94 protein-coding genes, 3 tRNA genes and 11 pseudogenes (2 of these 108 only partly in view) are annotated in these 115,343 nt (G+C 64.7%); 63 read left to right on the top strand and 45 right to left on the bottom strand.

From position 1 onward, the window contains the following. The 3 genes in view from ACX5I6_RS04950 to ACX5I6_RS04940 are tightly spaced (at most 50 nt apart) and all read left to right on the top strand, a layout consistent with a single transcriptional unit that may run on beyond the window. Positions 1–85 carry the 3' portion of a sugar phosphate isomerase/epimerase family protein gene (locus tag ACX5I6_RS04950; protein ID WP_461839678.1) on the top strand. 920 nt of this gene lie to the left of the window's left edge, so only the last 85 of its 1,005 coding nucleotides appear in the window; the start codon falls outside the window, past its left edge; its stop codon occupies positions 83–85. A 50-nt stretch (positions 86–135) separates the two neighbouring features. Then, positions 136–834 carry a ThuA domain-containing protein gene (locus tag ACX5I6_RS04945; RefSeq protein WP_461839677.1) on the top strand — a complete coding sequence of 233 codons (699 nt, stop codon included), beginning with the start codon at positions 136–138 and terminating at the stop codon, positions 832–834. Then, positions 819–1,934: a Gfo/Idh/MocA family protein gene (locus ACX5I6_RS04940; RefSeq protein WP_461839676.1), complete on the top strand. Its 1,116-nt coding sequence runs from the start codon at positions 819–821 to the stop codon at positions 1,932–1,934. Before ACX5I6_RS04945 ends, ACX5I6_RS04940 begins: the two co-directional genes overlap by 16 nt. A gap of 24 nt (positions 1,935–1,958) precedes the next feature. Here the strand turns inward: ACX5I6_RS04940 and ACX5I6_RS04935 are convergent. Continuing rightward, positions 1,959–3,109, bottom strand: a pseudogene (locus ACX5I6_RS04935) (GGDEF domain-containing protein). A gap of 246 nt (positions 3,110–3,355) precedes the next feature. Here ACX5I6_RS04935 and ACX5I6_RS04930 point away from each other — a divergent pair. The 8 genes and pseudogenes from ACX5I6_RS04930 (at position 3,356) to ACX5I6_RS04895 (ending at position 13,322) form a co-directional block, all read left to right on the top strand. Further along, positions 3,356–4,711, top strand: coding sequence for a hemolysin family protein (locus ACX5I6_RS04930; protein ID WP_461839675.1), 1,356 nt, complete (start codon positions 3,356–3,358; stop codon positions 4,709–4,711). Further along, positions 4,708–5,748, top strand: a complete 1,041-nt coding sequence (locus tag ACX5I6_RS04925) for a hemolysin family protein (RefSeq protein ID WP_461839674.1) — start codon at positions 4,708–4,710, stop codon at positions 5,746–5,748. The genes ACX5I6_RS04930 and ACX5I6_RS04925 overlap by 4 nt, the downstream gene beginning before the upstream one ends. A gap of 287 nt (positions 5,749–6,035) precedes the next feature. Continuing rightward, positions 6,036–7,196: pseudogene (rsgA, locus tag ACX5I6_RS04920) on the top strand (ribosome small subunit-dependent GTPase A); the annotation flags it as partial. A gap of 46 nt (positions 7,197–7,242) precedes the next feature. Next, a complete protein-coding gene (locus ACX5I6_RS04915) occupies positions 7,243–7,953 on the top strand; it encodes an alpha/beta fold hydrolase (RefSeq protein ID WP_461839673.1) in 711 nt (236 codons plus the stop codon). 49 nt (positions 7,954–8,002) lie between these two features. Further along, a complete protein-coding gene (locus tag ACX5I6_RS04910) occupies positions 8,003–9,100 on the top strand; it encodes an agmatine deiminase family protein (RefSeq protein WP_461839672.1) in 1,098 nt (365 codons plus the stop codon). Beyond that, positions 9,097–10,869, top strand: coding sequence for an amidase (locus ACX5I6_RS04905; RefSeq protein WP_461839671.1), 1,773 nt, complete (start codon positions 9,097–9,099; stop codon positions 10,867–10,869). The genes ACX5I6_RS04910 and ACX5I6_RS04905 overlap by 4 nt, the downstream gene beginning before the upstream one ends. A gap of 855 nt (positions 10,870–11,724) precedes the next feature. Continuing rightward, positions 11,725–12,974, top strand: a pseudogene (locus tag ACX5I6_RS04900) (D-arabinono-1,4-lactone oxidase). 9 nt (positions 12,975–12,983) lie between these two features. Further along, positions 12,984–13,322: a hypothetical protein gene (locus tag ACX5I6_RS04895; RefSeq protein ID WP_461839670.1), complete on the top strand. Its 339-nt coding sequence runs from the start codon at positions 12,984–12,986 to the stop codon at positions 13,320–13,322. Positions 13,323–13,368: 46 nt separating this feature from the next. On the opposite strand, the gene ACX5I6_RS04890 is transcribed toward ACX5I6_RS04895, so the two are convergent. Further along, a complete protein-coding gene (locus ACX5I6_RS04890) occupies positions 13,369–13,902 on the bottom strand; it encodes a MarR family winged helix-turn-helix transcriptional regulator (protein WP_461839669.1) in 534 nt (177 codons plus the stop codon). Positions 13,903–14,030: 128 nt separating this feature from the next. Continuing rightward, on the bottom strand, positions 14,031–14,852 hold the full coding sequence (locus tag ACX5I6_RS04885; protein ID WP_461839668.1) for a LysR substrate-binding domain-containing protein: 822 nt from the start codon (positions 14,850–14,852) through the stop codon (positions 14,031–14,033). Here ACX5I6_RS04885 and ACX5I6_RS04880 point away from each other — a divergent pair. After that, the gene (locus ACX5I6_RS04880; RefSeq protein ID WP_026265045.1) at positions 14,815–15,219 is read left to right on the top strand and encodes a DUF5997 family protein; all 405 of its coding nucleotides are present in this window, start codon (positions 14,815–14,817) and stop codon (positions 15,217–15,219) included. The genes ACX5I6_RS04885 and ACX5I6_RS04880 overlap by 38 nt on opposite strands. Before the next feature lie 3 nt (positions 15,220–15,222). Here the strand turns inward: ACX5I6_RS04880 and ACX5I6_RS04875 are convergent, their stop codons facing one another. Beyond that, a complete protein-coding gene (locus ACX5I6_RS04875; RefSeq protein ID WP_018763390.1) occupies positions 15,223–15,603 on the bottom strand; it encodes a VOC family protein in 381 nt (126 codons plus the stop codon). Between the two features lie 154 nt (positions 15,604–15,757). Between ACX5I6_RS04875 and ACX5I6_RS04870 the strand changes: the two genes are divergently transcribed. After that, the gene (locus ACX5I6_RS04870; RefSeq protein ID WP_461839667.1) at positions 15,758–16,375 is read left to right on the top strand and encodes a hypothetical protein; all 618 of its coding nucleotides are present in this window, start codon (positions 15,758–15,760) and stop codon (positions 16,373–16,375) included. A 60-nt stretch (positions 16,376–16,435) separates the two neighbouring features. Then, on the top strand, positions 16,436–17,044 hold the full coding sequence (locus ACX5I6_RS04865) for a DUF6919 domain-containing protein (RefSeq protein WP_133831426.1): 609 nt from the start codon (positions 16,436–16,438) through the stop codon (positions 17,042–17,044). Positions 17,045–17,065: 21 nt separating this feature from the next. Here the strand turns inward: ACX5I6_RS04865 and ACX5I6_RS04860 are convergent, their stop codons facing one another. Continuing rightward, positions 17,066–17,548 (bottom strand): pyridoxamine 5'-phosphate oxidase family protein, encoded by a 483-nt coding sequence (locus tag ACX5I6_RS04860; RefSeq protein ID WP_018763393.1) that lies wholly within the window; start codon positions 17,546–17,548, stop codon positions 17,066–17,068. A 66-nt stretch (positions 17,549–17,614) separates the two neighbouring features. Continuing rightward, positions 17,615–19,006 (bottom strand): flavin monoamine oxidase family protein, encoded by a 1,392-nt coding sequence (locus tag ACX5I6_RS04855; RefSeq protein ID WP_461839666.1) that lies wholly within the window; start codon positions 19,004–19,006, stop codon positions 17,615–17,617. 108 nt (positions 19,007–19,114) lie between these two features. Here ACX5I6_RS04855 and ACX5I6_RS04850 point away from each other — a divergent pair, with 108 nt between their 5' ends. After that, the gene (locus ACX5I6_RS04850) at positions 19,115–19,855 is read left to right on the top strand and encodes a TetR/AcrR family transcriptional regulator C-terminal domain-containing protein (RefSeq protein WP_461839665.1); all 741 of its coding nucleotides are present in this window, start codon (positions 19,115–19,117) and stop codon (positions 19,853–19,855) included. A gap of 14 nt (positions 19,856–19,869) precedes the next feature. Here the strand turns inward: ACX5I6_RS04850 and ACX5I6_RS04845 are convergent, their stop codons facing one another. Then, a complete protein-coding gene (locus ACX5I6_RS04845) occupies positions 19,870–20,799 on the bottom strand; it encodes an NADP-dependent oxidoreductase (protein ID WP_461839664.1) in 930 nt (309 codons plus the stop codon). A gap of 100 nt (positions 20,800–20,899) precedes the next feature. Between ACX5I6_RS04845 and ACX5I6_RS04840 the strand changes: the two genes are divergently transcribed. Then, positions 20,900–21,631, top strand: a complete 732-nt coding sequence (locus ACX5I6_RS04840; RefSeq protein ID WP_461839663.1) for a FadR/GntR family transcriptional regulator — start codon at positions 20,900–20,902, stop codon at positions 21,629–21,631. Between the two features lie 107 nt (positions 21,632–21,738). Here ACX5I6_RS04840 and ACX5I6_RS04835 read toward each other — a convergent pair. After that, positions 21,739–21,821 (bottom strand) — tRNA-Leu (locus ACX5I6_RS04835). A gap of 394 nt (positions 21,822–22,215) precedes the next feature. On the opposite strand from ACX5I6_RS04835, the gene ACX5I6_RS04830 reads away from it, so the two are divergent. From ACX5I6_RS04830 to pknB, 7 genes and pseudogenes are all read left to right on the top strand, one after another. Next, positions 22,216–22,965: an FhaA domain-containing protein gene (locus ACX5I6_RS04830; RefSeq protein WP_461839662.1), complete on the top strand. Its 750-nt coding sequence runs from the start codon at positions 22,216–22,218 to the stop codon at positions 22,963–22,965. After that, complete coding sequence (locus ACX5I6_RS04825) at positions 22,962–23,444, top strand: FHA domain-containing protein FhaB/FipA (RefSeq protein WP_461839661.1); 483 nt, start codon at positions 22,962–22,964, stop codon at positions 23,442–23,444. Before ACX5I6_RS04830 ends, ACX5I6_RS04825 begins: the two co-directional genes overlap by 4 nt. A 2-nt stretch (positions 23,445–23,446) precedes the next feature. Next, positions 23,447–25,143 (top strand): annotated as a pseudogene (locus ACX5I6_RS04820) (PP2C family protein-serine/threonine phosphatase). Then, entirely contained in the window at positions 25,140–26,528 is a 1,389-nt protein-coding gene (locus tag ACX5I6_RS04815; protein WP_461839660.1) for an FtsW/RodA/SpoVE family cell cycle protein, read from the top strand. The pseudogene ACX5I6_RS04820 and the gene ACX5I6_RS04815 overlap by 4 nt, the downstream one beginning before the upstream one ends. Next, on the top strand, positions 26,525–27,985 hold the full coding sequence (locus ACX5I6_RS04810; protein WP_461839659.1) for a peptidoglycan D,D-transpeptidase FtsI family protein: 1,461 nt from the start codon (positions 26,525–26,527) through the stop codon (positions 27,983–27,985). The genes ACX5I6_RS04815 and ACX5I6_RS04810 overlap by 4 nt, the downstream gene beginning before the upstream one ends. Then, entirely contained in the window at positions 27,982–29,688 is a 1,707-nt protein-coding gene (locus tag ACX5I6_RS04805; RefSeq protein WP_461839658.1) for a serine/threonine protein kinase, read from the top strand. Before ACX5I6_RS04810 ends, ACX5I6_RS04805 begins: the two co-directional genes overlap by 4 nt. A 15-nt stretch (positions 29,689–29,703) precedes the next feature. Beyond that, positions 29,704–31,650: a Stk1 family PASTA domain-containing Ser/Thr kinase gene (gene pknB, locus ACX5I6_RS04800; RefSeq protein WP_461839657.1), complete on the top strand. Its 1,947-nt coding sequence runs from the start codon at positions 29,704–29,706 to the stop codon at positions 31,648–31,650. Between the two features lie 20 nt (positions 31,651–31,670). On the opposite strand, the gene ACX5I6_RS04795 is transcribed toward pknB, so the two are convergent. The 3 genes from ACX5I6_RS04795 to ACX5I6_RS04785 are packed head-to-tail and all read right to left on the bottom strand — an operon-like array spanning position 31,671 to position 33,276. After that, positions 31,671–32,312, bottom strand: coding sequence for an aminodeoxychorismate/anthranilate synthase component II (locus tag ACX5I6_RS04795; protein WP_461839656.1), 642 nt, complete (start codon positions 32,310–32,312; stop codon positions 31,671–31,673). Beyond that, on the bottom strand, positions 32,309–32,479 hold the full coding sequence (locus ACX5I6_RS04790) for a hypothetical protein (protein ID WP_018762796.1): 171 nt from the start codon (positions 32,477–32,479) through the stop codon (positions 32,309–32,311). Before ACX5I6_RS04790 ends, ACX5I6_RS04795 begins: the two co-directional genes overlap by 4 nt. Positions 32,480–32,481: 2 nt before the next feature. After that, on the bottom strand, positions 32,482–33,276 hold the full coding sequence (locus ACX5I6_RS04785) for a class E sortase (protein WP_285246535.1): 795 nt from the start codon (positions 33,274–33,276) through the stop codon (positions 32,482–32,484). A 173-nt stretch (positions 33,277–33,449) separates the two neighbouring features. On the opposite strand from ACX5I6_RS04785, the gene ACX5I6_RS04780 reads away from it, so the two are divergent. Beyond that, entirely contained in the window at positions 33,450–33,701 is a 252-nt protein-coding gene (locus tag ACX5I6_RS04780) for a cell division protein CrgA (RefSeq protein ID WP_461839655.1), read from the top strand. Between the two features lie 34 nt (positions 33,702–33,735). Beyond that, positions 33,736–34,341, top strand: coding sequence for a DNA-3-methyladenine glycosylase I (locus tag ACX5I6_RS04775; RefSeq protein WP_461841674.1), 606 nt, complete (start codon positions 33,736–33,738; stop codon positions 34,339–34,341). A 185-nt stretch (positions 34,342–34,526) separates the two neighbouring features. Here the strand turns inward: ACX5I6_RS04775 and ACX5I6_RS04770 are convergent, their stop codons facing one another. From ACX5I6_RS04770 to ACX5I6_RS04760, 3 genes are all read right to left on the bottom strand, one after another. Next, a complete protein-coding gene (locus tag ACX5I6_RS04770) occupies positions 34,527–34,994 on the bottom strand; it encodes a carboxymuconolactone decarboxylase family protein (RefSeq protein ID WP_461839654.1) in 468 nt (155 codons plus the stop codon). A 538-nt stretch (positions 34,995–35,532) separates the two neighbouring features. Then, complete coding sequence (locus ACX5I6_RS04765; RefSeq protein ID WP_461839653.1) at positions 35,533–36,408, bottom strand: rhomboid family intramembrane serine protease; 876 nt, start codon at positions 36,406–36,408, stop codon at positions 35,533–35,535. Positions 36,409–36,417: 9 nt separating this feature from the next. Continuing rightward, on the bottom strand, positions 36,418–36,963 hold the full coding sequence (locus tag ACX5I6_RS04760; protein WP_018762802.1) for a peptidylprolyl isomerase: 546 nt from the start codon (positions 36,961–36,963) through the stop codon (positions 36,418–36,420). A 155-nt stretch (positions 36,964–37,118) separates the two neighbouring features. On the opposite strand from ACX5I6_RS04760, the gene ACX5I6_RS04755 reads away from it, so the two are divergent. Together ACX5I6_RS04755 and ACX5I6_RS04750 are read left to right on the top strand one after the other, a co-directional pair. Then, a complete protein-coding gene (locus tag ACX5I6_RS04755; protein ID WP_461839652.1) occupies positions 37,119–38,105 on the top strand; it encodes a hypothetical protein in 987 nt (328 codons plus the stop codon). Positions 38,106–38,216: 111 nt separating this feature from the next. Beyond that, positions 38,217–39,092, top strand: a complete 876-nt coding sequence (locus ACX5I6_RS04750) for a glycosyltransferase family 2 protein (protein WP_461839651.1) — start codon at positions 38,217–38,219, stop codon at positions 39,090–39,092. A gap of 24 nt (positions 39,093–39,116) precedes the next feature. Here ACX5I6_RS04750 and ACX5I6_RS04745 read toward each other — a convergent pair whose 3' ends face one another. The 12 genes and pseudogenes from ACX5I6_RS04745 to dnaA form a co-directional block, all read right to left on the bottom strand. Then, entirely contained in the window at positions 39,117–40,058 is a 942-nt protein-coding gene (locus ACX5I6_RS04745) for a DMT family transporter (protein ID WP_461839650.1), read from the bottom strand. A gap of 82 nt (positions 40,059–40,140) precedes the next feature. Next, a tRNA-Ala gene (locus ACX5I6_RS04740) sits at positions 40,141–40,216 on the bottom strand. Positions 40,217–40,287: 71 nt separating this feature from the next. Next, positions 40,288–40,404, bottom strand: coding sequence for a DLW-39 family protein (locus tag ACX5I6_RS04735; RefSeq protein WP_240617712.1), 117 nt, complete (start codon positions 40,402–40,404; stop codon positions 40,288–40,290). Between the two features lie 71 nt (positions 40,405–40,475). Continuing rightward, positions 40,476–40,549, bottom strand: a tRNA-Ile gene (locus tag ACX5I6_RS04730). A 97-nt stretch (positions 40,550–40,646) separates the two neighbouring features. Then, the gene (locus tag ACX5I6_RS04725; protein ID WP_026264877.1) at positions 40,647–41,309 is read right to left on the bottom strand and encodes a DUF3566 domain-containing protein; all 663 of its coding nucleotides are present in this window, start codon (positions 41,307–41,309) and stop codon (positions 40,647–40,649) included. Further along, on the bottom strand, positions 41,302–43,980 hold the full coding sequence (gene gyrA / locus ACX5I6_RS04720; protein ID WP_461839649.1) for a DNA gyrase subunit A: 2,679 nt from the start codon (positions 43,978–43,980) through the stop codon (positions 41,302–41,304). Before gyrA ends, ACX5I6_RS04725 begins: the two co-directional genes overlap by 8 nt. A 54-nt stretch (positions 43,981–44,034) precedes the next feature. Next, positions 44,035–46,123, bottom strand: a pseudogene (gyrB, locus tag ACX5I6_RS04715) (DNA topoisomerase (ATP-hydrolyzing) subunit B). 378 nt (positions 46,124–46,501) lie between these two features. Continuing rightward, a complete protein-coding gene (locus ACX5I6_RS04710) occupies positions 46,502–47,056 on the bottom strand; it encodes a DciA family protein (RefSeq protein ID WP_461839648.1) in 555 nt (184 codons plus the stop codon). Next, the gene (gene recF / locus ACX5I6_RS04705; protein WP_461839647.1) at positions 47,046–48,251 is read right to left on the bottom strand and encodes a DNA replication/repair protein RecF; all 1,206 of its coding nucleotides are present in this window, start codon (positions 48,249–48,251) and stop codon (positions 47,046–47,048) included. Before recF ends, ACX5I6_RS04710 begins: the two co-directional genes overlap by 11 nt. Positions 48,252–48,296: 45 nt before the next feature. After that, a complete protein-coding gene (gnd, locus tag ACX5I6_RS04700) occupies positions 48,297–49,181 on the bottom strand; it encodes a phosphogluconate dehydrogenase (NAD(+)-dependent, decarboxylating) (RefSeq protein WP_461839646.1) in 885 nt (294 codons plus the stop codon). A gap of 106 nt (positions 49,182–49,287) precedes the next feature. After that, entirely contained in the window at positions 49,288–50,412 is a 1,125-nt protein-coding gene (gene dnaN / locus ACX5I6_RS04695; RefSeq protein WP_018762813.1) for a DNA polymerase III subunit beta, read from the bottom strand. A 537-nt stretch (positions 50,413–50,949) separates the two neighbouring features. Continuing rightward, positions 50,950–52,371, bottom strand: a complete 1,422-nt coding sequence (gene dnaA, locus ACX5I6_RS04690; RefSeq protein ID WP_018762814.1) for a chromosomal replication initiator protein DnaA — start codon at positions 52,369–52,371, stop codon at positions 50,950–50,952. 466 nt (positions 52,372–52,837) lie between these two features. Here dnaA and rpmH point away from each other — a divergent pair, with 466 nt between their 5' ends. The 8 genes from rpmH (at position 52,838) to ACX5I6_RS04650 (ending at position 58,542) form a co-directional block, all read left to right on the top strand. Beyond that, complete coding sequence (rpmH, locus tag ACX5I6_RS04685; RefSeq protein WP_003800212.1) at positions 52,838–52,975, top strand: 50S ribosomal protein L34; 138 nt, start codon at positions 52,838–52,840, stop codon at positions 52,973–52,975. 40 nt (positions 52,976–53,015) lie between these two features. Beyond that, positions 53,016–53,426, top strand: coding sequence for a ribonuclease P protein component (gene rnpA, locus ACX5I6_RS04680; RefSeq protein WP_081624186.1), 411 nt, complete (start codon positions 53,016–53,018; stop codon positions 53,424–53,426). Then, complete coding sequence (gene yidD, locus ACX5I6_RS04675; RefSeq protein ID WP_285246524.1) at positions 53,419–53,811, top strand: membrane protein insertion efficiency factor YidD; 393 nt, start codon at positions 53,419–53,421, stop codon at positions 53,809–53,811. The genes rnpA and yidD overlap by 8 nt, the downstream gene beginning before the upstream one ends. A 15-nt stretch (positions 53,812–53,826) precedes the next feature. Continuing rightward, the gene (gene yidC, locus ACX5I6_RS04670; RefSeq protein WP_285246523.1) at positions 53,827–54,792 is read left to right on the top strand and encodes a membrane protein insertase YidC; all 966 of its coding nucleotides are present in this window, start codon (positions 53,827–53,829) and stop codon (positions 54,790–54,792) included. Continuing rightward, entirely contained in the window at positions 54,792–55,355 is a 564-nt protein-coding gene (locus tag ACX5I6_RS04665; protein ID WP_461839645.1) for a Jag family protein, read from the top strand. Before yidC ends, ACX5I6_RS04665 begins: the two co-directional genes overlap by 1 nt. A 20-nt stretch (positions 55,356–55,375) precedes the next feature. Continuing rightward, entirely contained in the window at positions 55,376–56,026 is a 651-nt protein-coding gene (gene rsmG / locus ACX5I6_RS04660) for a 16S rRNA (guanine(527)-N(7))-methyltransferase RsmG (protein ID WP_461839644.1), read from the top strand. 89 nt (positions 56,027–56,115) lie between these two features. Next, positions 56,116–57,195 (top strand): ParA family protein, encoded by a 1,080-nt coding sequence (locus ACX5I6_RS04655; RefSeq protein WP_461839643.1) that lies wholly within the window; start codon positions 56,116–56,118, stop codon positions 57,193–57,195. A 66-nt stretch (positions 57,196–57,261) separates the two neighbouring features. Continuing rightward, positions 57,262–58,542, top strand: coding sequence for a ParB/RepB/Spo0J family partition protein (locus tag ACX5I6_RS04650; protein WP_461839642.1), 1,281 nt, complete (start codon positions 57,262–57,264; stop codon positions 58,540–58,542). Between the two features lie 4,610 nt (positions 58,543–63,152). Here ACX5I6_RS04650 and trxA read toward each other — a convergent pair. The 5 genes and pseudogenes from trxA to ACX5I6_RS04625 form a co-directional block, all read right to left on the bottom strand. Further along, positions 63,153–63,479, bottom strand: a complete 327-nt coding sequence (gene trxA / locus ACX5I6_RS04645) for a thioredoxin (protein ID WP_018762822.1) — start codon at positions 63,477–63,479, stop codon at positions 63,153–63,155. Positions 63,480–63,515: 36 nt separating this feature from the next. Then, positions 63,516–64,472, bottom strand: a complete 957-nt coding sequence (gene trxB / locus ACX5I6_RS04640) for a thioredoxin-disulfide reductase (protein ID WP_285246518.1) — start codon at positions 64,470–64,472, stop codon at positions 63,516–63,518. Positions 64,473–64,685: 213 nt separating this feature from the next. Beyond that, positions 64,686–66,305, bottom strand: a complete 1,620-nt coding sequence (locus ACX5I6_RS04635) for a discoidin domain-containing protein (protein ID WP_461839641.1) — start codon at positions 66,303–66,305, stop codon at positions 64,686–64,688. Between the two features lie 164 nt (positions 66,306–66,469). Beyond that, positions 66,470–68,602, bottom strand: coding sequence for a murein biosynthesis integral membrane protein MurJ (gene murJ / locus ACX5I6_RS04630; protein ID WP_461839640.1), 2,133 nt, complete (start codon positions 68,600–68,602; stop codon positions 66,470–66,472). Positions 68,603–68,662: 60 nt separating this feature from the next. Then, positions 68,663–69,161 (bottom strand): annotated as a pseudogene (locus ACX5I6_RS04625) (NUDIX hydrolase). Positions 69,162–69,369: 208 nt separating this feature from the next. Here ACX5I6_RS04625 and ACX5I6_RS04620 point away from each other — a divergent pair. From ACX5I6_RS04620 to ACX5I6_RS04555, 14 genes and pseudogenes are all read left to right on the top strand, one after another. Next, complete coding sequence (locus tag ACX5I6_RS04620; protein ID WP_461839639.1) at positions 69,370–70,878, top strand: CCA tRNA nucleotidyltransferase; 1,509 nt, start codon at positions 69,370–69,372, stop codon at positions 70,876–70,878. After that, the gene (locus ACX5I6_RS04615) at positions 70,875–71,459 is read left to right on the top strand and encodes a histidine phosphatase family protein (RefSeq protein ID WP_018769863.1); all 585 of its coding nucleotides are present in this window, start codon (positions 70,875–70,877) and stop codon (positions 71,457–71,459) included. The genes ACX5I6_RS04620 and ACX5I6_RS04615 overlap by 4 nt, the downstream gene beginning before the upstream one ends. Before the next feature lie 633 nt (positions 71,460–72,092). Continuing rightward, positions 72,093–72,221, top strand: a complete 129-nt coding sequence (locus ACX5I6_RS04610) for a hypothetical protein (protein ID WP_461839638.1) — start codon at positions 72,093–72,095, stop codon at positions 72,219–72,221. Between the two features lie 48 nt (positions 72,222–72,269). Further along, positions 72,270–73,733, top strand: coding sequence for a glycosyltransferase family 87 protein (locus ACX5I6_RS04605; RefSeq protein ID WP_461839637.1), 1,464 nt, complete (start codon positions 72,270–72,272; stop codon positions 73,731–73,733). Next, positions 73,726–75,167: pseudogene (locus tag ACX5I6_RS04600) on the top strand (phytoene desaturase family protein). Before ACX5I6_RS04605 ends, ACX5I6_RS04600 begins: the two are co-directional and overlap by 8 nt. Before the next feature lie 86 nt (positions 75,168–75,253). Then, positions 75,254–77,240, top strand: a pseudogene (locus ACX5I6_RS04595) (penicillin-binding transpeptidase domain-containing protein). A gap of 25 nt (positions 77,241–77,265) precedes the next feature. Further along, positions 77,266–78,947 (top strand): annotated as a pseudogene (locus tag ACX5I6_RS04590) (ATP-binding cassette domain-containing protein). A 54-nt stretch (positions 78,948–79,001) separates the two neighbouring features. After that, the gene (locus ACX5I6_RS04585) at positions 79,002–79,775 is read left to right on the top strand and encodes a DeoR/GlpR family DNA-binding transcription regulator (RefSeq protein WP_285246508.1); all 774 of its coding nucleotides are present in this window, start codon (positions 79,002–79,004) and stop codon (positions 79,773–79,775) included. Beyond that, the gene (locus ACX5I6_RS04580; protein ID WP_285246507.1) at positions 79,772–80,980 is read left to right on the top strand and encodes an MFS transporter; all 1,209 of its coding nucleotides are present in this window, start codon (positions 79,772–79,774) and stop codon (positions 80,978–80,980) included. Before ACX5I6_RS04585 ends, ACX5I6_RS04580 begins: the two co-directional genes overlap by 4 nt. Positions 80,981–81,049: 69 nt before the next feature. After that, positions 81,050–82,546: a phosphatase PAP2 family protein gene (locus ACX5I6_RS04575; protein WP_461839636.1), complete on the top strand. Its 1,497-nt coding sequence runs from the start codon at positions 81,050–81,052 to the stop codon at positions 82,544–82,546. A gap of 149 nt (positions 82,547–82,695) precedes the next feature. Continuing rightward, complete coding sequence (locus ACX5I6_RS04570; protein WP_461839635.1) at positions 82,696–83,619, top strand: ABC transporter ATP-binding protein; 924 nt, start codon at positions 82,696–82,698, stop codon at positions 83,617–83,619. Then, complete coding sequence (locus tag ACX5I6_RS04565) at positions 83,619–84,509, top strand: ABC transporter permease (RefSeq protein WP_461839634.1); 891 nt, start codon at positions 83,619–83,621, stop codon at positions 84,507–84,509. Before ACX5I6_RS04570 ends, ACX5I6_RS04565 begins: the two co-directional genes overlap by 1 nt. Positions 84,510–84,781: 272 nt before the next feature. Beyond that, entirely contained in the window at positions 84,782–86,185 is a 1,404-nt protein-coding gene (locus ACX5I6_RS04560) for an amino acid permease (RefSeq protein WP_461839633.1), read from the top strand. 20 nt (positions 86,186–86,205) lie between these two features. After that, positions 86,206–87,508 (top strand): annotated as a pseudogene (locus ACX5I6_RS04555) (M18 family aminopeptidase). Positions 87,509–87,511: 3 nt separating this feature from the next. Here ACX5I6_RS04555 and ACX5I6_RS04550 read toward each other — a convergent pair. Next, positions 87,512–88,171, bottom strand: coding sequence for a NeuD/PglB/VioB family sugar acetyltransferase (locus ACX5I6_RS04550; RefSeq protein WP_461839632.1), 660 nt, complete (start codon positions 88,169–88,171; stop codon positions 87,512–87,514). Between the two features lie 191 nt (positions 88,172–88,362). Beyond that, on the bottom strand, positions 88,363–91,059 hold the full coding sequence (locus ACX5I6_RS04545; RefSeq protein WP_461841673.1) for a helix-turn-helix transcriptional regulator: 2,697 nt from the start codon (positions 91,057–91,059) through the stop codon (positions 88,363–88,365). A 791-nt stretch (positions 91,060–91,850) separates the two neighbouring features. Between ACX5I6_RS04545 and ACX5I6_RS04540 the strand changes: the two genes are divergently transcribed. Both ACX5I6_RS04540 and ACX5I6_RS04535 read left to right on the top strand, forming a co-directional pair. Beyond that, on the top strand, positions 91,851–92,582 hold the full coding sequence (locus tag ACX5I6_RS04540) for a glycosyltransferase family 2 protein (RefSeq protein WP_461839631.1): 732 nt from the start codon (positions 91,851–91,853) through the stop codon (positions 92,580–92,582). Positions 92,583–92,586: 4 nt separating this feature from the next. Next, the gene (locus tag ACX5I6_RS04535; protein ID WP_461839630.1) at positions 92,587–93,573 is read left to right on the top strand and encodes a glycosyltransferase family 2 protein; all 987 of its coding nucleotides are present in this window, start codon (positions 92,587–92,589) and stop codon (positions 93,571–93,573) included. 207 nt (positions 93,574–93,780) lie between these two features. Here the strand turns inward: ACX5I6_RS04535 and ACX5I6_RS04530 are convergent, their stop codons facing one another. From ACX5I6_RS04530 to ACX5I6_RS04490, 9 genes are all read right to left on the bottom strand, one after another. Further along, complete coding sequence (locus tag ACX5I6_RS04530; protein ID WP_461839629.1) at positions 93,781–94,317, bottom strand: hypothetical protein; 537 nt, start codon at positions 94,315–94,317, stop codon at positions 93,781–93,783. Further along, positions 94,287–94,751: a hypothetical protein gene (locus ACX5I6_RS04525; protein WP_461839628.1), complete on the bottom strand. Its 465-nt coding sequence runs from the start codon at positions 94,749–94,751 to the stop codon at positions 94,287–94,289. Before ACX5I6_RS04525 ends, ACX5I6_RS04530 begins: the two co-directional genes overlap by 31 nt. 77 nt (positions 94,752–94,828) lie before the next feature. Then, positions 94,829–95,035: a hypothetical protein gene (locus tag ACX5I6_RS04520; RefSeq protein WP_461839627.1), complete on the bottom strand. Its 207-nt coding sequence runs from the start codon at positions 95,033–95,035 to the stop codon at positions 94,829–94,831. Beyond that, positions 95,032–95,373: a hypothetical protein gene (locus ACX5I6_RS04515; RefSeq protein ID WP_461839626.1), complete on the bottom strand. Its 342-nt coding sequence runs from the start codon at positions 95,371–95,373 to the stop codon at positions 95,032–95,034. The genes ACX5I6_RS04520 and ACX5I6_RS04515 overlap by 4 nt, the downstream gene beginning before the upstream one ends. Further along, positions 95,370–97,154: a glycosyltransferase gene (locus ACX5I6_RS04510; protein WP_461839625.1), complete on the bottom strand. Its 1,785-nt coding sequence runs from the start codon at positions 97,152–97,154 to the stop codon at positions 95,370–95,372. The genes ACX5I6_RS04515 and ACX5I6_RS04510 overlap by 4 nt, the downstream gene beginning before the upstream one ends. Further along, a complete protein-coding gene (locus ACX5I6_RS04505; RefSeq protein ID WP_461839624.1) occupies positions 97,151–98,164 on the bottom strand; it encodes an MATE family efflux transporter in 1,014 nt (337 codons plus the stop codon). The genes ACX5I6_RS04510 and ACX5I6_RS04505 overlap by 4 nt, the downstream gene beginning before the upstream one ends. 261 nt (positions 98,165–98,425) lie before the next feature. Beyond that, positions 98,426–99,244, bottom strand: a complete 819-nt coding sequence (locus ACX5I6_RS04500; RefSeq protein WP_461839623.1) for a glycosyltransferase — start codon at positions 99,242–99,244, stop codon at positions 98,426–98,428. Positions 99,245–99,253: 9 nt separating this feature from the next. Next, positions 99,254–100,345, bottom strand: coding sequence for a hypothetical protein (locus ACX5I6_RS04495; protein WP_461839622.1), 1,092 nt, complete (start codon positions 100,343–100,345; stop codon positions 99,254–99,256). 304 nt (positions 100,346–100,649) lie between these two features. After that, positions 100,650–101,300, bottom strand: a complete 651-nt coding sequence (locus tag ACX5I6_RS04490) for a glycoside hydrolase family 16 protein (protein WP_461839621.1) — start codon at positions 101,298–101,300, stop codon at positions 100,650–100,652. Positions 101,301–101,753: 453 nt separating this feature from the next. On the opposite strand from ACX5I6_RS04490, the gene rpsF reads away from it, so the two are divergent. The 8 genes from rpsF (at position 101,754) to ACX5I6_RS04450 (ending at position 108,756) form a co-directional block, all read left to right on the top strand. Continuing rightward, positions 101,754–102,059 carry a 30S ribosomal protein S6 gene (rpsF, locus tag ACX5I6_RS04485; RefSeq protein ID WP_013602900.1) on the top strand — a complete coding sequence of 102 codons (306 nt, stop codon included), beginning with the start codon at positions 101,754–101,756 and terminating at the stop codon, positions 102,057–102,059. A 71-nt stretch (positions 102,060–102,130) separates the two neighbouring features. Beyond that, entirely contained in the window at positions 102,131–102,706 is a 576-nt protein-coding gene (locus ACX5I6_RS04480; protein ID WP_461839620.1) for a single-stranded DNA-binding protein, read from the top strand. A gap of 126 nt (positions 102,707–102,832) precedes the next feature. Beyond that, positions 102,833–103,072, top strand: coding sequence for a 30S ribosomal protein S18 (gene rpsR, locus ACX5I6_RS04475; protein ID WP_003800144.1), 240 nt, complete (start codon positions 102,833–102,835; stop codon positions 103,070–103,072). 17 nt (positions 103,073–103,089) lie between these two features. Then, complete coding sequence (gene rplI, locus ACX5I6_RS04470) at positions 103,090–103,542, top strand: 50S ribosomal protein L9 (protein ID WP_018762867.1); 453 nt, start codon at positions 103,090–103,092, stop codon at positions 103,540–103,542. Between the two features lie 171 nt (positions 103,543–103,713). Further along, complete coding sequence (locus ACX5I6_RS04465) at positions 103,714–104,709, top strand: YdcF family protein (RefSeq protein WP_461839619.1); 996 nt, start codon at positions 103,714–103,716, stop codon at positions 104,707–104,709. A 40-nt stretch (positions 104,710–104,749) separates the two neighbouring features. Then, positions 104,750–105,598 carry a PhzF family phenazine biosynthesis protein gene (locus ACX5I6_RS04460; RefSeq protein ID WP_461839618.1) on the top strand — a complete coding sequence of 283 codons (849 nt, stop codon included), beginning with the start codon at positions 104,750–104,752 and terminating at the stop codon, positions 105,596–105,598. 94 nt (positions 105,599–105,692) lie between these two features. Beyond that, complete coding sequence (locus ACX5I6_RS04455; protein ID WP_461841672.1) at positions 105,693–106,319, top strand: FMN reductase; 627 nt, start codon at positions 105,693–105,695, stop codon at positions 106,317–106,319. 316 nt (positions 106,320–106,635) lie between these two features. Beyond that, complete coding sequence (locus tag ACX5I6_RS04450; RefSeq protein WP_461839617.1) at positions 106,636–108,756, top strand: Ig-like domain-containing protein; 2,121 nt, start codon at positions 106,636–106,638, stop codon at positions 108,754–108,756. 110 nt (positions 108,757–108,866) lie between these two features. Here ACX5I6_RS04450 and ACX5I6_RS04445 read toward each other — a convergent pair whose 3' ends face one another. Next, a complete protein-coding gene (locus ACX5I6_RS04445) occupies positions 108,867–109,442 on the bottom strand; it encodes a hypothetical protein (protein ID WP_461839616.1) in 576 nt (191 codons plus the stop codon). 719 nt (positions 109,443–110,161) lie between these two features. On the opposite strand from ACX5I6_RS04445, the pseudogene dnaB reads away from it, so the two are divergent. Beyond that, positions 110,162–111,543 (top strand): annotated as a pseudogene (dnaB, locus tag ACX5I6_RS04440) (replicative DNA helicase). On the opposite strand, the gene ACX5I6_RS04435 reads toward dnaB, so the two are convergent. Both ACX5I6_RS04435 and ACX5I6_RS04430 read right to left on the bottom strand, forming a co-directional pair. Then, the gene (locus tag ACX5I6_RS04435; RefSeq protein ID WP_461839615.1) at positions 111,540–112,541 is read right to left on the bottom strand and encodes an acyl-CoA thioesterase; all 1,002 of its coding nucleotides are present in this window, start codon (positions 112,539–112,541) and stop codon (positions 111,540–111,542) included. The pseudogene dnaB and the gene ACX5I6_RS04435 overlap by 4 nt on opposite strands. 156 nt (positions 112,542–112,697) lie before the next feature. Next, entirely contained in the window at positions 112,698–113,132 is a 435-nt protein-coding gene (locus ACX5I6_RS04430; RefSeq protein ID WP_461839614.1) for a DoxX family protein, read from the bottom strand. A gap of 107 nt (positions 113,133–113,239) precedes the next feature. Here ACX5I6_RS04430 and ACX5I6_RS04425 point away from each other — a divergent pair, with 107 nt between their 5' ends. From ACX5I6_RS04425 to ACX5I6_RS04415, 3 genes are all read left to right on the top strand, one after another. Beyond that, on the top strand, positions 113,240–114,592 hold the full coding sequence (locus ACX5I6_RS04425) for an MATE family efflux transporter (RefSeq protein WP_461839613.1): 1,353 nt from the start codon (positions 113,240–113,242) through the stop codon (positions 114,590–114,592). 57 nt (positions 114,593–114,649) lie between these two features. Continuing rightward, a complete protein-coding gene (locus tag ACX5I6_RS04420) occupies positions 114,650–115,240 on the top strand; it encodes a hypothetical protein (RefSeq protein ID WP_461839612.1) in 591 nt (196 codons plus the stop codon). Between the two features lie 100 nt (positions 115,241–115,340). Then, on the top strand, positions 115,341–115,343 hold the 5' portion of the coding sequence (locus tag ACX5I6_RS04415; RefSeq protein ID WP_461839611.1) for a hypothetical protein. 351 nt of this gene lie beyond the right edge of the window; 3 of the gene's 354 nt are visible here — the first part of the coding sequence; its start codon is at positions 115,341–115,343; its stop codon lies beyond the right edge, outside the window.

Here is a 115,343-nt window from a genome sequence, read left to right as displayed (position 1 = left end):
CCCGCAGGCCCTTGCCATGGTCCGGGAACTGGCACGCATCGCCCCGCCCGCAGCCGCTTTCGACGCCGCCTTCGCCAGCCGCTGATCCCTGCTCCTTCCGGCCCGCGAGGCCGGTAGCCAAACAAAGGAAATCCAATGACAGAACGCAAGCATGCACTGGTGGTCCGGGGCGGCTGGGACGGCCACCAGCCCTACGAGGCCACCGAGCTCTTCATTCCCTATCTCAAAGACAACGGCTATGACGTCCGGGTGGAGGAATCCCCCAAGGTCTACGCCGACGCCGCGTACATGGCCGGGGTGGACCTGATCATGCAGTGCATGACCATGTCCACCATCGAAAAGGACGAGTTCGCCGGACTGCGGGCCGCCGTGGAGAACGGCACCGGCCTGGCCGGCTGGCACGGGGGAATCGCCGATTCCTACCGGAACACCGCCGACTACCTGCACCTGATCGGCGGCCAGTTCGCCTGCCACCCCGGCAAACACCCGGATGAGTGCATCGGCGAGCAGTCGGACAACTATGTGCCCTACACCGTCAATATGCTGCCCGCGGCGGCCGAACACCCCATCACCCGGGGCATCCAGGACTTCGACCTGGAGACCGAGCAGTACTGGGTCCTCTCGGACGACTACATCGACGTCCTCGCCACCACCACCCAAAAAGTCCGCGAGTGGGACCCCTGGCACCGCGAAGTCACCTCCCCCGCCATCTGGACCCGCCAGTGGGGCAAGGGCCGGATCTTCGTCTGCACGCCCGGGCACCGGGTGGAAATCCTGCAGGACCGGAACATACGCACCATCATCGAAAGGGGCCTGCTGTGGGCAAGCCGTTGAACGTAGGGATCATTGGCTGCGGAGCCATCATCGCCCAGTACCTCACCACTTTCCGCCGGTTGGACGGCATCCGGCTGGTCGCCGTCGCGGACTTGGATCCCGCGCGTGCCCAGGCCGTGGCGGATGACTACGACGGAGTCCGCGCCGTCTCCGTGGACGAACTGCTCGCCGCTGACGACATCGACCTGGTCCTGAACCTGACCATCCCCGCCGCGCATGCTGACGTTGCGCTAAAGGCGATCGCCGCCGGCAAGAGCGTCTACGGCGAAAAGCCGCTGGCAGCCACAACCGAGGAAGCACGCCAGGTGCTGGATGCGGCACGCGAGGCCGGTGTCGCCGTCGGCTGCGCCCCTGACACCGTGCTGGGCACCGGGATCCAAACCGCCCGCAAAGCGATCGACGACGGCCTGATCGGCGCACCCATCTCGGCCACCGCCACCATGGCAACTCCGGGGCACGAACGCTGGCACCCAAACCCGGACTTCTACTACCAGCCCGGCGGCGGGCCCCTCCTGGACATGGGGCCCTACTACGTCACGGCCTTGGTGACGCTGCTGGGACCGGTGGTGTCCGTGGTGGGTGCCGCCAGCCATACCCGGAACCAACGAACCATCGGGTCCGGACCGCGGCAGGGCGAGCAGGTAGCCGTTAACATCGACTCCCACGTCACGGGCGTCCTGGTCCACGCCTCGGGTGCACTTTCCACCCTGTTCATGAGCTTCGACGCCGTGAAGTCCAAGTCCCCGAACATCGAAATCCACGGCGAACGCGGATCCCTGGTGGTGCCGGACCCCAACCACTTCGACGGCGACGTCCAGCTGTTCTCCCTGGGCGCCGAGGACTGGGAAACACTTCCCGCCTCCGCAGGCTACATCGACTCCGGACGCGGGTTCGGCATCGCTGACCTGGCTTCCACCCCGCAGGGCAAGGAACCGCGCGCGGGAGGTGCCCTGGCCTACCACGTCCTGGAAGTCATGGAATCCATCCTCGATTCGGCCCGCAAGGGCACCTCCGTGGCCATCCAGAGCACCGTGGACCGGCCCGAAGCCGTGGCCCTGACGCTCCTTGCCGGCCAGGCGGACGCCCTCCAGCCGCACTGACCGGCAGTCCGGAGCCGCGCCGCCCTACAGCATCTCGTCGCTGCGGGCGGCGCGGTTCCTGCCCAGCGATTTGGCCCGGTAGAGGGCCGCATCGGCCGAAGCGATAAGGCGGTCCACGCTGGAGGTGCCGGCGTCGTAGACGGAAATCCCGTAACTGGCCGTGGGCAGCTCCAATCCGCCCGGCGCGGCAGCGTCGGCCAGCCGCCTGCTGATCTCCTCCGCGATTGCCTCCCCCGCTCGGCGCTGGCCCCGGGAACCAGGATGACGAACTCCTCCCCGCCGTACCTCCCGGTCAAGTCCGTGGAACGCACGGTGGCTACGCAGGCGTCAGCGAAGGCCTTCAGGGCAAAGTCCCCGGCAGCGTGCCCGTAGGTGTCGTTGACCGTCTTGAAATGGTCCAGGTCGGCAAGGATCAACGCCCCGGATCCGCGGGTGATGGCGCGGTCTGCGAGCTGCTCGGCAGCAAGGTCCAGGAACGCCTTGCGGTTCAGGAGCCCGGTGAGGTCATCGCGGGTGGCCACCACGCGGAGGGCACGCGTCTGCTGTTCGCTGCTCAGTGCTGCCATGCTGAAGGAGACCACCACCAGCAGCACCATGGTCACCAGGGTGGTCACGGCGGACCCGAAGACCGTGACGAACACTGGACCGTCCTGGCCGTCCAGGAGGAAGGCCACCCACCGGAACAGGTAGAAAACGGACAGCCCTCCAGCAGCCACGGCCATGGGAATGCGGACCCTCGAGTAGCCGGGTTCCAGGCGCCAGAGCTCATGGGATGCCAGCCCGATGGTGGCGCTCATGGCGGCGAGGAACACGGCGCCACCGGACCATGTGTTGGTGGCCGGGTGGTCCAGCACGGAGGCAACCAGCGTGACCAGCGGGATGCCCGTGAAGGCCCACTTCGGCGGCGGCGCCGTCCGCAGGGAACGTGCCCCGGCCCAGACCGCCACCGCACCGTACACCAGCACCGCGTTACCCAGCGGATTGGCCCAAACCTGGTGGGGGGTGCCGTTCAGCAGGAAGCAGCCCGACCCCGCCAGGAAGAACACCAGGGCAACGCACCACCAGCCGCTGTACGGCGAGCGCGTCACCCGGTAAGCGGAAAAGTAGAAGAGGACCACCAGCGCCAGGGCCATCAGGCCAAACGCGATGCGCAGGGTTGCGGTGTCCAGAACCATATGCAGGAAGTCCCCCCAAAAGCCCGAATGCTGCCGCAGCAAGTATCACACCCCGTTGCGCCTGGCAGAAGAACCCGCACCATGATTAAGCGCGGAACCCCGCACTGGACGGCAGCTGGGGGCCCGCTGGGAACTTCGCCGGGGGAAGCGGAGTTGAACCGAATATGGACGACCCTCCTTCACATATGCCCTGGCCCCTCTGCCGCCTGACCGGATCACCGGCCACCACAGGAGAGGGGCGCCCCAATGTATGAATGGATCATGCTGGGCATCGGCCTGGTCCTGACCGTCGGCACCGGCTTCTTCGTCGCCTCCGAGTTCGCCCTGGTGAACCTTGACCGGCATGACCTCGAGTCCCGCCAGGCCCGCGGCGAGAAGCGCCTGGGCCCCACCATCAAAGCGCTGCGGATCACCTCAACCCACCTTTCCGGTGCGCAGCTGGGTATCACGCTGACCACCCTCCTCACCGGCTACACCTTTGAACCGGCCATCAGCCGGTTGCTCAGCGCGCCGCTCACCTCGCTGGGTGTTCCCGATGCGGTGGTTCCCGCCGTCGGCTCCGTTGCCGGGATCTTCCTGGCTACGGTCTTTTCGATGGTGGTGGGCGAGCTCGTCCCGAAGAACTTCGCCCTGGCACTGCCGCTGGCTACCGCCAAGGTGGTGGTCCCGTTCCAGGCCCTTTTCACGGCTGTGTTCAAGCCGGTGATCCTGCTCTTCAACAACACAGCCAACCGGATCATCCGGGGGTTTGGGATCGAACCGAAGGAGGAGCTCTCCGGTGCGCGCAGCGCGGAGGAGCTGAGCTCCCTGGTGCGCCGCTCCGCGGTCGAAGGGGTCCTGGACCTTGACCACGCCACCCTGTTGCGCCGCACCCTGCGTTTTTCGGAGTACAGCGCAGCGGACGTGATGACTCCGCGCGTGCGCATGGCGGCTGTCGCGTCCGGTGACACCGCCGAGGACATTGTGGCCCTTGCCACGGCGACCGGTTACTCCCGCTTTCCCGTGATCGGCCGCGACCGGGACGAGGTGCTGGGCCTCCTGCACGTCAAGCAGGCGTTCGCGCTGCCCCTGGACCAGCGCGCCGGGACCACCGCGGCGGGGCTGATGGTTGAACCGCTCAGGGTCCCGGAGTCGATGGGCGTGGACACCCTCCTGGGCCTCCTCCGCCGGCAGGGGCTCCAGGTGGCCATCGTCTCCGACGAGTACGGCGGTACCGCCGGAATCGTCACTCTCGAGGACCTGGTGGAGGAGATCGTGGGTGAACTCGAGGATGAACACGACCGCGCGCGGGCGGGTGTGGTCCGGGTTGGCCGGTCCGTCACGTTCGACGCCGCGCTGCGCCCCGATGAGTTGCTGGACCGCACCGGCATCGAGGTTCCGGACGGGGAGGAGTACGACACTGTTGGCGGGTTCGTCACGGACCAGCTGGACCGGCTGCCGGAGCTGGGCGACGAAGTGGCGGTCGACGGCGGCACCCTCCGTGTGGAGCGCGTGGCGGGGATGCATGTGGAGCGGCTCCGCTTCACTCCCGCCGGGGCCGCCGAACCGCCGCGGAGCCCGCATGACCGGATGATCGACAACCTGACCCAGGCTGGCCCATGAGTGACTACCTTCCCGGCATCATCTGGCTGGCCGTGCTCCTGCTGGTGAACGGCTTCTTCGTCGGTGCCGAGTTTGCCGTGATTTCCGCACGCCGGTCACAGATTGAGCCCAAGGCGGAGGCGGGGAGCAAGGCGGCCAAAACCACCCTCTGGGCCATGGAGCACGCCACCCTCATGCTGGCCACCAGCCAGTTGGGCATCACTGTCTGCTCGCTGGTCATCCTGAACGTCTCCGAGCCCGCCATCCACCACCTCCTGGAAATCCCGCTGGGCCTGACATCCCTGTCCTATGAGGCGATCAGTATCATCGCGTTCGTTGTGGCGCTGCTGCTGGTGACGTTCCTGCATGTGGTGGTGGGGGAAATGGTGCCCAAGAACATCTCCTTCTCGGTTCCCACGCGGGCGGCCCTGTTGCTCGCTCCCCCGTTGGTCCTGGTGGCCCGGGTGTTCAAACCGGTGATCTGGTCGCTGAACGGGATTGCCAATGCCGTCCTCCGGCTCTTCCGGGTGGAGCCCAAGGACGAGGCCACCAGCGCTTACACGCTGGACGAGGTCGCCACCATCGTGGAGCAGTCCACCAGGGACGGGATGCTGGCTGACACCAGCGGCACCCTGAGCAACGCGTTCGAATTCACGGCCAAGACCGTGGCGGATGTCCAGGTCCCCCTGGCGGAGATGGTGCTGCTGCCGGAGTCGGCCACGCCTGCTGATATCCAGCTGGCCGTGGCCAGGCACGGCTACTCCCGGTACATCCTGACCAACGCGGCCGGGGAACCTGGCGGCTACCTCCACCTGAAGGACGTCATGGACCTGACCACGGCCGCGAAGTTCCACCAGCCGGTGCCGGCCAAGCGGATCCGGCGCCTTGCCTCGGCCTTTGCCGGCGCCGACCTTGAGGATGCGCTGGCCGCCATGCGCCGGACGGGGGCCCACGTGGCCCGGGTGTTCGACGCCGGCGGCAGGACCACCGGGATGCTCTTCCTCGAAGACATCATCGAGGAGCTGGTGGGCGAGGTCCAGGACGCCACCAGCGCCTAGCGGCCGGAGGGGGGTGGATTCATGGGAGTCCGCCCCCCTTGTGGTCCAGGCTCTGGTGCCCGACGCCGGCGGCCACTAAAGTGGGTCCCGGCCCCATCCTGCCGTTCCCGGCAGGGTGACGGGACCCGCACGAGGGAGAGGAGGTGGCTTTGATGACTGCGACTGCCGCGCGCCGTGAGCGCCCCGCATCAACACCATCAACCATCCTTTCCCGTTGCACGCGCCGTTCCTGAGATTCCTGTCCGGTACCTCGCGCCTGCTCTGGGACCCTTTCCAAGGAAACCAACGTGCATATTCCTTCAGGCAACGCCCTGGACAACCCTGGCATCAACACCCCTTCAACAGCCGAGGGCCCCTTCGCTTACGGCTACACGCCCGCCGTCGCCCGCCATTTCGCCGCGCACCCCAACCCCGAGGCCACCGGCACCGGCCGGGTGGTGCGCGTGGACCGAACGCTGCTGCTGGTGGCCGTCGCTGACGGGCTGCTCCACCTGCCCTACCCGCTCACCGGCGACCAGCCCGTTACCGGTGACTGGGTCTGGATCGGCCCCAACCGCGCCGGCGGGCGGCAGATCCTGGCCATCCTGCCCCGCCGGTCCGAGCTCAGCCGCAAACGTGCCTTCGAGGACTCCTCCGCCGAGCAGGTCCTGGCCGCCAACATGGACACCGTCGGCGTGGTGGTGCCCGTGGACCGGCCGCTCACCCACAACCGGCTGGAACGGACACTGGTGGCGGTATGGGACTCGGGCGCCACTCCCCTGGTGATCATCACCAAGGCTGACCTTGCGCAGGTGGCGGACGACGTCGTCGGGAAGGTGGTCCTTCAGGCGGCGGGCGTGGACGTGGTGACCACCTCAGCCGAAAACGGCGACGGCATCGACGAACTGATGGGCCGTATTCCTGCCGGAGGCACCATTGTGCTCCTGGGGCCGTCCGGAGCCGGCAAGTCCACCTTGATCAACGCCCTGGCGGGGCAGGAAGTCCAAGAGACCGGTGCGGTGAGGTCCGGTGATTTCAAGGGCAAGCACACCACCACCGCGCGCGAACTGGTGCCGCTGTCCAACGGCACGGTGCTGATGGACACACCCGGCGTGCGGGGTTTCGGGCTGTTCGACGCCGGCGAAGGCCTGGGCGGGATGTTCGGCGACGTGGAGGAACTGGCCGCGGGCTGCCGGTTTGCGGACTGCGCGCACGGAACTGAGCCCGGCTGCGCAGTCCGGGAAGCCATAGACGGGGGCTTCCTGGAGGAGCGGCGCTGGAATTCGTACCTGAAGATGCAGCGTGAACTCGCAGCCCTGGCCCGCCGCTCCGACGCTGCTGCCCAGCGCGCTTACCACCGGGAGTGGCAGCAGAAGGTGGTCTCCGCGGGAAAGTCGCAGCGCTCCGCTGAGCGCGAGGCCTTAGAACGCGGCAGCCGGAACGCCGGGAAAGGCCGGAACCGGAAGCGGTCGCGGCCCCTTGATCCGGCGCAGGGGGTGGGGGTAGGGTGCGGTCATGGACATCATCCTGGTACCCGGATTCTGGTTGGACGCTTCATCCTGGGCGGAGGTGACACCTGCCCTGGAGGCAGCGGGCCACCGCCCCCACCCCCTGACCCTGCCCGGACTGGAATCGGTGGACTCCAGTCGGGCCGGAATAGGGCTGCAGGACCACATAGACGCCGTGGTACAGGCCGTCGATGCCATCGGCGGCAAGGTGGTCCTGGTGGGGCATTCGGGAGGTGGCGCCATCATCCACGGGGCCGTTGACGCACGGCCGGACAAGGTGGAGCGCGCCATCTACGTGGACAGCGGCCCACTGGGCGAAGGGGGTGTGATCAATGACGAACTGCCCGCCGAGGGTGACGACATTCCCCTTCCGCCCTGGGAAAGCTTCGACGACGCCGACCTGGTGGACCTGGACGACGGGCTCCGCCAGGCTTTCCGCACACGCGCCATTCCCGAACCGCGGGGCGTGGCGTATGGCAGGCAGCACCTGCATGACGAGCGCCGCTACGCCGTGCCCGCCACTGTGATTGCGTGCGAGTTTCCCGCGGCCCTGCTCAAGGAGTGGATCGCGGCCGGCAGTCCATTCGTCGCCGAGCTGGCGCGGGTCCACGACGTCGACTATGTCGACCTGCCCACCGGCCACTGGCCGCAATTCACCAAGCCGGCGGAACTGGCACGGGCCATCCTGGCAGCAGTTGACCGGTCAGGTATGGACTGAATCGGCGTAACCCTTGCGCACGACGCATCCGCCTCCCCATAATAAATGAATGTCATTCATTTATTCGACCGCCGTTGGGGCCGCCGCCGCCCCCAACCACGTTTCCCCCTCCGACGCCGGGATGCCCGCCGAATGGGAGGCCCACCAGCGCACGTGGATGGCATTTCCGCCACCCAACGAAACCTTCGGTCCAACAGGCAGCCCAACCCTTGACCGCGCCCGCGCCGCGTGGACCCGGGTGGCACAGGCCATCGCCAGGTACGAGCCGGTCACCGTGGTGGCCGATCCCCGGGACGCCACCGCCGCAAGGGAATGGCTTGGCACGGGCATCGACGTCGTGGAGGTCCCCCTCGACGACGCCTGGCTTCGGGACAGCGGGCCTACCTTTGTCCACCAACCGGACGGATCAGTGGCCGCCGTGGACTGGATCTTCAACGGTTGGGGCGCCCAGGAATGGGCGGCCTGGGGCAAGGACGAAGCCGTGGCAAAGGCCGTCGCCGCCACAACCGGTGCCCCCGTCCGGGCAAGTTCGCTGGTCAACGAGGGCGGCGGATTCCACGTGGACGGCGAAGGGACAGTGCTGCTGACCGAGACCGTCCAGCTTGATCGCGGCCGCAACCCCGGCGCCACCAAGGAATCCGTGGAAGCGGAGGTTTCCGCGGCCCTCGGGACCAGCAAAGCCATCTGGCTGCCGCGCGGACTCACGCGCGATTACGACGAATTCGGCACCCGCGGCCATGTGGACATCGTGGCAACCTTCGCTGGACCCGGCACCATCCTGCTTCACCGCCAAGACGACCCCGCACACCCGGATCACGCCGTCTACCTTCAACTGAAGGCGGTCCTTTCCGGCCAAATGGACGCCCAGGGCCGGCCGCTGCGCATCATCGACGTTCCCGCACCCACCACCCTCAAGGACGACGAAGGCTGGGTGGACTGGTCCTACATCAACCACTACGTGGCCAACGACGTGGTGGTGCTGTGCAGCTTCGATGATCCCAACGACGCCATCGCCGCGGGCATCCTCCAGCGCGCGTACCCGGGCCGGACGGTGGAACTGGTGGACGCCCGCGACATCTTCGCCTTCGGCGGCGGCATCCACTGCATCACCCAGCAGCAGCCTGCCCCGAGGGAGGAGGCCGCGTGAAACTGGTCGAGGAGCAAAAGTCCGCGCCCGCAGCCCGCCCATTCAACGTTGTCGAGGCCGGCATCAGCCGGCTGCGTGCGGCGCTCGAGTCCGGCGAGGTCACCAGCGAGGAGCTGGTGGAGCTGTACCTGGAGCGGATCAGAAAGTATGACTCATCAGGCATATGCCTAAATGCCATGGTGGTCATGAATCCGGAGGCGGTGGCCGAGGCTCAGGCGTCCGACCGGCGCCGGGCGGCCGGCTTCACGCTGGGCCCGCTGGACGGCATCCCCTACACGGCCAAGGACAGCTACCAGGTCCGCGGCCTCACCGTGGCCGCCGGCTCCCCGGCGTTCAAGGACCTGGTGGCGCAGCGCGACGCCTTCACCATTGAACGGCTCCGGGCAGGCGGCGCAGTCCTGATCGGGCTTACCAACATGCCTCCCATGGCCAACGGCGGGATGCAGCGCGGGGTCTACGGCCGGGCAGAAAGCCCCTACAACGCGGGCTACGTCACGGCCGCATTCGCGTCAGGTTCGTCCAACGGCTCCGGGACCGCCACCGCCGCCAGTTTCGCGGCGTTCGGCCTCGCGGAAGAGACCTGGTCCTCCGGTCGCGCCCCGGCGTCCAACAACGCCCTCTGCGCCTATACCCCCTCGCGCGGGGTCATCTCCGTCCGCGGAAACTGGCCCTTGGTGCCCACCATGGACGTGGTGGTTCCGCACGCCCGGACCATGGCCGACCTGCTCGAAGTCCTGGACGTCGTGGTGGCGGACGACGCCGAGGCACGCGGGGATTTCTGGCGCGTCCAGCCGTGGGTGCCGGTACCCAAGGCATCAAGTGTCCGCCCGCCGTCGTACGTTGACCTGGCCGTGCCTGACGCTTCCGCAGCGAGCGGCGTCCTCGCGGGCAAGCGGCTGGGTATCCCCCGGATGTACATCAACGCCGATCCCGACGCCGGGACGTCGGACCATCCGGGCATCGGTGGTCCCACGGGGCAGCGGATCAATACCCGGGACTCGGTGCTGGACCTCTGGAACGCAGCCCGGCAGGACCTCGAGGCCGCAGGTGCGGAGGTCATCGAGGTGGACTTCCCCGTGGTGTCCAACTACGAAGGGGACCGGCCGGGCGCACCCACCATCGCCACGCGGGGATTCGTGTCCCCGGAGTATCTGCGGCGGGAGATCGTGGACCTGTCGGCCTGGGCGTGGAATGACTTCCTTGATGCCAACGGTGATCCGCGGCTGAACCGCCTGTCTGACGTGGACGGCTCCGCCATCTTCCCAGCCCCCGAAGGTTCGCTGCCGGACCGCTACGACGGGTTCGATGACGACATCAGCGACTATCCCGCCTGGATCCGGCAACACGGCGTACCGGCGCTGGCCGATATACAGCACCTGCCCCAAGGATTGGCGGGGCTGGAGGAAACCCGCCGTGTCGACCTGGAGGAATGGATGGACCGGCTGGGACTGGATGCCGTGGTGTTCCCGGCAGCTGCCGACGTTGCACCCGCCGATGCCGACAGCAACGAGGCTTCCGCAGACATCGCGTGGCGCAACGGCGTGTGGGTGGCCAACGGAAACCTGGTCCCCCGGCACCTGGGCATCCCCACGGTCACGGTCCCCATGGGAATCGCGGCCGACCTTGCCATGCCCGTAGGCCTGACCATCGCCGGAAAAGCCTACAGCGACACGGACCTGCTCCGGCTGGCTGCAGCCTTCGAAGCCACCGGCAGCCGCCGCGTTCCGCCGCCGCGCACCACGCAGGCAGGAGATACAGGGGCCTCCTGACAGAGCAAGCCCGGAATGGCTATTCTGGTCGCAGTGACTTCCATGCATTCCCTGTGACCTCCCGCCGGCAGTTCTTGTCCTTCCGTACAGGAACGGTGATTCCGTGCGCCCCGGAGGGGAACCCAAACCCGGGTTCCCCTCCTTTCCGCACCCTTATCGGAACCACCCCACGGAGCCCCCATGGAACCCACTACCCCAAGCCTCACACCTGACTGCACCCAGTGCTTTGCACTGTGTTGCACCGCCTTCGGATTCACCCGCTCCGCGGACTTTGCCATCGACAAGCCGCAGGCCACCCCGTGCCCCAACCTGGCAGGCGACTTCTCCTGCACCATCCACCGCAGCCTGCGCGCCCGCGGGTTCGCCGGCTGCACTGCCTTTGACTGCTTTGGCGCGGGCCAGGCAGTCAGCCAGCGGCTTTTCGAGGGGACCAGCTGGCGGGGCGATCCCCGGTCGGCCAAGGACATGTTTGCCGCCTTCAAGGTCCTGCGGCAGCTCCACGAAATGCTCTGGCAACTGGACCGGGCGGAGTCGCTTGCTTACAGCCCGGAAACGGCACGGGAGGTGGACCAGGTACACAGCCTCGTACAGGGAATCGCCGGTGGAAGCCTCGAAACGGTCCTTGCAGCCGACGTCGGGTCCCTCCATGAGAGTGTTGGCGCGGTTCTGCGGGAGGTCAGCGAGGAGGTCCGCGCAGGTTGCCGCGGCGCGGGGCAGCGCGGCCACGAGCCTCCCGGCGGGTATCGGACGGCCCGGACACTGGCGGGCCGCCGCCCGCACAGCGGAAGTGCCTTGACAGCCCACTTTGTTAGCGCTGACAGTGGAATGACCCCAACACCAAGCGAAAGCCACTCAATGAAGAACTGGGCAGGAAACCTCCAATACTCCTCCGCTGATGTCCGGCGGCCGGAATCGGTCAGCGAACTGGCTGCCATCGTCGCCGGATCGACGCGGGTGAAGGCCTTGGGGTCACGGCACTCATTCAACAGCGTCGGAGACACGGACGGTGTGCACGTCCTCCTCGATGCACTCCCCCAGCAGGTGGAGGTGGGTGCGGACCGTTCAACGGTCCGGGTCAGCGGCGGGGTGAGCTACGGTGCCCTGTGCCGGAAGCTCGAAGAGGCCGGCCTTGCCATCCACAACATGGCATCACTGCCGCACATCTCGGTAGCCGGCGCGGTGCAGACCGGCACCCACGGTTCCGGCGTCAACAACCCCGCACTGGCCGGCGCCGTGGAATCGATCGACATGGTTCGGGCCTCGGGCGAGCAGGTCACGCTGTCCCGGAAGGACGGGGACGACTTCCTGGCCAGCGTGGTGGGCATGGGTGCCCTCGGCATCGTCACCGGGCTGGAACTGGCGGTACGGCCAAGCTTCAGCATGCGCCAGCGCGTCCTGGAAGACCTTCCGTGGGATGCCGCGCTGGAGGACTTCACCGCCATCGTGTCCAGCGCCTACAGCGTCAGCCTCTTTACGGACTATGCCGGTGACACCGTCAACCAGGTCTGGCTCAAAGCCCTTGCCGGGGAAGAGCCGCTGGCCAACCTGTACGGCGCCACACCGGCCCAGCGCCCGCGCCATCCACTGCCGGACATGTCTGCCGAGAACTGCACCCTCCAGCTGGACCAGCCCGGGCCCTGGCTGGACCGTCTCCCGCATTTCCGCCATGAATTCACGCCGAGCAACGGGGACGCCTGCAAAGCGAGTTCATCCTGCCCATCGGGCAGGCCCCCGCGGCCCTCCAGGCGGTCCGGGCCCTCGCGGACGAGCTCGCACCCCTGCTCTTTGTCTCGGAGATCCGCACCGGCGCCGCCGATGAGTTTTGGCTCAGCCCGTTCTTCCGGCAGCCGAGCGTGGCCTTGCACTTTACCTGGAAGCCGATGCAACCCGAGGTGGAGGCTTTCCTTCCGGTCCTTGAAGAAGCCCTGCGGCCCTTCGGGGCGAGGCCGCACTGGGGAAAGCTGTTTTCCGCGGACGCTTACGACTGGGAGAAGCTCTATCCGCGCTTCGCAGACTTCCGGGCCTTCGCCGCCGGGCACGATCCGGAGGGCAAATTCCGGAATGGGCTGCTGGACGGCATCCTGGGGGTTCCCGCCCGCCGGTAGGCTGGAACCATGATCCGCCGCCACGCAGCCCTCACCGCCGTCCTGTCCGCAGCTTTATTGTTGACCGGATGCGGCGCGGCAGGGGACGCGGCCGGCAACGCGGCCAGCGCCGCCGCTTCCCAGGCCGCCTCCGCCGTTGCCCAGGAGGTCACCAAGCAGATCTGCGCCAGGGTCCAGGACGGACTTGTCAGCGTGGACGATAAGAAGGCGCTGGCAGGGTTGGTGTCCGCGGCCCGGGAGGCCGGGGTCCCGGCGGAAATCACGACGCCGCTCGGCGACGTGGCTGCATCCGGGGACCAAGTGCCGGCGGACTCGGTCAAAGCCCTCAACGACGCCTGCCCGGCCTGACCGGCACGAGGGTTCCGCGGACGTTCGGCACGCTCCCCGCGTGTGATCAGTTCTGCCGGGGCTGGTCCCAGCTGCGCATGCCGCCGGCACGGCTGGCCTGGCCGCGGTGCCCCGTACGGTGTTCGGGCGGCGCGAAGGGAACTACTCCGGAGTCATGGCCCGGCGGGACCGCGTGGACGAACTTCGTCAGCTCCTCGCGGAGGGCTTTCCACGAAATATCGGAGTCGCGCGGGTAGGCGTTGACCTCCGCTTCCCGTGCGGCTTCGACCGCGGCACTGCCCGCATCCGTCAGTTCCACCTTTAGTTGCCGGCGGTCCGTGACCTGGCGGGTCCGGGTAATCAGGCCGGCGGCTTCGAGCCGCAGGAGGACCCGGCCCAGCGTCTGGCTCTGGACCCGGATTTCCTCGGCAAGTTGTTCCTGGTTCAGCGGACCCTCCGTCAACCCTTCCAGGGCAATGACGGCGGCACGGGTGAGGCCAAGGTGGGCCAAGGCATCGTCCTGGCGCCGCTGGATCAGGCGCGCCGCCAACGCGATCAGGCGGTAACTGCTCCGGGCATCAGGATCGAGGTTGCTGGTCATCGGGCCGCGGCCTTCCTGCAGGTGGCAAGGTGCTGGTCACCCCGCGTCGCTACCCTCCTACAATAAGCATGCTTAGCAACATATTCGCAAGTAGACTTATTATTTGGCCGCGACGGACCCGTGAATGATTATCTTTTGCCCTTTTTCCGCGATCCCCTGCCACGGCCCTTGTCCGGGTTGGGAGCATAGCGCTGGGCCACTTTCGGGGCTTTTTTGGTGCCGGTTCCCCGCCGGTCCGGTTTGGGATCCTTCTTTTCCTTGACCGGCTGGGCAGAGGGCTGCCGCGAACTGTGGGCAGTGCGCCCGCGGACGATGCCGATGAACTCTTCAAGGACCTCGTCCGTGGCGTCAACAGGCCAGGCCAGCCCGATTTCCGTCCCGTCCAACCCGGTCAGCCGCCGCGCCACCGTGTCTTTGACGTTGAGGTGGCGCGCCACCGGCATGGGGAGGATCACCAGCCCGGCGCCGGTGGCAACCACCTGGAGCGCCGCCTCCGGTCCACCCAATGAAGCCACATCCAGGATCGATTCCTCTTCCAGGTCGGCAAGCGCCACTTCCTCGAACACGGAGATCTCGTGGCCTTTGGGGGCCACCACCACGGGCTGCTCCTCATACAGCGGGATGACATTGAGGCCGTTCCGGTCCACCGGAAGCCGGACAAAGGCCATGTCCGCCCTGCCGTCGCGAAGCACCTCCAGCTGGTCGCCGTCGTCAACCATGGATGCGCGCAGCGGAATATCCTGCATCCGCTCCTCCCACCGGCGGATCCACTTACCGGGCGTCACTCCTGCCACGTAGGAGATGCGAAGCATCCGCGGCTCTGCGCCGGCAACGGCATCCGGGGCGTCAGGGGCAGGGGTATTGTCGGCGGGCACGTCTTCACAGTACCCGCCGCCCGGATACCCTTGAAGCATGACCTCTGCAAACTCCCAGTCCATGAAGCCGGCCACCGTTGCCAAGAAACTTGGCATCTACCTGCCTGCTGCGCCGCAGGAGTTCCAGGATTCAACCATCACCCGCGAGGAATTCGCCGAGCTCCAGGCCAACCCGCCGGAGTGGCTCGCCGAGCTCCGCCGCAACGGCCCGCACCCCCGCCCGGTGGTGGCACAGAAGCTGAACGTGTCCATCAGCGGCCTTGCCCGCGGCGGCGTGGAGGAAGCGCTTACGACGGCGGAAATCACCGCCCTGCTGCAGGCACCGCCACAATGGCTGGTCACCGAGCGTTCCACGCACGCTGCCGTCCGCGCCGAGGCCCAGCGGGTCAAGGAAGAGGCGGCGAAAAAGCAGGCCAAGAAGGACCGCGCGAAGGCGGAGTAGCCCTCAGTCCTGGTGGATCTGGATGTAGTTGCCGCAGCCGTCGTCGAACACGGCACTGGTGCCGAAGGGATCCGTGGTGGGCGGCGTCTTGAAGCTGACGCCGGCCGCCGTCAGCCGTTCGAATTCGGCCTGGACGTCCGGGACGCCGAAGACGATGGCGGGCAGGCCCGCTTCGCGCACGGCGTTCATGTAGTCCGCGCCGATCGGGTTGTCGCTGGGCTCCAGGAGCAACCCCGTGGAACTGTCGTCCGCGCCGGGGTCCTTGATGATGTATAGGTTGTACTCAGGCATGGCCATGAGCGTGTCAAAGCCCAGGGTCCCCGTGTAGAAGGCATGGGCCGCTGCGGGATCCTGGACATGGATGCTGCACATTTTGATACGCATGGGTCCACGCTACCCACCTCCCGATGCTTTGCAGTACGCCCTGTGGCCATTCCCTGACGCCATTGACGCGGTGCCCGGAAGACGATGCAATGGAATGACCAGCCCGGGCGTTCCGGCCGGGGCCTGCGGGCGCTGGAGGTGCACAATGTCAGCCATGGCCGAATTCCTGTTCCAGGGACTGCATCAAGGTGCGTGGGCGGTCCTGTTGTGTGGTCCGGTCCTGGTTGCCAGCGTGGCCGCCACAGTTTTTGCCGTACGACGCCGGGCACTGGGACCCAAGGGCCGCGCCGCCGAGGTGCCGGACCAGCTGTTCTGGGACCTTTTCCTGGGCTCGTGCGTTGCACTTCCGGCGTTGATCATCCCTGCGATGGTGTCCCCCTGGTCCGGGCTTGTCATGGCGGGCGCGGCGGTGGCCGCGGGAATTGCCGCCCACCACGCCACCCCCCGGTACCTGGCCTGGCATGCGGGCCGCCGTGAGCACCGCCGGCAGCTCTCTGCCCATCAGGCGGCGACGGCTCGGCATGACGAGCTTTTGCTCCGCTGGCGCCGCTATGAGCTCGATCCGGCCAGCATGATCGACTACCCCGCCCTGACGGACGTGCGCCTGCCGGAGACCTCCGCCCTGATCAAGGCGATGCGCACGGCGGACCAGCTGCGCACTGCCGCGCACGCGACGTACCCGGACGCCGTCGGGAGCCTGGCGGCAACCCTGGCGGCGGCCGAACGGGCGTCCGGAATTCCATCCCGCCAGCCGGCCGACCAGGCCGGCTGAGGTTAACTGCTGTGTCGGGGGCGGTGGATCGGGCCGCCGCCCCGGCGATAGCATCCGAAGATGAAGCCTGAGGAAGTGCCGGTCCATGACAAGTTCGGCCGGCTGTTGGAGGACCGTGGAGTCTGGCGCCAAGCCACTACCCTTGAGGCCGCCGGGGAACTGACGGCCCGGTGGCTGGAGGGCGGTAGTTCCTACCAGCCCGGACACTTTGCCCCGGGCTCCGACGACGAGACCAGGCCCATCGCCGGGGCCTTGGCAGAGCTGAACCGGCACGGCCTCTTCACCAAGGAATCCCAACCGGGCATCCGGGACGGTGCGGCGGCGCAACGCGAATACGTCACGGGCTTCTGCAGTGCCGCCACCGCTGGTGAACTGCTGGCGCTGTCCACCCGCACCGAACTGGTGACGGTGGCGCACGCGCCTGGCGAGGCCAGCAGCGCAGCCATCCCCGTGACCATCGCCGGATCGGAAGTGACCACGGTCCTCGGCTCCAGCGAAAACCCGGTGGAAGAGGAACAGATCCGGGACTGGGCCGTGGAAACCAACGATGCCCTGGCCCTGCTCCTCGCGGACTCCTGGTACGTGGAGATCCTGGATCCGCTGTGGGGCCGCAATGACGTGCTGCTGCCGGCAGTCCTGCAGGCGTTGAAAAGGGCGGAGCAGCCGTAGCCGCTCCGCCCCCTGGTTCTGCTAAAGCTCCACGGTTCCGCTCTCGCCAACACTCATCCGGCTGTTGGTGACCTTAGACTTCACCCACTGCAGCACGGTGGCCGCAGTGCCACCCGGGCTGGTCCAGTACTCCGCGGAGTCCGATTCGACCCGGAGCAGGCACACTTCGGGGGTGTCCGGACCGTCGGGGAACCACGCCTCGACCACCTGGTTCCACATTTCGTGGATCTTGGCCCGGTCCGTGACCACCTCGGCGGTTCCGGCAACGGAAACCCATTCGGTGTTCTTGCCAAAGGCGACGTTGACGCGCGGATCTGCCCGGACGTGCGCCACCTGCGAGGTGCCCAGGCCGGTGAAGAACCACATATCGCCGTCGTCCATGACCTCCTGGACTGCCAGCGGCCGGCTGACGAGGGCGCCTTCTTCGTTGATGGTGGTGACCATCCCGATCTTGGCATCGTTGATGATCTCAGTAACCTTGCTGATGCTCTGCGCGTCAGTCATGCCTCACCTCGTTCGTCTGAAGTCGGGGACGCTCCCCGCCGCCAGCCTATTAGTAAGCATGCTTATTTACCAGCCGGCGGCAACCGGAACCTTCGCCACCTCGGCGATGCGCGCGGCGGTCAGGCGCCCCATGCGGACGGCACCGTCGACGTGCTGGTAGCCTTCCGCAGCCAGGTCGGACGAGGACCAGTAGATAGGTCCCACGGGGGCCAGCTGGTCCTTGCCGTAGCGGTGCAGGCCGCCCAGGTCGTAGCTGGCAGCGTAGGCGCCGCGGGTCCACTCCTCCGAACCCCAGTCGGATTCGAAGTAGACCTCCGGAGCCAGGGCTTCGTCACCAAGGAAGCCGGCAATGGATTCCAGGATGGCCTTCTTCCGGGCGTCGGCGCTGAGCTCAAAGACGGCGTCCGCCTTCTCATCCGAGACGAAGCCCACCAGCGTGCCGCGGGAATCTCCGTAGTTGGTGTTGTCGTAGACCTCCTGCACCAAAGCATCCGCGCCAAAGCCGGTACCCGAAAGTCCCTTGTCCCGCCAGAAAGGAGTGGCGTAGACGGCATGGACCTTGATAACCAGGCCCAGGGACTGGTGCTGGTGCATCTGGTGCTGGCGGCGCGGCAACGGCGGGTTGAACGAGACCCGGGAGTAGAGGTTGGGCGGCACGGCCATGACCACAAAGCGGGCATTGACGGTGGCGCGGTCAGACTCGACGGCCACCCGGTAGCCGCCGTCGGCATCCTGCTCCCAGTTGATGGTGCGCACCGGGGAGTCCAGCACGACGTCGTCGCCCAGTTCCTGCGCCTGGAGCAGCGAAACCTGCTGCATCCCGCCCACCACGCGCCGGTCGAGGATAAAGTCCTCGTCTGTCAGGTGGGTGAACGACCCGGCGGAGGCTGCCATCAGGACCGCCTGCAGGGCGGAGAAGGCGTGGGCCGGCTTGGTGAGCATGCCGCCTGCGATGAAGAGGCCGATGTTCTTGCAGGCTTCCTCGTTGGCCGAGTGCTGCCGCAGCCAGTGATGGAAGGAGATGGTGTCCAGTTCGCGGGCTTTCGGGTGGGCCCACGGCTCCGTAGCGCCAATCTCGGCAGCCAGTCCGTCCAGGAGGGCCACCAGGCGGTCCATTTCGACGGCGGTGTCCGCGTCCACGGGGAAGGAGTCGCCGGTGTACCGCACGGGGGTGCCGTCCGCACCGATGTAGATGGACTCGCCGTCGCGGTAGCGCGGGTAGGTCTCCAGGTTCAGTTCCCGGAGGAGTTCCAGGAGGGCGGTCTGGTCCGGGGAAACCCACTGGCCGCCAATCTCGAGCATGGCGCCGTCCACGGTGTCCGTCCAGGTGCGGCCGCCCACGCGGTCGCGGGCCTCAAGTACGGCGACGGTGAGGCCGGCCTTCTTCAGTTCACGGGCGGCGGTGAGTCCGGACGGCCCGGCTCCAACGACCACGACGTCGCGGTTCAGGTTCAGCATGATGTCCTCTCTTCGGCTTCCTTAGTGACGGAAACCACTAAATGAATGGCATTCATTTAGTAGAACTATAACCGGTGGCATCCGGGAGCGGAAGTCCCGGATGGAATAATGCTGGAGACCACCGACGAAAGGGCAGGAATGCCGGCACTATCAGCCGCACAGGGACGCGCCGCCACCAGCGGGGGCGCGCAGAGGAGGCGGGCGGGCAGGCCGTCGGCGGCGGTTCTGGACAAAGCGGGGATCACCTCGGCGGCGCTGAAGCTGGTCAGCCGCAAGGGCTATGACGGACTGACCATGGCCGCCCTCGCGAAGATGCTCGACGTTGCGCCGTCCGCCCTTTACAACCACGTGGCGTCCAAGCACGACGTGCTGCTCCTGGTGGAGGACCATCTGATGTCCCTGGTGGATGTCTCCGGATTTGGCCACGGCAGCTGGGAAGACGCCGTGCGCACCTGGGCCTGGAGCTACCGGGATGTCTTTGCCGAACACACCCCGCTGATTCCCGTCATCGCTGTCCTGCCTGTAACCGATGCCCCGCAGACCCTCGCCATGTACGAGACCGTCAGCAAGGGATTTTCCGACGCCGGGTTCCCCCAGGACCGGATCGTGCCATCCATAGTGGCACTGGAGTCCTTTATCTTCGGCTCCGCCTACGACGTCACTGCGCCCGAGGACATTTTCGACGCCGGTTCTATGGCGGAATCCACGCCCTATTTCACGGCCGCCGTGCGAAATTCCGCATCAGGGGAAGTGGCGCCGGCCGGGCAGGAACGCGGCCGCCCGGCCGACACCGCCTTTCGCCTTGGACTCGAGGCGCTGATTGCAGGCTTCGGGGCAATCAGGAAGTAACGGTCACTGCGGACTCAGGCTGTGTGGTCCACCGCCACGACGATCTTGCCCCGGGTATGTCCTTCCATGTTGAGCCGGAATGCATCCGCTGCGCGGGCCAGGGGAAACACCTCGGCAACCTCCACCCGCATCTTCCTGTCGTCCACCAGGTCAGCCAGTTCCTGAAGCTGGGCGCCAACAGGACTGACCCACATCCAGGTTCCGCCATGCTCTTCAACGTCGCTGTCGGCGATAGAAGCATGCCGTCCGCCTTCGGCAAGCACGGCGAGGGTGGCCGCCAGGTTGCCGCCGACAAAATCGGCAACCACCTCCACTCCATCAGGACGGAGGGACCGGACCCGGTCGGCAAGACCCTCACCATACGTGACGGGGTGCGCGCCCAGGGAGCGGAGGAAATCGTGATTCTTTTCCGACGCCGTCGCAATGACCTCGGCGCCCAGTGCCACCGCAATCTGGATGCCCAGGGATCCCACTCCGCCGGCGCCGCCGTGGATCAGTACGGTCTCGCCTGAGCTGAGGCCGAGGCGCTTTAGCACCTGGTAGGCAGTCAAGCCCGCCAGCGGAAGGCCTGCGGACCCGTTCCAGTCAAGGGTGGCGGGCTTCCGCGCCAGGAGCCTTTCGGGCAACGCAATGTATTCGGCGAAGCTGCCGCCGTGGACGTAGTCCTTGCGCCCGTAGGCGATTACTTCGTCGCCGGGCTTGAACTGCGGGGAATCGATTCCCACCGACTCCACCACGCCGGCAACATCCCATCCCGGGATCGCCGGAAACTGCAGGTCCATGGCGGCGTCCAGGTAACCCGCCATGATCTTCCAGTCCACCGGATTGACTGCAGCCGCCTTCACCTTGACCAGGACCATTCCCGGGCCCACCTTCGGCATGGGCTGCTCGGTGAGCTCGAGGACGTCGGGGCTGCCGTATTCGCTGTAGGTAATTGCCTTCATGCCTGGGTCAACGGCATCGCCGCCGGGCGCTATTCCTGCCGCGGCCCGGGAGTGGCGAGTACAACAGAAAACCGTCGCCTTCGGCTTGTAACCTTGACCCATGAGCCGGAACCTCACCGCGGATCTCGCCGCTGACCTTCGAAACCGCATTGTCGACGGCGTCATCCAGCCGGGCGAGAAGCTGCCCAGCGAGAACACGCTCATCAGTGATTTCGGCGTCAGCCGCACGGTGGTCCGGGCAGCCCTGACACGGCTGCAGGCCGAGGGACTCGTTGAAACCGAACGCGGACGCGGCAGTTTCGCCCTCACGCCGCCCTCGGACTCGCCGCCGGCCATGCCGGGTGGACGTCCTGTGGCCAGCACCGAGGACAGGCTGCGCCTGCTGGAATTCCGCATGGGCGTGGAGACGGAGGCCGCGGCACTGGCAGCCCGCAACCGCACCGACAGGCAGTTGCGGGCCGTCGGCACGGCATTGGAAGCCTTTACCGAAAGCTCCGGCCACCCTGCCCACGCCATGAAGTCGGACTTCGAATTCCACCGTGCCGTGGCTGCGGCCTCCGGCAACGCCTATTACTCGGACTGCCTGGCAGCCTTGGGGCAGACCATGATCGCGATGCCGCGCACCCGCCTGATGACCGGCGTCGAGCATTATGCCCGGGACCATTTCGATCAGGTAGTACTGGAGCACCGCTCCATCCTGGAGGCCATCGCGGATGGTGACGAGGCGGCCGCGGCGGCTGCCATGCGGAGCCACCTGGCCAATTCACGACGCCGGTTCAAGGCGTCCGCGCGCCCGGCCGCGCCGCAGGACGCTTCGCCGCCGCATTCCTAAGCGTGTTCGCACACCCGCTCTTTATAGGGACGGATCCGCGAACCAGCCCATGAGCGGCCAGGAACGCAAAAAAGCCCCGGTCCAAGACCGGGGCTTTTCCATGTGCGTGCGCGAGGGGGGATTTGAACCCCCACGCCCTTTCGGACACTGGCACCTGAAGCCAGCGCGTCTGCCGTTCCGCCACTCGCGCGCAACTTCTTCCACTCAGCCGGCCCGGATTTCCGTACCTGCACCTCGTAAAAGCAGCGAGATCAAGCATAACGGACACATGCGGCAAATTACCAATTGGCCGCCAGGCAGCCGCCTCCGGCACCCCGGATCTGGTTGGCGGCAGCGCAAAAACTGCACAGGAACGGGCCGGGGAGGCCGCCGAGAGCCGGTCCGGCGGCAGTGATGCCCGGTTGTGAAGACGAACTTTTGCCGGCGCCCGGCCGTTGTGGATTAAGGTCATTCACGGGGCTGGCCAGTAGTATCGGATACAGGAGCGGCTGCCGTCGGCAGCCACCCCACAATGCGGCGCACTGCACTGCAGGTGCTGGTCAGGAACAACGTCTTCCCTGGAACCGGGGGAAAGGAGAAGAACCATGGGTCTGCTGGACAGGGTCGAACGCGGCATTGAAAAGGCCGTCCGCGGTGTCTTCTCCACCGGGTCCAAGGCCCAGGTCGAGCCTGTGGAGATTGCCAGCAGGCTCCGCCGCGAAGTGGACCACAAGGCCCTTACCGTGGCTGCAGGCCGCACATTGGTGCCCAACGTTTTCGATGTGCAGCTCAGCGATGAGGACTTCCGGCGGGCACAGGAGTGGGGTACTCCCCTCGCCGAGGAACTCTGCGACGTCGTCATCAACCATGTCCGCGGCCAGGACTACATTCTCCAAGGGCCGGTCAGGATTTCCTTTCGCCGGGAGTCCGGGCTTCGGGCCGGTGACTTCGAGATCGCTTCCTCCACCGAGAAATCCCAAGGCTCCCCAGCTCCGGCACCCGCCCCGGCGCGGCCCAACGTTCCCGCAGCACCGAGCCGGCAGCCCGCGAGGCTCCAGCCTGTGCTCGATATCGACGGCCAGCGCTATTCGCTGAACGCCCCGTCCATCATCCTGGGCCGGTCCTCCGAGGCAGACATCCATATCGAGGACACGGGTGTCTCGCGCCGCCACCTCGAAATCCGCACGGCCGACGGCGTAACGAATGCGGTGGACCTTGGTTCCACCAACGGCAGCTACGTCAACGGGCAGAGGGTCTCCGGGAGCACCGAACTCACGGACGGCTCCACCATCACGATGGGACGGACAAAGATTATCTTCCGCCTGCTTCCTGCCAGCCCGGGTGGCCGCGCATGAGCGACCTCACCATCACCGCGCTGCGGTTCGGCTTCCTGCTGCTCCTCTGGGTACTCATCTTCAGCATCGTCTCCGCCATGCGCCGCGACCTCATGGTGGGCCGCAAGGCAGCGGCCGGCGCACCCACGGCACGCCAGGTCCGGCGCAACCCGGAACTGGCCGAACCGACGCAACAGCCTGTGAAGCAGCAGGCCCGGCAACTGGTGGTCGTGGAAGGCCCACTCAAGGGCAAGACCCTTCCCCTGGCCGCCAGCCCCATCCTCCTGGGACGCGCCCAGGAAGCCACCCTGGTCCTGGAGGACGATTACGCCTCCGGCCGCCACGCCAGGCTGTTCCCGCAGGGAAGCCGGTGGTTCATCGAAGATCTCGGCTCCACCAATGGAACATACCTGGGAGACCAGCAACTGACCCGCGCCTTGCCGGTTGAGCCAGGGGTACCCGTGAGAATCGGCAAGACGGTCATCGAATTGAGGCCGTAGCCGTGGCCGTGACTGAAAAACCCGCACCCGGATCCGATCCGGCGGAGCGGCCCCTCATCATGCGCTACGCAGCGCGTTCGGACGTGGGCCGGATCCGCTCCAAGAATGACGACTCCGCCTACGTCGGCCGGCACCTCGCAGTGGTGGCCGATGGCATGGGTGGGCACGCAGGTGGTGACGTCGCCTCCGCCGCCACCGTCCTGGACATGATCCACCTGGACCGGCCCGACTACGGCGACGATGCCGGCACCATCCTGGCCGACGAAATACAGACCGCCAACTCCCTGCTCTCCGAACTGGTGCACATCAATCCCAAGCTCGCGGGAATGGGCACCACCGTGACCGCCCTGCTGCTTGCCGGGGAAAGCTGCACTTCGCCCACATCGGTGATTCCCGCGCCTACCGGCTCCGCGACGGCGAATTCAAGCAAGTCAGCGTGGACCACACCTTTGTCCAGCGGCTGATCGACGAAGGCCGCCTCCGGCCCGAGGAAGCCGAAACGCACCCGCACAAGAACGTACTGATGCGTGTCCTGGGTGATGTCGACGCCAGCCCCGAGCTGGATCTGGACACCCTCGAAGCGCGGCAGGGCGACCGCTGGCTGCTGTGCTCGGATGGACTGAACTACGTTGCAGGGCATGCAGTCGAACGGACAATCCGGGAAACCAAGGACCTGCGCGAGTGCGCGGAAACCCTGGTTGACCTGACCCTTGAGGCTGGCTCCCCGGACAACGTCACCGTGGTGGTGCTGGACATCGTTCCGGAAACGCCCGACGACGTCAGCACGGCCGCCGTCGAGATCATCATGCCGCCGCCGGGCACCAAGTCCGCTGCCGCGGCAGCTGCCGGAGGGACCGCCAAGCCTGCAACCCCCGCCGCGGATCAAGCCAGTCAGGCTCCCGCACCGGCGGATAGAGGCACCGGCGACGATGCGAACGGCTCCGCATCCACCGACCCCGGGGACGGCGACGCCACCGACCCGGACTCAGGTTCCGCCGAGCCCGGTAGCACGGACCCGCACTTGGGCGAACACCTGTCCGCCGAGGTCCTCCGCGAGGAGCTCGCCTCCCGTCCACATGAACTGGTGGGCGCGGCTGCTTCGGCCGCGGAATCCGGGTCCATCCCCACGGTTGCCGGCCGTACCGTGGCCAGGCGCGCAGCGACACTGCTCACCCACAAAGCGGAACCTGCCGGCGACACCGCGGACACCCTTGTTCCGCTTCGTCCACGCCGCTGGATCGCGTGGTCCGTTGCGGCCGCCGTCGTGGTCGTGGTGGCGATCGGCCTATGGCTGGGATACGCCTGGACGCAAACCCGCTATTACGTGGGCGAGTTTGACTCCCGGGTGGCCATCTACAACGGGGTTTCCCAGCGGCTTGGCCCCATCCAGCTCTCGTCCCTCGAAGCTGTGACTGATATCCGGATGGATTCCCTGCCGCCCTTCTCGCAGCAGCGCGTCCGCCAGACCGTGCCGGCGAACGACCTCTACGACGCCCAGCGGATTGTCAAGAACCTCGAACTGACGGGCAGCACCTCACCGGAAGAGGAATGCCCCAGGCCGTCCGCGTCCGCGTCGCCGCCCGCACCAACCGACAGTGCGGCTCCCCCGCCGGCATCAGGCGCTCCAGCTCCCACGCCCACACCGACGGCACCGTCACCTTCACCCACACCCACCGTCACCTGCCAGGGGGCCAAATGAGCCAGGTCAATACCGCCCCCAAGCCCCGCCGCAACGTTGAACTCCTCCTGCTGCTGCTGGCACTGATGGTGGGCATCGGCGCCAACATGCTGGTGGGCGTGGACCAGGAGAAGGCCTTCGACTCCGATTTCTGGTTCCAGTCAAGCCTGCTCGCCGTTGCCGCCTTGGTGTTCCACGGAGTATTGCGGTTCCGGGCAAAATATGCCGATCCAGTAATACTTCCAATCGTTGTTGCCCTCAATGGCTTGGGCCTCGCGATGATCCACCGCCTGGACGCTCCCGGCGAGGACACCGGCAACAACCAGCTCCGGTGGACCCTCATCGCCATGGCGGTGGCCATGGCGGTGGTCTTCTTCCTTAAGGACCACCGCGTCCTGCGACGGTTCACCTTCATCTCCTTGGCTGCCTCGGCCCTGCTGCTGATCCTGCCGCTTGTCCCAGGGATTGGCGCTGGCGAGATCCTTGGCGCGCAGGTGTGGATCAGGGTGGGTTCCATGACCTTCCAGCCGGGCGAGGTAGCCAAAATCACCCTGGCCATATTCTTTGCCGGGTATCTTTCCTCCAACCGCGACCTCATCCTGCTGGCTGGCCGCAAGATCGGCCCCATGCAGTTCCCGCGGTTCAAGGACATGGGACCCATGATCACGGCATGGCTGGTCAGCATCGGCGTACTTGTCTTCCAGCGGGACCTGGGTTCCTCCGTGCTGTTTTTCGGCCTGTTTATCGTGATGATCTACGTAGCCACGAGCAGGATCAGCTGGGTGGTGATCGGGATGGCCCTGCTCCTTGGCGGCGGCTTCATTGCGGCTCAGGTGTTCTCCCACGTCCAGCAGCGCGTCTATGGCTGGCTCAACGCCTTCTCCCCCGATGTCTACGAGAACGGCAGCCGGCAGGTCATTGAGGGGCTGTTCGGCATGGCCAACGGTGGGCTGGTGGGCACCGGCCTTGGCCAAGGGCGGCCGGACCTTGTTCCCTTCGCCAACAGCGACATGATCGTCGCCTCACTGGGCGAGGAGCTTGGCCTGATCGGCCTGTTCGCCGTGGTCCTGCTGTACTTGCTGTTTATCACCCGCGGCTTCCGTGCCGCCCTGGGCACCCGTGATGCATTCGGAAAGCTCCTTGCCTGCGGCCTGTCCTTCGCAATCGCCCTTCAATGCTTCGTGGTCATTGGCGGCGTCACCCGGCTCATTCCCCTGACCGGGCTCACCACACCGTTCCTTGCTGCCGGGGGTTCCTCGCTCTTGGCCAACTGGATCATCGCAGGACTTCTCCTGCTGATTTCGCACGCGGCGCGCGGCCCTGTGGACACAACTCCGCTCCCTCCCACCGGAACGGCGGCGGCAATTGGCATTGATACTCCAACAGAGGCGGTGAAACAGGCATGAACCAGGCGATCCGACACTCCTGGGTAGCCGCAGTGGCTATGTTTGCCCTGATCTTCGGCGCCATCAGCTTCGTGCAGGTTGTGGGGGCCGACGACCTCAAAACCAATCCGCTGAACCAGCGCGCCATTCTCCAGAACTACTGCAACGACCGCGGCGCCATTATCGTGGGCGGGACGCCGGTGGCGGAGTCGGTGGATACCGGTTCGGAGACCTGCAAGTTCCAACGTACCTACGCGCAGCCGGAGCTCTACGCCGGGCTCACAGGATACTTCTCCAAAAACTACGGGGCCACAGGGCTGGAGCAGTCCATGGGCGCCGAACTTGCGGGCAATTCCGACCAGCTCTTCCTGGACCGGGTGGGCCAACTCTTCTTGGGTAACCAGCCCAAGGGCGCGTCGGTGGAGCTCACCATCGACCCCCAGCTCCAGCAGCTCGCCTACAGCCTGATCCCGGACGGCCAGCGCGGTTCGATCGTGGTCACCAACCCCAAGACCGGCGCCATCCTGGCCATGGCATCCAAGCCGTCCTATAACCCGAACCTGGCAGCCACGCAGAACGCCGCCGCGGAAAGCGCCAACATGAACGAACTGGTGAAGGTCCCTGGCATCAACTTGAACCAGAACGTCAGCGGCCCCACCGGCGAACTCCTCGCTCCGGGTTCGGTATTCAAGCTCGTTGATACGGCGGCCGCCCTGGCTTCCGGAAAGTACAACAAAGACAGCGTCCTTCCCAACCCCGCGGAAATGCCGTTCGACGGCATCCAGTACAAACTGCCCAACTATGCCGGCGGCAACTGCTACACCAAGGACACCGCAAGCTTCGCTTTCGCGCTGCAGCAGTCCTGCAATACGCCGTTCGCCAGCATCGCCCTGGACCTTGGCCGCGACGCCATCGCGGCCCAGTACAAGAAGTTCGGGCTCGGCGAGGATGTTGGGGGTCTACTGAAGCTGGGCCACGCGACCGGAAATGGGTTCCCCGACAACCTGGACAAGCCCGGACTGGCCCAGTCCGCCATCGGCCAGAAGGATGTCCGTGTCACGCCGCTGCAGGTCAACATGATGACAAACGCCATCGCGAACGGCGGCGTCCAGATGGCACCGAGCCTGGTCAAGACCCTGCGGTCCCCGGATCTGCGCGTCATTGACGAGCCCCAGCCGGCACAGCTCAGGACGTCCACCACCCCGGAAATCGCCAAGCAAATCACCGACTGGATGACCAGCGTGGTGACTGACGGCATCGCCAAGGGCGCCGCCGTCCCCGGGGTACAGGTCGCGGGCAAGACCGGCACCGCCGAGCTCGGAAACGGAACCAACAATTCGTGGTTCACCGGGTTCGCCCCCGCTGATAACCCGAAAGTCAGCGTCACGATTGTCATGGAAGGCGTAGACATCTACGCGGGAGCAAAGCTGACCAGTCCGAACGCGAAGAAGATTTTTGAGGCGGTGTTGAATAAGTGAGGCCTACAACCGGAATCACCCTCGGCGGCAGATTCCAGCTGACCACGCGGATCGCGATCGGCGGTATGGGCGAAGTCTGGAAAGCCAAAGACCTCGTCCTGGGCCGCATCGTCGCGATCAAGGTGCTGAAGGAGGAATACACCGGCGACCCCGGCTTCCTGCAGCGTTTCCGCGCCGAGGCCCGCCACACGGCCCTGCTCAACCACGTGGGCATCGCCAACGTCTTCGACTATGGCGAAGAAGAGGGCTCCGCCTACCTGGTCATGGAACTGGTCCCGGGCCAGCCGCTGAGCAGCATCATCGAGCACGAACAAGTGCTCTCGCCGGACCGTACGCTCTCGATGATCGCCCAGACCGCCCGGGCGTTGGCCGTTGCCCACGCACAGGGCCTGGTCCACCGCGACGTCAAGCCGGGCAACCTGCTGATCACCCCCGACGGCCGGGTGAAGGTCACCGACTTCGGTATCGCCCGCCTCGCCGACCAGGTCCCCCTGACCCAGACGGGCCAGGTCATGGGGACAGCACAGTACCTGGCGCCGGAACAGGCCACCGGGCAGACGGCTACCGGTTCATCGGACATCTATTCCCTGGGCGTCATCGGCTACGAGTGCCTCACCGGCCACCGGCCCTTCTCCGGTGAATCGCAGATCGCCATTGCCCTGGCCCAGGTGAACGATGCGCCGCCTCCACTCCCGGAGTCCCTGCCCACCCCGGTCCGTGCGCTCCTGATGTCCATGCTGGCCAAGGATCCGAAGAACCGCCCGGCCAACGCCATCAAACTGGCTGAGGCCGCGGAGGCCATCCGGAACGGCGACATCAACGCAGCACGCGCCGCCGTGCCGGGCATGCTGCTGTTCGATGCCGAGACCGGACCCATCACCGCCCCGGTGGACACAGCCACTGCTCCCACCGGCGTGATCGGCGCTCAGCGTGATTCCGCTCCCACCGCAACGTCGGCATTGCCGGTCCTGGGTGCCGGTGCCGCGGCCGGGGTTGCTGCAGGCGCAGCGGCGGCCGGCGCGGACGGTCCGCAGGGGCCCCTCGCTCGCGCGAACGCCCTGGAGGCGGAGCGGAACTGGGACCAGGAGGAGGAGACGTACGACGACGGCCCCGCCGACGAGCCGCGGCGCAAGGGCCGCAGTCCCTGGACCTGGCCTTTGGTCGCCTTAATCCTGCTGCTCCTGTTTGCCCTGGTGGGTTTCCTGCTGAACCAGGTGGGCCTCTTCTCGCCGACCGGCAACCCGACGTCCGGCACCAGCACCAGCACCAGCAGCAGCCCTTCCCCGTCGGCCACCCCCACCCGCACCACCCCGTCGGCCACGCCCACACAGACCCGCAGCACACCGACCCCCACGCCCACGCCCACCCAGGACACGGTCAACGTGATCCCCGCGGCCTATCTGGGCAAGGATTACCGGCAGGTCCAGGCTTCGCTGGCAGGCCTGGGGCTCCAGGTGACGGTCCTGCCGCAGGAGAGTACTGCAACCCCTGGAACTGTCCTGGAGCTAAACCCCACCGGAACGGTGCCCAAGGGTTCGCTCATTACCGTCATCTACGCCACCGCACCGAAACCCGCCCCCACCACGGCGGCCCCGACACCGGCGCCCACCACCTCACCCGTGGCGGGGCCGACGCCCATCTCACCGCTGCCAAGCTGTGCGGCCGGCCAAACGCCCGGAACGCCACCAACCTGCACTCCCTGACCGCCGGGACCACCAGTGAATGAGTCATCACGCACACCGCTGCACCGGGAGGACAAGCTTCCGGTGGATAACCGGCGTGTCCTGAGCGGCCGGTACGAGCTCGGCAGCCTCATTGGCCGCGGCGGCATGGCTGATGTCTACCGGGGAACCGACACCCGCCTCGGCAGGACAGTGGCCATCAAACTGCTGCGCCCAGACATGGCCAGGGACCCCCAGTTCCAGGCACGGTTCAAGCGTGAGGCCCAGGCGGTGGCTGCCTTGAACCACCCCTCCATCGTGGCCATCTTCGATACCGGCGAGCACCTGGTCCACGATGGCTCCGCCGAGGACGTGCGGGTGCCCTACATCGTGATGGAATTCGTCGAGGGCAAAACGCTGCGCGATATGATCCGGGCCAAGGAAGTGACCATAGATCACGCCATCGATTACTGCCTGGGGGTGCTGGGGGCCCTGGAATACAGCCATAAAGCCGGGATCGTTCACCGGGACATCAAACCGGCCAACGTGATGTACTGCCCGGGTACCAATTCGGTGAAAGTGATGGACTTCGGCATTGCCCGGGCCATTGCTGACTCCTCCGCCACCATGACCCAGACCCAGGCGGTGGTGGGCACGGCGCAGTACCTGTCTCCGGAGCAGGCCAGGGGCGAAACCGTCGACGCCCGCAGCGACCTCTACTCCGCAGCGTGCCTGCTCTACGAGATGCTGACCTCCCGGCCGCCGTTCGTTGGGGACAGCCCGGTATCCGTGGCGTACCAGCACGTGCGGGAAATTGCCGATCCACCCAGCAGCCTGAACCCCGACGTTTCGCCCGCCCTGGATACAGTCATCGCCAAGGCCCTGCAGAAGAACCGTGACGACAGGTTCCAGGACGCTGCAGCCTTCAGGCGTGCCCTGCGGGCGGCGAAGGCCGGCGTGGCCGTGCCGGCCGTGGCGGCGTCGGAGGCGCCCACGGATCCCAACGACCATGTACCGGATGCCGAGCCGCGCACCGAGGCTTTCGCGGCGACGGGCGCAAGCTTCCTTGATGATGCTCCCACGGGGCGACTGGCTGCCGCCGGCCTGTACCACGACGACGACCCGGCCGGTCCGCTGGAAGTGGCGGACGCGCACACAACGGCTGAGCCGCTGCCGCTCGGCCTCCCTCCGGAACGTGAGCCCAGCAGGCGGCAGAAGTCCCGTCGTCGTGCGTGGATTGCCACCCTGGTGATCTTGACCCTGCTGGTCCTTGCAGGGGCCGGCCTTTGGCTTTATGAAACAGTCAACCGCCCGGCGCCGGTGGCCAAGGTGCAGATACCTTCGGTGGCGGCCATGACGGAGAGCGCCGCGCTGCAGACGCTGTACAACGCGAACCTGCGCCCCAAGATCACCAGGCTGCAGAACGATACCGTTGCCAAGGGAACTGCCATCGGCACCGACCCTTCGGCCGGGGCGTCGATGGATCCAGGTGCCGAGGTGGTCCTCAACGTCTCCGATGGCCCCAGCGCAGTGAAGATTCCTGACAGCCTCCCGGGCAAGACCGAGGCTGCCGCACGGGACATCCTTCGCCAGGTGGGCCTGGTGGGCGCTCCATCGACCACCACGGCCAACAGCGCCACGGTGCCGGCCGGAATCGTCATTACGTCGAACCCGGCCCCCGGGCAGAGCGTCGGCGTGGGCACCAGCGTCGAGCTGGTGGTGTCCACGGGCAAGGTGGTGGTTCCTGAACTGCGGGGCCTCTCACGCGAGGAAGCCGAGGCCGCGCTGAAGGGGATCGGGTTGGTCCCCCTGGTGGTCGAGGTGGAGAACTCCCAAGTGGAACCGGGCAAGGTGACGGATCAAAGCGACCCCGTCAACGCCGCCGTCGAACAGGGAAAGACCATCACGGTGGTGGTTGCCAAGGCACCCGCCCCCACGCCGTCTCCGACGCCGACCCCCACCGACACGCCCACGCCCACGCCGAAGCCCACCAAGAAGGGCTGAACCGCCGCCCTTCGGCCCTGTTAGTGCTGGATGAGCGGGCTTAGCTTCGCCGCACGCGCGGCGGCGCCCGTCATGCCCAGGGACTCAAGCCAGTTGCCAAGCATCTGGTAGCCGCCCTCGGTGAGGACCGATTCGGGATGGAACTGGACTCCGCAAAGCGGTGCGGTCTTGTGCTGCAGTCCCATCACCACCCCGGAAGCGGTTTGTGCCGTGACCTCCAGGACGTCGGGAATGGATTCCCGGACCGCCGCCAGCGAGTGGTAGCGGGTGGCCGTGATGGGGGAGGGGAGGCCCGCGAACACGCTGGTGCCGTTGTGCTCCACCTGCGAGGTCTTGCCGTGCATCAGCTCCGGGGCATGGGTGACGGTGCCGCCGAACGCTTCCGCCAGTGCCTGGTGGCCCAGGCACACACCGAACATCGGAACGCCGTGTTCACCGCACCACTTGATCAGCTCGATGCAGACGCCTGCCTCGGCGGGGTTGCCGGGCCCGGGTGAGATCAGGACGCCGTCCCGGGCGCCGGCGAGTTCGATCGCCTCGGCCAGGGTGACGTCGTCGTTGCGGACCACTGTGGTTTCTGCGCCGAGCTCCTGGAGGTAACCCACCAGGGTGTAGACAAAGCTGTCGTAGTTGTCCACTACGAGGATCTTGGTTGTGGTCATGGCTGGTCTGCTGAACCAATCGTCGAGTCGGTGAATTGGGTGAAGTGGGACATCCAGGGGAACAGGAACTGGACCATCAATACCAGGGCAAGGGCTACCAGTACCAATGAGAAGACAATCCTCAGCCAGAGCGGACCGGGGAGGTGGCGGAAAATCCAGGCGTACATGCTCAGCCCTTCCCTGTGGCGGCTGCAACCTGTGCCGCGATCTCAGCCGGCGGGCCGGCGGATGCCGGACGCCAGCTGTCCAGCAGGGCATAGGCAATGATGCGTTCTTCGGCGCCGAAGCGGGGGTTGCAGCTGGTCATGGTCAGGTAACTTTCCGTGGGTGCCACACCGGGTTGGGTGGGTACCGGTTCCAGGACATCGGTGCGGGACGGCAGCACTATCTGGTTGTTGCGGAAAACGTAGACGTAGAAGCCGTCCCTGGTCTGGACGTAGATCTTGTCGCCCGGAACCAGGGTATGGATATTGTCCAGCACCGCGCCGTGCGTCTGTCGGTGGCCGGCCACCGCGAAGTTGCCCACCGCGCCGGGCATGGCCGTGTTGCTGTAGTGTCCCAGCCCCAAGGTGTCCAGCACATCCTGGCTGGTCCCCTGGACGATTGGACGGGTGTAGGTGGCGCCGAACCGGGGGATGTACATGATGCCGATCGTGCCGGCGTGGCCCGGGGCGGTACCCACCACGGGCTTGCCGAAATCTTCCCCGCCTGCCGGTGGCGCGGCCGGTGCCGTTGCTGCCGGGGACGGCGCGGCGGTGCTGAGGTCCTGGGCAAATTCCTTGATGACCTGGCTCTGTTTGGCGTCGGATTCAACATTTGTCCACCACAGCTGCCACGCCACGAAGAGCAGGAGGATGATGCCTGCGGTGATCAGCAGTTCGCCGATGACCTGGATGGTTCCACGTAGCAAGGAGCCACGGCGGGCGGGCGGGGCCACGGGCCCGGCCTTCTCCTGCAATACCACGCGTTCTCCTCCGGGCGTCCACCCCGGGCACCGGGTGCCCATCAACTGCGGCTAGAATTGGCTGCTAGTAAGAATCCAGATTTGACCAAGATCGCGCAGACCGCTGGCAATTTCCTTCTTGCAGGATATCAAGCCCGGGCCGCCGAGCTTGCCCAGCCTGCCAAGGAGAGCCAGTGCCCGAGTCGAAACCTCGCAAGAAGACCGTCAGCACCGCCCAGCCGGCTTCCACCGAGTCCTACAAGCCCAACCCCGTCTGGTTCAAGCCGGTGATGTTCGGCCTGATGATCATCGGACTCTTCTGGATCATCACGTTCTACATCAGTGAGGGACGTTTTCCGGTCCAGGCGTGGCAGTCCTGGAACATCGTGGCAGGCTTCGGCATTGCCATCGTGGGGTTCCTGATGACCACCCGCTGGCGTTCCTGACGCGTTCGCAACGCTACTTTCGAGGAGGATCAAGCTGTCTCCCGATTCCGCCGGCGTGGTCATTGGCGACGACGGCCTGGCCCGGCCCGCGTGGGCATCCACAGATCCGCTGATGCGCGCCTATTACGACCAGGAGTGGGGGCTGCCCGTCACTGACGAGCAGGGCCTCTATGAACGTATTTGCCTGGAGGGATTCCAGGCCGGGCTCTCCTGGGCCACCATCCTGCGCAAGCGTCCCGGCTTCCGTGCCGCCTTTGCCGGTTTTGATCCCGACGCCGTGGCCTTGTTCGGCGATGGCGACGTGGAACGGCTGATGCAGGACCCGGGGATCGTCAGGAACCGCCTGAAGATCCATGCCGCGGTCAAGAACGCCCGGGCCACCCTGGAGCTTCGGAACGACGGCGGCCTGGTGGACTTTGTCTGGAGTTTCCGCCCGGCGAGCACGCCGCGTCCGCGTGTAGCCTCGGACATTCCCACCCAGTCGACGGAGTCGGTCGCATTGTCCAAGGCGTTGCGGAAACGGGGCTTCTCGTTCGTTGGCCCCACCACCATGTTCGCCCTGATGGAAGCGGTGGGAATAGTGGACACGCACCTTGTGGCGAGCCACCGTCGGGGTTCCTCGGGGATCTGGGCCGAGTAGCGCCGCTACGGCTGTCCCCAGTTGTGGGCAAGGTTATCCACAGTGTGGATAACGTTGCCGGTATCGTGCATCAGCGTTCTCCTGTGGCGCCCGACTGCCCAGCCAGGCGGAAATTTGCCCGGCAGATGTGGTTATTAACAGTGTGGAATACCTGTGGATAACCAGCGTCCCGGCCGGATCCGCTGCTAGGGGCGGTTGCGCCTGACGGGATGGTGGCTGGTGATGGAAACCCGGTTGAAGGCATTCATGGTCACAGCCACCCAGCTCACTGCGGAGAATTCATCCGCCGTGAGGCTCTGCCTTGCAAAGGCTTCTTCCCTCTCGCGCGATTCCTGGTCGGGCAGTTCCGTAATGCTTTCCACCAACGCCAGCGCAGCCCTTTCCTTGTCCGTAAACAGGGCCGTTTCCCGCCATGCCGGCAGCACCGCGAGCCGCTGGGAACTTTCGCCTGCGTCCGTGGCCTTCCGCACGTGCAGGTCCAGGCAGTAGGCGCAGCCGTTGATCTGCGAGATCCGCACGTTGAGGAGCTCCAGCAGGCCGGCGCTCACGCCTGCGGCTTCCGCTGCCTCCTGCACCTTCAGTCCAAGGCCGCTGATCGCCCTCCACAGGGCTGGGTGCTGCTTATCGAGGTACAGGTGCTCGGTGGCGCTCACGGAAGTCCTTCAGGGTAGAACGGCTGGGCAGGGCACCATCATAGGCAGACGCGCCGGAGGGGCCGACGCCGCGGTTATGCACTTAACAACATCCGGATACCCACAAGTTATCCACAACTGTGGGTAACAGCGTGGAAATCAAAGGCGGTTTGGCGGTCTGGCCTACTCGCACCGCGAATTCGGTGCGGGAAACTACAGGGTTGTTACTTATTAACAGTGTGCATAACGCTGTCGATAAGTGTGGGTATTACCTTGGACGGGGGCGCCCAGGGGGTACTTTGCGGGCTGTTATCCACATATTGGCCCTGGATCGTCCGCTTATCCACTTACGCACAACCCTATCCCCACAGGTTATCCACAGGTGTGGAGAAATCGAGGATATCCGGGGCCGAGAAAGAAATTGAAGGCCACTGTCCGGGAAACAGGATCTGAACTACACCTCTGTAAGTTACCAACACTGTGGATAAGGTCTGTGGAAAACACGAATGCCCGGCACCTGTGGTGCCGGGCATTCGGGTTGCTCGTGAACCGCTGGGAGTTACAGGGAGACCCGCAACCACGTCAGGGCAACAAGCAGGGCCACCACCGCGGCGAGCCCCGCGGCCTGGATGAGGCCCTGCCGGGGTCCCCGCGGGGTGTAGGCGAGGACGGCTGCACAAAGCCCGCCGGTGACCAGTCCGCCCAAGTGGGCCTGCCAGGCGATTTGGGGGACCAGGAAGCCGATGACGCCGTTGATGGCGATCAACACCCACAGCTGGCGGGTATCGCCTCCGCGCTGGCGCTGGACCAGCAGCATGGCGCCAAACAGGCCGAAGATCGCTCCGGATGCCCCAACCACCCCGACCGGCGGGGCCTGTGTCAGTAGGGGGGTGAGCAAGAGGTATCCGACCGATCCCCCCACGGCGGAAATTAGATAGAGAGCCAGGAAACGAAAACGTCCCAGAAGTGGTTCCAGGGCCTGGCCGAAGATCCACAAGGTGTACATATTGAGCAGGATATGGAGGAAGTTGTCCGGCGAATGCAGGAATGCCGAGGTGAGCATCCGCCACGGTTCAAGCTGCCCCACAATCGGGTCGACGAACACGTTGGCATATGCGAACGTGTTGAAGATCCACCGCCCCGGGACAATGAACTGGAAGACCTGGAGGACCGCGCAGACCGCAATGATGGCAAACGTCACCATCGGCCTGCCGGTGGCCACAGCCCCGCCGTAGACCGTCCGGGCTTCGGGCGTCGTCCGCCGGGTTTCGTTGACGCAGTCAACGCACTGGAATCCGACGGCGGCCGCCCGCTGGCAGTCCGGGCACGCCGGGCGGCCGCAGCGCTGGCAGCGCACATAGGACGGCCGGTCCGGGTGCCGGGGGCAGACCGGAACCTGGGCGGACGGCTCAGCCGACGGAATTCCGTAACTCATGCTGTGGTATTAGAGCTGTTCGATGTCGATGCTGTTGATGGTGACATCCTCCACGGGGCGGTCACCCATGCCGGTGCGGACGCCTTCGATGGCGTCGACGACCTTCTTGGACTCCTCGTCCGCCACCTCACCGAAAATGGTGTGCTTGCCCTGCAGCCAGTCCGTGGGAATGGTGGTGATGAAGAACTGTGAACCGTTGGTGCCTTTGCCCATCTGGATGCCGGCGTTGGCCATGGCGAGCTTGTAGGGCTGGTTGAAGCTCAGTTCCGGGTGGATTTCGTCATCGAAGCGGTAGCCGGGGCCACCGGTTCCGCGGCCCAGGGGATCGCCGGCCTGGACCATGAAGTCCTTGATGATGCGGTGGAAGATGGTTCCGTTGTACAGCGGAGTGCCGGTCTTGTCCTCACCGGTTTCCGGGTGGGTCCAGGCCTGCTCGCCGGTGGCAAGGCCAACGAAGTTCTTGACCGTCTTGGGCGCGTGGTTCCCGAAGAGGTTAACCACGATGTCGCCGAGGCTGGTGTGGATGGTTGCTTTTGCAGTTGCGATGGCAGTCATAAGCCTCATTCTTCCATGTCCACTTTGGGCGGCAACGGCTGCGGCAGCAGTTCCGCGCTGGGTGAAATCGGCCTAAAATCCGCAGAGTGAATAGCCCGTGGTGGTCCGGGCACGTAGGCTAGCGACAGAACCGTCACATTAATCGGGAGGTAGTTGTGAAGAAATCGGATCGTATTGCCCGTGACCTTGAGCAGTCGGTCACCAGTGCGGTGGAAAATGCCAAGGACTGGGCGGCCCCCCGGGTGGAAGCAGCGGTGGACTGGGCTGTTCCGCGGCTCCAGCACAGCCTGGATACCGCATCTCCCAAAATCCAGGAGGGCCTGAAGACCGCAGCGCACAACCTGGCTGACGGTGTCGCCACTGTGACTCCCAGGATCCAGGACGGACTGGCCCAGTTGGCGCCGAAGATCAACGACGTCGTGGAAAACGCATCGCCCAAGCTTCACGACGCCCTGGACAAGGCAACGCCCGTGGTCCTGAACGCCCGTGACCGCGTGGTGGTGGACTACCTGCCCAAGCTCTCCGACCAGATCGGCGTGGCTTCGGACGCGGTGCACCGCACCCTTGAAGGTGCACCTGCCCGCGTCGACGCCGTCGCCCAGAAGCTCGGCGACGCGGGAATCGTGCACGCCATCCAGGAGCAGGCACAGGCCACCGGAACGCAGCTCAAGGCCGCCGCAACCGAGGCAGGCCGCACGGTCGGCCTCCAGCTGTCGCAGCCCGAGCCCAAGAAGAAGCGCGGCTGGCTGGTCTTTGGCGTGATTGCGGCGGCAGTGGCCGCCGGCGTTGCCGCCTGGAAGGCCTCCAAGCCCGTGGAGGACCCCTGGAAGACTCCGTCGCCGGTTAGCCCCACGCCTGCTCCGGTGCCCGCCACCACCGTCAGCGAGGTCAAGGAGCATGTGGCCGACGCCGCCGGTAAGGCTGCAGACGCCGCAGGTTCCGCAGCCTCCGCCGTCGCCGACAAGGCAGCGGACGCGGCCGAAGCGGTCAAGGACAAGGCTGCAGACGCCGCTGACAAGGCCAAGCACGTGGCCGACGATGCGGCAGGGGAAGCATCCACCGCCGCAACTGATGCCAAGACGGCCACCAAGAACATCGCGTCGAACATCGGCAACGACGGTAAGGGCACCACCGAGGCTTAGTCCCTCACCACGCACTGGGGGCTCCGTTTTGAACGGGGCCCCTTTTGTGTGCCCGCGTAGGCTCCGGGCCCGGCCGCGGCAGGACACCGCCCGGATGCTAGATTTGAACTGATGTCAGCCGATCGATCCTCTGGGGATGCCTTGAACGACGCAGCCGAACAGCTCCGCGTGTCCATTGTCATTCCGGCGTACAACGAGGAAAGCGTCATCAGGCAGTGCCTGATCGCTGCCATCTACCAGTCGGTTCCGGCCCACGAGATTATCGTGGTGGACAACCTCTCGAGCGACCGCACGGCCGCGATCGTCAGCCAGATGCAGCTCGAATACCCGGAAAGCCCCATCATCCTGCTCAGCCAGGACCGGGAGCAGGGCCTGATCCCCACCAGGAACTTCGGGCTCAATCACGCCACGGGAGATGTCCTTGGGCGGATTGACGCGGATTCCATCGTAGAACCCGACTGGGTGGAACAAGTCCAGAAGGCCTTTGCAGATCCCGTCGTCCAGGCCGCAACCGGGCCCGTGGTGTATTACGACATGCCGATGCGCCGTTTTGGGCTGAAGGCGGACGACAAGATGCGCCAGCTCATGCTGAAGCTGGCCAAGCACCAGTACCATTTCTTGTTTGGCTCCAACATGGCGCTGCGCGCCAGCGCCTGGGAGACCATCCGGGACGAGACCTGCCGGGACGAGAAAGACGAGATGCACGAGGACATCGATTTGTCCTTGCACCTGGCCGACCATGAGCTGCCGGTCCGCTACTGGCCGCAGATGGTGTCCGGCATGTCCGCGCGCCGGCTTGAGGACTCTCCGCGGGACTACCGCTACTACGTCACCCGGTTCGACCGGACCTACAAAGCCCATAATGTGCGCAAGATGGCATTGAAGGCCCCCATGGTGGTCTTTTTTTCCGTGTATTTCCCGGCGAAGCTCCTGCGGGCCATCCACACCGTCAACACCGCCCAGCCCGTACGCCGCGGCGGACAGTAGGGCCCGGCGGCGGCAGGCTTCCTGTCAGTCCGTCCCCAGTTCGGCCAGTGGACGGCCCGACGGCGGTTCCTCCCCGGGCGGCAGTGGCGGCTTCCCTGCCCTGCCGGAGCGTTGCCCCAGGACGACGACGGCGAGTCCCGCCAGGATGAGGCCCAGCCCGGCGTAGGTGCCCGCCGGAAGGGTCTCGTGCAGGAAGACGGCAGCCAGCAGCGCGGCCCCGGGAATTTCCAGCAGGATGATCATGGAGACGATGAGGGGGCTCATGGTGGCCAGCAGGTGGTTGAAGGCCGTATGGCCCACCAACTGGGCGCAGACGGTGATGGCAGCGATACCCAGCCACCCTGCCGGCTCGAACCCGGCCAGGGGCTGGCCGGCCACCACGGCCAGCACCGCCACGAGGACCGCGCACATCCCGTAGCAGAGCGTGGTGTACGTCCCCGTGGTCATGCTCTGCCGGGCCCTGCCGCCGGCCAGCGTGTAGAGCCCCGCCAGGGCGCCGCCCGCCATGGCCAGCAGGTCTCCGGTCAGTGCCTGCGGAGAGGATCCCAAATCGAAGCCGGTAATCGCGACAACGCCGCCGAAGGCAATGCCCAGGCCGGCAAGGACCTGCCAGCGGTGCCGGGTTCCGCGGATGAGTTGGAAGACGGCTATCCAGCCGGACTGCAGGCACACCAGCGCTGTGGCCGCGGCAACGGAGGTCAGTTGCAGCGATGTGATGAAGCAGGCGAAGTGCAGGGCGAGGGCGACGGCGGCCAGCAGGGACCAGCGGAACTCGCGGGCAGTGATGCTGCCGAACTGGCGGGGCTCCCGGATAAGTGTGGGCGCAGCCATGACCACGGAACCGATGGCGTTGCGCCAAAAGGCGATGGCGAGGGCGCTGACGCTGGTGGCACCCAGGGTTGCAGCGATGAGGGGGCCCGACGAGGCGACGCCGAGGACACCCAGGGCCGCGAAGAAGAAGTTCATTGGATACCCCCTGGTGACGTCCCCGGAGGGAAAGGAGAACAAAAAATCCCGGCCGGCGTTTCCGCTGACCGGGACTTTCCTATGGTGGAGGCACGGGGACTCGAACCCCGAACCCCCTGCTTGCAAAGCAGGTGCGCTACCAATTGCGCCATGCCCCCATAAGAAGCAACCCGTCCATCATACCCCAGGAAATACGAGGCCTTGACGGCTTCCGTACCTGGCGTCCAGGCTAGTCAACCGTGTCGGTTGACTTGCTCCAGACTGTTTTCCGGGCTTCGGATTCCTGTGCTTTCCGGAAGACCAGGAAACCTGCGATCGCCGCTGCGAGTACCAGCAACTTCTTCACATGCTCCCCGTTCCGGCCGGGTACCGGACGGATCCGGACCAAACCTCCGTTTGAAACCTGCACAGGTTCCGTGGGCGTACCAGGACTTGAACCTGGGACCTCTTCGTTATCAGCGAAGCGCTCTAACCGCCTGAGCTATACGCCCCGATGCCTCATCGGGCCGAGATATGACTTTACAGCACATCCCGGCCCGATCTCAAATCGGGCATTTCCACCGGATTAACCCCGGTGAAAGCGGGTTCTTAATCGTCCGTCAAGGTAACGCCAATTCCACCCACAAGCGTGGCGGAAATGTTGTAGAGGACGGCAGAGAGCATGGACAGCGCCGTCAGCAGCACAACGTTGACCACAGCGATGATGGTGGCAAATGAAGCCACCTGCCCCAGCGAAGCCACCTTCTTCAGTTCGAAGCCGCCGCTTTCGGAGCCGGCGAGCGTTCCCAGCAGGCTGTCCACCTGGTCGAAGATTCCGGTCAGGTCCAGCACCGTCCACAAGACAATTGCTGCCACCACGGTGACGATGCCAAGTGCCACCGACAGCAGGAATGCCATCTTCAGCACCGACCAAGGGTCCACCTTGCTGATCAGCAGCCGGGCCCGCCGTACCTTTGCCTTCGGTGCGGGCTTCACCAGGCCGGGATTGCCCTGTCCCTGGGCCGGCCGCTGGCCGGATGCTGCAGGGCGCTGGCCGGGCTGGCCCTGGAAGGGCCGCTGACCGGGCTGCGCGGGGCGGTCGCCCTGTTGCGGGCGCTGGCCCGGCACCGCGGGACGCTGCCCGGGGGCACCTGCGGCCGCTGCCGGTCGCTGCTGCGGACGGACGGGGGCGTTCACGCGGGGCGCCGCTGAAGGCCGGTTCCCGTCAGGAACAGTGCTGTTCGGCTTGGGAAATGAGTCGGAATTACTCACTCGTTACCTCCGTGTTGTCTTCGTTCGGCTCAGCGTCGCCCGAGGCGTCCTCTGACTCAACGGCCGGTGATTCTTCTGCCATTGCTGGCTCGGCGGAATCCCCAGCGGGACCGCCATCTTCAGCCAACGTTACGTCATCCTCGGCGGATTCATCGTCCTCGAGGCCCCGTTCGCTGTTACGCGCCACCTCGATGATCCGGTCATTCTTGTCCGGTTTGGCGAAGATGACGCCCATCGTGTCACGGCCCTTTGCCGGAACACCGGCCACGGAAGACCGGACCACCTTGCCCCCCTCCATGACCACCAGGACCTCATCCTCTTCCTGGACGATGAGGGCTCCCACGAGGTGGCCGCGTTCTTCCTGGTACTTGCCAACCTTGATGCCGAGCCCGCCACGGCCCTGGAGGCGGTATTCCTCCACCGCCGTGCGTTTGGCGTACCCGCCCTCCGTCACGATGAAGACGAACGAGCCGTCAGTCACCACGTCGGCGGCCAGCAGTTCGTCGTCCTCGCGGAACTTCATCCCGGTAACGCCGGAGGTTGCCCGGCCCATGGGGCGCAGGGCGTCGTCCGTAGCGGTGAAGCGGATGGACTGGCCCATGCGGGAGACCAGGAAGAGGTCGTCTGTTTCCGAGACGAGCTGCGCCGACACCAGTTCGTCGCCGTCGCGCAGGTTGATCGCAATGACGCCGGCGGAACGGTTGGTGTCGTAGTCCTCGAGCCTCGTCTTCTTCACCAGGCCCCGCTTGGTGGCGAGCACCAGGTACGGCGCCTGCTGGTAGTCCTTCAGGTCCAGCACCTGGGCAATGTGTTCGTCAGGCTGGAATGCGAGCAGGTTGGCAACGTGCTGGCCCTTGGCGTCCCGGCCCGCTTCCATGAGCTCGTACGCCTTGGCACGGTATACACGGCCGAGGTTGGTGAAGAAGAGCAGCCAGTGGTGCGTTGTGGTGACGAAGAAGTGTTCCACGACGTCGTCGCCGCGAAGCTGGGCACCCTTGATGCCTTTGCCGCCGCGCTGTTGTGAGCGGTAGTTGTCACTGCGCGTGCGCTTGACGTAGCCGCCGCGGGTGATGGTGACCACCATTTCCTCTTCGGGGATCAGGTCTTCCATGGACATATCGCCATCGAAGCCCATGAGGATCTTGGTGCGGCGGTCATCGCCGTGCTTGTCCACGATTTCGGCCAGCTCGACGCTGATGATCTCGCGCTGGCGCTGTTCGGAGGCCAGGATCGCGTTGTATTCGGCGATCAGGGCCTCGAGCTCGGTGTGCCGGTCCTGGATCTTCTGGCGTTCCAGGGCGGCGAGGCGGCGCAGCTGCATGTCCAGGATGGCGCGGGCCTGCAGCTCGTCGATATCAAGCAGTTCCATCAACCCGTCGCGTGCGGCTTCGGTGGTGTTCGAGGCGCGAATCAGGGCGATGACTTCGTCGAGCATATCCAGTGCCTTCAGCAGGGCACGGAGGATATGGGCTTCCTCCTCGGCCTTGCGCAGGCGGTACCGGGTTCGGCGTGCAATGACGTCCATTTGGTGGGTCACCCAGTGCCGGATGAAGGCATCCAGGCTGAGTGTCCGGGGCACGCCGTCAACGATGGCCAGCATATTGGCGGAGAAGTTGCTCTGCAGCTCGGTGTGCTTGTAGAGGTTGTTCAGCACCACTTTGGGTACGGCGTCGCGCTTCAACACGATCACCAGGCGCTGGCCGGTGCGGCCGGAGGTTTCATCGCGGAGGTCCGCGATGCCGGAGATTTTGCCGTCCTTGACCAATTCGGCGATCTTGATGGCCAGGTTGTCAGGGTTGGCCTGGTACGGCAGTTCCGTGACCACCAGGCAGGTGCGTCCCTGGAGTTCCTCCACCGCAACCACTGCACGCATGGTGACGGAACCGCGGCCGGTCCGGTAGGCGTCTTCGATGCCCTTGTGTCCCAGGATGGTGGCACCCGTGGGGAAATCCGGGCCCTTGACCCGCAGCAGCAGTTCTTCGAGGAGTTCCTCGCGGGTGGCGCCGGGGTTGGCCAGGTACCACTGGACCCCGTCCGCCACTTCCCGCAGGTTGTGCGGCGGGATGTTGGTGGCCATGCCGACCGCAATGCCGGAGGATCCGTTCACCAGCAGGTTGGGGAACCTGGCGGGCAGGATGGTGGGTTCCTGATTCTTGCCGTCGTAGTTGTCCTGGAAATCGACGGTTTCCTCGTCGATGTCGCGGACCATTTCCATGGCCAGGGGCGCCATCTTGGTCTCGGTGTACCGGGGTGCGGCGGCACCGTCGTTGCCTGGCGAACCGAAGTTGCCCTGGCCGAGCGCCAGCGGGTAGCGCATGGTCCAGTCCTGGATCAGGCGGACCAGGGCATCGTAGATGGCGGTGTCGCCGTGCGGGTGGTACTGGCCCATGACTTCGCCCACCACGCGGGCGCACTTGTTGAAGGAACGGTCGGGGCGGTATCCGCCGTCGAACATCGCATAGAGCACGCGGCGGTGGACGGGCTTGAGGCCGTCGCGGACGTCCGGGAGGGCACGTCCTACGATGACGGCCATGGCGTAGTCCAGGTAGGACCGCTGCATTTCCGTTTGCAGGTCCACCTGTTCAACGCGGTCGATCAGCACGTCGCCTTCAAGAACGGTGTCCGGTTCTCCGGCCTCGGGGGCGGGAATATCGGGGGTTTCGTCGCTCATTCTTTATTTCCGTTTCAGGTATATGTCTGGTTCCGAATACTTTGGAGCGGGTCCTTAGATGTCCAGGAACCTGACGTCCTTGGCGTTCTGCTGAATGAAGTTACGCCGTGACTCCACGTCTTCGCCCATGAGGACGGAGAAGATCTGGTCGGCGGCAAGGGCGTCATCCATGGTCACCTGCAGCAGGGTGCGGTGGTCAGGGTCCATGGTGGTGTCCCAGAAGCTCGGTGTAGTCCATCTCGCCCAGGCCCTTGTAGCGCTGGATGCCGTTGTCCTTGGGGATGCGGCGTCCGGCCGCCTGGCCAGCCACCAATTTGGCGTCGCGTTCGCGGTCGCTGTACACGTAGTCGTGCGGTGCGTTGGACCACTTGATCCGGTACAGCGGCGGTTGTGCCAGGTAGACATAGCCGTTCTCGATCAGGGGACGCATGTAGCGGAACAGCAAGGTCATCAGCAGGGTGGTGATGTGCTGGCCGTCCACGTCGGCATCGGCCATGAGCACGATCTTGTGGTACCGAAGTTTGGCGAGGTCGAAGTCCTCGCCAATCCCGGTGCCAAACGCGGTGATCATGGACTGGACCTCCGCGTTGCCCAGGGCTTTGTCCAGGCGTGCACGTTCCACATTCAGGATCTTGCCGCGCAGGGGCAGGATGGCCTGTGTTTCGGGGTTGCGGCCGCGCTTGGCGGAACCGCCGGCGGAGTCGCCCTCCACGATGTAGACCTCGCACTTCTCCGGGTCCTTGGAGGAGCAGTCGGAAAGCTTGCCCGGCATGCCGAACGATTCCAGCGGGCTCTTGCGACGGGCGTTGTCGCGGGCCTTCCGCGCGGCCATGCGTGCCTGTGCCGCCGAAATGGCCTTGCGGATGACGTCGCGCGCGGGGCCCGGGTTGCGCTCCAGCCAGTCGCCCAGGCCGTCGGTGACCACGCGCTGGACGAATCCCTTGACCTCGGAGTTGCCCAGCTTCGTCTTGGTCTGGCCTTCGAACTGGGGCTCCGCCAGTTTGACGGAGATGACCGCGGTGAGGCCCTCGCGGATGTCGTCGCCCGTGAGGTTGTCGTCCTTCTCCTTGATGATGCCCTTTTCCCGGGCATACCTGTTTATCAAGGACGTCAGTGCGGCACGGAAGCCTTCTTCATGGGTGCCGCCCTCGTGGGTGTTGATGGTGTTGGCGTAGGTGTGCACGCTCTCGGAATAGGCACTGGTCCACTGCATCGCCATTTCCAGGGCAATCCGGCGTTCAGTGTCCTCGGTTTCGAAGGCGATGACGTCCTCGTGGACCACCTCCACCTTCTTGCCCGAGTTCAGGTGCTTGACGTAGTCCAGCAGGCCTTCGTCGTACTGGTAGACCACGGTGCGGTGTTCGGCGCTGATCTCGCCGTCGGTGCTGAGGTCATCGAGGTCGAGGTCGCCGTCGGTTTCATCACTTTCGGCGGCACGCTCATCCGTCAGCGTTATGCGCAGGCCCTTGTTGAGGAAGGCCATCTGCTGGAAGCGGGCACGGAGGGTCTCAAAGTCGAACTCGGTGGTTTCAAAGATCGCCGGGTCCGGATAGAAGGTCTGGGTGGTGCCGGTGGCATCGGTCTCTTCACCTTGGACCAGGCTGCCCTGCGGCTTGCCTCCGTCGGCAAAGGACATCCGCCAGACGTGGCCCTGGCGCCTTACCTCGGTGTCCACCCTGCTGGAGAGGGCGTTGACCACGGAAATGCCCACACCGTGCAGGCCGCCGGAGACCGCATACCCGCCGCCACCGAATTTGCCGCCGGCGTGCAGGATGGTCATGACCACCTCGACGGTGGGCTTGTGCTCGGTGGGGTGCATGTCCACCGGGATTCCGCGGCCGTCGTCGACTACTTTGACGCCGCCGTCGGCCTGCAGGACCACTTCGATATGGCTGCAGTACCCGGCGAGTGCCTCATCCACGGAGTTGTCCACCACTTCATAGACCAGGTGGTGGAGTCCCCGGGGACCCGTGGAACCGATATACATGCCCGGGCGCTTGCGGACAGCTTCGAGGCCTTCAAGGACAGTGATGTCGCTGGCACCGTACTCCCTTGGGCTGGTAGACGCAGCCGGGGTGTCAGGGGTACGGCCATCCTCGACCGCTGTATCTGCTGCCAGAATATCTGTATTGTCGTTAGCCACAGGCGCTGCGACTCCTCTGTTCTCGATGATGGCCGGCTGATTTCTTTTCGCAGGGAAAAGTGACCCGCCAACAGGCACAAACCTATGGCGCCGGTGACTCGATGACGGTCGGTGATCCGCGCTCTGCGTGCGGGACGCGCGCGGAGAACGGACTGAAGTCAACGTTTCATCCGCGCCCAGTTATCTCGGTCAATTCTACCGCGAACACGCCCATATCCTCGCATTCCAGGGGCGTGGGCGGACGGTGAATGTGCCTGTGCGAGGCTCTTGGCCCCGCCTAGGGCGGCCCAGTGGTACGCCCTCCGGGTGCCTATACACGCCGCGGCCCTTACCGGCCTCTATACGCCTTTGGGCGAAGTTTCAAGAGCTGGGGCCCGGCTATCCGTAAGTGTCCCGGGGGCCACGCCCGTTGACGCTGCGTCCGCCCTTGCGCCAGCTGGGCGCTGTGGGACCGAGGACCTGGATCCTCGTAACCACGCCGTCACCCAGTTCCCGGCGGAATTTCTCCAGCAAGCTGTTGCTCAGCAGCCTGAGCTGGGTGGCCCAGGCCGTGGAGTCACACCGAACGTGCAGGGTGGTGTCGGTGAAGCTTTCGGGCGTGCAGTGCGCTGAAATCTCCGGGCCCACCAAGGTGGCCCATTCCGCCATGACGGAACCCACCGCCACCGGGGAAGTCCAGCCGCGTTCTGCAACCAGCCGCCCAACAACCTTGCCCAGGCCGAGCGGGTCCCGGCCGGTGGCGTGGAACTGGCTGAAGCCGCGGGTGTCACGGATACTGCCCTTGGCCTTTGGGGAACCGGGCCGGGGCGCCTTCCTGCGGACTTCGCCGCGGGCGGCAGCCGCCTCCCGCATCCGGTTCAGTGCCGCCTGAGGGGCATCGATGTGGTCAGGTTCGCGGCCGGGCTGCAGCCCGGCATCCTCGTCACTGCTCATCGATTCCTCCCGGGATGACCTTCACCCGCCGTCCGGACAGCTCTTCCGGAATATCGGCGTCGACGGCGGCGGTCACCAGGACCTGTTCCGCGCCGGAGACTATAGCCGCCAGTTTACGCCGCCGCTGGACGTCGAGTTCGGCAAAGACGTCGTCCAGAATGAGGATCGGGGCGGACCCTCCTGTGCGGGCGTCATCAAGCATCACGTAATACGACGCCAACCGCAGGGAGAGGCACATGGACCAGGTCTCCCCGTGCGAGGCATATCCCTTCGCAGGTGCCTGGCCGAGGATGAGCTCCAGTTCGTCACGGTGCGGGCCGACGAGTGAAATTCCACGTTCCAGTTCCTTCTTCCGTGATTCCGCGAAAGCCTGGATGTAGCGCTCGGTCAGCTGTTCGACACCGAGCAAACGCAGGTCCTCCTGCGCGGCGGACGAAGCCCCGGCCGTGGTGCGCTGGGCATGTGCGGCCGGAACGCCGTCGTCGTCCATCTGGTTCTGGAGCGTGGAGCGGTACAGGGCATCAGCGGGCTTCGAAGCATCCGTCAGCTCGGCGTAGGTACGGGCGAGGTGGGGGCGGAGCCGTTCCACGAGTTCCAGCCGGGCGTGCAGCAGCTGTGCTCCAGCACGGGCCATGTGCTGGTCCCAAACATCCAGGGTGGCTTCATGGGCAGCCGTGAACCGTCCGGCCCGCGCTGATTTGAGCAGGGCGTTGCGTTGTTTCAGGACGCGGTCATAATCGCTGCGGGTAGCTGCATGATGCGGAACGAGGCTGGCGAGCAGTTCGTCCAGGAAGCGCCGGCGGTTGGCGGGATCCCCCTTGACCAGTGCCAGGTCCTCGGGAGCGAACAGGACAGTCTGGCAGATGCCCAGCAGGTCGCGGGCGCGGACTGGATTGCTGCGGTTGATCCGGCCGCGGTTGGCCCGGCCGGCATTGATCTCCAGCTCAAGCACCGTGGTCTGCTCTCCGCGGACCAACCGGGCCCGGACCAGGGCGCGCTCCGTACCGAACCGAAGCAGGGGGCCATCGGAACTGACCCGGTGGGAGCTGAGCGTGGCCAGGTAGCCGATGGCCTCCATCAGATTGGTCTTGCCGATGCCGTTGGATCCCACCAGGACGGTGACTCCCGGGCCCAGGCTGAGGTCAACCTGGGCGTAGCTGCGGAAGTCCGTCAGGGAAAGATGTTCAAGATACACGCGGTGGTCGGCAATTCTGGAACCGGTGGCGGCTCCCGGTGGATGCTACTTGGCGGGACGGGTTGCATGGCCGCCGAACTGGTGGCGCAGCGCAGAAACCATCTTCATCGCGGGGGACGTGTCCTCCCGGGAAGCAAAACGGGCAAACAGGGCAGCCGTGATGGCCGGGGCGGGAACCGCATTCGCGATGGCCTCTTCAACTGTCCAGCGGCCCTCGCCCGAATCCTCCACGTAGTCGTCGATGGACTCCAGGCCTGGATCTTCATCCAAGGCCTTGACCATGAGGTCCAGCAGCCAGGACCGGACCACGGTTCCCTTCTGCCAGGCGCGGAACGTGCCCGGCAGGTCCGTGACGATGTCCTTGGCGGCAAGCAGTTCGTACCCTTCGGCGTACGCCTGCATCAAGCCGTATTCGATCCCGTTGTGGACCATCTTTGCGTAGTGGCCGGCGCCGATTCCGCCAACGTGGACAAAACTGTCAGCCCTGTCGCCTTCGGGCCGCAGTGCATCAAAAACCGGCATGGCGCGTTCGATGTCGCCGGCGTCGCCGCCTGCCATCAGTCCATAGCCGTTCTGCAGGCCCCACACCCCGCCGGACACCCCGCAGTCGGCGAACCGGATTCCCTTGGCGGCAAGCACCTCACCGTGTTTCTGGTCTTCCGTGAACCGCGAGTTTCCACCGTCGATCACAAGGTCGCCGGGCTCGAGTTTGCCGGCCAATTCGGTGATGACGGCGTCCGTGACGGGGCCGGCCGGGACCATGACCCAGATGACCCTTGGCGCCGGGACGGCGGCGATCAGGTCATCGACGCTTGCGGCATCCGTGACGTCGGGATTCCGGTCGTAGCCGGTGACATCCACGCCGCCCTTGCGCAGGCGTTCACGCATGTTGAAACCCATTTTGCCGAGGCCAATCAGTCCAATGTGCACGGTGGAACTCTTTTCTGCGCTGGTGTGTGAAGGCTAAGAGCCAGTGGGTGGGCCCAGGCCGCCCGGGTTCCCTTGCCGAGCATGCGAGGCAAGGGGGCGGTGGGGACTAGTTGGGGAGGCGGACAGGCATCACCAGGTAGCGGTAGTCATCCTGGTCTTCACCGTCGGCATCTGCCTGTGCCGTGATCATGGCAGGCTTGGGTGCCGTGGTGAACGAGAACCGGACAAACTTCGTCTCGATGACACTGAGGCCTTCGATCAGGTAGTGCGGGTTGAAGGCCACGGTGATGTCCTCGCCGGACAGCTGCGCCTCAAGCTCCTCCGACGCCTGGGCGTCCTCACCGGTCCCGGCATCGAGGTTGAGCAGTCCGCTGCTGAATGCCAGGCGGACCGGGGTGTTGCGTTCGGCGACAAGTGACACGCGGCGGACGGCTTCCACCAGCTCTTGGGTTTGGACCGTGGCATGGATCGGTGTTGACTCCGGGAAGAGGGACCGGATTTTCGGGTAATCCCCATCCACCAGCAGCGACGTGGTGGTGCGTCCGCCGCTTTCGAATCCGATCAGCCGGCTGTCATCGTCGGAGAGGGCGAGGTTGATGTCGCCGCTGTTTCCGAGGGTTTTGGCGACTTCGTTGAGGGTCTTGGCCTTTACCAGGGCGCTCGTGGAAATTCCGGGGGTCACAGGCTTCCACGGCACTTCGCGCATGGCCAGCCGGTACCGGTCGGTGGCAAGGAGGGTGATCAGGTCATCTTCGATCTCCATCCGCACGCCCGTGAGGATGGGAAGGGTGTCGTCCTTGCTGGCGGCGATGATCACCTGGGAAACAGCTTGCGCGAAAGCGTCGCCGGGCACTGTGCCGCTGATGGCGGGAAGGGCAGGCAGCGGCGGATATTCGGCTTCCGGCATGGTGGCCAGATGGAAGCTGCTTCGGCGGCAGGTGAGCGTGACCTTGTTGCCGTCGGTTTCGACGTCCACCGGTGCCGAGGGCAGGCTGCGGCAGATGTCCGCAAGGAGCCGGCCGGAAACCAGGATGGTTCCTTCGTCCCTGATATCGGCGGCGATTTCCAGCCGCGCGGAGGTTTCGTAGTCAAAGCTCGAGAGGCTGACCGTTCCCGCTTCGGCTTTCAGGAGCAGGCCGGAAAGGACGGGGACCGGCGGCCGCGGAGACAACGAGCGGGCTGTCCAGGTGACGGCTTCGGCCAGGACGTCCCGATCGACTCTGAACTTCACGGAAGGGTGCCGCCTTTCATTGCTGCTGCCATGTAAACCCGGGAACTTCGCAGTGAAACTCCGGAAAATGTTGTGCGCGCCCCGGCCGGTGCATGGTCCGTGCAGACGGAAACCACACAAAACCCGGGGATGGGAGCGCTGCTGACAGCTTAGCCGGAAGATCCGCGATTAACCCATCCCCAAACACCCGGCCCGGCCCTTCCAGGGGCCGGAGGGCCCGCCCCGTGGAGGTGCGGATGGATCTTGTTGTTTGAGGGAATTCAATTTTTTGGGATTCGTAGTGTTAATAACTGCTGTGGAAACTGTGGATAACCCGATCTTGACCCACGTTTCCGGGGTTAAGCCCTGTTCACGGACTGTGCGTTACCTGGGTTTTAAACAGGGTGTGGATGGGGACAACCCAAAGGGCCGATTTTGATGATCCACAGACGCCTTAAGGGTTTTAAGCCCATTAAGCGCGCTTGTCCCCTTAAGTATCCACAGGCTTATCCACATGCCCCTGTTAATAAGGTATAGAGTGCGTGGCCAGGTGTGGATTCAGGAGTCGCGCTGTTGCTGCTTGATCCGGTTGGTCAGTTCCGTCACCTGGTTGTAAATCACACGGCGTTCGGCCATCAGCTCACGGATCTTGCGGTCGGCATGGATCACCGTGGTGTGGTCGCGGCCGCCGAGTTCCTGGCCGATCTTGGGGAGCGACATGTCCGTCAGTTCCCGGCAGAGGTACATGGCGATCTGGCGTGCGGTGACCAGGGTCCGGGTGCGGGACTTGCTGCAGAGCTCTTCCATGCTGAGCTTGAAGTAGTCAGCGGTCTGCTGGAGGATCTGCGCTGAGGTGATTTCCTGCGCACCGTCGTCAGTGATCAGGTCCTTGAGCACCATTTCCGCCAGCGCAACGTCCACCGGTTGGCGGTTCAGGCTGGCGAAGGCGGTGACGCGGATCAGCGCACCCTCAAGCTCGCGGATGTTGCTGGAAATCTTCGACGCGATGTACTCCAAGGCGTCATCAGGTGCCGACAGTCCCTCGCTGAGTGCCTTCTTCCGCAAGATCGCGATACGCGTTTCAAGTTCCGGCGGCTGGATGTCCGTCAGGAGTCCCCACTCGAAGCGCGACTTCATCCGGTCTTCGAATCCGGCGAGCAGCTTGGGCGGCTGGTCCGAGGTGATGACCACCTGCTTGTTGTTGTTGTGCAGTGAGTTGAACGTGTGGAAGAACTCCTCCAGCGTCCGGTCCTTGCCGGCCAGGAACTGGATGTCGTCGATCAACAGAACGTCCACGTTGCGGTAGGTGGTTTTGAAGCTGGCGCCTTCGTCGTCCCGGATGGAGTTGATGAAGTCGTTGGTGAACTCTTCGGAGTTGACATACCGGACCCGGATGCCGCTGTAGAGCCGGCGGGCGTAGTGCCCGATGGCGTGCAGGAGGTGCGTTTTGCCGAGGCCGGAGTCGCCGTAGATGAACAGCGGATTGTAGGCCTTGGCGGGTGCCTCGGCAACGGCGACGGCGGCTGCGTGGGCAAAGCGGTTGGAGGAACCAATCACGAACGTGTCGAAGACGTACTTGGGATTCAGCCGGCCGAACTCATGCGATGTGCTGGGCAGCATGGGCTGCGGCTTTTGTTCGATCAGCTGGTCCGGTGCGAACGCAGGTTCGACGACGGGCTCGGGCTCTTCGTGGATGGGCACCAGATCGGTGTCGACGTCGATGGCGCAGCGGATGTCCTCGGAGAAGACATTGTGCAGAGCGTCGTCCAGGGCGTCCTTGACCTGGGTCTGGAGCACTTCCCGGGTGAGTTCGTTGGGGACGGCCACCAGGAGGGTGGAGCCGATCAGGCCTTGGGCTTGGGCGAGGATGACGAACCCCCGCTGGCGCGGTGAAACACGGTGGTCCTGTTCCAGCAGGCTGACAACCCGGCGCCAGGAACTTCCGACAGTATTGGCGTGGTTGGCTTCGTCTACTGTCATCAATCGGTTCCCTCAAAACTTGCTATGCCTGCATTGCCTGCAGCCAAGTCCGGAACCAGGATGCTGGCCCAACTTAATCCACAGGGTTATGCACAGTCCGTGGATAATCGGCTACTGGGACACTCTAGGGGATCAAAAGCCTAGAAGATAGCTGACTATCCGGCTGTGGATAATTACACGGTTGTGGTTCCCGGGAGGCCCCCGTGAGCCACTTCATCCACAGCCTGTTGGGGATACTTAGGCACAGCTGGGGATAGCACCCCAGGGGCTTCCCGGTTTGACTCCGGCCCTCAAATTGCCCTAACGTTGTGAAGTCCTTTGTGTCCGCTTTTTGGCCCCATCTGAACTTCCAGGCGCAGTGCGCTTGGACAGCCGGGGGAAGCGTGCATATACAAAACTTAGCGTCGGCCAGTTCTTCCCCATATTGATCGGGTGGGCGCACCTTTGATCCACTGGAGTAACTAACGTGAGCAAGCGGACTTTTCAGCCGAATAACCGCCGTCGAGCCAAGAAGCACGGCTTCCGCCTTCGTATGCGTACCCGTGCCGGCCGCGCCATCCTGGCAGCCCGTCGTGGCAAGGGCCGTACCGAGCTTTCGGCCTAAACAACTGACTTGTCGGTAGACATCCCTTTGCGAGTTTAAGGTGCTGGCCGCCCGCAACCGCCTGAGGACTGCAACCGATTTTTCAATAACCGTACGTTCCGGTGTCCGCAATGGACGCCGGAACGTAGTGTTATATGCGGCAGCCATCGCTGCCGACGAACCCAGCCGGATCGGGTTCATTGTTTCCAAGAGTGTAGGGAACGCCGTGGTCAGGAACCTCGTTAAGAGGAGACTGAGGGAAGCGGCTGCCGCCTCACTGAGCGAACATGCAACTGGACTCGCCATCGTGGTGCGGGCACTGCCCGCCTCCGCGTCTGCCAGTTGGGATCAACTGCTGGCGGATTACAACGCAGCACTGGAAACAACGCAGAACCGGCTGGCCGGACGGCCGCCACGGCCTGCCGCAAAAGGTTCGGCCGGTACAACACGGGAGGGGACAACGCGTGCCTAGCACCACTGCCGCCGTCGCCCGTTTCCGCGACGTGACTGCCGCCGTCGCAAAGTTCCTCTGGAACCTGCCCCGGAACATCCTCATTCTTTTGCTGATGGCCTACCGCAAGGTGGTGTCTCCCTTGTACGGCCCCGTCTGCCGATTCTTCCCTTCATGCTCGGCCTATGCCCTTGAAGCGGTCACCGTCCACGGCGCTGTCAAGGGAAGCTGGCTCGCAGTCCGGCGCCTTGGCCACTGCCACCCATGGAATGCCGGCGGAGTGGACCACGTCCCCGCCGGCGGCCGGGAATGGCCTGCGGGCCGAACCCCCACAATTGTTGTGCTGAACAATCCGGACAAGTACCTGGTTGCTCGGACTGATGAAGAAGGCCGCAGTGCGGCCTGACGAATAGGGATAAGTATGGACATCTTTGGAGCAATAATCGGCCCGTTCAAGTGGCTGGTTTCGTTCATCATGGTGGCGTTCCACGACGGGCTGAGCAGCATCGGCATGCCCGCCGCGAACGGCTGGACCTGGACGTTGGCCATCATCGGGCTGGTGCTGGTCATTCGTGCCGCGCTGATCCCGGTATTCGTCAAGCAGATCAAGGCCCAGCGCGGCATGCAGTTGCTGCAGCCGGACCTGAAGAAGCTGCAGGAGAAGTACAAGGGTAAAACCGACCAGCTGTCCCGCCAGGCCATGGCCCAGGAACAGATGGCCATGTACAAGAAGCACGGCACCAACCCGTTCTCCGCCTGCCTTCCCATGCTGATCCAGATGCCCTTCTTCTTCGCACTGTTCCAGGTGCTTTCGGGCATTTCCCAGGCCAAGGACCAGGGAGCCGGCATCGGTGCGATGAGCCACGAACAGGTGGTGGAGTTCGATGCCTCCAGCATTTTCGGTGCGCCGCTGTCCGCCGCCCTGCTGCACGGCGGTGCCGGGAACACAGCCGTGGTGGTGCTCTCGATCGTGATGATCCTGGCCATGACGGCGTCCCAGTTCATCACCCAGAAGCAGATCATGGCCAAGAACATGTCTGAAGAAGCCATGGCCAGCCCCTTCATGCGGCAGCAGAAGATGATGCTTTACATCCTGCCGGTGGTCTTCGGCGTGGGTGGCATCAACTTCCCCATCGGCGTCCTGATCTACTGGACCACCACCAACCTCTGGACCATGGGCCAGCAGTTCTTTGTGATCCGCCGCATGCCGACGCCGGGATCCCCCGCTGCCAAGGCCCTCGCCGAACGCCGCGCCGCCAAGGGCCTGCCGGCCCTTTCCGTCCTCACCGGCAAGCGGGATGAAGCAGCCGACGCCGCCGCGGCTGCCGCCGTGGAAGCCAAGGGACAGCGCGTCCAGCCCCAGCGTAAGAACAGGAAGAAGAAGTAATGTCAGCCGAGAGCACAGAGCACGTCCTTGCCGAAGAGATTGCAGACCAGGACGAGTCCGTGAACCAGGACGGGTCCCCCACCAAGGCCACTGCGGCCAGCCGCCTCGAGGAAGAGGGCGACGTCGCCGCAGACTACCTGGAGGAACTGCTGGACATCGCCGACATCGACGGCGACATCGACATCGAGGTCCGCAACGGCCGCACCTACATCTCCATTGTCGCGGAGGAAGAATCCGAGGGCCTCGAAGGCCTGGTAGGGGAAGACGGCGAGGTGCTTGAGGCTCTCCAGGAACTCACCCGGTTGGCTGTACTCTCGGCTACTGAGAACCGTTCACGGCTAGTGCTGGACATCAATGGCTACCGCCAGGAACGTACCGGCCACCTGCAGAAGATTGCCGAAGACGCGGCAGCATCCGTCAAGGAGACCGGCAAGCCGGTTGCCCTTGAGCCGATGAGTGCCTACGAGCGCAAGATTGTGCACGACGCCGTGGCTGACCTTGGATTGGTCAGCGAATCCGAGGGCGAGGGCTCCGGACGCCACATTGTTGTTTCCGCAGACTAGAGAATGCCAGCACGATAACCATGGTTGATATCACGGCAGCAGAGCTTCGGGCTGCTGAGAAGATTTTCGGGGACCGCCTGGACCTGGCCAAACGCTATGTTGAGCACCTGGCCACGTCCGGGACCGAGCGCGGGCTGATCGGGCCCCGCGAGGTTCCCCGTCTGTGGAGCCGCCACGTACTCAATTGCGCGGTCATCGAAAGTGAGATCCCCCAGGGAAGCCACGTTGCCGACGTCGGAAGCGGGGCAGGCCTGCCGGGCCTGTGCCTTGCCATTGCCCGCCCCGACCTCGAACTGACGCTCATCGAACCCCTCGAACGAAGGGTCATCTGGCTCCAGGAAGTGGTGGACGACCTCGGCCTGGACAACGTCACCGTCATGCGTACCAGGGCCGAACTGGCGGTGGGGCAGGTGGAGGCCGACGTGGTTACGGCCCGTGCCGTCTCAGCCCTGACGAACCTCGCAGGCCTGACCATTCCGCTCCTTGCCGGACACGGTGAAGTGGTGGCCATCAAGGGCCGCAGTGCCGGGGAAGAGATCGAAAAGGCCGCCAAGGTCATCCGCAAGCTTGGCGGTGTGCAGACATCGGTGGTCACCGTGGGTGACAACCTCCTTGAGGAGCCCACCACTGTGGTGCGCATCGTAGTGAACAAGTCCCAAAAGAAGTCCTAAAGTGGGCCCGCTGACGGTGGTCAGACGGGTGGAGCAGTTAGGCTAGACAACGGCAGCAAAATTGGCTGAACGAGAGTGAGTGTGCCCCAGTGACGAGTAGTGAAGCCTCCGCACAACGGATCCCGCCGTTTGTGTCCCTGGGGTCGGCACGTTCCGTCGCTGGGTCCGGGTTGGCCGGTTTGGGAATGGCCCCGGCCCGGGGCGGAAACCATCCACGTCCGGCCTCGGGTGCCGTTGGAAGCGCAGTTTCACGTGAAACAACCTCTTCCGGTAGGTCGAACGTCATCGATGCCATTGACGATTCGAGTCCTATCGCCCGCGAGCTCGCACACGAGACCAAGCGCCGGGAACGCCTGATGGGACGTCAGCTCCCGCGTCCGGAGCAGACCCGGATCTTCACCGTGTCCAACCAGAAGGGCGGCGTGGGCAAGACCACGACGACCGTGAACATTGCCGCAGCCCTTGCGGCCGCCGGACTCAACGTCCTGGTCATCGATATCGATCCCCAAGGAAACGCCTCCACTGCCCTCGGCATTGAACACCACGCCGATGTGGACAGCATCTACGATGTCCTGATCAACGACATCCCGCTGGCGGATGTTGTTGCCCCGTGCCCGGATATCGGGAAGCTGATCTGCGCTCCGGCCACAATCCATCTGGCCGGTGCCGAGATCGAGCTCGTCTCCCTGGTTGCCCGGGAACAGCGGCTGCGGCGCGCTATCGACGTTTACGCCAAGACCCGCGAAAAGAACGGCGAAGAGCGCCTCGACTACGTTTTTATCGATTGCCCGCCCAGCCTTGGCCTCCTGACGGTCAACGCCTTCTGCGCGGCGAGTGAAGTGCTGATTCCTATCCAATGCGAGTACTACGCCCTGGAAGGCCTCAGCCAGCTCCTCAAGAACATCGAGATGATCCAGAAGCATCTCAACGCGGACCTCGTTGTTTCAACGATCCTGCTCACCATGTATGACGGCCGGACCAATCTCGCCGCCCAGGTTGCTGCCGAAGTACGCCAACATTTCCCTGAACAGGTGCTCTCCGCCGTCGTTCCCCGCTCGGTGCGGATCTCTGAAGCTCCCAGCTACCAGCAGACGGTCATGACCTACGACCCGTCCTCGAGTGGTGCCCTGTCCTACCTGGAAGCCGCCGCTGAAATAGCGGAACGCTAGAATCTTCAATACCGCAACGCATGGAGGCCCGGGTCATCCTGGCTTCACCACTGGAGGGATTTACCCATGAGCGATAAGCGACGGGGCTTAGGCCGCGGTCTTGGCGCGCTGATTCCGAGTTCCGCCGCAGCCAATGGTTCTGCCAACGGCGCAGCGGTATCGCGGCCAGTGGACCTGTTCTTTCCGGAAGGCCGGAAGAAGACCGAGGCCGTAGAGCAACCTGCACCGCCGGCTGCAGCCAAGGCTCAGGAAAAAGAAGGCCAGGCTCCCTCGGCCCGGGGTTCTGCAGCCAAGACAACCTCCGCAAAGGCGGCAGCCAGCGACAAGCCCGCCACTGCGACGGCGGCTGCCAACGGGGCAGCTGACAAGAAGGTCCCCGCCAGGAAGGCGCCGGCCTCGCGCTCCAAGGCCGCGGATGAGCCCGCCCCCGCAGCGGCATCAGCTGAGGCAACCCGGCCGGTTGGTGCCGCGAAAGCGGATAGCGTACAAGAATCAGTAGTCCCGGACTCCGGTGTTGAACTGGTTGAGGTGCCCGGCGCGCGATTCGCCGAATTGCCGGTGGGCGACATCCACCCCAACCGTAAGCAGCCCCGAAATGTCTTCGACGAAGACGACATGGCCGAGCTGGTTCACTCTGTTCGCGAAATCGGCGTCCTCCAGCCAATTGTTGTCCGTACTTCAACCGAATCTGGTAGCGAACCCTATGAACTGGTCATGGGTGAGCGCCGTTGGCGGGCTGTCCAGGCCGCGGGGCTTGAAACCATCCCCGCCATTATCCGCGACACCACCGATGATGACCTGCTGCGCGATGCCCTCCTGGAGAACCTGCACCGCAGCCAGCTGAATCCGTTGGAAGAGGCGGCGGCATACCAGCAGCTGCTTGAGGACTTCGGTACCACCCACGAGCAGCTCGCTGACCGGATTGGCCGTTCCCGTCCACAGGTGTCGAACACGCTACGCCTGTTGAAGCTTCCTCCGCTCGTGCAGCGCCGCGTAGCCGCCGGCGTCCTGTCGGCCGGCCACGCCCGCGCCCTGCTCTCGCTGCCGGATGCAGCTGCCATGGAACGGCTCGCCCAGAAGATCGTGGCCGAGGGCATGTCCGTGCGCGCCACCGAAGAAGCAGTCACGCTCTACCAGGATCCCGCTAAACCGGCCAAAAACAACATCCCCCGCCCAGGGGCCCGGCATGAGCGGCTGGACTACTTGGCGTCATCGCTTTCGGACCGCTTGGACACCAATGTGAAGATTTCCCTTGGTGTTCGAAAGGGTAAGGTCAGCATTGAGTTTGCCAGCGTAGAGGACCTCAACCGAATTATGGATGTGCTCGCGCCGGGAGCAACCAACTAGCGCTCCCAGTCACTGAATTCTAAAGAGGCCCGATTCACTGCGAATCGGGCCTCTTTTCGTTTCTGGGACCTCTCGTTCCTGGGCGGCCCGCCGTACTGGGTCCCCGGATGCGAATTTTCTGAAGCGGTAGAGGATGAGCTCGGTTAGGGAGGTGTCTTGGTGCGCATTCGTCTACCTGCATATTTTCTCCCGCTGCGAAGAATTGTCTAATCCTCCAGTTCGGTGTGGTCCAGGCACGTACTTCGACGTGCAGCGCGGGTATTTTCTCGGGCTGCCCGCCTTCCGTGCGCGCGGAGGGCGTAGGTTTGGCACTTTACCGGCTTTCGTGGCTTGTAAGGGATCATTTCCTCGCAAATAGTCGAACCATCGCTTTGGTACACCCGCGCTCTTTGGTACGCCCGCGAGGGCGGTCCCTGTGGCCTCAACGCGTCGGGCCACCATAGGAAGCGCTTGACGCTGGCCGCAGCCCGTCAGCGGCTCTTCTGCTGCCTCCGGGCGGTTCTTCTTGAAGATTCTCCGCTTGTCTTGCGGACGCTGGAGCGAAGGAATGTTTAGCCGGAGGCGAGTTGAGACGGGCCAGGCCTCTTTTGGCGACGCGGTCCGGTCCGGTTGTTTCACGTGAAACGGGATCAACGATTGGCGCTCCTTGGAGTTTCGTCGCACTACTTTGGGTGCAAGTATCTTGGAGTGTTTCCGATTATTGGTCCCAAAAGTGCTTCCCGCCCAGGATGAAATTTCCCCGGGTACGCGGGAGTATTTTGCCCTGTGCGGCCCGAAATCCACTGCGATGAATAACGTCAGCTGTTGTTCATTTTCGACTACAAATCTTCGACACTGCCACCTGCGCTTGTGGCTTTTCATTTTCGACAAAAAGGTCATACCCGAAACCAGGCGACACGCCATTTCTGCGGTTCCCGTGCGCTGCTTGTACGACCAACCACATCGTACAAGCGGCATTGGAGGTGGCACCAGCTGGCAGTCGGACGTTGTCCCCACCTCAATCGGTGGTTGGCAATCGGTCCTGGACTAGGCGGGACATGCTCGATGTATCAGTGTTTTCCGGTCTTGGGCTTTGAACCAGCAGGTCGAAGGTCTCTGATTCCTACCTTTAGTTAGCTCACTGGGAATATCTACGCTTGCAACGTGGACGAGATTCGTGAACTGGTGGTGTGGCCCGCCTCTTGATATCGGAGATCAAATACTGCTCGAAGGTGCTTTTCTAAATTTCCGACAGATTATTGGGTGTGCCTGAGTGGGACCACTGTTCGGTGTGGAGCGATGATGTGTCCTGTGTTGCTGGTCGCCCTCATTGCAGTCGCTGTTTCACGTGAAACAACTCAGCGCTGACCGGTGCTTCTAGCAGGGCAAGCCCTGTTTCACGTGAAACAGGGCTATGTCGACGTCTATCTCACTTACGACGCAAATGCAGGTTACCGCGAGACAGAAAGCGGATGAGCGTCCATCACCACGCGGCTCTGCGGGTGTGCCTGATTGAGGCTAGATAGACTTTGGCGGCGAGGTGGGTGGCGATGCATCCTCCGTCTTCCAGTTCACTTGGCGGGACGGGTCTACCTGAGCTGTTCCCTACTTCTCATAGACTTGTGAGGGGACTCCCCCGAGCACTCGGTCCCGCCATGGGTTCCCCGCTTACTCTTGAGGAACAGTAGCCGCTCCCCCATCTTCGCCATCGCAGCCTACTGAGCATGGTGCACCGCGGATAACCGACGCAGAGATTCGGCGGCGCATGGCCCGCAGTGTCGAAAAGCGGCACTTACCGTTGGCCTCTGATATTGAGTTCCCTCGAGGTCAGACATGCGTAGCCTAAGCGTGGCATCGCGTGGGCGATGAGCGGACCTGCTTAAAGTACCATTCTGGCTCTTGCCGGGCTGCCCAGGGACCACCTCCTCTTCCAACGATGAGTCAGCCTTTCGGCGATCGGATGCTTGCACGGAATGCGGAGTACGTGATGCGCCGATCCCGCGGGGCGATTTCGCTGCCTGCTTGAGGGCCGCTCCATTGCTATGACTCGAGGGTAAATGGACATGCCAACGAACCTCGTGTGCTGACGCCCGCGATGACCACAGCTGGTCGTCGGCACCCAATGGGCATCTTGGGCGGAGATGCAGTCCGGCAGGTTCGGCGTGGAGTGTCCAAGAAGGTGGTGGGCCCGCTTCGCGGCAAACAGGGCTTCTGGCGCAGTTGAGGTGGTCACGGTTCGATTTGTACGGCGTGTAGCTGGGCTCCGTGGGGTCCAAGCTGCTGTTGGACGGCACGCGAAATGGGCAGCCACCAGCGTCTAGAGCAGCGGTGTTGCACCGGGAACGCCCGCCGAGCTCGGCAGTACGGTTCCAGCTCGAGCCGGCCGTAGGCGCATGTTGTACGGAATGACCGATCCCAGAAGGGACCCAATTGCCGGACGCTTGCATCGGACTGCGGTGGATATTCCTGTGGATAACTTTGTGAATAAGTTGACTCCCCGACCCACAGGCCGGGTTCATCTCGACTGCCTCTTGGAGCGCAGGGTAGTTACTCACTGGACGACGGCGCGCGCTACAAGACTGTCCTTACTCGCGGTGTTTCACGTGAAACATCCTCATGTACTTTCGAGTGGAGACAAGTAGCCAATTTTAAGTTGAATATATGCAATTTTCAGCGTCGGAAGAGTTGACCTGCGTCCAGACTGTCCGCCCTCACTCCCGCCCAGTCGCTGTTCCGGCGTTGGCCTGATCACCGTAGATGTCGAATTGGCTCTTGAGAATCCACTGTGACCCTCGGTAGACGCTTGGCATGCCTGTGGATATTCCTGTGCATAACTCGACGCGGCTGCTGTGGATAACATGTGAGTATGCGCACGGTCGGAAGACCAAGTATGGGATCGCGGTCAGGCTAGAGGCTCTTGGCGAAGGTGGTGGAGCATTTGGTCCGACGCGTGGGATCTTGAATCCGAAGCCAGTTCGAGGCCCATGAAGTGTTCGAGTTTCCACTGCTCTGTCCGGAACCCTTTGGGCGGCGCATACCGTTGCGCCCCTCGATTCCCGTGGACCTGCCAGCCGCCTAGGAGCGGCGACACCCTCGCGTACCTGCTGCAGATATTCTTGCTGTTCACCATCGCCAGAGCCTGGATCTTGCAGCGCGCACACCGCTTGCAGTGGTGTGTTGATCCTTGCCGTTCATTACCAATTTCTAATGGGCATCTGTGCGGGTTCTCGTTTCACGTGAAACATCGAACAACACCTCCACCACAGGCCGGCACCGGTTGCTTCACAGAAGTTTGAGCGCGCAGCATGGAAGGTCGTATATGGGTATGCGGTGTGAAATACGAAACAACCACGACCAACCTGAGGAACTTCTACCCCCGACGCCGACCCAGCTAGCCTGAGCGCCAGTGCGTTCCTAGGCGCGCTACATCGGGCAGGCCGCAGAGCCAGTCTCCTGGCACTGGGCTGATGGTGCGAAGCCTCGTTGGGGGTCCCCGTCAGCCTGCGCATCAGGGGCAGTGTGGATGGTTGACCCTACTGACTAAGGGCACGTTCTGGACGAAATCAAATACCGGACCTGGTGTGCGCCTTCACACGGCTGTGTAGGCAGCCACACTGGACCGGTAGGGTTGACATCTTCAGAACTCCCCTCTCCTAAACGTGTGACATCTGCGTGGATTACCCCGGGGCATCTATGCAGGGAAGATGGCCATGGACTTGGTTGGATATCTTCCTCTTCAGAGGGCCTGCGTAGAGGTGTGGTGCATTTAGACCATGCCTCTTGGAACGCAGTGGACGCTCGTTCTGTGGTTTCGTGTAATAGTCGTTGATCGCTAATGGGAGTGATTGTCCTCTGCTCGACTGGTAGACATTAGGTCGCAGCCGCTCAGAAGGTGGAAGTCGACTTCCTGGTCCCCCTCGATTATCGTGAGCCGCTGGATTAGCTCACCGTCACCGGAACGCCAAACTGTCTGTGACCGGGATTGGCCCAGGAACGTAAGATGTTTGACCGGTTGAAATCATCCCAGCAGAGGCTTCCCTGTCGGGGCGGGTGATCATATGTCGACTCCAGATTGATTGAACGTAGACGGTTTGCTGCCAGTGTGACATCGTCAGCAGTGTTTCACGTGAAACATGCTTACGCCAGGCGGGACATCGGTGCGCATCCCGGTACGTTTATCGCGCTTCTCGGTACGTTGTTTGGTGCCTACCAGGATGCGCACCGGCATATTTCGACGGCAGATCGTGGGCAGTGGACAACTGGAGTCAAAGTCTGATGCTACGAAGTAGGACGCCGGCGAGGTATGCAGCTAGCCGAAACTGTCAGATTCGAGGTAGACACCATGCCGCACCTAGGGTTTAAGTCTCACCGGTATAACCAAGGAGTGTGGCCGCACTAATTGGTATTGAACGCTGTAGTTGGCTAAGCGAAATGGCAAAGCGGACGAAAAGTGTTTCACGTGAAACGCATCTGTCCGGTACCGGCAGCGGATACCCTTGCAGCGCTGAATTCCTGAACTTATGAGGAAATTGCTACCGAAGAACAGCAGGGAACACATAAAAAAGTGGTCCCCGCCAGACGACGGGAACCACTTTCAGATTATTTCAGGTCAGACCCATGAGGCCTGCGGCTCAGGAGAGAACGTCAGAGAATTCCTTCTCAAAGAACTGCTTCGGCTTTGCACCGATAACCGTGCTCTTCACTTCGCCGCCCTGGAACAGATAGACGGCGGGGATTGAGGTGATGCCGTATTCGGCAGCAATTGCCGGGTTGTCATCCACGTTTACCTTGACGACGTCGACCTTCTCGCTGTATTCGACCGAGATCTCGTCGAGGATCGGGCCAAGCTTACGGCAGGGACCGCACCACTCAGCCCAGAAGTCGACGATGACGGGCTTTTCGGAGGACAGAACGTCAGTGCCGAAACTTGCGTCAGTTACATCTTTTGCGTTGCTCATAACCTTGTCTTTCTCTTCGGATAACAGTGGCGCGGATTAGGCGGGCAGATCGGCCAGATAGTGTTCGACGTCAATAGCCGCAACACATCCGGAACCGGAAGCAGTAATTGCCTGGCGGTAGGTCGGGTCAACAACGTCGCCGGCCGCGAACACACCCGGGACGCTTGTCCTGGAACTCCGGCCCTCCACGGCGATGGTGCCCTCGGGCGTCAACGCCAGGACGTCTTTAACGAGATCGGTCCGGGGATCGTTGCCGATGGCTACAAAGACACCCGTAACGGCAAGCTCAGACACGGATCCGTCCAGCAGATTCTTCAACCGCAGTCCGGTGACTTTGTCCTCCCCGAGGACATCGTCCACGGTGCTGTTCCACGCAAAGGAAATCTTCTCGTGGGCGAGTGCACGGTCCGCCATGATCTTGGAAGCCTTGAGCGAATCACGGCGGTGTACAACCGTTACTGATTTCGCAAACTTTGTGAGGAAGAGGGCTTCCTCCATTGCGGAGTCGCCGCCGCCAATGACGGCAATGTCCTGGTCCTTGAAAAAGAAACCATCGCAGGTTGCGCACCAGCTGACTCCATGGCCGGACAGGCGCTTTTCATTGGGGAGCCCGAGTTCCCGGTACGCCGATCCGGTGGAAAGGATGACAGCCTTCGCCCTGAAGGTCTCCCCCGTGCCGATGGTGACTGTCTTCACCGGTCCGCTGAGGTCGAGCCCGGTCACATCCTCAAACTGGATTTCAGTTCCAAACCTGGCGGCTTGCTTCTCAAAGTTTTCCATCAGGTCCGGCCCCATGATTCCTTCAGGGAAGCCGGGGTAGTTTTCCACGTCCGTGGTGTTCATCAACTCGCCGCCTGCAGTCACTGAACCTGCGAGCAGCAGGGGCTTGAGGTTTGCCCGTGCGGTGTACACGGCTGCCGTGTAACCTGCCGGGCCCGAGCCAACGATGATGACATCACGTACGTCGGACGCCGTGTTTTCTGCGATGGTCACTGGAACGTGAACCTCTTCCTTGTTCGACTCGCCTCCCCTTGGAGGCCGGCCACATGGCACAACCGTGCCCGCGTGCTGAATATTCCAGCGCCCGGACAAGGTGAACCACCGCAAAAGGTACAGGACTAGCCTTCGCAGGGCGCTCTTTCCAGAGTACATTCCCCGCACGGGGCGCCTGTCGCGGCTGTAACAGCCGCGGGGCGTCGAGGCGGCCTACTGGACCTTGATTTCCGCGAGGCGGAGACCGTAACCGTACCGGGTCTTCGGGGCCGCCAGCTTGGGAAGCGAATTGATGGAAACAATCACGTATTGCGCCTGGACCGGCTCGGAAAGGGGCATGTTCAGGTCTGTGGACGTGAAACTGCTGGTGCCAATGGACTTGGCTCCATCCAGGGATGGCTGGTCGTTGGTGTAAACGGTGATGTTGCCGCCGGATCCGCCGAGCTGGGAGAGTGTGACGGAAGAAACCGTGGCCTTGCTCTTCAGCTTTACCACCAGCGGAACGCCCTGCGGGGCCAGGCCGCCCCAGTTCTCCGTGGCGAATTCCATATCGGACCAGTAGCTGGCGTTGTTGCCGTCGTAAGCCTTGACCAGGTCGCCATCGAATGTCGCAGCAAAGTCGAAGTTCCCCTGCCGGGTCACACTTTCAATAGCGGGCGGCACCGCCGGCGGCGCTGACGGGGCCGCCTGGGTGGCCGGCGCGGACGCCTGGGGTGCGCTGGTGCTGGCGGGCGGAGTCGACTTGGCCTGGGGCTGCCCTGGGGTGAAGAGGCTGCCAAGGTTGGTGACGGCGAAGATCAGGCCTGCAATCAGCACAACGGCCAGGAGGCCGCCAACCAACCAGCGCATGGAACGTGGCTGGTTGTCGGACTCATCACGGTCGTCGTCGTCCTGATCGGCAAATGCGGTACCGGCAGCCGCCGGGGCCGCCGCACGGGCAAACAGGGCGGACCTGCCGCTGCCGCTGCGGGGCTCTTGGGGGGCGTCGCTGTCCTGGTGATAGTCCTCGTCGGCCGATTGGGCGTAGTCGTCATCAGACCACAGGGAAACCTTCGGCTTGGCGTCCGAAGCGGACTGCTGGGGGTGTGCCTGGGTGGTGTCGGTTGGACCGGTGTCCGTATCCTCAGTGTTTGCCGGCTTGAAGCCGCCGTGCTCGGCTGCAGGCTGTACGGGCTGGGCGGCAGTGGCATCGGGATCCACATTGGCGGGTCGTCGAGCCGCCGCGGCGGCACCGGCTGCTGCTGCAGCACCTGCCGCACCGGCGGCTGCTGCACTTGCGGCACCAGTGCGGCCTGAAGCCGGAGGTACCGCGGGAGCCTGGCCTGCAGGCCGGACCGGGGGCCTGGGCGGTGCGGCCGGCGCGGAAGGATAAGGATCAACCTGGCTCGGGTGCGAGTCGGCGTAGTTGATGTACCCGGCGTCGACGTTGTCTTCCTCGTCGTAGGGCTCGGGTTCGTGGGAACGGGCCTGGCCGAAGATCTCACTGCCCAGCGTGTCCGTGAAGAACGGTTCGACGTAGGGCGGGTTGGATGCCACCACAAGGTCCAGGAGGTCTGCGGCGGAGGTGTGGTTGGTGATGAGGTAGGTGGTGTCTTCGGTAACGCCGAGGTCCAGAACCTGTACCGTGCCGGGACGTTCGCCGGTGGCCACTTCGCGGGCGCTCTGGGCAACCTGCTCGGTGTTTTCCGGGCCCGCCACCAGGATGCTGACCGGCCGGTTGAGGACCTGGTCCACGCCGTCCAGCACCAGATCGTGGTCGTGGGAGGCCAATACCGTGGCTGTGACCTTGTAACGGCCACCCAGTACTGATCCGACATCGATCGGGTTGGACACGTGTTCCTCCTAGACTGTCCGGGATTGCCGGCCTCAATGACGCAACCGCCGTTCAGGCGCCGCGCACGGCCGAACCCTGAATGCAACTACCCCTGTACCTGTTCGATCCTAGCCGATCAGCCCCGGACGGCCGTGGAGAAGACCGGCGCCAGACCGCAACGGCATCACTTTTTCCGTGGGCGGCGGTTCTTGAAGTAAGGGTTCTCGCCGGCCTTCCCCTGGTACGTCCGGCGGCCCGGAAGGGGAATCTGTTCGCTGAGCAGGCCCCCACGCGCCGTGGCGGGCTGCTCCTCACCGGGCAGGTACTCTGCCGCCGGCTCCTGCCGCCTGCCGTCGTCGTGCACGTCCTGGCGGCGCACCCCGCGCTCCGGATCCGGGCCCGCCCGGAAGGAGACGGCATCGAACTCGCCGGAAATCCGTGGGATGAGGCCGGTGTCCACGGAGGTGGTGGCCCGTTCAGGACGGTGCCCGGAGGAACCTGTGGCGGGAGCGGACGACGGCGCGTCCCCGGTTTCGGCAGCGGGGGCTTGGTCCCCGCGGCCCAGCCGGCCCAGCAGCGGCCGGAGCATATCGCCCAGTTCGGTGACCCGGAACAGCCGGAGGAGGACGAAGTAGACGGCGAGCATGACCGGCCCTGCCACGGCGACCGTAAGCAGGGCCTGCAGGCGGCCGCTCCAGGCGAAACCATCAGGGTTGTAGCTGCCCATCAGCCAGAGCGCGGCCGAACCGGCGAACGCCGAACCAAGGGCCGCATACCCCATGCGGATGTACGAGTTGGCGATCCGCGGACCGTCCAGGCTGCCCAGCATGCGCCGCAGGAAGACCGCGCTGATCACCACCGAGAGGATGTTGCCCACCATATAAAGGACGGCGATGGCGTAGATGATCTGGCCCACTGGCAGGAACTGGTTGGCGAACGCGCCGGCTACATAGACAACGGCGAGCAGCAGCTGCACGTAGAACGGCGTCCGGGCGTCCTCGTTGGCATAGAACACCCGGGACATCATGAAGTTGGCACTCATGAAGGGGGTGCTGAGGGCAAGGATGGTGAGCGTCTGGGCCAGCATGACGCCGTCCTGGCGCGAGCCGCCGGAGAAGAACATGCCCAGCGGACCTGCCAGGGCAAACAGCGCCAGGGCGCCGAACACTGTGGCTACGGCCATGGTCCGCAGCCCGTGCGAGAGCGCGTCACGAAGCTCCGCACGGTTGCCGTCCTGCGACGCGCGCGTCATCCGGTTGAACAGGACGGTGGCCAGCGATAGGGCAATGATCGAGTGCGGCAGCAGGTACAGCTGGCTGGCCACCTCCAGGACGGCATTGCCGGGGAGGGTGGAGGCGGACGGGTCCCCCGCCTCCTGCAACCGGATGCGTTCAGCGCCGGGGATGGTGGCGATGCGCATGACGTAGAGGAAGGCCAGCTGCCCGACGGCGGCCGTCAGGAGGGTCCATACGCTCAGCCGTGCAGCGTGCCCCAGCCCCACGCCCCGCCAGCCGAACCGGGGCCGGAGCCCGAGCTTCAGACGGAAGACCGGTACCAGCAGGATGGCTGTTTGGGATAGCACGCCGATGGTGGAGAACCCGGCCACCAGCAGCGTCTGCGTGGATCCCCAGTTGTCGATTGTGTGGCCGCTGAACTCGTTGGTCCCGAAGATCCAGATGAACATTCCCAGGCCGGCGATGGCAACCAGGTTGTTCAGGATGGGTGCCCACATGGCTGGGCCAAACGCGCCGTTGGCGTTCAGGACCTGGGTGAGCAGGGCGTACAGGCCGTAGAAGAAGATCTGCGGCAGGCACCAGAACGCGAACGTGACCGCGAGAGCCTTCTGTTGCGGCGAGTACCCCTGTGTTGTCAGCTCGATGACCCCCGGCGCGGCCAGTGTTACCAGCGCCGTCAGGCCGAACAGGAGCAGGACAGCAAGCGTCAGCAGCCGGCTGATGTAGTCCGCTCCCCTGTCCGGTGCCTTGCTTGCCTTGATGATCTGCGGTACGAGCACGGCGTTGAAGACACCGCCGGCCACCAGGAGGAAGATCAGGTTGGGCAGGTTGTTGGCGTTGATGAACGTGTCGTTGACCGTCGAGCCCAGGCCCAGGGCGGTGCCCAGCATCCAGGTCTTGCCGAATCCCAGGAAACGGGAAACGAGCGTCCCTGCGGCCATGATGGCGCTGGAACGGGACTCGCTGGGACCCGCGGCCGCGGGCTGCGCGGTCTCCGGTGCTGCCGCCTCGGCGGTAGCATCGCCGGGTGCGGCATCATCGGGCCGGCCGGACCGGTCGGAAGGAAAGTTGGTAGCTGACATCGAGTTCATCGTCTCACCCACCGGCCCGTAACACCGCAATGACGACGGCGGGGTCCGGGCTTAGAGGTGTCCGGGCAGGACCTCGCGGGCAAGGTCCGCGATGCGGCGCTCGTTCGGGAAGGACAGCTTGCGGGCCAGCCTGGATGGGCACCCAGGCCACATCCACGGCTTCCTGGTCGGGATCGTTCTCGATGGTGAGCTCGCCGCCGGTGGCCCGCAGGAGGTAGTGGTGCACGGTTTTATGGACCCGGTGGCCGCTGACCGTGAACCAGTAGTCGATGCTGCCCAACGGCGCCAGGATGTCTCCCTCGATGCCGGTTTCCTCGGCAATTTCGCGGACGGCAGCCTGCTCGTTGTTTTCCTTGCCCTCCGGATGTCCCTTGGGGAGGCACCATTCCAACCGTCCGCCGCGATTAAGGCGGGCGATGATCGCAACCCTCAATTCGGCGTCGGATGTGTCCACCACAACGCCGCCGGCCGAGACTTCCTCAACCGTTGGCAGCGAGGCCGGTGCCGATTGCTGGGCAGGGGCAACGTGCGCCCCGATTGCCGATGGCAATGGTGCGTTCGTCCTCCTGCCGGGAGCGCTCGGTACTGGATGGGCCATGGAGTCCACTCTAACGACTGTTGCCCGTTCGTGATGACCGGAACATGACACCAACATGGACGGGATGTGACGCATTTTGAGGCCGGGAACGTCAATCAGCGCTGATCTTGACGCTTTTTTGGACTGCCGCGCCGCTGGTTTCTGCCAAGCTTAAGGAACTATGTCGCATGCAGATCACAAGATTGATTCCCACACCGTTGACTTCAAGGTGGACCCGGTGGTCCTGGAGCTCGGTCAGCGGTTCGTGGATGCCGGCCACGAGCTGTCCCTTGTGGGTGGGCCGGTGCGCGACCTTTTCCTTGGCCGGGTTTCGCCCGACCTCGACTTCACCACGGATGCCACGCCGGACCAGACGGTGGCGCTGATCAAGAAGTGGGCGGACAACTTCTGGGAGATCGGGCGTGCGTTCGGCACGATCGGCATGCGCAAGGGCGGCTTCCAGATCGAGATCACCACCTACCGGGCCGAGGCCTACGATCCCGACTCCCGCAAGCCCGTGGTGGCGTTTGGTTCCTCCCTCACCGACGACCTGCTGCGGCGCGACTTCACCATCAATGCCATGGCGTTGAAACTGCCTTCCCTGGAACTGGTGGATCCGTTTGGCGGGGTGCGGGACCTGCATGCCTCCCTGCTGGCCACTCCCGGGGCGCCGGAGGCCTCCTTCTCCGATGACCCGTTGAGGATGATGCGGGCGGCCCGCTTCGCCGCGCAGCTGGGGGTTTCAGTCCGCGACGACGTCCGCGAGGCCATGACCCACATGGCTGACCGGATCAAGATCATTTCCGCGGAGCGGGTGCGGGACGAACTGGTCAAACTGATCTGCGGCGCCCGGCCTCGCGTGGGCGTGGATCTCCTCGTGGACACGGGGCTGGCCGAGTATGTGCTGCCCGAGGTCTCCGCCCTCCGGCTCGAAGCCGATGAGCACCACCGGCACAAGGATGTCTACCAGCACTCCCTCCAGGTACTGGAGCAGGCAGCGGAGCTTGAAACGGACGCCGAAGGCCCTGTGCCGGGCCCGGACTTCGTGCTGCGCTTCGCCGCGTTGATGCACGACGTCGGCAAGCCGGCGACGCGCCGGTTCGAACCGGGCGGCGCGGTGAGCTTCCGCCACCACGACATGGTGGGTGCCAAGCTCACCTCCAAACGGATGAAGGCGCTGCGGTTCGACAATGACACCACCAAGGCCGTGGCGCGGCTGGTGGAACTCCATATGCGTTTCTATGGCTACGGCGATGCCGGCTGGAGCGACTCGGCTGTCCGGCGGTACGTCACCGACGCCGGTTCCCTGCTGGAACGGCTGCACAGGCTTACCCGGTCCGATGTCACCACCCGAAACCAGCGCAAGGCCGATCGGCTGTCTTTCGCTTACGACGACCTTGAGTCCCGCATTGCTGCGCTCCGCGAACAGGAATCCCTTGACGCAGTACGCCCGGACCTGGACGGGGCCCGGATCATGGAGCTGCTGGGGCTCAAGCCGGGCCCCGTGGTGGGCCGCGCCTACAAGTTCCTCCTGAATGAACGGATGGAGCACGGACCGTTGCCAGCGGAAGAGGCCGAGGCGCGCCTGCTCCGCTGGTGGGCCGAACAGCCTGAATCAGCACCTGCCGGGCCCGAACCCGGAGCCTCTCCCGCCGACGTCGAACCTTCACCCGCTGAGGAGTCCAAATGACCAATCCCGCCTTCGCTCCGCGCCCCCAGCTGTGGATCCTCCGCCACGGCGAAACCGAATGGTCCAAAAGCGGGCAGTACACGGGCCTCACGGACCTCCCCCTGACGGTGGAAGGCGAACAGCAGGCCGTAGAGGCACGCAAGGTCCTGGACGGCGTCGACTTCGACCTGGTGCTCACCTCGCCGCTGCGGCGTGCGCGGCGCACTGCCGAACTCGCCGGTTTCCCGGATGCCCGGCACGAACCGCTCGCGGTGGAGTGGAACTACGGGGACTACGAAGGCATCAGCTCGGACCTGATCCGCAAGGACAATCCCGACTACCTGATCTGGACCCACGGCGTTCCCAACGGTGAAACCCTTGATGAGGTGGCCGCGAGGGCGGACAAGATCATCGGCCGGATCCTGGAATCCGGGATGGACAATGTGCTGATCGTGGCGCACGGTCATTTCTCCCGGATCCTTACCGCGCGCTGGCTGGAATTGCCGCCCACGGAAGGCCGCCACTTTATCCTCGGCACTGCCAAAGTGTGCACCCTGGGCTGGGATAAGAAGACGCCCGCTATTGTGCGCTGGGGCCTGTGAATCGCCTTTAGATAAAAACTTTTCCGTATTTCCCGGGAATTGCTGGCCTTTCGCCGATTCCTGGGGTAGCTTTATTCCTGACCACGCGGCAATCTGCCCGGGTCCAAGACCGCATTGCACACCACGCAGCGGACAGCAGAAAAGGAGGTTGGGAAAATGATGACTTTGACTGGCGAATGGAACACCCCCATCAATGCATTCCCGGCCTTTGCTGGTGCTGCGCGCGTGGCTACGGTTGGCACCGGGCGGCGGTCTGCCGCCCTCCCCGGTTCTCCACGGCGCCGCTAGCCGGAACCATGTTCCCCGGGACTCCGCCCTGCCAGGGCCAGTCCCAAGGATAACGGCCGGTACGCCGCACCTCCTGCGCTGACTCCCCGGATCAGCACCTGCCCGAGCCCACGCTTCGCTGACGCCTGAAACCGCGTCCGCGCAAGCGAGAGTTCAAGCTCCGCGCCAGGTGCTTGCTGTCCGGCATTGCCGGCATCCCCCGGAATTGTGTTCTCTTACGCAATTTCAGCCTATTTCCGCCATGGAATTCACGCGCCTTCTTTCCGCGCTTTTACGCGCCGAAAAACGGCGCTAATTTGTCATGCACTTTTGTGCCTCATTAAACGAAAGGAGGTGCCTTCCTTGATGCGAAAAATCCTGGGACTCCTGTCCCTCCCCTTGCAGCGACGCAGCTCATTCAACAGTGACCTGCTGGAGCAGCATCGAAACGAAGTTTTCGTGCTCATGCACCAGCAGCTCGGCGGCTTGCGCTGAGTGCCGGCCCCCGCGCTTTGCGCAGGGGCCGGCTGTAAGCTCGACTCCATGCACGAGACCCAGCCGCCGGAGGGTGGACGACGGCCCCGAATCGTGGTGCCAAGCCGCAGCGATAAACTGCTCCGGAATTTTACGGAGGTGATCGGCGGGCCGCTCGGGACCAAGGCGGATCCCGGCGTTACCTCCCCCGGGATCTACACCGTGCAGCGTGTGCTGGTGGTCCTGACGGCACTGGCCGCCCTGACGGGCATCCTGCTTAAGGGCTACTGCCGGGTCAACGGCTGGGAGACACCAACCCAGTTCTACGCCACGTGCTACTCGGACTTTCCGGAGCTGTTCCGGAACCGCGGCATGGCACAAGGGGTCTTCCCCATCCTCGGCAGCGGCAGCCAGTTTGAATACCCGGTGCTCATCGGCCTAATTGCGGGGCTGACGGCCTGGCTGGTTCCCGGAGGAGACGCCAACGCCCGGGCCTTGGCCTACTTCGACATCAATGCCGTGCTGCTGGCGGCCGTGGCGATGGTCACTGTCCTGGCAATTGCCCGCATGCCCGGCCGCCGTCCCTGGGATGCCGCCATGGTGGCGGTCGCCCCGGGGATTATCCTTGCCGGAACCATCAACTGGGATCTCTGGGCAGCCTGCCTGCTGGCTGTGGGCATGTACTTTTTCGCCAAGAACCGCCCCGTGCCAGCCGGCATCCTGATCGGGCTGGCCACGGCAACCAAGCTTTACCCGCTGCTGGTCCTCGGGGCCATCCTGCTGCTTTCCGTGCGCACCGGCCGGTGGCGGCCGTTGCTGGTGACCGCCGGAAGTGCCGCCGCCACCTGGATGGTGGTCAACCTGCCGTTCGCAGCGGCCAACCCGTCCGGCTGGGCCTATTTTTTCCAGTACAGCGCGGACCGTGGCGCCGGGTACAGTTCCCCGTGGTTCGCCTACAACCTGGTGGCCGGCAGGCTGGGCTGGTCCGGGCTGGCACCGGACGGAGTCAGCGCACTTTCAGCCGGACTGTTCGTCCTGTTGTGCGCCGCCATAGCAGCCGTTGCGCTGACCGCTCCCCGCCGCCCCCGCCTGGCGCAGCTCGCTTTCCTGATCGTCGCGGCCTTCATCCTCACCAGCAAGGTCTACTCACCCCAGTACGTCGTGTGGCTGATCCCGCTGCTTGCCCTCGCCAGGCCGCGGTGGCGCGACTTCCTGGTCTGGCAGGGGATCGAAGCCCTGCACTGGGCCGCGATCTGGATGTACCTTGGACAGGTGACCAGCTCCGGTTCGTCCCAACACAACCTGGACATGCCGTACTACGTCCTCGCTGTCGCCGCTCACATGGCCGCGGTGGCCTACCTCATGGCGCGCATCGTGTGGGATATCTACGACCCCGCCTATGACCCCATCCGCCGCCACCACGTTGATGATCCGCACGGCGGGCCCTTCACCAACGCGCCCGACTGGTTCCGGCTGGATCCCGCCCGGCACTCGGAATCGGTGATCCCGTGGAAAGCAGGGGCCCGTGCCTGATGTCGCGGTAGTAGGCTCCGGTCCCAACGGACTCTCTGCAGCGGCCGTCATGGCAAGGGCAGGGCTGTCGGTGGAAGTCTTCGAGGCAGCCCAGACCATCGGCGGTGGCACGCGCACCACCGAACTCATGCAGGCCGGACACTTCCACGACGTCTGCTCCGCGGTGCATCCCATGGCGTTGGCATCCCCGTTCTTCCGTGCCTTCGAACTGACCCGGAGGGTGGACCTGATAACGCCCGAGGTGTCTTTCGGTTCCCCGCTGGACGGCGGCCGGGCTGCCTTGGCCTATACCTCGCTGGAGCGGACTGCGACGGAACTGGGCCGGGACGGCGCTGCGTACCGCCGGCTCATGGAACCGCTGGTCCGGCATATTGGCGACATCATGGATTTCACCCAAAACCAGCTCCTGCGGATCCCCCGCAACCCGGTGATGGCGGCCGTCTACGGACTGCGGACGCTGGAACAGGGAACCGGATTGTGGAACGCACGGTTCCGGGAAGATCTTGCACCCGCCCTCCTGAGCGGGGTTGCCGCCCACGCCATCTCGCATTTACCGTCCCTGGCGGCGTCCGGGGCCGGCCTGATGCTCGGTGCCCTGGGACATGCGGACGGTTGGCCCATCCCCCGCGGCGGTTCCGCCTCCATCGCGGCAGCCCTCGCCGACGATATCCGCGCCCACGGCGGCGTCATCCACACCGGCACCCCCATCGACCGGCTGGAACAACTGCCGGCAACCCGGGCCACCCTGCTGGATGTGGCACCCCGCGGCCTGCTGGACATGGCAGGCGATGCGCTGCCGGGCCACTATCGAAGAGCCCTCGAGGCGTTCCGGTACGGAAACGGCTCCTGCAAGGTGGACTTCATCCTGTCCGGTCCGGTGCCGTGGCAGGCCGGCGGACTTGCCGACGCCGGCACGGTCCACGTGAGCGGGACCAGGGCCGAGCTGGCGGCTTCGGAGAACGAGGTCAGCGCCGGCCGGCATCCCGGGCGGCCGTATGTCCTGGTGGCCCAGCCCTCCCGGTTCGACCCCGGACGGGCGCCGGACGGGCGGCACACACTGTGGACCTACTGCCACGTCCCCGCAGGTTCCACGCGGGACATGACCGGCGAGGTGATGGCGCAGCTGGAACGGTTTGCCCGGGATTTCGAGACCTCGTGGTGGACTCGCACGCTATCACGGCGGCGCAGCTGGCGCAGTACAACCGCAACTACATTGGCGGCGACTTCAGCGCCGGAGTCATGGACGTACGCGGCCTGGTCCAAAAGCCCGTGGTGTCTCCCGTCCCGTGGCGGACCCCGCTGCTGGGCGTCTATCTCTGCTCATCGTCAACGCCGCCGGGCCCGGGCGTCACGGGAATGCCCGGGATGCACGCGGCAACGTACGCCCTGAAGGACATCTTCAGGCTGCCGCTTCCGGACCTTTCCCTCGGCTAGGTCCCGACGGCCGGCGGCCCTGCCACAACCGCCTGGCCTGCGACGGCACGGCGCAGCACGGTGCCGGGGCGGGGGATAATGGCCACATGGGGAAATCAACAAAACTTTCGCTTGCCGTAGCTGCGCTCGTCCTGGGTACCTCCCTGGTGGCCTGCGACGACGGAAAGAGCGGGGCTGAAGCCGCCGCCCGGCAATTGGCCGGCGCGGTCTCAACGCTGGACGTTGGCTCGGTGGCCTTTGACGGCAAGGACGCCGCCGCGGCCAACGACCAGCTGCACCAGGTCTTCGCTGCCCTGGATCCGCAGAAGCCCGAGGTCCAGGCAGGCGGACTCACCCTCGACGGCGATAAAGCATCCGCGCCGCTGAGCTACACCTGGAAGTTCGGCGACGCCGAATGGAAGTACACCAGCTCGGCGAACTTCAAGAAGTCAGGGGACAAGTGGCTGACGGTGTGGGACCCCGCCCTCCTGGCACCCGGCCTGACGGACAGCGAGATTGTTACCAAGGGCTCCCAGTCCCCCAGCGGGCCGACATCCTTGGTGCCGGCGACGTGCCGCTGGTCACCTACCGTCCCGTGGTGAATGTCGGCATCGACAAGCCGCAACTGGGCGCCGCAGACCCCTCCGAGTCCGCCGGGAAACTGGCCGCGCTGGTGGGAGTGGACCCGGCCGCGTATGTGCAGCAGGTCAAGGCTGCCGGGGCACAGGCTTTTGTCCCCGCCATCACGCTGCGTGAAGAAGGCAGGAACATCTCGGATCAACAGATCCAGGCCATCCCCGGCGCGCGCGGTATCCCCGCGTCCATGCCGCTGGCTCCCAGCAGGACGTTTGCCCGCGCCGTGCTCGGATCGGTCGGCGAAGCCACGGCAGAACAGATCGATGCATCCAACGGTGCCCTGGACGCCGGGGATGTCACGGGCATCGGCGGGCTCCAGCAGCAGTACGACGCACAGCTCCGCGGATCAGACGCCGTGGTCATCCGGGCGCAGCGGGCCGACCTGACGCGCGAACAGATCCAGTCCGCCGGCACCGACCCCAGGCGCGTCCTTTTCGAGGTGGCACCCAAGCCCGGCACTCCGCTGAAGACCACCCTCGATCCGCGCCTCCAGACCCTGGCTGAGTCCACCCTGGAGGGTGTGGGCCCGGCGTCGGCCATCGTGGCACTCCGGCCCTCCACCGGGGCCGTGCTTGCCGCGGCCTCCGGCCCTGGCAGCAACGGCTACAACACGGCCATGCTGGGCCAGTACGCCCCGGGCTCGATCTTCAAGATGGTGGATTCCCTGGCCATGTTCCGGAACGGCATGAATCCGGACTCCACCGTCCAGTGCACCCCAACCCTCACGGTGGACGGGCGCACCTTCAAGAACTCCGAGGGCTACCCCACCACCTCCCTGGGCGCGGTAACCCTCCGGGATGCCTTTGCGCACTCCTGCAACACCGCCTTCATATCCCAGCGCGACTCGGTATCCCAAAGCCAACTCGAAGCCGCCGCCACCTCCATGGGCGTCGCGGTCGAAGCGCCGAAACTCGGGGCGGAAGCGTTCTTGGGTTCGGTGCCGGGGCAGGCCCAGGGCACCGAACACGCGGCCTCCATGATTGGCCAGGGCAAGGTTTTGCTCTCCCCCTGGCCGCCGCGATCATGGCCGGCTCTGTTGCCAAGGGCGCCCCCGTTTCGGCGCAGCTGGTCCTCAACCCTGACGCCGCTGCCCCCGCTGCGGGAACCACCCCGGGGTCCACCGCTCCGGCGGCCGAACCAACTGCCACGGCCACGGCCGAAGCACCGTCCACGGCATCGGACAAACCGATCACGGCAGCGGAGGCGGCATCGCTGGCTGACATGATGCGCGCGGTGGTCACCTCCGGCCACGCGGGGTTCCTCGCCAGCGTCCCCGGGGCTCCCGTGGGTGCGAAAACGGGGACCGCCGAATTCGGCACCGAAAATCCGCCCAAGACGCACGCGTGGATCGTGGCCGTCCACGGCGACCTGGCAGTGGCAGTGTTCGTGGAGGACGGCGGCCTGGGTGCCACCACCTCGGGTCCGCTGCTGAAGCAGTTCCTCACCGCCGCCGGCTAGGTTCCGCCGTGGGAGGATTGACGGCGTGGCCCATATTGACGTTTCCGGCATCGACTACTTCCTCTCCGACGGCACCCAGCTCCTGAACGGAGTGACCTTCAAGGTCCCGGACGGTACCAAGACCGCCTTGATCGGGCCCAACGGCACAGGAAAAACCACGCTGTTCCGGATCATCGCCGGAGACCTGGTCCCGGACGAGGGCGTCATCGGGCGGTCCGGGAACATGGGCATCATGCGCCAGTTCGTGGGGCAGGTCCGAGACGGTTCAACAGTCCGGGACCTGCTGGTGTCCGCTGCTCCCCGGCTTTGGCGGCCGCTGCCCGCGAGGTGGATGATGCCGAGCTGGCCATGATGGAGCACGACGACGAGCCCACCCAGATGCGGTACGCCCAGGCCATCGTGGACTGGGGCGACGCCGGCGGTTACGACGTCGAGACGGTGTGGGACGAAGTCTGCATGGCCGCTCTGGGACTGCCGTTTGACCGCGCACAGCACCGCCCGGCGTCCACCCTTTCCGGCGGCGAGCAGAAGCGCCTGGTGCTGGAAGCACTGTTCGCAGGCCCTGACGACCTCCTCCTCCTGGACGAACCGGACAACTATCTCGACGTTCCGGGCAAGCGATGGCTGGAGGAAAAGCTCAACGAGTCGAAGAAGACGGTCTTCTTCATCAGCCACGACCGCGAACTCCTGAACAACGCTGCCGGGAGGATTGTCACCCTCGAGCCCGGGATCAACGGGGCCGCAGCCTGGATCCACGGCGGCGGGTTCGGATCTTACGTGGAGGCCCGCGCGGACCGGAACGCGCGCTTCGAGGAATTGCGGAAGCGCTGGGACGAGGAGCACATCAAGCTCAAGGAACTCGTCAACATGTACAAGAACAAGGCGGCCTTCCGCTCTGACATGGCCAACCGGTACCACGCCGCCCAGACCCGGCTGGCCAAGTTCCTCGAAGTGGGGCCGCCGGAGGCGCTGCCGATCGAACAGAACGTCCAGATGCGGCTCAAGGGCGGCCGCACCGCCAAGCGCGCCATCGTTGCCGAACGGTTGGAACTGACCGGCCTGATGAAGCCCTTCTCCACCGAGGTCTGGTTCGGCGACCGGGTCGGCGTACTGGGCTCCAACGGCTCCGGCAAGAGCCACTTCCTGCGGCTGCTCGCCACCGGTGGCACCGACCCCGAACGGGAACACCTGCCGGTTTCCGACGTGGAAATCGCCGAGGTCCCGCACGAAGGGACCGTCAAGCTCGGTGCGCGGATCCGGCCCGGATTCTTTGCCCAGACCCATGTCCGGCCGGATCTCCTGGGCAAGACGCTCCTGGAAATCCTGCATCGCGGCGACGAACACCGTTCGGGGCTGGGCCGGGAGGCGGCCGCCGGCGCCCTGGATGGCTACGGCCTGGCGGGACAGTCCGAGCAAAAATACGAGTCGCTGTCCGGCGGCCAGCAGGCGCGTTTCCAGATCCTGCTCCTGCAGCTCAGCGGAGCCACCCTGCTGCTGTTGGACGAGCCAACGGACAACCTGGACCTCCACTCCGCCGAGGCGCTGGAGCGGGCCATTGACCACTTTGAGGGCACAGTCCTTGCCGTCACCCATGACCGCTGGTTCGCTCGTACGTTCGACCGGTTCCTGGTATTCGGATCGGACGGGAAGGTCTACGAATCAGCGGAGCCGGTCTGGGACGAACAACGGGTGGAACGCGCCCGCTGAGGAGCCACTGAGCAGACTTATGAGCAAATGATCATAAATTGATAGCATTTGATCATGAAGACGGATGAGCGGCACAGAACCATTGCCGAAATCCTCCGGCGGCAGGCCGAGGCGAGCGTCGAAGAGCTGATGCTGGCCTGCGACGCTTCCGGGGCCACGATCCGACGCGACCTTGAGGCGCTGGCAGGCAACGGCGTCCTCCGGCGGATCCACGGCGGAGCCAAGAGCCTGATCGGGCAAGGGCAGCACCCCGGTTACGGGCTCCGGGAGCTGGAGGACCGGGACGCCAAGAGGCGCATCGCCGCCGCTGTCGCCACGCTGCTGCTGGAACGCGAACACGTCTGGCTGGACAGCGGGAGCACGGCAACCGAGGTGGCCCGTGCCGTGACCGGCCGGGAACTGACCCTGATGCCGATGTCCCTGCCGGGACTCAATGCGGCCGCCGGCGGGGACACTGCCGCAGGCTCCAGGCCTGCACTGTTGCTGCCAGGAGGGAGCCTGGTGCCCGGTGAGCTATGTTTCCGCGGGCCACTGGCGGAGTCCAACATCAGGTCGCTGCGTTTTGATACCGCCGTGCTCACCCCCTGTGCCGTTGACTTCACTGATGGCCTCCTGGCCCACGACCTGGACGATGCCGCGGTCAAGAGGGCCGGCCTGGACGCGTCGGCGCGGGTGGTGGTTGCCGCATCGGCGGCTAAATGGCAGGCGCACGCGAGGGTCCTCATCGGCGGCCTGGACCGGGTTGACGTGATTGTCACCGACCGGAAATTCAGTGGCCAGGAACAAGCCCAACTCGACCAATACTCTGTGGAAGTAGTGAACGTATGAGCATCAACGCCGGCACCGAACAGCATGCTGGACTGAAAGCGGCGGCCGCGGCCACGTTCGTGGTCTTTGGCATTAATGGGCTCGTGTTCGCCAGCTGGGCAGCACGGATCCCCGCCGTCACGCAGACGCTGCACATCACCTCCGGCCAAATGGGCACCCTGCTGCTGTGCACGGCCGTAGGGTCGCTTCTGGCACTCCCCACGGCGGGCATGGTGGTGGGCCGGATCGGAACAGCCAACACCGTCCGCTTCGCCGGCCTGCTTGCTGCCGCCGCGGGCATCGGCATCGCCACGGCGCTGTCAGCCACCTCCATACCCGGAACCGCGGTCTCGCTGTTCTTCTTCGGAATCGGCATCGGCCTGTGGGATGTTGCGCAAAACATCGAAGGCGCCGACGTGGAACACAAACTCCGCCGGACTGTCATGCCGCAATTCCACGCGGCCTTCAGCGGCGGCGCGTTCGTGGGCGCACTGGTGGGCGCCGGCCTGTCCAGCCTGGGCGTGGACCTTCCCCTGCACCTGATGGTCATTGCCGGTGTGGTGGTGCTGGTGGCCCTGACCGCGCCGCGCTTCTTCCTCCCCCACATTTCCACCGCAGCCGCGCCCGGGGAACCCAAAGCCGCCAAGGGTCCCTCGGCATGGCGGGACAGCAGGACGTTGCTGATCGGCGTCGTGGTCCTGGGAGCCACCCTCACCGAGGGGGCCGGCAACGATTGGATCGCCAAAGCCTCCGTGGACGGCCTGGCCACTTCTGAGTCCACGGGCGCACTCATGTTTGCCCTCTTCGTCCTTGCCATGACGGCCATGCGCTTCCTCGGCGGCCGAGTGATCGACAAGTACGGCCGGGTGGCCGTGCTGCGGGCCAGCATGGCCGCCGCAGCCGCCGGGCTGGGCCTCTTCGTCCTGGCGCCGAATATCTGGCTGGCCGGTGTCGGTGCGGCTCTTTGGGGCGTCGGTGCAGCGTTGGCCTTCCCAATGGGGATGTCCGCAGCCTCCGACGACCCCAGGCATTCGGCAGCACGTGTATCCGTTGTATCCACTTTGGGTTATATATCGTTCCTGGCCGGACCGCCGCTGCTCGGCTACCTCGGCGACCTCACGGGCATCCACACCGCGCTGCTGGCGATCATGGCACCGATCCTCGTCGCACTGCTGCTGGCCGGTGCCGCCAGGCCCCTGCGGCTCGAAGGCACCAAAGAGCCCTGACGGGATTCTGCCGCCGCGCTGGAAGCCGTGCAGCGGCCTGCGAAAGCGCCTCGGGTTTAGGGTGATCACATGCAAAGCACGAGGCACCGCCGCCGGAGTTGGCCCAGCCGCATCGACAGATACCTTCTCCAGCATGTTTCGAACCTGCCCGGCGGCAGCCACGACGTGTTCTTCAGACGGCTCTCCGCTTCGGCAAACCAGGGAAAGCTCTGGATCGGGATCGCAGCCGTCCTGGCCTTGTTCCCCGGCAAATCCCGGCGCGCTGCCCTCCACGGGCTGATCGCCCAGGGCGTCGCCTCGGCCGTCACAAACCTGGTGTTCAAGACCCTGCTCCCCCGGACCCGGCCGCAGCCGGAAAATCTCCCGGTGTTCCGGTTCGTCCACCCCCAGCCACGGAGTTCGTCCATGCCTTCGGGACATTCAGCGTCCGCCGTCGCCTTTGCGGTGGGCGCCGGCCTGGTCCAGCCTGCGCTCGGGGCCGCGTTGGCCCCCGCGGCACTCGGGGTGGCTTACTCCAGGGTCCATACCGGCGCGCACTGGCCCTCCGACGTGATTTTCGGTTCGATACTTGGTGCGGGCGCCGCCATGATCACCCGGCACTGGTGGCCCGTCCGGCCACCCATTCCGCAGACAACCCGGACATGGGCTGAAGCGCCCGGGCTGCCCGATGGCGAAGGCCTCAGCATCGTGGTCAACACGTTGGGAGGATCCTTCAAGGACGAAACGGCCGCCGCCCTCAAAGAAGTATTCCCGAAGGCTTATATAAATACCGTGCAGCCCGACGATGATCTGGTGCAGCAGATCAATGCCACCGCGGACGTCCCCGGGACCCTGGCTCTGGGTGTCTGGGGCGGCGACGGAACCGTCGGCGCTGCGGCCGCTGCCGCCGTCGGGCGCTCCCTCCCCCTGCTGGTGCTGCCCGGCGGAACCCTGAACCATTTCGCGCGGGACGCCGGGACCGGGAACCTCAAGGACGCCGTGGAAGCGGCAACCAGGGGTGAGGCCGCACTGGCGGACATCGGCGTGGTGACCGCGGAACGTGGCCTCGCGGGCAACCCCGAAGTGTCCGAACTGGTCATGCTCAACACGTCCAGTGTGGGCCTCTATCCCAATCTGGTGCGTCGCAGGGAGCACCTGCAACCCGCGCTCGGAAAGCCGCTGGCCGGCGTCGTGGCCATGTTCCGCACGTTCGCCGCGGGAACCCCCATCACCCTGTCCGTCGACGGCATCCGGCACAAGGTGTGGATTGCCTACCTTGGTCGGGGCCGGTACTACCCCCGGGACCACGCGCCGCTCATCCGGCCCGTCATGGACGACGGCGTACTGGACGTCAGGCTGATCACCGCCGACGAGTCATTTGCCCGCGTGCGGCTGCTCTGGGCCGTCCTGACCGGCACGGTGGCAAGTTCCCGGATCACGCACCTGCGCGAGGCCTTGGCGGTCACCCTCGATGCCGGCGGCGCACCCATGGCCCTTGCCGTGGACGGTGAAGCTCTGGCCGGAGTGCGCCGGGTGGCCTACTCCGTGCGGCGCAGGGCGTTGACGTACTACTCCCCACGCCCCTGAGCAGGGAAGGCATTGTTCCGGAGCAACCCTGATTCTCCCCTGAATCATCCCTGAGTACGGCGAAAAGCGGTGATGGCCCCGTTAGCGTAGGGAGTGAACTCCCACAGAACGCCATCCGCAGCCGCGCGCTGCCGTCAAAAGGAATATTCATGATCGAGGCAAACGGGCTGACAAAGGTCTACGGGGCTAAGACCGCCGTAGCCGGCGTCAGCTTCACCGTCAGGGCAGGGCAAGTCACAGGATTCCTGGGCCCCAACGGGGCAGGAAAGTCCACCACGATGCGAATGATCATGGGACTGGACCGGCCGACGTCGGGCTCAGTCACCGTGAACGGCCTCCCCTACGTCAAGCACACGGCTCCGTTGCGCCAGGTGGGTGCCCTGCTGGACGCGAAAGCGGTCCACACCAGCCGCAGCGCCTACAACCACCTGCTGGCCATGGCAGCGACGCACGGGATTCCCAAATCCCGGGTGCACGAAGTGATCGAGATGACCGGCCTTGACGCGGTGGCGCGAAAGAAAGCCGGCGGCTTCTCGCTGGGCATGGGCCAGCGGCTGGGCATCGCTGCGGCGTTGCTCGGTGACCCGCAGACCCTGATCCTCGACGAACCCGTCAACGGGCTGGACCCGGAAGGCGTGGTCTGGGTGCGAAACCTGGTCCGATACCTCGCCGGGCAGGGACGGACGGTGTTCCTCTCCAGCCACCTCATGAGCGAGATGGCCCAGACCGCCGACCACCTCATCGTCATCGGCCGCGGCCGGGTGATCGCCGATGCTCCCATCCGCGACATCATCACCGGCAAGGGCCAGGCACGCGTCCGAGTCCGCACCGACCAGCCGGACCGGCTGCAGCAGCTGCTGGCCGGCCGCGGCGCCTCAATCGAGGTCGCGGAACGGGAGCTGCTCGAAGTGACCGGCCTCGAACCACGGGCGATCGCTGCGGCAGCCCTGGAAAACCAGGTCATGGTCTATGAACTCACTCCCCTGACGGCCAGCCTCGAGGAAGCGTACATGGAACTGACCAAGGACGACGTCGAATACCACTCCCTGCCCGCTGCGGAGGTAAGCAAATAATGAGCGCCATGACCACAGAATCAACGGCTTCGCCCGAACCGGCATCATCGCCCGCAGGCCACAGCCACGGCCACGGAGGGTCCCTGCCGGGCCCCACGTTCTTTCGGGTGCTCAACTCGGAACTCATCAAGTTCCGGAGCCTGCTCTCAACGCTGATCCTGCTCGCCGCCACGGCGGTTGTGATGGTGGGCTTCGGTGCGCTGTCCGCATGGGGCACCGGCCAGTTCGCCAACGCGGCATCGCGGGATCCGCAGGCGGCCGTGCGGGCGGCCTCCCAAGGCGGGGACCTCGCCATCAGCGTGCCCACCTCGGGGATCGCCTTCGCCCAGCTGATCCTTGGGTCCCTGGGCGTGCTCTTGATGAGCTCGGAATTCACCACCGGCATGGCGCGGTCCACGTTCGCGGCGGTGCCCAAGAGGCTGCCCGCGTTCACTGCCAAACTGGTGGTGGTCATGGTGGTCTCCTTCGCGGTCACGGCCCTCTCCACCTGGGTGGCCGGACTGGTGGCGGTTCCCATCCTGGACAACTACGGACTGAAGCTGGACCTGGCAAGTTCCGAATCCGTGAAACTGCTCCTGGTCAACAGCATCTACGTGGCAGCCGTAGCCGCGATCGGCATGGCCCTGGGCACGCTGCTCCGGAACTCGGCCGGCGGCATCATGAGCCTGGTGGGCATCTTCTTCGTGGCGCCCATCGCTTTCCAGCTCATTCCAGGGGACTTCTTCAAGGAGGCCAGGAAGTACCTGCCCGGCAACACGGTTGAGCCCCTGACGGCCGCCCAGCACGTGCCGGACACCCTCGAAACATGGCAGGCGGCCCTGGTCCTGGGCGCCTGGGTGGTGATCCCCGTGCTGGTCGCAGCCGTCCTGCTGAAGCGCCGGGACGTCTAGGCGGGATATCCTGCGCCGGCCACCTGGGGGTGGCCGGCGCGTGGTTTCCGGCACATTACAAAAGTGCCTGGCGGGAAACATTATTTGCCTGCCATGGTTCCTGCTTGGAGTGCCGTCCTGTTGGGCGCAACCAGATCTGTTGGAGTGCACAAAGCAAGGCGCATAATGGCGGACCTAGGGTGAAACGACGATGTGGTGCACCACACGGTCCGCCGGGGTACACCAACGAACGTCGCACAACCTCTGCAATTTCCCAACAGGACGGCACTTCCATGCATGCTGACCAGCAACTCTCAAAGTCCCTGAAACCCAGGCACCTGTCCATGATCGCCATTGCCGGCGTGATCGGTGCAGGGCTCTTCGTCGGCTCGGGGGCCGCGATCCAGCAGGCCGGCCCGGGCATCCTTGTCGCGTACGCAGCCGCCGGCCTCGTGGTCATCCTGGTGATGCGCATGCTGGGTGAGATGGCCGCCGCCAACCCGGAAACGGGCTCTTTCTCGACCTATGCGGACAAGGCCTTGGGCCGCTGGGCAGGGTTCAGCATCGGCTGGCTCTACGCCTGGTTCTGGATCATCGTCCTGGGCATCGAGGCCACGGCCGGCGCCGCGATCATGCACCGCTGGGTGCCCGGCATCGACCAGTGGGTCTGGGCCCTGGCCCTGATGATCCTGCTGACCCTGACCAACCTCGGCTCGGTGAAGTCCTACGGCGAGTTCGAGTTCTGGTTTGCCTCCATCAAGGTGGCCGCCATCGTCCTCTTCCTGGTCTTCGGCGCCGCCGCCATCCTGGGCCTGGTCCCCGGCGTTCCGGCCCCCGGACTGAGCAACCTGCTCAACAACGGCGGATTCATGCCCAACGGTCCCGGCGCAGTCCTGGCCGGCATCCTCGTGGTGGTCTTCTCCTTCTTCGGCGCCGAGATCGCCACCATCGCCGCCGGCGAATCCGAAAACCCCGTGGATGCCGTCAAGAAGGCCGTGAAGTCCACCGTCTGGCGCATCCTGGTGTTCTACATCGGCTCCATCGCCGTGGTGGTCACCCTGCTGCCCTGGAACTCGGCCTCCGTCGCCAAGAGCCCCTACGTCGCGGTCATCGAACTGTTCGGCATACCCGGTGCCGGCACCATCATGGACGTGGTGGTCCTGACCTCCGTCCTGTCCTGCCTCAACTCAGGGCTGTACACCGCAAGCCGCATGCTGTTCTCGCTCTCCACCCGCGGGGACGCCCCACGCTCATGGACGCGGATTTCCCGGCGCGGCGTCCCCGCCGCCGCCGTGCTCGCTTCCACGGTGGTCGGCTTCATCACCGTGGGCCTGAACTACATCGCACCGGACACCGTGTTCCTGTTCCTGGTCAACACCTCCGGTGCCATCGCCCTCTTCGTCTGGCTGGTCATCTCCGTGTCGCAGCTGATTCTCCGCCGCCGGATGGGTGCCGCCGCCCAGGACCTCCAGTTGAAGATGTGGCTGTTCCCCTACCTCACCTGGGCAGCAATCGTCAGCATCGTGGCCCTGCTTATCGGCATGGTGATCGTGGAATCAACCCGCGAATCACTGCTGCTCTCCATCGCGTTGGCGGTGGTGGTGGTTGCCGTGGGCGTGCTGCGCTACCGTCGCAAGGACGCGGCCACGGCAGCAGAACCGGCAAGGGCAACCGAGGCCGCCGCACCGGTGGAGTAGGCCGCACTAGACTCGGGACCATGCCTTTGACTTCCTCTGCCGCAGACCACATCCAGGACCTTGGCGCCTTTGTCAGCGCATCGCCGTCGAGCTTCCATGCCGCCCACGAGGGCGGCCGGCGGCTGGAGGAAGCCGGCTTCCTCCGCCTGGACGAGCTGCAGCCGTGGGAAGGCGGGCCCGGCTCCTTCTTCATGATCCGCGACGGCGCCCTGATCGCCTGGGTGGTTCCCGAAGGGGCCGGACCCGCCACCGGCTTCAATATCCTTGGCGCGCACACCGACTCGCCGTCCTTCAAACTCAAGCCAAAGCCCACCACCGGTGCCCATGGCTGGCTGCAGGCCGGAGTGGAAATCTACGGCGGGCCGCTGCTCAACTCCTGGCTGGACCGGGAAGCTCCGGCTCGCCGGCCGGCTGGTGATGCTCGACGGCACGCAACAACTGGCCGCCACCGGACCGCTGCTCCGCTTCCCGCAGCTGGCCATCCACTTGGACCGTGCCGTGAATGACGGGCTTACCCTGGACAAACAGCGCCATATGAACCCGGTGTGGGGGCTGGGAAACCCCACCGATGCGGACCTGTTGAGCGTCCTCGCCGCGTCCGCTGACGGCGCCTCCATTGATCCGGCCGGCATTGGCGGGTACGACGTCGTCATTGCGGACACGCAGGCGCCTGCGGTTTTCGGGAGCAAGGGGGAGTTCTTCGCATCCGGGCGGCTGGACAACCTTTCGGCCACGCACGCCGGGCTGGCTGCCTTGGCCGCGCATGCCGCCTCCGGCACGGCCGGGGGGCCCATTGCCGTGCTCGCAGCGTTCGACCACGAGGAAATCGGCTCCAACTCCCGCTCCGGTGCCTGCGGACCCATCCTTGAAGACGTGCTGGTGCGCATCTCCGACGGCCTGGGTGCGACGGTGAGCCAACGGCGGCAGGCGCTCGCGGCGTCGTTCTGCCTGTCAGCCGACGCCGGGCACGCGGTCCACCCCAACTACGCCGAGCGGCACGACCCCGCCAACCACCCCGTGCTCAACGGGGGACCGCTCCTGAAGATCAACGCCAACCAGCGCTACGCCACGGATGCGTTTGGCGCGGCCTTCTGGGCCAGGCTTTGCGGCGAAGCGGGCGTGCCGTACCAGGAATTCGTCTCCAACAACGTGGTGCCCTGCGGTTCCACCATCGGACCCCTCACCGCCACAAGGCTGGGCATCCGGACCGTGGACGTGGGCGTGCCGTTGCTGTCCATGCATTCCGCACGGGAGCTGTGCGGAGTGGAGGATCCCCTCCGCCTCGCCGCCGTCTCGGAGCTGTTCTTCCGGACTGCGGCCTAGCTGCTAGAGGCCTCTCCCGTATTTGTACTGCCCGTGCTCGATCTCATGGGCGGGCACGCCGACCCACGTTTCACCGTCGGGAACGCTGCTGAGGACCGCCGCGCCCATGCCGATCGTCGCGTAGTCTCCTACCGACGTTCTTTCCCTAACGCTCGAATTCAATCCAAGGTGGGCGCCCCTGCCTATCCTGACACCACCCCCCAATGAAACGCCGGCGGCGATTGTGGCAAAGTCGGAAACGTCGTCGTCGTAGGAGAACGTCACGGATGGCATGACTACCACGTGCGAACCCAAACTGACGGCCGTAGTGAACGTGACGTTGCGCAGCAGGATGCTTCCGCGGCCGATTCGGCAACCTTCCGGGTACTGGACTGAAGGGTCTACGGCGGTGGCAAATCTTGACTCGCCGATCCCGAGTGATGCAAGGCGTGACACCACTGCTTCACGGTCCCTGCTGGATGTGACGCAAACCAGGAAGAAGGCATGCCTGTACTGCGGCGCGTCGTCAACTCCTCCGAGGACAGGGGCGCCGTCGACGGTGACGCCGGCCATCTCCATATCGTCGTCGAGCAGGCCAACCACGTCATACTGGCCGCTGCTGCGAACCATTGCCAGAACTTCACGCGCCAGGCCACCGGTGCTGATGAGGATTAGCTCGCTCACGTGATCGGACTGACTTCAGCCTGGTGCTGGCGCATTTTGAGTGTCTCGGCCACGTGATCCCTTTCCGGCGTCGCTTAACGTCCTTTGACCGTGCTCCATGCTATTTCGCAGGCACTGTAATCACCGACCGGTCGCCGGGGTCTTGTGGTTTCGAAGCGCCGAATATGCGGGTACTGCGGATAGTCGCGAAGTTACAAGACGGGCAGGACATACGGCTCCAGGTCCGGGCTTCCCTTCCCGGTGGCGAGGGCAGTCAGCTGCGCCCGGGATTCAACACCAAGCTTGCGATAGATGGCGGTGAGGCGCACCTCGACCGTACGGACGGAAACATACAGCGTGGCGGCTATTTCCTTGTTGCGCATGCCACGGGCCACCATCATTGCCAGAGCGCGTTCATGATCTGCGAGCAGCAGCATCCACGGATTGTCCTGCGGGACGGCAGCCTCCGCTCGTCCGTCCAGCAGGAGGGCATCCACGCGCTGGGTCCACGCGTCCGCACCTGCCTCGTCAAACATCACCTTGGCCCGAGTCAGGGCTTCCCGGGCATCGCGCAACCGGCCGAAAGCATGCAGCCGTTCGGCGTAGCACATCAAGGTCCTGCCCCGCTCTAGCCTGTTCCCGTTCCTGTCCTCAAGCGCCTTGCTGAAGAACAGCAGGGCCTGCTCGCCATCCGCAAGCATGGCGCGACTTCGCGCAATGACCGTAAGCAGCCACGGCGAGCGTAACCCCTCGGAGCGGTTACCGAGGCGCCTAAAGGCCTGGCTGGCCTCGTGGTGGCGCCCAAGTCGTACCAGGACCTCCACCAGATCAGCCTCACAGCGCAGCAGGCAGGGATTGCCCAAGCCCATGCCGATCTCGGCGGCCCTGGACAACTGGGCAATCGACTCTGTCAGATCACCGCGCAAGAGTGCGAATTGGCCTTGAATGGCCGCCAGTTGGGCCGTGTGAGCAATATGGTTTCCCGATTGAAGGCAGCGTTGGGCTTCGGCGGCGTGGGCCCGCGCCAGTGCGTCGTCGCCCAGCGAGTAGGCACGCCAGACGCGGAGCAGGTGCCGCGTTCCGCGATGGTAGCGCAAGTCAGGCTCGCGGAGCTCAAGATCGTCGATAAGCTTCACTGCTGTTCCTACGTTTCCTGCACGGATCTCATTGTCGACTGCCATGAGCGCTGAGGTTTGCCGCCAGATAACGTGGTCGTGTCCGGTGGAGCTTTGAAGCATTGCGAAGGCGTCCCGGGCGTTTCCGTAGTGCTCCGCATAGGTGAGGGCGCGGCCCCGCACCAATAGGCCTTCTGCCCTGGCGGCGCTGCCGGCCTGCTGGTCCCTCCGTCCGAGGTTTGTCCCATCACCGCTGATGCATTCGGCCAGCAGGTTGGCGTGGTCGGCTATGGCCCGGCCCTGCGCCGACGCGTAACTGCGGAAAGCGCTGCCGTGGAGGAGAAGCCGAGCGGCATCTTTCAGTTCCCACCGCTCGGCATAATAGAGGGCGCCGACGGCCAGGAGGGCCGCTGAATACGCCGGATCGTGATGGCCAAGCTCCTTCACCAGACGTTCCACCATGCCGCTGCGAACGGCAGTGCCCTGGACGAACTGGATTTTGTAGGACAGGCCGGTCAACCGCAGAATCAACGCGGAGTCGTGCGTCAGGCCCTGCGCCCATTCCAGGTAACGCAGCGCGTATACCAGTTCACCGCGGTTGAACAGCAATTCGGCGAGGCGGGTCAGACTCGCCGCCGTTTCCGCGCTCTCCCATCGGTTGATGGCCAGGGCCCTTTCGATGCACTCCACGGCGAAGGAGAGCTGACCGCTCCGAACAAGGCCAGTCGCATGACGGAGAAGTCGGTTCGGAGTTTGACGGTCCGGCTCGGCGAAGCTGATGTGCCAGGTGACAGCACTTGGATCCGTGTCCAACGCTGCTTCTGCGAGGGCCCGGTGGCCGGCGGTGCGGACCGCCGGCGGCATTGCCTTGTAGATGTACCCGCGCAGGAGTTGATCACCGATTCCCACGTGTGGTCCTGACTGCTTCACAAAGCCAGCAGCCAACAGTTCGTCGAGACTCGTCCGGACATCACATGGGAGGGTCTCAAGGGTCGAAATGTGGCTGCGGAAGGAGAGTGCCAGCAGGTCCAGGACCGTACGCGCGGAAGGGGACAGGGGGGCCACTGCGGACGCATACAGTGAGTCAAAATTGTTGATGGTGGCCGTCAACGGCACCGGCAATGCCTCCCTGGCTTCAAGGTGCCGTTCCATCTGCTTGAGGTAAATTTTGACGGCCGCCAGGGCGTTGCCGTCTGCGGCAGCGGCAACGGCGTGGGCGGCCGCAGTCATGGTCCGTTTGGTTGGGAGACTCTCCAGCATCCGCACGGTGTCGCCGAAGCTCAACGCAGGCAGGTGGAGGGCAGGAAGGCCCCTGAAGGGGCTTTCCTGTTGGTCCTCCCGGGCCCCGACGAACATGACGACATCAGTCCCGGTCAATCGGCGGGCCAGGAAGCCGATCACTGTTTGGCTGCTGAGGTCCAGCTGATCTGCGTCATCAATCACGACTACGGTCCGCGCCGAAGAACGCTGATGCAGGCCGTAGAGCAACTGGTTGGAAAGAGACAGGAGAGTTAGGGCCCCGGTGGTGTCCTGATGGAACTTATCCGCAATCCGGTGCAGGACGGGATCGTCAAGCCCATTCAGCAGTGAGGTCAATCCGGACAGCTGCCAGTCCGATTCTGCCGGGCCGGCCGCAAAGAAGACAGTCCGGTAATCGGATATAGCAGGAATTTCAGACAGAAGGGCTGATTTTCCCGTACCACGGCTGCCGACAACGGCCAAAGCTGATTCTTTGGGACCACGGATCGAGGAAAGGATTCGCTTGATTTCCTTGTCCCTGCCCACGAGCGGCATGGTGTCCCCAATCATCGAAGAAGGAGACCGTATTTTGTACTGCTCGCACGAAGTATGCCACACACCCCAATGCGTTGGCTATTACACGCGAATATAGCGCCTAAACCAACCAGAGGGCCATCTAATTTCCACTGTATTTCATCAAGATTTATGCTGCTTTTGCTCAAGATTGCGGCCTGACGGTCTCCGCGGTAAATACATCAAAGGCACCGAATCACAGGCGCGGACCGGCGTCGCGCGGGTATACCCTGATGGCGCCGGATGCGTGGGGCATCGATCTACTCCCACCGACAGCAGTTAGTGTGCCGTCGACAGCCCATGCCTGGTCACATGGGGATGGCTTCGTCATACGCGCCCCGCTGCGCAAGGGCCATTCCCCAGCCCGGCCGTGTCGGGGGCACCGGAAATCCCCTATACCTAACGCAGGCCGCAATCCCGGAGCCCTTTACTTGCCTAACAGGGGGTGAACGCTGGGTAAAAACTGAGTACCCACTACTCGTGATACCTGCATTAGGTAGGAGATAGTCTTCCGGATACGGCCAGAGGATTGGCGATGGGTTGCTGGGGGTCAGCGACCAGACCATGACCGGATTGAGCGTTGGTGTCGCCGCCACAACGGCCGGCGGCATTGTCAAGAATCCGAACTGTCATGAAGTGGTGAGGCAATTGTCGATTTCGCCCCAACTTCCAGCTCTTTTTCCGAGCCGGGACCTTTATCTCCGCAAGCATCAATCAGCGTAGTCATTCCGACGTTGAATGAGGAAAAAAACATACCCTGGGTTCTGCGACGGATGCCGTCTTATGTTGACGAGGTGATAATTGTTGACGGCCGCTCGCAGGACAACACCGTCGAAGTGGCAAAAGCACTGCGAGCCGGCGTTGTGATCGTTAATGAAACCCGAAAAGGGAAAGGCGTAGCCCTCCGATCCGGTTTCTCAGCAGCCTCCGGGGACATCATCGTAATGTTGGACGCGGACGGAAGCATGGACCCCCGCGAGATCGGATGGTTCGTTGCGCCCCTCCAGCATGACTTTGATTTTGTGAAGGGCTCCCGGCATGTCACCGGCGGCGGGTCCGAGGACCTGACCCGACTGCGGAAGGCAGGCAACAGGGCCCTCACAGGGTTGGCGAATGCTGTCCTTCACAGCAACTACTCAGATCTCTGCTACGGATACATCGCCTTCCGGCGGGAGTGCCTTGAGGTACTGGAGTTGGAGTCCGACGGTTTCGAAATCGAGACAGAACTCATCGTCAGGGCGGCCAAGGCGGGGTTGCGGATTGCCGAGGTCCCCAGCTTGGAGTTGGACCGGATTTCCGGAGCATCCAACCTTCAGACATTCCGGGACGGTTGGCGAGTGCTGCACACGCTGGCAAGGGAGTGCACGGTGTGGGAAGCTCCGACGGCAGGAGCCCGACCGGAAGCCCTCCGCCGGGTGAAATACACCTACTCCAACGTCCGTTTCCCGCGGCTGCCCGTTGATCCGCATACCGTTCTTACGCCGGCGGTGAGCCAGCATGCTTGATCGCATGAAACCCTTGTCGGTCACAGTGGTCATCTGCGCCTACACGACGGAACGGTGGGGCACGCTGCTGGACGTGATCGAATCAGTTCGCCACCAGACCATGGCGCCCGACCAGGTGCTGGTAGTCATCGACCATAACCAAGACCTGCACGAAAGGCTCGTAGAAATCGTCGACGACGTCACTATCGTCGAGAGCACCGGACTGCCAGGCCTGTCCGGTGCCCGGAACACCGGTGTTGGGCTGGCCGAGTCCGACATCGTCGCCTTCCTTGACGACGACGCCGAAGCGGCCCCGGATTGGCTCGAACGCTTGGTCGCGTTGTACGACGACCCGGACGTCCTTGCTGTGGGAGGGAAGGTAGTTCCGTTGTGGGAATCCGGCCGGCCGGGCTACTTCGCGGAGGAGTTGGACTGGATTGTTGGTTGCAGTCACCGCGGATTGCCTCGTGTGGCCTCCGAAGTCCGAAATGTCATCGGAGCCAACATGTCGTTCCGGCTCGAGGTCCTGCGACAAGTGGGAGGCTTTAACCAAGCCCTCGGACGGAAGGGCACGCTGCCATTGGGCTGCGAGGAAACGGAAATTTGTATCCGATCCACGATGGGCGCACCTGGATCCCGCATCGTCTACGAACCGGCCGCTCTGGTCCGGCATCATGTGCCGGCGGAAAGGGCCACCGTTCGCTATATGCTGTCTAGGTCTTGGTCCGAGGGAATTTCCAAAGCCCAGGTCAGCCATATCGTTGGACATAAACGTGCCCTCGGCCCTGAACGGCGCTACGTCCGCAGCACTCTGCCTCGAGCGGTGTTTTCCGGAATCCGGGACTGGAGCCGCGGCACCAACCCTCAAGGTCTTGGCCGTGCAGGGTCTGTCATCGCAGTGCTGGCCTTCACTTCCGCCGGCTATATCCGTGGACGCCGGATGGCCCACGGAACTCCAAGCCAGCTAAGTGAGCTTACCCTCCAGGGCGCACCGTGGCGGGAAGTCCAGTGACGGCGACTCGCCAAGCCAAGTAGGACCCTCAGTCGCAAGGGCTTGGGCACGGTTAACACCGGACCCAAGCCCCTGTTTCGTGGGCAGCCGTCCGCTGTTCCATCGGAAGGGGGTAGGCGGTTCGAGCCTGTGCCGGTGCTTGGCAAGAGCAGGCTGGACTGCAGCCTTCGGGTCCGGTCTGCGTGTTCGGGGATACGGCGAAGTGTCCTAGCCGGCCAGCGGGTGCCAGTAACGCAGACCACCATTGATGGCACCGGCGTCGTCGACTTCGATAAAGGCATAGGGGAAGGCCTGGCGGTCCGCTTGGTCGGGCCCCTGACCGCGGACGTCCGAGGACCAGGTGCCAGTGTTGATGTAGCGGGTTGGAGAAGCCTCAAGCGATGCTTCGATGGCACGGTGCGTATGCGCTGAGATATACCAGGCCACCGGGGACCGGTGGGTCTCGAGGATTCCGGCCACCTTGCCTGCTGCAGCAGGGGGTTGCCCGCCATTGACGTTGCGTCCGGTGGACGCCAGCACTAGGCGGGTGGCGGCACGTGGGAGCGCTGAGACTGTCCGGAAACGGGACAGTCGAGCCAGTTCGCGCACGGCGGTCCCGTCAAGCGTGAGCCGCCGCGACTCCGTTTGCAGCAGCTCGTCATAGGCAGGCTTACGGGCACGGCGTTCGGCCCGCTCGGACGCCAGGCAGGCCCGGGCAACGACTCCGGCGCGGCTTAGCCGCGAGCTTGTTGGGTGTGCGTGCAAGGCGGCCAGCGGGGAAGCTCCAGTTCGTCCGTGCCGTTTATCGCGGTGCGGAGCACCTCCGGAATCCGGTGCAGCGCGTGGTGCAGATGCCCGTGCTCGGCCAAGAGCACGCTGGGGACGTAGAGAAGCCACGGGTGCACCTGAACCAGAGTGGGATCAGCCGCTGACAACAACTCGGACAGGCGGGCGGCCACCGAGGGGCGCGCCAGTTCCACGTCATGGTTGCCGCATACGAAGTGCAGCTCAGCGCCAGCTGCCGAGCATGCTTGCAGGGCACGCAAGGTGTCCGGGTGGCTGGCAAGAATGGACTCGAGCCGCGCAAGGCTCTCGGCTTCGGTCAGGTCAGCAAGCTCGAACGTGTCGCCAAGGAAAACAATGTGCTGTTGCGGGCGGAAATCGGCGAGGACGGTGCGCCGCAGGAAGCTGGCCAGCATTCTGCCGGCGTGCCGGGGATCGTCATCCGACCCGTCCAAGTGGAGGTCGCTGACGAGTAACCATCGCGCGCCACGGCTCACGTGAGCAGTCCCAGCACGCGGGGAAACAGGAGGGCCAGGAACAACACCCACATGACGGCGACAACGATCCTCATGTTCACGGTTGAGCCGAGAATTGTCGGATGGAGCGGCTGTGCCGCGTTCGGTCCGGCGTGCCGGACCTCGAGCGCGACGAGGGTGACCAGCAGAATGGCGGCCGCGACAAGTCCGGCTATTTCGATCATGATGCTGCCTCCTGCCGTGCGCGTGCCAGGCACGCGAAGACGGTGATGGATCCCATGGCAACAACGCATGCCTGCCATGACCAAACGGTGAGGTAGAACATTGCCGTGGACACCGCGGTGAGTGTTGCAAGTCCAAGCGCCATGACGAGCAGCGCAGCGAGTGCGAGGTCGGTCACCGGCGTGAGCCGGGTCATTGCCTGCCCTGGGAGCAGGACGAGAACCGCTGCCGCCACCAGCGCCTGGAGCGGTATCGGCAGGCCGATCAGCAGAACCAGCGACAACACAGGAGCTGCAATGCCCAGCGCCAGAGTTGGCCGGCTGACTCCGCTCCGTTTCATGGCCCCACCCGGTATACGCGCGCGTCGCTGTTACTGAACACGAGGTCTACTCCGTTCTGATCGCTGAGCCAGTTCTCCAGCTCATCAAAAGCCTGCGTGGTGGTCTGACCCTGCACTATCAGGCTTGTCGCGGACGAGCGCAGGAGCAGTAGGTAACCGCCACCGGAATTGTGCCGGGCATAGCCGTAGATGAGGGGCCCGCACGTCCGGGCCGACAAGTCGGAGGGGCACAGGTCCTCGACAGTCCGGTACCTGTGGCCGAGGTAGTCCGCGCTGCGCCAAGGAGTTGGATGGGCAGCGGAGATGATGGCCGCGCCTTGCGGAGCGATACGGTCCACCATGCTGACGGCATCGATCTCACTGCGGGTGAAGACGTCATACTGCGCGTTGCCGAAACGTCCGGTGACCGTCATCACGGCCAGCAGGAGGAAGGTGAGCACAAGTGCTCCGGAAGTCCGGACCGAAGGCCGTATGATCCGCATGCCCTCTTCCGGGAGCAGGGCGGAACACGCCTGCAAGGCGACGAATGGAAGCGCGAACAGCGAGATGCGGATCAGCATCTCCCCGCCGTAGGACTGCGCGGGAAACAGCAGCAATGGGGTGACCGCGAGGAGGAGCACACGGATGTCCACGTGGCGCCTGCGCCAGTCACGGACCATGCCTATGGCAGCCAAGGCCCAGAGCAGGAGGGTGAGGGCCATCCGAATCTGCACCACGAGGACGTGTCCAGCGGTACCGGTTGTGCGGTCCACGACGTTCGCTGCAATAGCGTTCTGGAGCCCTGCGTCCGCCAATGGCGGGTGCCCGGACAGGTACGTGCTGGCGGGGTAGGCGAGCCAAAGGACCAGCACGACGCCGGCAATCAGCGCCAGCCGGCCGGACCAGACGCGTCCGGACAGGGTCAGGGCGGTAACGGCGATGAGCACCATGAAAGGAGTCAGTTGGTGGCTCGCGCAAATGACCACAATAAGCAGGAGCGTTATGGCCAGGGCGCCCACCCGATGGCGTGGACGGGGATCGGCGGGTATGCGTCCGCGCCACCACGCCGTCAAGTCGGCGCGGCGGAAGCCGCCGAAGCGGGGGGCAGTGGCGGCTAACGGGCCGAGGACCAGGGCGATGACAACGAGGTACAGGAAGAACCCGAAAGCCTGGGGGGACAGGTAGTCCTGGTCCTGCCAGTTTCCGAGGCAGAAGAGCCACAGCACGAGCCAGCGGCGGCGGGGATCCTTCGTCAGGTACCGCGTCACGACGGCCACGGCCATCAGCCACAGGGCAACGTTAAACACGGGCGCCCAAAGGGCAACGGACACCGGGGCCAGGCCGGAGGCGCGGAGGAGAGTGGCCAGGAGGCCAAAGAAGCCCGGCCAATTGAAGTACGCGTCGATGTTGGGGTCGATCCCCGTGTTTTGCGAGAGGGCGTCGGCGATTCCCAGATGGCGGAATGCGACTTCACCCCGCGGTACGTCCGTGACAAAGGCTGCGGTGCCGAACAGAACGAGCACTTGCACCGTGACCAGCCACACCATGACGGGGCTGCGTGCGGGGCCGGCTGCGTCCCCCCGGAGTGCCACGACGAAGGTGATGTTGAGGATCAGGACCGCTGCCCAGAACGGATAGGGCAGGACTCCGATGAGCCCCAGGTCACTGTTGATGGGCAAAGTAACCGTCGACGCGGCCCAGGCCGCAATCGCCAGTGAAACTGCGCCCGCCACTGCGCACCAGACATCGCGTGCTTTCCATCGTGCCAGCGGTCGGATGGTCTCCTTAAGCGTGCTGGTCATGATGCCTCCTTTTTATGACGGCGGAGAATAGCGAGAAGCCGGAGGCCGACCACGACAGCCCCGAGGGAGAGCACCACCAGCCAGGCAAGTGCCATGGCGCTGGAGCCCTGCCCGGCGGCCAATAAAGCCGAGATGCAGAGTGCGGCTCCGAGGACCACGCCAACCATGATTGCTTCCGTATAGAGTCCGAGGACCCTGCATACGGAGTTGTACGCCTGAAGCACGGCGTATGCCACCAGCCCGGCAGCCAGCAGCCGCAGGGCGTCGGTGGAGGCATTTGCGTACCTGTCCCCGAGCAGATGGAGCAACGGGTGGGCGAAGACGATGAGTACGGCTGCAGCGAGGATTCCGATGACAAGCGACCAGCGAAAACTTGCCCACGTCGTCGCAGCCAGGCGCTCCGGTTCGCGGACCCCCTCGGAGAATTGGACGATGCCTATCAGCATCGGAGCCGTGTAGGCGGCCCAGGCCATCATCCACGCCGGATACCAGTATGCAGCGACCTCCGGTGACACCAAGTGCGCTAGAAGCAGCGGCAACACCAGCCCCGGGGCGCGCTCGGTGAGCGTAAGAAGTTGGTTGGGGATACCAAGCATGAGCAACGAACGCCCGTGTGCGGGGTGCAGGGAAGGTCTTGGCCGGTAACCGACCAGTCTGCGCAACTGGACGAAACCTATGACGCATGAAACGGCCGATCCCAAGGTCCAACAGGCCATCAGCACGTCGGCCCCGGCGCCGTTTGCCAGCCAGGCCACCAATGCCGTCGCCCCAAGTGGGACCAGGCCGCCTACGGTGTACCTCATTGTCGCGCTCCCACCGCGTCCCAGCGCCACGAGCGCTTGGTCCAGCACGGTACACATCGTCCCCGTGACGGCGGCCATGATGAACACGAGCCAGAAAAGAACGGTCAGCGATGCCACGTCCGGCGACACAGCAGTCTCCAGCACAAGATAGGCAAGGGCCAGCACGGTGCCGGCGACCCCAACCAGGCCAAAGGCGGCATCGAGCACCCGCGCCGGCGGCTCCCCCTTCCCACAGAGACGATCACAGCCGATCCCGTGCCCAGAACAGCGAGCTGGGTGCAGATCATCACCGCGGAGACTGCAGCGGTGGTGAGCCCAACCTCACGGTCCAACGTCGCGTGCGCGGCCAGGATCCAAAAGGCGAAGCCCGTCCCGGTCTGTACGCCCTTGGCTATGACGAGGCCAATAGAGCTGCGAAGGGGAGAGTGCCTTACGACGGGCGGAGCCTCGGAAGGAGCGATTTCCCGTTCAGCCGTCACGACCTAAACCCCTCGCCATCCCCGCATAGTTGTACCAGCAGAAGGCGATGTAGTAACGCAGCCATTTGGGCTGGCCTGCGGCAAGGCTCAACGCGGTGCCCCGAACTGCCGCTGCGGCGGGAAGGAGCGCCAATCTCGCGCCGCTCCATCCGTGTTTGCGGACCATCCGCCCCAGTCCTGTGCCGTCCATGAGGAACTGATCCAAGGCGAACTCAAAGTCATCTGCCGCGAACCTGTGTTCTACCATGACCCGCTGCGACACCCCGGTCTTCATTCCGGACTGCCGCATCCGCCAACGTAGTTCGATGTCCTCCCCGGATTTGAATGAGTCATCGAAACCCAAACCCAGCATCAGGTCCCGGTCCACGAGCGTTGCGACGAGTCCGAACCAGTTGCGGCTGCGCCCGGTGCGATGGTGATGCGCAAGTGCCTGCCCCCAGTAGCCTGGCCCAGCAACGCTCTCAAGGCCGGCCTGGAGGGCGTCGTATCCATCCTCCATAAACTCGATGAGCAGGTCCGCGACGCCCGTCGCGCCGAAGACGACATCGGCATCCACGAGCAGGACCCAATGGGTACTGCTGCTTTGGACACCCAGCGTCCGGGCCCACGGCAGGCCGCGCCCCTCGTCACTAAGGACCCGGGCCCCGGCAGCACGGGCCATTTCGACAGTGCGGTCGGTGGACAACCCGTCTACAACAATGATCTCGGCGACACCGGACTGGCGCAGCGCTTCCAGGCAACGCGGAAGCAACTGCTCTGCGTTGCGGGCGGGAACGACTGCTGTGACGTCTGCTGTACTGAAGCCCACGGTGTCCTCCTAGGCCGGCTCGTCGAGAACCGACGGCAGCAGCTCTTCAAGATGCCGGACGATATCGTCCGAAGCCTCGTCCGCCGAGTAGGCGGCCGGAACTTGCAGCAGGTGGCAGGGACGCCCGTCGAGGGCCTTGCTCAAAACCAGCCCTTTTGACGCAAAGTGCTCCCGCCAAGGGAGTACAGACGTCGCGGCCAGGCCTGTCACGACCCGCTGTGAGAAGCCGGCCATTTCGATGTGGAAGTTGCCGATCATGCGGTCGACCATCCAGTCGCGCGTCTTTTCGACAGCCCGGGTCCGTGCGCCGTCGTAGCGTTCGATGTAGATGGCAGCCGCGAGCGGAGCGTTTGTGGTGATTTCCCGGCCCGGGAATGCAGCCTGGGGGGTGACCATGCGGTGCTCTGGTGACCAACGACGGGAGAAATCCGCGAGCCGTGGGTAACGGATGACGTACGGATGGACCACTGTGGTCAGGCGCCCAACCGTTCCGGAGAGCTGCGAGGGGACCAGCGGCTTGCGGGCACCTTCGAACAGATGCGGGTAGATTTCCCGGTGATGCGGCTTGATGAACATAGGCTTTGCGTAACCGAGCAAAGTGGCATCCTCAGCGAGGAATGCCCAGTCGTCTCCCATGAACGACCAACCGTCACGGCGCATCAGCTTGGCGGCAGTGCTTGTCTTGCCCGTCCCGCCTGCGGCGGGAAGCGCAATCGCGTGGCCTCGGTACGCCATGGTTGCCGCGTGGAACATGGCGGCTCCCCGCGCGACCATTGCGGCATCGAGAACGGGCACCACTGAGGTCAGCAGCTCACCGGGCCCGTGAATTCGCCAGTGGTCGCCGTCCCTTACTACCTGGACCCGATCGGCCTGGAAACGCACGCTGTTATCTGTATAGGCCAGCTCGTGCTCGACGTGACCTGCATCCGGCATCGCTTCCGGCTGGTCGTCGACGATGATTTCAGCTTGCCGTTCTGTTTCCGAGGCAAAACATGCCAGCATGCTCTGAAGCTGCCTCGCTGCCGGGGCAGCTGCGTCAACGCTGATCGTGACGCGGCCGTGAATGTCGAAGTGCAGTGCCTTCGTCCGCCTGGTGCTCATAGTCCTCCCCTGTCTGATTGGTGTCAGCCGAATGCTGCTCCGGCCTGGGCCAATCCACCCAGTGCCCGTAGACGGATTCGAAGCCCCCGGCTGTGTAACTCCGCCGGCAGAATTGAGCGTAGGGTAGGCCGGTCCAGTAAGCACCGGTAGTGAGTACTCGCCTTTTGCATCGCCTGCTACGTGGGGAATTCGGTGTTTTCGGCAGTGCTGGGGGTGGAGGGGAATCCGTGCGTCCCGGGTTAAGTACGTTGGGGGGTTGTCCCATCCCGGGGCCAGGTAGAAGGGGTACCTTACAGATGAATGGTTACCGGTAGGCCGCGTATACGCGGACCCAGTCCACCCGCATCTCGCCAGGCCCGTTGGAAGTGCCGTCCGGGAACCAGTCCAATTGGAGCGTTTGGTGCATCGAACCGGGAGGCTGGTGTGCAGGATCTCTGTCTTCAAACCATTTCACGCCGTCGATGTAGCCAACGATGACACTGGGAGACCAGTCAACTGCGTAGTTGTGGAACTTGGTAATGTCCAGGGCCTTGGATACAGATGTCTTGAGGTTTGCACAGCCGTAGTGATGGAAGAAGTTAATTGTGTTCCAATCGCCCGTAGTCTCCGCGTAGTCGACTTCGCCGTCACAGGGCCAGTTACCACTGTCCGGCCACAGGATCGAAACCATGTGGTATTCGTCGTCGCCCGAGCCGGCGGCCCGGACTTCCCAGCGGCCATATTTCTGGCGGCCGAACTTGGCGCTGATGCCGGCGGAAGTACCGTCAGCTGTTCCGGCAATGATCATCTGGGAACCGTCCACGGTGACTTGCCCGGGACTGCGGGTGCCGTTGCCTGCGTGTCCCGGGCTGTCGTAGACGGACCACTTCGTGGCGTCCGGTTCACCGGTGTAGTCAAACTCATCTCCGGCGATGGGCGGCCCCCAGTCAAGCGCTGTCGCGGCCGAGTCTGTCACTGATACGTTGCCCTGCGGTGCAACTGCCGCTGAAGTGGACGTTGCTCCCTCCCCGGTGACAGCCGGCTGGGATGCAGGGGTTGTACAGCCATTCATCAACATTGCCACGACAGCAGTGGCGATCAAATGGCGGCGCATACGTCAGATGATAGGGCCGCGACGGCGGGATGGGCTATGTGCCTCCGGTCGCGGTAGCCGGCGACGCCCTGAAAATTTCCAAGCCGGCCGACTGGACTTTTTCCACATAGGCTCGCGCCGAGCTGATTCCTTTTCGCAAGGACCTTAGCCTTGAGTCAAGCGCGAATCGCCTATCAGGTCCAGATGCACTAAGATATTGAAGTCTGTGCTGTGTCCTGCCTCCGTACTGGTGGCAAGGCGCTGCGCGGAATCGCAAATGAACCTCCTGTTACGGAAATGCCGTAACCGCTTAGCCCAAAGGAGGTGGGTTCACATATGCGTCCTTACGAATTGATGGTAATCATCGACCCCGAGGTCGAAGAGCGTACCGTTGAGCCGTCGCTTCAGAAGTTCCTGAACGTCATCACCAACGATGGTGGAACCATCGAAAAGGTTGACATCTGGGGCCGTCGTCGTCTGGCTTACGAGATCAAGAAGAAGTCCGAAGGTATCTACGCCGTGGTGAACTTCACCGCCAAGCCGGAAACCGCCAAGGAACTTGACCGCCAGCTGTCTCTTAACGAGACCATCATGCGCACCAAGATCACCCGCCCCGAAGAGCAGAAGGTTGTTGCTGAGTAATCAGCACCAAAATTCATTCTTTACCCCGCAGGAACGCACTCTTCACCCAGGATCGAACAAGGAGGCAGTAGATGGCAGGCGAGACCACCATTACGGTCATCGGTAACCTCACCAATGACCCGGAATTGCGGTTCACACCGTCCGGTTCCGCAGTAGCGAACTTCACCATCGCTTCCACCCCCCGCACCTTTGATCGCCAGTCCAACGAGTGGAAGGACGGGGAGACCCTGTTCCTCCGCGCCGCTGTCTGGCGTGAAGCTGCCGAGAACGTCGCCGAATCCCTGACCAAGGGCATGCGCGTGATCGTCACCGGCCGCTTGAAGAGCCGTTCCTACGAAACAAAAGAAGGCGAAAAGCGCACCGTAATCGAGCTTGAGGTCGACGAAATCGGCCCCAGCCTGCGCTACGCCAACGCCAAGGTCAACCGCACCCAGCGCTCCGGCGGACAGGGTGGGGGCGGCTTCGGCGGTGGCAACGGCGGCGGTGGCTTCGGAGGCGGCAACCCTGGTGTTAACCAGGGCGGCAACTCCGGTGGAGGCTGGGGCGGCGGCAACCAGCAGGCTGCACAGGACGATCCCTGGGCCACGCCCGGCGTGTCCAATGCAGGTGGCTGGGGCAACGGCCCCGATTCCGAACCTCCCTTCTAAAACCCAAACAACGGCCCGATGCCGGGACTGCCCGGGAGCCGCAAGGCACCCAAGGTTTTGCCGCCGTCGGACCACCACCATCCCGTGGATCAATATCCACGGGCTCCCTAGAATAGGAGCTCCACGATGGCTAAGGCTGAACTCCGTAAGCCCAAACCAAAGTCCAACCCCTTGAAGGCCGCTGACATCACTGTCATCGACTACAAGGACGTAGCATTGCTGCGCAAGTTCATCTCCGACCGCGGAAAGATCCGCGCCCGTCGCGTCACTGGCGTCACGGTGCAGGAACAGCGCAAGATCGCCCAGGCAATCAAGAACGCCCGCGAAGTTGCTCTGCTGCCTTACTCCGGCGCTGGCCGCGGCTAAGGAAGGGATTAACTAACATGGCAAAGCTCATTCTGACCCACGAAGTAACCGGTCTCGGTGCTGCTGGCGATGTTGTCGAGGTCAAGGACGGTTACGCACGTAACTTCCTGCTGCCCCGCGGCTTCGCCCTGACCTGGACCAAGGGTGGCGAGAAGCAGGTTGAGTCCATCAAGGCTGCCCGCGCCGCCCGTGCGCACGCTTCTGTTGAAGCTGCACAGGCACAGGCCCAGGCTCTGTCCTCCAAGAAGGTCAAGCTCGAGGTGAAGGCCGGCGAGTCCGGTCGTCTCTTCGGCACCGTCAAGCCTGCTGATGTCGCTGCCGCTGTCGAGGCCGCCGGCCTCGGAGCCATCGACAAGCGCAACGTTGAACTGCCGAACCACATCAAGTCTGTCGGTTCATACACGGCCAACGTCCGCCTGCACGAGGATGTTTCCGCTGTCATCGACCTTGAGGTCGTTGCCGGAAAGTAGTTCCGCACCGCAGTTGAATGGCCCCCGCCCGGGATTCCGGTGCGGGGGCCATTTGCGTGCAAGGTCACCGCCTTGGCTGCCCGCCGCCGGGTGCGCGCACCATAAGCTTGGAGGCGGGCCGCCGTCCCTGGCCTGCACCACCGCACCGGTTCCACGGAAGGTAACCCAGCTTTGCCGTTCCTCTTCGTCAGCTGCATCCTCCTGGTGGCCGCAGCAATCAGCTTTGCGGCCGACCGGAGGCGCCTGCGGAACGGAGTCTTCCTTGTCTCCGGGGCGGTCACCGGCTGGCTTGGGCTCCTCCTGGTCTCCGGCAACAACTCAGTCCCCGTCCTTCTGACCGTGGCCCTGGGCCTCCTGCTCATCGTCTCAGTGCCCGTCCTGGCCATGTTCCTGGTCCTCAACGGCCTCATCATGCTGCGCCGCGAAGGCCGCAGCCTGGCAAACCTCTTGTCCCTGCTGGCGGGGCTGGCCGTAGTGGCCGTTCCCCTCGTCCTGGCCGCCCTGCAAACGGCCGTACCCGCGGTCAGGGCGCTCACGTCGGCGGCTGCCCTGCTGTCCGGCTACGTGGGCTTTGTGTTCGTCAGCTACCTGGTCTACTCGCTGATTTACTCGACCCTGCCGCCGCGCCGCCACCCCGAATACGTGGTGGTTCTGGGTTCCGGGCTGGCCGGCAGCTCCGTTCCGCCCCTGCTGGCCGCCCGGCTTGACGCGGCGGTGCGCCTGTACCGGGGCAAGCGTGGCGGGTCCATCCGGGCGCTGATTCCCAGTGGCGGGCAGGGGCCCGACGAACTCCTCGCCGAAGGGACAGCGATGGCCCGCTACCTGCAGGAAAAAGGTATTCCTGCCAACAGGATCATCGTGGAGGACCGGGCAGCCACCACTATGGAGAACCTGCACTTTTCGCGCGCGTTGATGGAGCGGCCGGGCGCGCCCGTCACGGTGGTCACCAGCAGCTACCACGTGTTCCGCGCGGCCATGTATACCCGGCGTGCGGGTCTGCGCGCCCACGTCACCGGGGCCAGGACGGCGGGCTACTTTATCCCCAGCGCGTTCCTTCGGGAATTCGTCGCCATCCTCGCAACCTACCGGTGGATCAACCTGGGCTTCTGCGCTGCGCTCATCGCCGTTCCGTTGGCGGCCATGGCCCTGCCGCTGCTCCCCTCCTAGGACCGGCAGTCCGTCCTGGGGGCGGTGGTAACCTCCTCCGGTGAATCCGACTCCCAGAAACCGTCCCTTCCACCAGGTGGATGTCTTCGCCGGCGATGCCTACCGGGGCAACCCGCTCGCCGTCGTTCTCGATGCCCGGGGCCTTGACGCGGCAACCATGCAGCACTTCGCCAACTGGACCAACCTCTCCGAAACCACCTTCCTCTTTCCTGCGGAGGATCCCCGCGCCGACTACAAGGTCCGTATCTTCACGGGGAGCGAGGAGTTCCCGTTCGCGGGGCACCCCACGCTGGGATCAGCACATACCTGGCTGCAGGCGGGTGGAGTACCGAAGTCCAGCGATTTCGTGGTCCAGGAGTGCGGTGCCGGGCTGGTCAGGATCAAGCGCGACGCCGGCCGGCTGGCTTTCGCCGCACCGCCCTTAACCCGCTTTGAGGCCGTGGACGGGCCCCTTCGGCAACAGCTGGCCGACGCCCTGGGAATCCCGGCCGGTGACATCGTGGACGCGTCCTGGCTGGTCAACGGCCCGGAATGGATCGGTGTCCTGCTGGGCTCTGCCGACCAGGTGCTGGCGCTCGTGCCGGATCCGGTGGCCACGGGAAGCCTGAAGGTCGGAGTCATCGGCCCGCATGCTCCCGGCGGGGATGCCGACTTTGAGGTGCAGACGTTCATCCCGGGCGACGCGATGGTGGAGGACCCGGTGACGGGCAGCTTCAACGCAGGGGCCGCCCAGTGGCTTATTGGAAGCGGCAGGGCACCCCGGAGCTACGTCGCCGCGCAGGGCACCGTACTGGGCCGGGCAGGCCGCGTGCATGTCACCGCCGAGGATGAGGACGTGTGGGTGGGCGGAGAGTCCACTACCTGCATCCAAGGCACCGTCCTGCTTTGACCCAGGTCACGGGAATACATGAGGGGGTACGGCCGTTCAGGGATATAGATGCAAATGCATGTATGATGGAATGAACGAGCACCAGGAGATTGCCATGGAAACCCGCCGTATTACCGTCCTCTCCGCCGGACTTGGCGTCCCGTCATCCAGCCGGCTGCTGGCCGACCAGCTCGCAGCCGCTGCCGAGCGGCGGCTGACCGCGGGCGGCCACGAGGTGGTGGTTGACGTCGTCGAACTCCGGGACCTGGCCGTGGACATCGCCAACAACTTCGTCACCGGATACGCCGCACCCCGCCTGGCGGAGGTCATTGCCGGGGTTGAGGCCTCGGATGGGATCATCGCCGTGACGCCGGTCTTCAGCGCCTCCTACAGCGGCCTCTTCAAATCGTTCTTCGACGTCCTGGATCCCAAGTCCCTCGACGGCAAGGCTGTCCTGCTGGGTGCCACCGGAGGCACCGACCGGCACCAGATGGTGCTGGATTACGCCTTGCGCCCGTTGTTCAGCTACCTGCGCACCCGCACGGCCGCCACGGGCGTCTTTGCCGGGCCCCAGGACTGGGGAACCTCGGAAGAGGGGGGCTCTTCGCTGGCCGACCGCATCGAGCGCGCCGCCGCCGAATTTAGCCTTTTGCTGGAGGGGCCCCAGCCCGGCCGGAAGCCCGCACCCCTGGAGTCCCTGCCGTTCGAGCAGCTGCTGGCCGGTATTGCCGGATCCCGCTAACGACGGCTGATTGATCGTTCGGCCGGAGTGCGGGGGGCCTGTGCCGGTGAGGTCCGTGGGCGCAGAAAGCCGCCCCTTGGGGGTTAGGGGATCGGGCCCCGCGGGTTTAGGGGGTCAGCCGGGGATTGCTTTTACTGCTTACACCGCCAAAACTGAGCGATCTGGGGGTTGACTGCTAATTCAACACCGGGGAGTGAAGCTGATGGACCATCCAAGATCCAGCACGGACGAGCATTTTCGAGGTGCCGGGAGTTTCTGGCCCTTTTCTATACGGGGAGCGTCTGCCGCTGGGGGGCCCCGTCTGACTAGGTTTCGCTTGGGATTTCCAGCATTGCTGGCGGCCCTCCTGGTGGTGCTTGGTGGTCTCGTTGTGCCGGTCGCGGCGTCGGCGGCTGCTGGTGATGTCGGCGTCGAGGGCCTTTCCCACTCTGGTACCGGGACGCCCACGGGTACCAAAAGGCAGTCAAATTCCCTGTGGTTTAACGACGGGATCTGGTGGGGTAACCTTTGGGACGCCGGAAGTTCCAGCTTCCGCATTTTCAGGTTCAATGCCTCTACAAATTCCTGGACAAGTACAGGGGTTGTTACGGAGACCCGGGCGAACACCCATCATGACGTGCTGTGGGACGGGAAAACCTTGTACGTGGCGAGCCACCGGTTCGTCAACGACGGACTCCCCGCCGAACCGAATTTTCCCACCACCATGCGGCGGTACAGCTACAACTCAAACACCAAGTCATATACAAGCCTTGGATCCAGCCAGATAAACAACCAAAAAATTGAAACCCTCTCAATTGATAAAGACTCGACCGGGCGGGTCTGGGCCACGTGGCAACAGGGAAATCGGATCTATATGAACGTCACTGGCACTGACGGTGCAACGTGGGGGACGCCATTCGCGCACCCTGCGTCCTTGAGTAACGTGTCCGTGGACGACAACTCGGCTGTCATCGCATTCAGCGGGACCAAGGTCGGCGTGATGTGGAGCCGGCAAGTCGGGGATGCCACCGACGGCATGTACTGGAGCTACCACATCGATGGACAGCCGAGCTCGTCCTGGACCACGCCTGTGGCCGCGGTGAAAGGGCAGCGAAGTGGTGACGACCACATGAACCTGAAATGGCTGGATGCTTCATCAGACCAGGTCTTTGCTGCGATAAAGACCTCATACACGTCGGCGTCCCAGCCCTTGATCCAGTTGCTGGCCTTGAATACTTCGACCTCCACATGGTCCGCACACACGATTGCAACTGTGGCCGAATGTCCCAACCGGGTGATCGTCCTGATTGACGAAAGCACGCAGAAACTGCGGACCTTCGCCACCTATCCGAAGCCGAGCGGAACCACCAACGCAGGTGTCTGCACAAGCACAGGAGGGGCGATCTATGAGAAGTCCACACCCTTGGACTCCATTAGCTTCACCACTACCAAGACTCCCCGAATCGTCGACGCGGACCAGTACGTCCACAACGTCACGTCCACCAGGCAGAACCTGAACAGTTCCGCCCGCGGCACGGCCAACAGCGGCTTGCTGGTCCTCGCTGATGTGAATGCCACCAGCCGGTACTGGCACTTTTACGATGGCAGCGGCGGCAGTGGCGGTGGTACCCCGGACACGACGGCTCCGACCGTGACGGCTACGTCACCGGCAGTTGGTGCCACCGGTGTGGCGGCGGGAGCGGACGTGACGGGGACGTTCTCGGAGCCGATGAATACGTCGACGATTACGTCAAGCACTTTCACCGTGACGGGCCCAACGGGTACCGTGCCGGCAACGGTGACAACTGACAGTGCGGCAAAGGTTGCGACCCTGAATCCGTCCACCGACCTCGCTGGGGCCACAACCTACACGGCGACCATCCGAGGAGGGTCCGGCGGGGTAAAGGATGCCGCCGGCAACCCTTTGGCAGCGGATAAGACGTGGACCTTCACAACGGCTGCCACCGGAGGCGGCACGCCACAAACCGTTACGCTAACGGCGACTGCTGACACTTACGCTTCGGGCGGAGCGGCGGGAACCAACTACGGTACCAGTACCCTTCTGGGCGTCGACAACAGCCCGGCCGAGGTGACGTACCTGAAGTTCGATTTGTCGCCGTACGCCGGCAAAAACCTGCAGGGGGCAACGTTGCAGCTGCGAAGCGCCGGGAGCGGGTCGACAGGTACACAGAACGTCAAGCTGGTAGTGGACGACAATTGGACCGAGACTGGTCTTACGTTCAACTCCCGCCCAGCGCTCGGGTCCAGTGTCGGCACGTTCGGTCCGACAGTCACCAACACCAACTACAACATTTCACTGGCCGTCAACGGCCTCGCGGGAGAGCTCGGCCAACAGCTCTCACTGGGGTTGGATACCGCCAGCAGTGATGGCTTGGACCTGAATTCCAAAGAGGCCGGTCCTACTGTGGCGCCCAAGCTGGTCCTCACCTTCCAGTAGGAGGCCCAGACGGCTGAGCGGGCCGGGACTGCATCCGAAACGATGGAGTCCCGGCCCCAGCTGTGTCCTGGCATTCGAGCGGGCGTGGCCCGGCGAGTTGAAGCAGCGGTCTAGTCGTCCAGCAGCGCGATGAATTCCCGGGCCTGGACCGGGGAAATGTCCGAGTGGCGCGTCAGGGCGGTAACGGCAGCCTCGGTGTCCCCGCTGCGGGCCAAGGAGCGGATTCGGCCGTAGATTTCGTCGTTGAGCATATTGCTGCTCACTTCACGGGTCACGTCACCCTTGCTGGCGATGGCCCGGTAGCGGTACGGGAAGCGTTGTGGCTCGTCGTCCTCCTGCACCGCCTCCACCGGCTCCTGCTGGCGGTAGGGCTGGGGGTGGGCCGCCAGGGCGCCGACGGCGTCGCGCGAGGCCCGGAGTCCCTCGCCGGTGACCTCCTGGTACAGCCTGATGGCGGCCAACGGCTGCCCTTGCGCGATCATGGCGTACAACCGCCGGTGTTCGCTTTCTGACAACTTGCCGGCCGCGGCGCGGGCCAGTTCCGGTGCCGGTTCCTTTGCCGGGCCGGCCGGCCCGGACAGGGCTCCTCCACCTGCCGCCCTGCGCCCCCGGACTGCGCGGTAGGCAACGATAACCCCCGCCACGACGGCGAGCAGGATAAGGACCGGGACCACTAGGGATTCCATTTTTACGAGCCGTTCTGTGTACTTCCTGGCGGTCGCCAAGGCGGTTGCGTTGCCGGCTGTCCGTCCAGCCATGGCCATACCTAGAAGCTTAATCCAGAACCCGGTTATCCACAGCAATATTCACCGTGCTGCATACTGCATCGTTCCCCTGACGGTCAAGCTCCGCCAGGGGAATATGAGCAGCGCCACGCGGCTTGGGGCCGGCATGGCGGGACCGGCCCCGGCCGGTTTCGGCCCGCGGGTGCATGCCCGGACCTGTGGATGAAATTCCTGGAAAGAAATATTTACTCCACATACTGGTGAAGATGTTTCCGCAGGTCAGAGTCTTTTTGACCGATAAAAAATTCCTGTATCCACAGGATTCCCCACAGGCTGTGCACAAGCTATGCCTCGTAGTGCACAGGTTATCCACAAGAGGCCCGGCCTACTGGCTTTGCTGCTGGACCGGTGGCGGCTACCGTAGCGGGGTACCTGTTTTTCACGGCCGGGCCAAGGCCTGCAAGCCGCGATCCAGAGCCTCTCCCGTGGCCCTTTCCGGGCGCTCTGTGGAAAAGCTGTGGATAGTGGGGATAACTCCTGGCCGGAGGTTGCATCCGGTCCGCGGGTGCCTCATTGTCAGAGCTTCCGGGTAGTACTGGACGCGTGGCGGTTCCGTTTCGGATCCGCAAACAGGATGGATCACCGGGCGCCTGGCCCGGCACAAATGGAGGACGGCAGCTTTGACAATCGCGCATCTGGACCCGGTGGAAGCGACCCGCGGATCGGACGCGAGCCGGAAACCTCCCCAGGACATCCCCGCGGAACAGTCGGTCCTGGGCGGCATGATGTTGTCCAAGGACGCCATTGCCGATGTCGTGGAGATCCTCCGGGGCCAGGATTTCTACCGCCCGGCCCATGAGACCATTTACGAGGCCATCATCGACCTCTACGGACGCGGGGAACCGGCGGATGCCGTCACGGTGTCGGACGAACTGACCAAACGCGCCGAAATCAACAGGATTGGCGGCCCTGCCTACCTGCACGAGCTCATCCAGACCGTACCCACTGCGGCCAACGCCGGGTACTACGCCGAGATCGTCGCCGAACGGGCCGTACTGCGCCGGCTGGTCAATGCCGGCACCAAGATCGTCCAGTTGGGCTACGGCTCGGACGGCGAAGTGGAAGACCTGGTGAACCAGGCGCAGGCCGAAGTCTACGCCGTGGCGGAACGCCGCACCGCGGAAGACTACGTGGTCCTCAAGGACGTCATGGAATCCACGGTGGATGAAATCGAGGCGTCCGGCCACCGCGGCGAGGGCATGACCGGTGTGCCCACCGGCTTCTACGAACTCGATGAGCTGACCCACGGCCTCCACCCGGGGCAGATGATCGTCATCGCGGCCCGCCCCGCCGTGGGTAAGTCAACCTTCGCCCTGGACTTCGCACGGTCCGCGGCCATCAAGAACAACCTGTCCACCGTCATGTTCTCCCTGGAAATGGGCCGCAACGAGATCGCCATGCGCCTGCTGTCCGCCGAGGCCACCATTGGCCTCCAGGACCTCCGCAAGGGAACCATCAAGGACGAGCAGTGGTCCAAGATCGCCACCACCATGGGCAGGATGAATGATGCCCCGCTGTTCATTGACGACAGCCCCAACATGTCCCTGATGGAGATCAGGGCCAAGTGCCGGCGCCTGAAGCAGCAGCACGACCTCAAGCTGGTCATCCTCGACTACCTGCAGCTGATGAGCTCAGGCAAGAAGGTGGAATCGCGCCAGCAGGAAGTGTCCGAGTTTTCCCGTGCGCTCAAGCTCCTCGCCAAGGAACTCCAGGTGCCCGTGATCGCCCTGTCCCAACTGAACCGTGGCTCGGAACAGCGCCAGGACAAGCGGCCCATGGTCTCTGACCTGCGCGAGTCAGGCTCCATCGAACAGGACGCCGATATGGTCATCCTGCTGCACCGCGAAGACGTCTACGACAAGGAGTCCCCCGTGCGGGCGAGGCGGACATCCTGGTGGCCAAGCACCGTAACGGCCCCACCAAGGACATCGTGGTGGCTTTCCAGGGCCATTACTCCCGATTCGCCAACATGGCGGGCGACTCCGGGGGCGGCGGCTTCTAGGCTCCGTTGGCGGTGGTGGCTGCGGGAGCCGCGCCGGCCAGCAGGTGGTTGGGCAGCCGGTTGCCGGGCGCCGTTCCCCGGATCTCCAGGAGTTCGCGGGCGTGGGCATGAAGCCGCTTGTCTTCGTCGCTGACCGGCACCCAGGGCGGGACGGGCACTGAATTTCCCTCGTCGTCGCGCGCCACCATCACGGTAAGGCAGTAGGTGGTGAGGTTAAGCTCACGGCCCTTCGGGTCCCCGGAGCGGACGTGGACGGCGATGTGCATGCCCTTGTTGCCGGTGTACACCAACCGGGCCTCCACCTCCACCACATGGCCGATCAGCAAGGGCCGGTAGAACCGCACGCCGCCGGAGAAGACCGCCACGGTATCGAGGCCGCAGTAGCGTGAGGCACACAGGTAGGCGGCCTCGTCGATCCACTTCATCACGATGCCGCCGTGAACCTTGCCGCCCCAGTTCACATCGGTGGGGGCGGCCATGAACCGGAGCGTGACGCGTTCGGCGGTGCCGGCGTCCGTATATTCCTGGCGGTTCATGGCTTCCACGATCTGTTCGCGGACCTTGATCCTTGCCAGCGCGTGGTCGCGCTGCTCAACCTCGGCGGGGGTGCCGGGCTCAAACTGGGGCACCGGGATGGGTTTGCCGTCCGCCCCCACGGCCACGAAGATCACCATGCACTGGCTGCGCATGGTGGCCGCGCCGCCTTTCGGATCCCCGGATGAGACCACGGTGCGGATATGCATCGAGGAGCGGCCGGTGTAGACGATGGTGGCTTCAACCTCCACCATGTCGCCGCTGTTGACGGGGTCGGCGAAGTGGATGTTTCCCACGTATGCGGTCACGCAATAGGACTTGGCCCAGCCCACCGCCGCCGCATATGCGGCCTTGTCCACCCATTCGAGCACCGTTCCTGCATCCACGGAGCCGCTGTGCCCAACATCGGTGGGGGCGGCGAGGAAGCGGAGGGTCACGGAGTTGGGGCGGCCGGTCTCAGTCATGCTGCGATCATACTGAGGGCCCGGGTTACCCGCCGGTTCACGCCGCAGCGGCCTGGGCCGGCGTGCAGCCGCCGGGGGAGCGCCGCTTAACGCCCGACGGCGGCCGGTCGCCATGGCGTGGCCGGCCGCCGTGAGGCGTTTGGGGACGGAAGTGGACTAGGCGAGGACGGCCAGCCGTGAGGTGCGCCGGCCGAAAAGCGCCCGGTCGAGGGAGAGCCGGCCGGGTCCGGCCAGTGCCAGCGCGAAGGCTGCCGCGGCCAGGAGGAGGACCAGTTCGTAGCCTCCGTTCGCCGCGAAGACGCCTGCGGGAGCGTGGACAAGGAAGAGCGCCCCGAGCATGTCGAGGACCAGGAGGGCTGCCACCACGCGGGTGAGGATGCCCAGGATCAGGGCTGCGCCGCCTGCCAGTTCAAGGACGGCGACGGCCGGGGCCATGACGTCCGCGGCGGGGACGCCCATCTTGGCGAAGGAGGCCTGGGTGCCGGCGATGGTCCATTCATTGAACTTCTGCCAGCCGTGGGCCGCGAAGAGGAAACCCAGGATGACACGCAGGACGGTAAGGGCAACTGTGGTCAGTCGTGACTGGTTCATGGAGTCAACCCTTGCCCACATATTATTGAAGAGTCAACAAAATCCAGGCGATTGTGGGCTTTGTCATGTTCTCTTCCGGAGCCATTGCGCCCGGTTAAGCTGGCACGGTGCCAACAGAACCCTCCTCCGCCGCCACGGCCCCTCCCCGGAGCCATTCCCGGGAGATACTCCGCCTCGCCGTGCCAGCCTTCGGAGCCTTGGTTGCCGAGCCGCTGTTCCTGCTGGCGGATTCGGCCATCGTAGGGCACCTCGGCGTTCCCCAGCTCGCAGGCGTGGGCCTGGCCTCAGCGGTGCTGCAGACCGTCGTCGGACTCATGGTGTTCCTTGCCTACTCAACCACCCCCGCCGTGGCCCGCGCCCTTGGCCAGGGCCAGGTGGCGAAGGCCTTGGCCGCCGGACGCGACGGCGTCTGGCTGGCGCTGCTGCTAGGCGTGCTGCTGGCGGTGGCCGGGTTCATCGCAGCGGAACCGCTCATCGGCCTGCTCGGCGCCGACGGCAGCGTGCGCAGCTTTGCCATCGACTATTTCCGGTGGTCCATGCCCGGACTCGTGGCAATGCTGCTGGTCTTCGCCGGGACCGGTGTGCTCCGCGGGTTGCAGGACACCCGGACGCCGCTGGTGGTGGCCACCGCGGGGTTCGGCGTGAATATCGCCTTGAATTTGTGGCTCGTGTACGGGCTGGGGTTGTCCGTGGTGGGTTCGGCGATGGGCACCAGCCTGGCGCAATGGGCCATGGCTGCCGTCTACCTGGTGATGGTTCGCAGGTACGCGGTCCGCCACGGCGTCACCCTGGTGCCCAGCTGGCGGGGCATCCGGAGCATGGCGCGCGTCGGGTCCTGGCTGATGCTGCGCACCCTCAGCCTGCGCGCAGCCATTCTGGCCACCGTGGTGGTGGTGACGGCCCAGGGTGAGGTCAACCTTGCCGCGCACCAGTTGGCCATGACCATCTTTTCCTTCCTGGCGTTTGCGCTGGATGCCCTGGCCATTGCCGCCCAGGCGCTGATCGGCAAGGAACTGGGCGCCTCCAATGCGGCCAAGGCCCGGGAGTTGACCCGGACCATGGTCCGTTGGGGGGCGGGGTTCGGGGTGGTGACGGGCCTGCTGCTCGCCGCGGTGGCGCCCTGGGTGGGGATCTTGTTTACCCCGGATGCCCACGTGCAGTGGGTGCTCGCCGTTGCCCTCTGGGTGCTGGCGGCGGGCCAGCCCATCGCCGGGTATGTCTTCGTGCTGGACGGGGTGCTGATCGGTGCCGGCGACGCCCGGTACCTGGCGCTGGCCGGCTTGGTGAACCTTGCTGCCTACCTGCCGCTGCTGGCGGCGGTGGCGCTGTCCGGTGGCCCGGGCGCTGCCGGGCTGGGGTGGCTTTGGGCGGCTTTCGCCCTGGGCTATATGGCGGCGCGCGCCGTCACCCTCGGACTGCGCGCCCGGTCAGACCGCTGGATGGTGCTTGGTGCGGCCTGAATCACCGGCTGCCGGGGCCCGGTTCGACCTTCCAGCTGCCCCCACTAAACTGGACCGGTGACGCAACCATCGACTCCCGCGGGCGCAGTTCCCGGAACCACACCCCGCCCTGAACTCTGGAAGCCAATCCTGCTCCGTTCCGCGGTGGCGCTGGTGTTCGGCGCCGTAACGGTTTTCTGGACCTCTCCGTCCGTGGAAGTCATGGGCTGGGCGGGAGGGCTCTACCTGCTGGCCGCCGGCGTCGTGTCCCTGCAGGCCATCCCGGCCGCCGGGTTTGCCCGGAACTCCGCTCCCGGCAAGCTGCTGTCCGCGGCGGGGTCGGCGCTTGCCGGCGCCGGTGTGGCAGTGATCCTGCTGCACAGCGACCTGCTGTTTGGTGTCACTGCCGCCTTGGGCCTGGGCGTGGCCGGGGTTCTTGAGCTGGCGTGCGGCCTGCGGCATCGGGGGCGGCACGTCCTGGCACGGGACTGGATCGCATCTGGGGCAATCGGGATCGGCACGGCGGTGCTGCTGCCGTTCTTCATCAACCTTGGTGCCCATGCACTGCTGGGCGTGGCCGGCGGCGGCGCGATTATTTCGGGTGTGCTGTGGGTGCTTTCCGGCCTGACCCTGCGGCATGATGCCCGCGCCGGTGCCGTCAAGCCGTAAACTAGGAAGAGCGCCCTTCTACTAGTTGTAGAAATTTTGGTGCTACACCGCAATTCGTGAAACCAGGCCGGCCGCGTGCCGCCTGCAGGGAGGAACCACAGTG

The sequence above is a fragment of the Arthrobacter sp. MMS24-T111 genome, assembly GCF_054888995.1.
This window is presented reverse-complemented; position numbering and strand designations above follow the sequence as displayed.

Excerpts from the sequence above, each read along its gene's own strand:
- ACX5I6_RS04765 (WP_461839653.1), bottom strand. The coding sequence starts at position 36,408 with ATGAGTTACGGAATTCCGTCGGCTGAGCCGTCCGCCCAGGTTCCGGTC.
- ACX5I6_RS04525 (WP_461839628.1), bottom strand. The coding sequence starts at position 94,751 with ATGCTGGCCAGCTTCCTGCGGCGCACCGTCCTCGCCGATTTCCGCCCG.
- rsmG (WP_461839644.1), top strand. The coding sequence starts at position 55,376 with ATGGTTGATATCACGGCAGCAGAGCTTCGGGCTGCTGAGAAGATTTTC.
- ACX5I6_RS04620 (WP_461839639.1), top strand. The coding sequence starts at position 69,370 with ATGTCGCATGCAGATCACAAGATTGATTCCCACACCGTTGACTTCAAG.
- ACX5I6_RS04495 (WP_461839622.1), bottom strand. The coding sequence starts at position 100,345 with ATGAGCACCAGGCGGACGAAGGCACTGCACTTCGACATTCACGGCCGC.
- ACX5I6_RS04520 (WP_461839627.1), bottom strand. The coding sequence starts at position 95,035 with ATGATCGAAATAGCCGGACTTGTCGCGGCCGCCATTCTGCTGGTCACC.
- ACX5I6_RS04750 (WP_461839651.1), top strand. The coding sequence starts at position 38,217 with ATGTCAGCCGATCGATCCTCTGGGGATGCCTTGAACGACGCAGCCGAA.
- ACX5I6_RS04515 (WP_461839626.1), bottom strand. The coding sequence starts at position 95,373 with ATGAAACGGAGCGGAGTCAGCCGGCCAACTCTGGCGCTGGGCATTGCA.
- ACX5I6_RS04840 (WP_461839663.1), top strand. The coding sequence starts at position 20,900 with ATGAGCCGGAACCTCACCGCGGATCTCGCCGCTGACCTTCGAAACCGC.
- ACX5I6_RS04510 (WP_461839625.1), bottom strand. The coding sequence starts at position 97,154 with ATGACCAGCACGCTTAAGGAGACCATCCGACCGCTGGCACGATGGAAA.
- ACX5I6_RS04535 (WP_461839630.1), top strand. The coding sequence starts at position 92,587 with ATGAAACCCTTGTCGGTCACAGTGGTCATCTGCGCCTACACGACGGAA.
- ACX5I6_RS04910 (WP_461839672.1), top strand. The coding sequence starts at position 8,003 with ATGTCATTCATTTATTCGACCGCCGTTGGGGCCGCCGCCGCCCCCAAC.
- ACX5I6_RS04810 (WP_461839659.1), top strand. The coding sequence starts at position 26,525 with ATGAACCAGGCGATCCGACACTCCTGGGTAGCCGCAGTGGCTATGTTT.
- ACX5I6_RS04745 (WP_461839650.1), bottom strand. The coding sequence starts at position 40,058 with ATGAACTTCTTCTTCGCGGCCCTGGGTGTCCTCGGCGTCGCCTCGTCG.
- ACX5I6_RS04445 (WP_461839616.1), bottom strand. The coding sequence starts at position 109,442 with ATGGAATCCCTAGTGGTCCCGGTCCTTATCCTGCTCGCCGTCGTGGCG.
- ACX5I6_RS04570 (WP_461839635.1), top strand. The coding sequence starts at position 82,696 with ATGATCGAGGCAAACGGGCTGACAAAGGTCTACGGGGCTAAGACCGCC.
- ACX5I6_RS04845 (WP_461839664.1), bottom strand. The coding sequence starts at position 20,799 with ATGAAGGCAATTACCTACAGCGAATACGGCAGCCCCGACGTCCTCGAG.
- ACX5I6_RS04650 (WP_461839642.1), top strand. The coding sequence starts at position 57,262 with ATGAGCGATAAGCGACGGGGCTTAGGCCGCGGTCTTGGCGCGCTGATT.
- ACX5I6_RS04585 (WP_285246508.1), top strand. The coding sequence starts at position 79,002 with ATGAAGACGGATGAGCGGCACAGAACCATTGCCGAAATCCTCCGGCGG.
- ACX5I6_RS04565 (WP_461839634.1), top strand. The coding sequence starts at position 83,619 with ATGAGCGCCATGACCACAGAATCAACGGCTTCGCCCGAACCGGCATCA.
- ACX5I6_RS04760 (WP_018762802.1), bottom strand. The coding sequence starts at position 36,963 with ATGACTGCCATCGCAACTGCAAAAGCAACCATCCACACCAGCCTCGGC.
- ACX5I6_RS04895 (WP_461839670.1), top strand. The coding sequence starts at position 12,984 with ATGATCCGCCGCCACGCAGCCCTCACCGCCGTCCTGTCCGCAGCTTTA.
- murJ (WP_461839640.1), bottom strand. The coding sequence starts at position 68,602 with ATGTCAGCTACCAACTTTCCTTCCGACCGGTCCGGCCGGCCCGATGAT.
- ACX5I6_RS04580 (WP_285246507.1), top strand. The coding sequence starts at position 79,772 with ATGAGCATCAACGCCGGCACCGAACAGCATGCTGGACTGAAAGCGGCG.
- ACX5I6_RS04710 (WP_461839648.1), bottom strand. The coding sequence starts at position 47,056 with ATGAGCAGTGACGAGGATGCCGGGCTGCAGCCCGGCCGCGAACCTGAC.
- ACX5I6_RS04540 (WP_461839631.1), top strand. The coding sequence starts at position 91,851 with ATGCCGTCTTATGTTGACGAGGTGATAATTGTTGACGGCCGCTCGCAG.
- ACX5I6_RS04480 (WP_461839620.1), top strand. The coding sequence starts at position 102,131 with ATGGCAGGCGAGACCACCATTACGGTCATCGGTAACCTCACCAATGAC.
- ACX5I6_RS04610 (WP_461839638.1), top strand. The coding sequence starts at position 72,093 with ATGCGAAAAATCCTGGGACTCCTGTCCCTCCCCTTGCAGCGACGCAGC.
- ACX5I6_RS04560 (WP_461839633.1), top strand. The coding sequence starts at position 84,782 with ATGCATGCTGACCAGCAACTCTCAAAGTCCCTGAAACCCAGGCACCTG.
- ACX5I6_RS04930 (WP_461839675.1), top strand. The coding sequence starts at position 3,356 with ATGTATGAATGGATCATGCTGGGCATCGGCCTGGTCCTGACCGTCGGC.
- ACX5I6_RS04435 (WP_461839615.1), bottom strand. The coding sequence starts at position 112,541 with ATGACTGAGACCGGCCGCCCCAACTCCGTGACCCTCCGCTTCCTCGCC.
- rpsR (WP_003800144.1), top strand. The coding sequence starts at position 102,833 with ATGGCTAAGGCTGAACTCCGTAAGCCCAAACCAAAGTCCAACCCCTTG.
- ACX5I6_RS04795 (WP_461839656.1), bottom strand. The coding sequence starts at position 32,312 with ATGACCACAACCAAGATCCTCGTAGTGGACAACTACGACAGCTTTGTC.
- ACX5I6_RS04430 (WP_461839614.1), bottom strand. The coding sequence starts at position 113,132 with ATGAACCAGTCACGACTGACCACAGTTGCCCTTACCGTCCTGCGTGTC.
- ACX5I6_RS04890 (WP_461839669.1), bottom strand. The coding sequence starts at position 13,902 with ATGACCAGCAACCTCGATCCTGATGCCCGGAGCAGTTACCGCCTGATC.
- ACX5I6_RS04925 (WP_461839674.1), top strand. The coding sequence starts at position 4,708 with ATGAGTGACTACCTTCCCGGCATCATCTGGCTGGCCGTGCTCCTGCTG.
- ACX5I6_RS04865 (WP_133831426.1), top strand. The coding sequence starts at position 16,436 with ATGAAGCCTGAGGAAGTGCCGGTCCATGACAAGTTCGGCCGGCTGTTG.
- rpsF (WP_013602900.1), top strand. The coding sequence starts at position 101,754 with ATGCGTCCTTACGAATTGATGGTAATCATCGACCCCGAGGTCGAAGAG.
- ACX5I6_RS04605 (WP_461839637.1), top strand. The coding sequence starts at position 72,270 with ATGCACGAGACCCAGCCGCCGGAGGGTGGACGACGGCCCCGAATCGTG.
- dnaA (WP_018762814.1), bottom strand. The coding sequence starts at position 52,371 with ATGACAGTAGACGAAGCCAACCACGCCAATACTGTCGGAAGTTCCTGG.
- ACX5I6_RS04575 (WP_461839636.1), top strand. The coding sequence starts at position 81,050 with ATGCAAAGCACGAGGCACCGCCGCCGGAGTTGGCCCAGCCGCATCGAC.
- yidC (WP_285246523.1), top strand. The coding sequence starts at position 53,827 with ATGGACATCTTTGGAGCAATAATCGGCCCGTTCAAGTGGCTGGTTTCG.
- ACX5I6_RS04790 (WP_018762796.1), bottom strand. The coding sequence starts at position 32,479 with ATGTACGCCTGGATTTTCCGCCACCTCCCCGGTCCGCTCTGGCTGAGG.
- ACX5I6_RS04615 (WP_018769863.1), top strand. The coding sequence starts at position 70,875 with ATGACCAATCCCGCCTTCGCTCCGCGCCCCCAGCTGTGGATCCTCCGC.
- ACX5I6_RS04545 (WP_461841673.1), bottom strand. The coding sequence starts at position 91,059 with ATGCCGCTCGTGGGCAGGGACAAGGAAATCAAGCGAATCCTTTCCTCG.
- ACX5I6_RS04860 (WP_018763393.1), bottom strand. The coding sequence starts at position 17,548 with ATGACTGACGCGCAGAGCATCAGCAAGGTTACTGAGATCATCAACGAT.
- ACX5I6_RS04830 (WP_461839662.1), top strand. The coding sequence starts at position 22,216 with ATGGGTCTGCTGGACAGGGTCGAACGCGGCATTGAAAAGGCCGTCCGC.
- trxA (WP_018762822.1), bottom strand. The coding sequence starts at position 63,479 with ATGAGCAACGCAAAAGATGTAACTGACGCAAGTTTCGGCACTGACGTT.
- ACX5I6_RS04455 (WP_461841672.1), top strand. The coding sequence starts at position 105,693 with ATGGAAACCCGCCGTATTACCGTCCTCTCCGCCGGACTTGGCGTCCCG.
- ACX5I6_RS04875 (WP_018763390.1), bottom strand. The coding sequence starts at position 15,603 with ATGCGTATCAAAATGTGCAGCATCCATGTCCAGGATCCCGCAGCGGCC.
- ACX5I6_RS04665 (WP_461839645.1), top strand. The coding sequence starts at position 54,792 with ATGTCAGCCGAGAGCACAGAGCACGTCCTTGCCGAAGAGATTGCAGAC.
- ACX5I6_RS04915 (WP_461839673.1), top strand. The coding sequence starts at position 7,243 with ATGGACATCATCCTGGTACCCGGATTCTGGTTGGACGCTTCATCCTGG.
- ACX5I6_RS04850 (WP_461839665.1), top strand. The coding sequence starts at position 19,115 with ATGCTGGAGACCACCGACGAAAGGGCAGGAATGCCGGCACTATCAGCC.
- ACX5I6_RS04855 (WP_461839666.1), bottom strand. The coding sequence starts at position 19,006 with ATGCTGAACCTGAACCGCGACGTCGTGGTCGTTGGAGCCGGGCCGTCC.
- rplI (WP_018762867.1), top strand. The coding sequence starts at position 103,090 with ATGGCAAAGCTCATTCTGACCCACGAAGTAACCGGTCTCGGTGCTGCT.
- gyrA (WP_461839649.1), bottom strand. The coding sequence starts at position 43,980 with ATGAGCGACGAAACCCCCGATATTCCCGCCCCCGAGGCCGGAGAACCG.
- ACX5I6_RS04870 (WP_461839667.1), top strand. The coding sequence starts at position 15,758 with ATGGCCGAATTCCTGTTCCAGGGACTGCATCAAGGTGCGTGGGCGGTC.
- ACX5I6_RS04880 (WP_026265045.1), top strand. The coding sequence starts at position 14,815 with ATGACCTCTGCAAACTCCCAGTCCATGAAGCCGGCCACCGTTGCCAAG.
- ACX5I6_RS04825 (WP_461839661.1), top strand. The coding sequence starts at position 22,962 with ATGAGCGACCTCACCATCACCGCGCTGCGGTTCGGCTTCCTGCTGCTC.
- ACX5I6_RS04945 (WP_461839677.1), top strand. The coding sequence starts at position 136 with ATGACAGAACGCAAGCATGCACTGGTGGTCCGGGGCGGCTGGGACGGC.
- ACX5I6_RS04815 (WP_461839660.1), top strand. The coding sequence starts at position 25,140 with ATGAGCCAGGTCAATACCGCCCCCAAGCCCCGCCGCAACGTTGAACTC.